General features: G+C 57.4%; 101 protein-coding genes, 3 tRNA genes and 1 CRISPR repeat array (2 of these 105 running past the window's edge). Of the genes, 46 read left to right on the top strand and 58 right to left on the bottom strand.

Translation table 11 applies throughout. The features are described from left to right. The 3 genes from A3L02_RS08145 to A3L02_RS08155 form a co-directional block, all read right to left on the bottom strand. Positions 1-638 carry the beginning of an OPT family oligopeptide transporter gene (locus A3L02_RS08145; protein ID WP_088863444.1) on the bottom strand. 1,249 nt of this gene lie to the left of the window's left edge, so the window shows 638 of its 1,887 coding nt (coding positions 1-638); it begins with the start codon at positions 636-638; its stop codon lies beyond the left edge, outside the window. Positions 639-1,204: 566 nt separating this feature from the next. Beyond that, positions 1,205-1,792 carry a hypothetical protein gene (locus A3L02_RS08150; RefSeq protein WP_088863445.1) on the bottom strand — a complete coding sequence of 196 codons (588 nt, stop codon included), beginning with the start codon at positions 1,790-1,792 and terminating at the stop codon, positions 1,205-1,207. Between the two features lie 4 nt (positions 1,793-1,796). Continuing rightward, positions 1,797-2,510 carry a hypothetical protein gene (locus A3L02_RS08155; protein WP_204247190.1) on the bottom strand — a complete coding sequence of 238 codons (714 nt, stop codon included), beginning with the start codon at positions 2,508-2,510 and terminating at the stop codon, positions 1,797-1,799. Between the two features lie 245 nt (positions 2,511-2,755). On the opposite strand from A3L02_RS08155, the gene A3L02_RS08160 reads away from it, so the two are divergent. Next, positions 2,756-3,571 (top strand): MBL fold metallo-hydrolase, encoded by an 816-nt coding sequence (locus A3L02_RS08160; RefSeq protein WP_088863446.1) that lies wholly within the window; start codon positions 2,756-2,758, stop codon positions 3,569-3,571. Here the strand turns inward: A3L02_RS08160 and glmM are convergent. From glmM to A3L02_RS08200, 8 genes are all read right to left on the bottom strand, one after another. Further along, positions 3,568-4,935: a phosphoglucosamine mutase gene (gene glmM / locus A3L02_RS08165; RefSeq protein WP_088863447.1), complete on the bottom strand. Its 1,368-nt coding sequence runs from the start codon at positions 4,933-4,935 to the stop codon at positions 3,568-3,570. The genes A3L02_RS08160 and glmM overlap by 4 nt on opposite strands. A 29-nt stretch (positions 4,936-4,964) precedes the next feature. Continuing rightward, positions 4,965-5,369, bottom strand: a complete 405-nt coding sequence (locus tag A3L02_RS08170) for a UPF0146 family protein (RefSeq protein WP_088863448.1) — start codon at positions 5,367-5,369, stop codon at positions 4,965-4,967. Between the two features lie 32 nt (positions 5,370-5,401). Next, on the bottom strand, positions 5,402-6,520 hold the full coding sequence (locus tag A3L02_RS08175) for an ABC transporter ATP-binding protein (protein WP_088863449.1): 1,119 nt from the start codon (positions 6,518-6,520) through the stop codon (positions 5,402-5,404). A 30-nt stretch (positions 6,521-6,550) separates the two neighbouring features. Further along, positions 6,551-10,624 (bottom strand): glucodextranase DOMON-like domain-containing protein, encoded by a 4,074-nt coding sequence (locus tag A3L02_RS08180; RefSeq protein WP_088863450.1) that lies wholly within the window; start codon positions 10,622-10,624, stop codon positions 6,551-6,553. A gap of 9 nt (positions 10,625-10,633) precedes the next feature. After that, positions 10,634-11,884: an ABC transporter permease subunit gene (locus A3L02_RS08185; RefSeq protein ID WP_088863451.1), complete on the bottom strand. Its 1,251-nt coding sequence runs from the start codon at positions 11,882-11,884 to the stop codon at positions 10,634-10,636. Next, entirely contained in the window at positions 11,881-12,780 is a 900-nt protein-coding gene (locus A3L02_RS08190) for a carbohydrate ABC transporter permease (RefSeq protein WP_088863452.1), read from the bottom strand. The genes A3L02_RS08185 and A3L02_RS08190 overlap by 4 nt, the downstream gene beginning before the upstream one ends. 46 nt (positions 12,781-12,826) lie before the next feature. Further along, positions 12,827-14,176: an extracellular solute-binding protein gene (locus A3L02_RS08195; protein ID WP_088863453.1), complete on the bottom strand. Its 1,350-nt coding sequence runs from the start codon at positions 14,174-14,176 to the stop codon at positions 12,827-12,829. Positions 14,177-14,318: 142 nt separating this feature from the next. Continuing rightward, positions 14,319-16,262, bottom strand: coding sequence for an alpha amylase N-terminal ig-like domain-containing protein (locus A3L02_RS08200; protein WP_088863454.1), 1,944 nt, complete (start codon positions 16,260-16,262; stop codon positions 14,319-14,321). A gap of 70 nt (positions 16,263-16,332) precedes the next feature. Between A3L02_RS08200 and trmBL1 the strand changes: the two genes are divergently transcribed. Together trmBL1 and A3L02_RS08210 are read left to right on the top strand one after the other, a co-directional pair. After that, positions 16,333-17,355 (top strand): HTH-type sugar sensing transcriptional regulator TrmBL1, encoded by a 1,023-nt coding sequence (gene trmBL1, locus A3L02_RS08205; RefSeq protein ID WP_088863455.1) that lies wholly within the window; start codon positions 16,333-16,335, stop codon positions 17,353-17,355. A 69-nt stretch (positions 17,356-17,424) separates the two neighbouring features. Continuing rightward, positions 17,425-18,777 (top strand): glycogen synthase, encoded by a 1,353-nt coding sequence (locus tag A3L02_RS08210; protein ID WP_088863456.1) that lies wholly within the window; start codon positions 17,425-17,427, stop codon positions 18,775-18,777. Here the strand turns inward: A3L02_RS08210 and A3L02_RS08215 are convergent. Further along, the gene (locus A3L02_RS08215; RefSeq protein WP_088863865.1) at positions 18,774-19,136 is read right to left on the bottom strand and encodes a ribonuclease P protein component 2; all 363 of its coding nucleotides are present in this window, start codon (positions 19,134-19,136) and stop codon (positions 18,774-18,776) included. The two genes, A3L02_RS08210 and A3L02_RS08215, sit on opposite strands and share 4 nt — an antisense overlap. Before the next feature lie 70 nt (positions 19,137-19,206). Between A3L02_RS08215 and A3L02_RS08220 the strand changes: the two genes are divergently transcribed. Continuing rightward, positions 19,207-20,292: a radical SAM protein gene (locus A3L02_RS08220; protein WP_088863457.1), complete on the top strand. Its 1,086-nt coding sequence runs from the start codon at positions 19,207-19,209 to the stop codon at positions 20,290-20,292. Positions 20,293-20,632: 340 nt separating this feature from the next. On the opposite strand, the gene A3L02_RS08225 is transcribed toward A3L02_RS08220, so the two are convergent. Then, positions 20,633-21,685, bottom strand: coding sequence for an AAA family ATPase (locus tag A3L02_RS08225; RefSeq protein ID WP_088863458.1), 1,053 nt, complete (start codon positions 21,683-21,685; stop codon positions 20,633-20,635). Between the two features lie 269 nt (positions 21,686-21,954). Here A3L02_RS08225 and A3L02_RS08230 point away from each other — a divergent pair, with 269 nt between their 5' ends. After that, a complete protein-coding gene (locus A3L02_RS08230) occupies positions 21,955-23,244 on the top strand; it encodes an RNA-guided endonuclease InsQ/TnpB family protein (RefSeq protein ID WP_088862374.1) in 1,290 nt (429 codons plus the stop codon). A 31-nt stretch (positions 23,245-23,275) separates the two neighbouring features. Here the strand turns inward: A3L02_RS08230 and A3L02_RS08235 are convergent, their stop codons facing one another. Continuing rightward, entirely contained in the window at positions 23,276-23,497 is a 222-nt protein-coding gene (locus A3L02_RS08235) for a hypothetical protein (protein ID WP_054834460.1), read from the bottom strand. 57 nt (positions 23,498-23,554) lie between these two features. Between A3L02_RS08235 and A3L02_RS08240 the strand changes: the two genes are divergently transcribed. Beyond that, positions 23,555-24,259: an RAD55 family ATPase gene (locus tag A3L02_RS08240; RefSeq protein WP_088863459.1), complete on the top strand. Its 705-nt coding sequence runs from the start codon at positions 23,555-23,557 to the stop codon at positions 24,257-24,259. Here the strand turns inward: A3L02_RS08240 and A3L02_RS08245 are convergent. After that, the gene (locus tag A3L02_RS08245) at positions 24,251-26,851 is read right to left on the bottom strand and encodes an ATP-dependent helicase (protein WP_088863460.1); all 2,601 of its coding nucleotides are present in this window, start codon (positions 26,849-26,851) and stop codon (positions 24,251-24,253) included. The two genes, A3L02_RS08240 and A3L02_RS08245, sit on opposite strands and share 9 nt — an antisense overlap. A gap of 90 nt (positions 26,852-26,941) precedes the next feature. Between A3L02_RS08245 and A3L02_RS08250 the strand changes: the two genes are divergently transcribed. The 5 genes from A3L02_RS08250 (at position 26,942) to A3L02_RS08270 (ending at position 31,338) form a co-directional block, all read left to right on the top strand. Continuing rightward, positions 26,942-27,262, top strand: a complete 321-nt coding sequence (locus A3L02_RS08250; protein ID WP_088863461.1) for a hypothetical protein — start codon at positions 26,942-26,944, stop codon at positions 27,260-27,262. 97 nt (positions 27,263-27,359) lie between these two features. After that, a complete protein-coding gene (locus A3L02_RS08255) occupies positions 27,360-28,409 on the top strand; it encodes a glycosyltransferase (protein ID WP_088863462.1) in 1,050 nt (349 codons plus the stop codon). Positions 28,410-28,505: 96 nt separating this feature from the next. Beyond that, positions 28,506-29,423 (top strand): inorganic phosphate transporter, encoded by a 918-nt coding sequence (locus tag A3L02_RS08260; protein WP_237268662.1) that lies wholly within the window; start codon positions 28,506-28,508, stop codon positions 29,421-29,423. Positions 29,424-29,482: 59 nt separating this feature from the next. Next, the gene (tgtA, locus tag A3L02_RS08265; RefSeq protein WP_088863463.1) at positions 29,483-31,225 is read left to right on the top strand and encodes a tRNA guanosine(15) transglycosylase TgtA; all 1,743 of its coding nucleotides are present in this window, start codon (positions 29,483-29,485) and stop codon (positions 31,223-31,225) included. Positions 31,226-31,260: 35 nt separating this feature from the next. Continuing rightward, positions 31,261-31,338 (top strand) — tRNA-Val (locus A3L02_RS08270). Between the two features lie 343 nt (positions 31,339-31,681). On the opposite strand, the gene A3L02_RS08275 is transcribed toward A3L02_RS08270, so the two are convergent. Next, a tRNA-Thr gene (locus A3L02_RS08275) sits at positions 31,682-31,758 on the bottom strand. Between the two features lie 39 nt (positions 31,759-31,797). Further along, positions 31,798-32,613 (bottom strand): phosphatase PAP2 family protein, encoded by an 816-nt coding sequence (locus tag A3L02_RS08280; protein ID WP_088863464.1) that lies wholly within the window; start codon positions 32,611-32,613, stop codon positions 31,798-31,800. Between the two features lie 106 nt (positions 32,614-32,719). On the opposite strand from A3L02_RS08280, the gene A3L02_RS08285 reads away from it, so the two are divergent. The 5 genes from A3L02_RS08285 to A3L02_RS08305 all read left to right on the top strand — a co-directional run bounded on the left by A3L02_RS08285 (position 32,720) and on the right by A3L02_RS08305 (position 38,442). After that, positions 32,720-33,166 (top strand): HAD family hydrolase, encoded by a 447-nt coding sequence (locus A3L02_RS08285; RefSeq protein WP_088863465.1) that lies wholly within the window; start codon positions 32,720-32,722, stop codon positions 33,164-33,166. Between the two features lie 7 nt (positions 33,167-33,173). Beyond that, positions 33,174-33,791: a YigZ family protein gene (locus tag A3L02_RS08290; RefSeq protein WP_088863466.1), complete on the top strand. Its 618-nt coding sequence runs from the start codon at positions 33,174-33,176 to the stop codon at positions 33,789-33,791. Between the two features lie 106 nt (positions 33,792-33,897). Further along, positions 33,898-35,673, top strand: coding sequence for a ribosome biogenesis/translation initiation ATPase RLI (locus A3L02_RS08295; protein ID WP_088863467.1), 1,776 nt, complete (start codon positions 33,898-33,900; stop codon positions 35,671-35,673). 308 nt (positions 35,674-35,981) lie between these two features. Continuing rightward, positions 35,982-37,181 carry a cell wall-binding repeat-containing protein gene (locus A3L02_RS08300; protein ID WP_088863468.1) on the top strand — a complete coding sequence of 400 codons (1,200 nt, stop codon included), beginning with the start codon at positions 35,982-35,984 and terminating at the stop codon, positions 37,179-37,181. 268 nt (positions 37,182-37,449) lie between these two features. Continuing rightward, positions 37,450-38,442, top strand: a complete 993-nt coding sequence (locus A3L02_RS08305; protein WP_088863867.1) for an AIR synthase family protein — start codon at positions 37,450-37,452, stop codon at positions 38,440-38,442. Here A3L02_RS08305 and A3L02_RS08310 read toward each other — a convergent pair. Then, the gene (locus A3L02_RS08310) at positions 38,439-39,311 is read right to left on the bottom strand and encodes a type I restriction endonuclease (protein WP_088863469.1); all 873 of its coding nucleotides are present in this window, start codon (positions 39,309-39,311) and stop codon (positions 38,439-38,441) included. The genes A3L02_RS08305 and A3L02_RS08310 overlap by 4 nt on opposite strands. Before the next feature lie 2 nt (positions 39,312-39,313). Next, complete coding sequence (locus A3L02_RS08315) at positions 39,314-40,063, bottom strand: Rossmann-like domain-containing protein (protein ID WP_088863470.1); 750 nt, start codon at positions 40,061-40,063, stop codon at positions 39,314-39,316. 68 nt (positions 40,064-40,131) lie between these two features. Here A3L02_RS08315 and A3L02_RS08320 point away from each other — a divergent pair, with 68 nt between their 5' ends. Genes A3L02_RS08320 through A3L02_RS08330 form a run of 3 tightly spaced genes read left to right on the top strand, consistent with a single transcriptional unit; the run spans position 40,132 to position 42,917 of the window. Then, the gene (locus A3L02_RS08320; RefSeq protein WP_088863471.1) at positions 40,132-40,923 is read left to right on the top strand and encodes a class II glutamine amidotransferase; all 792 of its coding nucleotides are present in this window, start codon (positions 40,132-40,134) and stop codon (positions 40,921-40,923) included. Positions 40,924-40,968: 45 nt separating this feature from the next. Beyond that, a complete protein-coding gene (locus A3L02_RS08325) occupies positions 40,969-41,376 on the top strand; it encodes a CBS domain-containing protein (protein WP_088863472.1) in 408 nt (135 codons plus the stop codon). 5 nt (positions 41,377-41,381) lie between these two features. Beyond that, entirely contained in the window at positions 41,382-42,917 is a 1,536-nt protein-coding gene (locus A3L02_RS08330) for a metallophosphoesterase family protein (protein ID WP_204247233.1), read from the top strand. Here A3L02_RS08330 and A3L02_RS08335 read toward each other — a convergent pair. Both A3L02_RS08335 and A3L02_RS08340 read right to left on the bottom strand, forming a co-directional pair. Continuing rightward, a complete protein-coding gene (locus A3L02_RS08335; protein ID WP_088863473.1) occupies positions 42,883-43,773 on the bottom strand; it encodes a 2-phosphoglycerate kinase in 891 nt (296 codons plus the stop codon). The two genes, A3L02_RS08330 and A3L02_RS08335, sit on opposite strands and share 35 nt — an antisense overlap. Next, complete coding sequence (locus A3L02_RS08340; RefSeq protein WP_088863474.1) at positions 43,770-45,077, bottom strand: 2,3-diphosphoglycerate synthetase; 1,308 nt, start codon at positions 45,075-45,077, stop codon at positions 43,770-43,772. Before A3L02_RS08340 ends, A3L02_RS08335 begins: the two co-directional genes overlap by 4 nt. 147 nt (positions 45,078-45,224) lie before the next feature. Here A3L02_RS08340 and A3L02_RS08345 point away from each other — a divergent pair, with 147 nt between their 5' ends. Both A3L02_RS08345 and A3L02_RS08350 read left to right on the top strand, forming a co-directional pair. Further along, complete coding sequence (locus A3L02_RS08345; RefSeq protein ID WP_088863475.1) at positions 45,225-45,404, top strand: hypothetical protein; 180 nt, start codon at positions 45,225-45,227, stop codon at positions 45,402-45,404. 74 nt (positions 45,405-45,478) lie between these two features. Beyond that, a complete protein-coding gene (locus tag A3L02_RS08350) occupies positions 45,479-46,357 on the top strand; it encodes an MBL fold metallo-hydrolase (RefSeq protein ID WP_088863476.1) in 879 nt (292 codons plus the stop codon). A gap of 8 nt (positions 46,358-46,365) precedes the next feature. On the opposite strand, the gene cas4 is transcribed toward A3L02_RS08350, so the two are convergent. Continuing rightward, positions 46,366-47,001 (bottom strand): CRISPR-associated protein Cas4, encoded by a 636-nt coding sequence (gene cas4 / locus A3L02_RS08355; RefSeq protein WP_088863477.1) that lies wholly within the window; start codon positions 46,999-47,001, stop codon positions 46,366-46,368. Between the two features lie 172 nt (positions 47,002-47,173). Further along, on the bottom strand, positions 47,174-47,509 hold the full coding sequence (locus A3L02_RS08360) for a hypothetical protein (RefSeq protein ID WP_088863478.1): 336 nt from the start codon (positions 47,507-47,509) through the stop codon (positions 47,174-47,176). A gap of 126 nt (positions 47,510-47,635) precedes the next feature. Between A3L02_RS08360 and taw2 the strand changes: the two genes are divergently transcribed. The 3 genes from taw2 to A3L02_RS08375 all read left to right on the top strand — a co-directional run bounded on the left by taw2 (position 47,636) and on the right by A3L02_RS08375 (position 50,781). Continuing rightward, complete coding sequence (gene taw2, locus A3L02_RS08365) at positions 47,636-48,475, top strand: tRNA(Phe) (4-demethylwyosine(37)-C(7)) aminocarboxypropyltransferase Taw2 (RefSeq protein WP_088863479.1); 840 nt, start codon at positions 47,636-47,638, stop codon at positions 48,473-48,475. A 136-nt stretch (positions 48,476-48,611) separates the two neighbouring features. After that, the gene (gene for, locus A3L02_RS08370; RefSeq protein WP_088863869.1) at positions 48,612-50,474 is read left to right on the top strand and encodes a tungsten-containing formaldehyde ferredoxin oxidoreductase; all 1,863 of its coding nucleotides are present in this window, start codon (positions 48,612-48,614) and stop codon (positions 50,472-50,474) included. A gap of 76 nt (positions 50,475-50,550) precedes the next feature. Then, positions 50,551-50,781, top strand: coding sequence for a MoaD/ThiS family protein (locus A3L02_RS08375; RefSeq protein ID WP_088863480.1), 231 nt, complete (start codon positions 50,551-50,553; stop codon positions 50,779-50,781). Between the two features lie 162 nt (positions 50,782-50,943). Here the strand turns inward: A3L02_RS08375 and A3L02_RS08380 are convergent. From A3L02_RS08380 to eif1A, 20 genes are all read right to left on the bottom strand, one after another. Next, positions 50,944-51,030 (bottom strand) — tRNA-Ser (locus A3L02_RS08380). A gap of 15 nt (positions 51,031-51,045) precedes the next feature. After that, entirely contained in the window at positions 51,046-51,354 is a 309-nt protein-coding gene (gene rpsJ / locus A3L02_RS08385) for a 30S ribosomal protein S10 (protein WP_088863481.1), read from the bottom strand. 50 nt (positions 51,355-51,404) lie between these two features. Beyond that, positions 51,405-52,691 carry a translation elongation factor EF-1 subunit alpha gene (tuf, locus tag A3L02_RS08390; RefSeq protein ID WP_088863870.1) on the bottom strand — a complete coding sequence of 429 codons (1,287 nt, stop codon included), beginning with the start codon at positions 52,689-52,691 and terminating at the stop codon, positions 51,405-51,407. A gap of 459 nt (positions 52,692-53,150) precedes the next feature. Next, positions 53,151-55,349, bottom strand: a complete 2,199-nt coding sequence (locus A3L02_RS08395) for an elongation factor EF-2 (protein WP_088863482.1) — start codon at positions 55,347-55,349, stop codon at positions 53,151-53,153. 79 nt (positions 55,350-55,428) lie between these two features. Beyond that, positions 55,429-56,538 carry an HD domain-containing protein gene (locus A3L02_RS08400; protein WP_088863483.1) on the bottom strand — a complete coding sequence of 370 codons (1,110 nt, stop codon included), beginning with the start codon at positions 56,536-56,538 and terminating at the stop codon, positions 55,429-55,431. 50 nt (positions 56,539-56,588) lie between these two features. After that, entirely contained in the window at positions 56,589-57,359 is a 771-nt protein-coding gene (locus A3L02_RS08405; RefSeq protein ID WP_088863871.1) for an ABC transporter ATP-binding protein, read from the bottom strand. Beyond that, complete coding sequence (locus A3L02_RS08410; RefSeq protein ID WP_088863484.1) at positions 57,359-57,820, bottom strand: hypothetical protein; 462 nt, start codon at positions 57,818-57,820, stop codon at positions 57,359-57,361. Before A3L02_RS08410 ends, A3L02_RS08405 begins: the two co-directional genes overlap by 1 nt. Then, on the bottom strand, positions 57,817-58,590 hold the full coding sequence (locus tag A3L02_RS08415; protein ID WP_088863485.1) for a hypothetical protein: 774 nt from the start codon (positions 58,588-58,590) through the stop codon (positions 57,817-57,819). Before A3L02_RS08415 ends, A3L02_RS08410 begins: the two co-directional genes overlap by 4 nt. A 4-nt stretch (positions 58,591-58,594) precedes the next feature. Continuing rightward, on the bottom strand, positions 58,595-59,674 hold the full coding sequence (locus A3L02_RS08420) for a hypothetical protein (RefSeq protein ID WP_088863486.1): 1,080 nt from the start codon (positions 59,672-59,674) through the stop codon (positions 58,595-58,597). Between the two features lie 381 nt (positions 59,675-60,055). After that, positions 60,056-60,859, bottom strand: coding sequence for a GTP cyclohydrolase IV (locus A3L02_RS08425; protein WP_088863487.1), 804 nt, complete (start codon positions 60,857-60,859; stop codon positions 60,056-60,058). An 11-nt stretch (positions 60,860-60,870) separates the two neighbouring features. Then, a complete protein-coding gene (locus tag A3L02_RS08430) occupies positions 60,871-62,328 on the bottom strand; it encodes a 5-methylcytosine restriction system specificity protein McrC (protein WP_088863488.1) in 1,458 nt (485 codons plus the stop codon). Further along, a complete protein-coding gene (locus tag A3L02_RS10480) occupies positions 62,325-64,439 on the bottom strand; it encodes an McrB family protein (RefSeq protein WP_088863489.1) in 2,115 nt (704 codons plus the stop codon). Before A3L02_RS10480 ends, A3L02_RS08430 begins: the two co-directional genes overlap by 4 nt. Before the next feature lie 50 nt (positions 64,440-64,489). Then, entirely contained in the window at positions 64,490-65,260 is a 771-nt protein-coding gene (locus tag A3L02_RS08440; protein ID WP_088863490.1) for a DUF4129 domain-containing protein, read from the bottom strand. Continuing rightward, positions 65,248-65,658 carry a DUF1699 family protein gene (locus A3L02_RS08445; protein ID WP_088863491.1) on the bottom strand — a complete coding sequence of 137 codons (411 nt, stop codon included), beginning with the start codon at positions 65,656-65,658 and terminating at the stop codon, positions 65,248-65,250. Before A3L02_RS08445 ends, A3L02_RS08440 begins: the two co-directional genes overlap by 13 nt. 4 nt (positions 65,659-65,662) lie before the next feature. Further along, positions 65,663-66,910, bottom strand: coding sequence for a DUF530 family protein (locus A3L02_RS08450; protein WP_088863492.1), 1,248 nt, complete (start codon positions 66,908-66,910; stop codon positions 65,663-65,665). Next, entirely contained in the window at positions 66,907-68,067 is a 1,161-nt protein-coding gene (locus tag A3L02_RS08455) for a DNA topoisomerase IV subunit A (RefSeq protein WP_088863493.1), read from the bottom strand. The genes A3L02_RS08450 and A3L02_RS08455 overlap by 4 nt, the downstream gene beginning before the upstream one ends. Further along, positions 68,060-69,751, bottom strand: coding sequence for a DNA topoisomerase VI subunit B (gene top6B / locus A3L02_RS08460; protein WP_088863494.1), 1,692 nt, complete (start codon positions 69,749-69,751; stop codon positions 68,060-68,062). Before top6B ends, A3L02_RS08455 begins: the two co-directional genes overlap by 8 nt. Before the next feature lie 2 nt (positions 69,752-69,753). After that, the gene (locus tag A3L02_RS08465) at positions 69,754-70,452 is read right to left on the bottom strand and encodes a KH domain-containing protein (protein WP_088863495.1); all 699 of its coding nucleotides are present in this window, start codon (positions 70,450-70,452) and stop codon (positions 69,754-69,756) included. A gap of 10 nt (positions 70,453-70,462) precedes the next feature. Beyond that, complete coding sequence (locus tag A3L02_RS08470; RefSeq protein ID WP_088863496.1) at positions 70,463-71,236, bottom strand: serine protein kinase RIO; 774 nt, start codon at positions 71,234-71,236, stop codon at positions 70,463-70,465. 17 nt (positions 71,237-71,253) lie between these two features. Further along, positions 71,254-71,625, bottom strand: coding sequence for a translation initiation factor eIF-1A (eif1A, locus tag A3L02_RS08475; protein ID WP_088863497.1), 372 nt, complete (start codon positions 71,623-71,625; stop codon positions 71,254-71,256). Positions 71,626-71,844: 219 nt separating this feature from the next. On the opposite strand from eif1A, the gene A3L02_RS08480 reads away from it, so the two are divergent. Genes A3L02_RS08480 through rnhB form a run of 3 tightly spaced genes read left to right on the top strand, consistent with a single transcriptional unit; the run spans position 71,845 to position 74,163 of the window. Then, a complete protein-coding gene (locus tag A3L02_RS08480; protein ID WP_088863498.1) occupies positions 71,845-72,639 on the top strand; it encodes a metal ABC transporter ATP-binding protein in 795 nt (264 codons plus the stop codon). Next, positions 72,636-73,457, top strand: a complete 822-nt coding sequence (locus A3L02_RS08485; protein WP_088863499.1) for a metal ABC transporter permease — start codon at positions 72,636-72,638, stop codon at positions 73,455-73,457. The genes A3L02_RS08480 and A3L02_RS08485 overlap by 4 nt, the downstream gene beginning before the upstream one ends. Positions 73,458-73,461: 4 nt before the next feature. Then, entirely contained in the window at positions 73,462-74,163 is a 702-nt protein-coding gene (rnhB, locus tag A3L02_RS08490; RefSeq protein WP_088863500.1) for a ribonuclease HII, read from the top strand. Between the two features lie 18 nt (positions 74,164-74,181). On the opposite strand, the gene A3L02_RS08495 is transcribed toward rnhB, so the two are convergent. Then, positions 74,182-75,573: a dolichyl-phosphate-mannose--protein mannosyltransferase gene (locus A3L02_RS08495; RefSeq protein WP_088863501.1), complete on the bottom strand. Its 1,392-nt coding sequence runs from the start codon at positions 75,571-75,573 to the stop codon at positions 74,182-74,184. A 59-nt stretch (positions 75,574-75,632) separates the two neighbouring features. Between A3L02_RS08495 and A3L02_RS08500 the strand changes: the two genes are divergently transcribed. Next, positions 75,633-76,784, top strand: coding sequence for a class I SAM-dependent methyltransferase (locus A3L02_RS08500; protein WP_088863502.1), 1,152 nt, complete (start codon positions 75,633-75,635; stop codon positions 76,782-76,784). On the opposite strand, the gene A3L02_RS08505 is transcribed toward A3L02_RS08500, so the two are convergent. Further along, positions 76,779-76,976 (bottom strand): PCNA-inhibitor, encoded by a 198-nt coding sequence (locus tag A3L02_RS08505; RefSeq protein ID WP_088863503.1) that lies wholly within the window; start codon positions 76,974-76,976, stop codon positions 76,779-76,781. The two genes, A3L02_RS08500 and A3L02_RS08505, sit on opposite strands and share 6 nt — an antisense overlap. 150 nt (positions 76,977-77,126) lie before the next feature. On the opposite strand from A3L02_RS08505, the gene glmS reads away from it, so the two are divergent. Both glmS and A3L02_RS08515 read left to right on the top strand, forming a co-directional pair. Then, positions 77,127-78,935, top strand: coding sequence for a glutamine--fructose-6-phosphate transaminase (isomerizing) (glmS, locus tag A3L02_RS08510; RefSeq protein WP_088863504.1), 1,809 nt, complete (start codon positions 77,127-77,129; stop codon positions 78,933-78,935). Between the two features lie 10 nt (positions 78,936-78,945). Beyond that, entirely contained in the window at positions 78,946-81,828 is a 2,883-nt protein-coding gene (locus A3L02_RS08515) for a peptide transporter (RefSeq protein ID WP_088863505.1), read from the top strand. On the opposite strand, the gene A3L02_RS08520 is transcribed toward A3L02_RS08515, so the two are convergent. Genes A3L02_RS08520 through A3L02_RS08535 form a run of 4 tightly spaced genes read right to left on the bottom strand, consistent with a single transcriptional unit; the run spans position 81,825 to position 83,907 of the window. Beyond that, positions 81,825-82,229, bottom strand: a complete 405-nt coding sequence (locus A3L02_RS08520) for a ParB/RepB/Spo0J family partition protein (RefSeq protein WP_088863506.1) — start codon at positions 82,227-82,229, stop codon at positions 81,825-81,827. The genes A3L02_RS08515 and A3L02_RS08520 overlap by 4 nt on opposite strands. Then, complete coding sequence (locus A3L02_RS08525) at positions 82,226-82,897, bottom strand: class I SAM-dependent methyltransferase (RefSeq protein ID WP_088863507.1); 672 nt, start codon at positions 82,895-82,897, stop codon at positions 82,226-82,228. Before A3L02_RS08525 ends, A3L02_RS08520 begins: the two co-directional genes overlap by 4 nt. A gap of 1 nt (position 82,898) precedes the next feature. Further along, positions 82,899-83,180: an MTH1187 family thiamine-binding protein gene (locus A3L02_RS08530; RefSeq protein ID WP_088863508.1), complete on the bottom strand. Its 282-nt coding sequence runs from the start codon at positions 83,178-83,180 to the stop codon at positions 82,899-82,901. A 52-nt stretch (positions 83,181-83,232) separates the two neighbouring features. Further along, a complete protein-coding gene (locus A3L02_RS08535) occupies positions 83,233-83,907 on the bottom strand; it encodes an adenylate kinase (RefSeq protein ID WP_088863509.1) in 675 nt (224 codons plus the stop codon). Positions 83,908-83,962: 55 nt separating this feature from the next. On the opposite strand from A3L02_RS08535, the gene A3L02_RS08540 reads away from it, so the two are divergent. Beyond that, positions 83,963-84,409, top strand: a complete 447-nt coding sequence (locus A3L02_RS08540) for a single- stranded DNA-binding family protein (protein ID WP_088863510.1) — start codon at positions 83,963-83,965, stop codon at positions 84,407-84,409. Between the two features lie 340 nt (positions 84,410-84,749). Beyond that, positions 84,750-85,187: direct repeats of the CRISPR family, unit length 30 nt; unit sequence CTTTCAATTCTCCTCGAGTCTTATTGCAAC. Between the two features lie 455 nt (positions 85,188-85,642). On the opposite strand, the gene A3L02_RS08545 is transcribed toward A3L02_RS08540, so the two are convergent. The 3 genes from A3L02_RS08545 to A3L02_RS08555 all read right to left on the bottom strand — a co-directional run bounded on the left by A3L02_RS08545 (position 85,643) and on the right by A3L02_RS08555 (position 88,446). Continuing rightward, positions 85,643-86,203 (bottom strand): Maf-like protein, encoded by a 561-nt coding sequence (locus A3L02_RS08545; protein ID WP_088863511.1) that lies wholly within the window; start codon positions 86,201-86,203, stop codon positions 85,643-85,645. 75 nt (positions 86,204-86,278) lie between these two features. Continuing rightward, positions 86,279-86,521 carry a hypothetical protein gene (locus tag A3L02_RS08550; protein ID WP_394335144.1) on the bottom strand — a complete coding sequence of 81 codons (243 nt, stop codon included), beginning with the start codon at positions 86,519-86,521 and terminating at the stop codon, positions 86,279-86,281. 116 nt (positions 86,522-86,637) lie between these two features. After that, positions 86,638-88,446 (bottom strand): PINc/VapC family ATPase, encoded by a 1,809-nt coding sequence (locus A3L02_RS08555; RefSeq protein WP_088863512.1) that lies wholly within the window; start codon positions 88,444-88,446, stop codon positions 86,638-86,640. A gap of 98 nt (positions 88,447-88,544) precedes the next feature. Here A3L02_RS08555 and minD point away from each other — a divergent pair, with 98 nt between their 5' ends. From minD to A3L02_RS08590, 7 genes are all read left to right on the top strand, one after another. Beyond that, positions 88,545-89,282 (top strand): cell division ATPase MinD, encoded by a 738-nt coding sequence (minD, locus tag A3L02_RS08560; RefSeq protein WP_088863513.1) that lies wholly within the window; start codon positions 88,545-88,547, stop codon positions 89,280-89,282. Further along, on the top strand, positions 89,279-90,022 hold the full coding sequence (locus A3L02_RS08565; protein ID WP_088863514.1) for an ATP/GTP-binding protein: 744 nt from the start codon (positions 89,279-89,281) through the stop codon (positions 90,020-90,022). Before minD ends, A3L02_RS08565 begins: the two co-directional genes overlap by 4 nt. 121 nt (positions 90,023-90,143) lie before the next feature. Next, a complete protein-coding gene (asnB, locus tag A3L02_RS08570; RefSeq protein ID WP_088863515.1) occupies positions 90,144-91,583 on the top strand; it encodes an asparagine synthase (glutamine-hydrolyzing) in 1,440 nt (479 codons plus the stop codon). A 143-nt stretch (positions 91,584-91,726) separates the two neighbouring features. Continuing rightward, complete coding sequence (locus A3L02_RS08575; protein ID WP_088863516.1) at positions 91,727-92,932, top strand: cell wall-binding repeat-containing protein; 1,206 nt, start codon at positions 91,727-91,729, stop codon at positions 92,930-92,932. A gap of 37 nt (positions 92,933-92,969) precedes the next feature. Continuing rightward, positions 92,970-93,998, top strand: a complete 1,029-nt coding sequence (locus A3L02_RS08580) for a glycosyltransferase family 4 protein (RefSeq protein ID WP_088863517.1) — start codon at positions 92,970-92,972, stop codon at positions 93,996-93,998. Between the two features lie 40 nt (positions 93,999-94,038). Continuing rightward, positions 94,039-95,058, top strand: a complete 1,020-nt coding sequence (locus tag A3L02_RS08585) for an L-threonylcarbamoyladenylate synthase (RefSeq protein ID WP_088863518.1) — start codon at positions 94,039-94,041, stop codon at positions 95,056-95,058. Between the two features lie 62 nt (positions 95,059-95,120). Beyond that, positions 95,121-96,311 (top strand): hypothetical protein, encoded by a 1,191-nt coding sequence (locus tag A3L02_RS08590; protein ID WP_394335145.1) that lies wholly within the window; start codon positions 95,121-95,123, stop codon positions 96,309-96,311. A gap of 28 nt (positions 96,312-96,339) precedes the next feature. On the opposite strand, the gene A3L02_RS08595 is transcribed toward A3L02_RS08590, so the two are convergent. Beyond that, positions 96,340-96,762 carry a hypothetical protein gene (locus tag A3L02_RS08595; protein WP_088863519.1) on the bottom strand — a complete coding sequence of 141 codons (423 nt, stop codon included), beginning with the start codon at positions 96,760-96,762 and terminating at the stop codon, positions 96,340-96,342. An 81-nt stretch (positions 96,763-96,843) separates the two neighbouring features. Here A3L02_RS08595 and A3L02_RS08600 point away from each other — a divergent pair, with 81 nt between their 5' ends. After that, entirely contained in the window at positions 96,844-97,548 is a 705-nt protein-coding gene (locus tag A3L02_RS08600; protein WP_088863520.1) for a nucleotidyltransferase domain-containing protein, read from the top strand. On the opposite strand, the gene A3L02_RS08605 is transcribed toward A3L02_RS08600, so the two are convergent. From A3L02_RS08605 to A3L02_RS08615, 3 genes are all read right to left on the bottom strand, one after another. Continuing rightward, positions 97,545-98,801 (bottom strand): ATP-binding protein, encoded by a 1,257-nt coding sequence (locus A3L02_RS08605; protein ID WP_088863521.1) that lies wholly within the window; start codon positions 98,799-98,801, stop codon positions 97,545-97,547. The genes A3L02_RS08600 and A3L02_RS08605 overlap by 4 nt on opposite strands. A 162-nt stretch (positions 98,802-98,963) precedes the next feature. After that, positions 98,964-100,331 carry a serine--tRNA ligase gene (gene serS / locus A3L02_RS08610; protein ID WP_088863522.1) on the bottom strand — a complete coding sequence of 456 codons (1,368 nt, stop codon included), beginning with the start codon at positions 100,329-100,331 and terminating at the stop codon, positions 98,964-98,966. A 73-nt stretch (positions 100,332-100,404) separates the two neighbouring features. Next, positions 100,405-101,607, bottom strand: a complete 1,203-nt coding sequence (locus A3L02_RS08615; protein WP_088863523.1) for a molybdenum cofactor synthesis domain-containing protein — start codon at positions 101,605-101,607, stop codon at positions 100,405-100,407. A gap of 310 nt (positions 101,608-101,917) precedes the next feature. Between A3L02_RS08615 and A3L02_RS08625 the strand changes: the two genes are divergently transcribed. From A3L02_RS08625 to A3L02_RS08635, 3 genes are all read left to right on the top strand, one after another. Further along, positions 101,918-102,673, top strand: a complete 756-nt coding sequence (locus A3L02_RS08625; RefSeq protein ID WP_088863525.1) for a hypothetical protein — start codon at positions 101,918-101,920, stop codon at positions 102,671-102,673. Between the two features lies 1 nt (position 102,674). Continuing rightward, the gene (locus A3L02_RS08630) at positions 102,675-105,185 is read left to right on the top strand and encodes a CDC48 family AAA ATPase (protein ID WP_088863526.1); all 2,511 of its coding nucleotides are present in this window, start codon (positions 102,675-102,677) and stop codon (positions 105,183-105,185) included. Positions 105,186-105,259: 74 nt separating this feature from the next. Continuing rightward, positions 105,260-105,583, top strand: coding sequence for a PRC-barrel domain-containing protein (locus A3L02_RS08635; protein WP_054833909.1), 324 nt, complete (start codon positions 105,260-105,262; stop codon positions 105,581-105,583). Positions 105,584-105,588: 5 nt separating this feature from the next. Here A3L02_RS08635 and A3L02_RS08640 read toward each other — a convergent pair whose 3' ends face one another. Both A3L02_RS08640 and A3L02_RS08645 read right to left on the bottom strand, forming a co-directional pair. Next, complete coding sequence (locus tag A3L02_RS08640; RefSeq protein WP_088863527.1) at positions 105,589-106,296, bottom strand: metallophosphoesterase family protein; 708 nt, start codon at positions 106,294-106,296, stop codon at positions 105,589-105,591. 51 nt (positions 106,297-106,347) lie between these two features. Next, the gene (locus A3L02_RS08645; protein ID WP_204247234.1) at positions 106,348-106,812 is read right to left on the bottom strand and encodes a DUF365 domain-containing protein; all 465 of its coding nucleotides are present in this window, start codon (positions 106,810-106,812) and stop codon (positions 106,348-106,350) included. Between the two features lie 250 nt (positions 106,813-107,062). On the opposite strand from A3L02_RS08645, the gene A3L02_RS08650 reads away from it, so the two are divergent. The 4 genes in view from A3L02_RS08650 to A3L02_RS08665 are tightly spaced (at most 6 nt apart) and all read left to right on the top strand, a layout consistent with a single transcriptional unit that may run on beyond the window. Continuing rightward, on the top strand, positions 107,063-110,116 hold the full coding sequence (locus A3L02_RS08650; RefSeq protein ID WP_088863528.1) for a DUF1156 domain-containing protein: 3,054 nt from the start codon (positions 107,063-107,065) through the stop codon (positions 110,114-110,116). Further along, positions 110,113-113,502 carry an ATP-binding protein gene (locus A3L02_RS08655; protein ID WP_088863529.1) on the top strand — a complete coding sequence of 1,130 codons (3,390 nt, stop codon included), beginning with the start codon at positions 110,113-110,115 and terminating at the stop codon, positions 113,500-113,502. The genes A3L02_RS08650 and A3L02_RS08655 overlap by 4 nt, the downstream gene beginning before the upstream one ends. Before the next feature lie 6 nt (positions 113,503-113,508). Further along, a complete protein-coding gene (locus A3L02_RS08660; RefSeq protein ID WP_088863530.1) occupies positions 113,509-114,039 on the top strand; it encodes a hypothetical protein in 531 nt (176 codons plus the stop codon). Then, positions 114,030-115,343, top strand: partial view of a helicase-related protein gene (locus A3L02_RS08665; RefSeq protein ID WP_237268599.1) — the 5' end (the start) only. 1,698 nt of this gene lie beyond the right edge of the window; only the first 1,314 of its 3,012 coding nucleotides appear in the window; its start codon is at positions 114,030-114,032; its stop codon lies off the right edge, out of view. Before A3L02_RS08660 ends, A3L02_RS08665 begins: the two co-directional genes overlap by 10 nt.

Consider the following 115,343-nt stretch of genomic DNA (forward strand, 5'->3'; position numbering starts at 1 on the left):
ACTATGTAACCAACGCTTACAAGGGCAGCTGAAAGATCGCTTCCAATATAGAATATCCTGGAACCGACCATCTTTGCAGTTTCAACTGTTCCCGCCCAGAGACCGGAGCTTTCAAGGAATTTGTAGAGACCTCCAAAGATACCACCGTAGAATATCGGCTTTGCATGTGAACCTCCCTTATCTCCGGCAATGAGAACCTCAGCACATGCAGTACCCTCCGGGTAGGGAAGCTTCTCTTCGGCTATGAATGCCCTCCTCAGCACTATTGTAAAGAGAACTCCAAGCGAACCGCCCAATGCTGCTATTATGGTGATTAACCAATAGGGGAACTCGGTGTATTCACCAAGCACAATCAGTGCCGGGAAGGTGAATATAACTCCCGCTGCAAGGGCTTCTCCTGCTGAAGCTGCCGTTTGCACCATGTTGTTCTCAAGTATATTCCTGTCCCTGAACGCCGTTAGGATTGCCATGGATATAACCGCTGCAGGAATGCTTGCACTTACAGTCATCCCGGCATACATTCCGAGATAGGCATTTGCGGCACCCATCACTATCGCCAGCACTACACCCAAAATAAAAGCCTTTACAGTATATTCGGGTAGCGACTTTTCAGGTGGGATATAAGGTTTAAACTCCATCTAATTTCACCTCAAGATGTTATAAATCTTTCACAAATATAAAAGATTTTTGGTTGTTCATCAGGGTATCCATTAAGCATAAAAATATAAAAGATTTTTAGTTGTTCATCATAGTATTATACTGAATAATAATGTGACATTAAGCATAAAAATATAACGAAAAATTACAACAATGAACCAAATCGCGTATGCCAACCCAGACAAAAGCATGAATTATAGTTCATAAATTTTATAGAATATAAGTGTACATGGATTGCAACACCGGTTCAATATCAATCTCTTCCATTCCGATTATTGCTTTTCCTTTGTCCTCAAGTATTGTAAAGAGTTGTGGCTAATGGTCTTTTTCTCCCTCCATTGAGAATTGTACCCCGTTGTATGTAATACCATGCGCTTCTAAACCCGTTCCAGTAAACTAATGGAATTGGATTGGCACCATGAGCCTCTCCAGCAAGCACAGGTGTAAATTGCGCGGTAGGAAGAAGAAAGTTAACATAGCTTTAATCACTTCCCAATTTCTCTTTATTACGTATCGGCCTGCTCTAGACCTGCCGGCAAGATGTCCTTTACTCCAGCAAGACAAGCCACAAATCTCCCTTTTCAGCATGCATGAAGATGAAAGTCAACGTATTTCCGTTTGGAAGGTTTAGGGGCTTTGAATCTATAACGACACAGAACGAGTCCAGCTGGAATGGGATATACCAGTATGTAAACGAACCAACAATTACGTTCTCCTTATATATTCTGAAGTCGATTTTCTGCCCTCCACTTGTTGTGGAGTTCTTTGATTGCTCCCAGAGAATTTTATACCCTTTTAACTGTGCCTCTCCGTTAAGGCTAACGTTCCAAATACCCAAAACAGCATATCCATACATCCTGCCGCTCAGTTTAATTGTCGTTTCGTTTAAGACGGTCATGTTTAGATATTCTCGCTTGCTCCAAGGGGCCAAGGGTTTCTTTAGAGTTGTGTTGCATTTTTCGATGTTTCTCCTGGCCTCACTGAGGAACGTCATAATCTCTTGAGTCAAACCCTTGGAAGATTGAATGGAAGTTTTATTTAAAGAAGGTTGGCCTGATTTATTTGGTGCTCCACTCAGGCACAATGCAGAAAAAACCAACAAGGACACTAAAAAAATTGAGAAAACTTGCCTCATTTTATCACCATACCCGATAATTGCTTGGATAGTGCTCTCCGCCGACTTTATATCCAATATACAGGTTCCCAGGGCTCAGCAACTTAATCTGAATGTCTTCGGGGGTAGTTTCATATCCATCACCTTTAGCCTCGTATACATCCCCATGAGGCCAGCGAGTAGATGCCCACGGTTCTATTAACCAGTTTGCGTTTACTATCCTAAATGCATTACTCCCTCCTAACTCGCTGAGCTTAGAAGGATTTACCGTATATGCCTCCAGAATTCCCCCGATTGGAGTTGACACATTACCAGAATCATCCAACACGTGGATGTTATATAACATGTTTGTGCTGAAGTCAACGAAATAAAGATGCACTTTGTTAGTTGAAGCTTGCGGTATAAGTCTGACACCAAGCTCATAAACAGTATTTGGCTTTGGTCTAAAAATTTGTCCATTTAATTTGAAGGGTGGACAAGCCAAATCGCATTCAAGCTGAGGATTCGTAGAGCCTGCTGAAATGTGCCAACCCCAATCGGGATGGAACCCCAGTGAGGTTTGATAGAAGTACCCCCCGCTTGTTGATAGGGAAGTCCAAATCACCACCAGACAGTCTAAATTCTCTGGCAGTATTGGCGGGGTCTTTACTTGTATGAATCCTCCATAAATCTTGTCCGAGGGATTTGGACTTCGTACTCCATATTGCCAAGGACGGCCAGTACAGGACATGGATATCACCATTATTGGATAAAGTATTTTTTACTATAAAAACTTTTCTATATCAGTTCTCCTGACAGTATGCAGAGTTACATATTGTATAGATAGTTAGGTTTAAGTTTTTAACAATACTTCAAATAGATATAAAAATACTTTAAGCATTGATAAAGAGTGAAATCCGGACAGTCTCGGTTCGGGTAGCCAAATACATTATATACCCCCATGGAGATACCCCTACGTCTGCAAAAGAAAGCGGGGGTGAAGGAGTGATCGAGATAACCTTCCTCGGCAGCGGGGGCGGCAGGTTCATCACGATAACGCAGTTCCGCTCCACGGGCGGCTTCCACATCAGGGCCAGCAGGAACATGCACGTCGATCCTGGACCCGGTGCGCTGGTTCGCGCCTGGCGGTACAAGCTCGACCCCCGGAAGCTGGACGCGATATTCGTCTCCCACAGGCACGTCGATCACTGCAACGACCTCGAGGTGATGGTGGAGGCCATGACCGGCGGCGCGCTCAAAAAGCGGGGAACGCTGATAGCGTCGAAGAGCGTCGTCTACGGTGACGAAACCCACACTCCAGCCGTCAGCAAGTACCATATGGACGTCCTCGAGAGCATCCACATCCCGGAACCGGGGAGCAAGATAGCCCTCGGCGATGAGGAGCTTGTAATAACCCCGAGTCTCCACTCGGATCCCTCAACGATAGGCTTCCGCATGAGAACCCGCTACGGCGATGTGTCGTACATTCCCGACACGGCCTATTTCGATGAGCTCCTCGACTGGCACGACGGCTCAAGGCTCCTGATAGCGGCGGTTACGAGGCCGAGGGACATGGGCATTCCGTACCACCTGAGCACCGACGACATCGTCATAATGCTCAAGAAGATGAGGGAGAAGCCCGAGGCCCTCGTCATGAGTCACGTGGGGATGAAGATGCACTTCGCGAACCCCTACAAGGAGGCCAGATACGTGGAGAACGTCACGGGCGTCAAGACCTACGTCGCGAAGGAGGGCTTCAGGCTCATGATGGGAAAAGAGGAGATAGCCGTGAGAACGCTGAGGCCCGCGCGCTTCGTTTAGTTTCCCCTTTTATTTTTCATCGCCTCTTCCACGGCCCTTCTAACGGTACCGTAGGCGAGCTCGAACAGCCCGTCCCGTCTCCGCTCGCTCGGGGCCTCGACGACGACCCTAACCTTCGGCTCCGTGCCGCTCGGCCTGACCAGAACCCAGGAGCGGTCGCTCAGGTTGAAGCGGTAACCGGAGATCGTCAGCGTCTCCCTTATCTCCCCGTCAAGCTTCTCCATGAGCTCTTTCCCGGCCCTCTCCACGACCTCCCTCTTAAGTTCATCGGGGCACTTTACGTTCTTCTTCGTGAGGTAGTAGTTCGGTATCTCCTCAGCGATTATCCGTGAGAGCGGGCCCCTCTCGTCTATCATCCTTATCAGGAGCCCCATGGTGACGAAGCTGTCGATCCAGGGCCCGAACTTCGGATGAACGAGCTTCCAGGGCTCGGCGGCGAATATGGCACCGTGGTTCCTTATCCCGTCGTGAGGCTGACCGAGGGGGATCCTGACGACCCTCCCGCCGGCCTCCTCGACCACCTCGTCTATCCTCGAGCCCGTGTCTATGGAGACGACGACCGTTCCCCCGCCGTGCTCCTCCACGTAGAGCTTCGCGAAGAGGGCTATCAGCGAGTCCTCGAGAACGTAGTTCCCCCTCTCGTCGAAGACGGCTATCCTGTCCGCGTCCCCGTCCTGGGCGATTACGAGGTCCACGCCGAGCTCCCTCGCCAGTTCTCCGAGGTAGGCTATGTTCTCGTATCTCGGTTCGGGTTTCCTGCCAGGGAAGTGGCCGTCCACGTGGGCGTTGACGCTTACCACCTTCGCACCCATCTCGCGGAGCAGGTAGGGAGCCAAAACACTGCCGGCACCGTTCGCGCCGTCGTAGAGAACCTTAAGATCCGTTTCGTGATCCACGAAGTCGAGGACCGCCCCGATGTAATCGTCTATAACGTCGAGGGGCCTCACCGTCTTTATCTCGTCCCAGCTCGCTTTCCTGAAGTCCCCCGAGGAGTAGAGGGCCTCGAGTTCCCGTTCCTGCTCGACGTAGAACTCCGTTCCGTCCCCGTTGAAGACCTTTATCCCGTTGTCTGTCGGCGGGTTGTGGCTGGCGGTTATCATGACCCCCGCGTCGCCGTACTCCCGCGTTGCCCACGCGAGGGCAGGGGTGGGTATTAGGTCGGCGTCGAGAACCTCCATGCCGCTCGCCAGGAGCCCGGATATCATCGCGTTCTTGAGCATCACGCTCGAGGTCCTCCCGTCCCGGGCAACGACGGCCTTTCCGCATTTGTAGGTGGCGATGGCCATCCCGAGGTTGAGCGCCAGTTCGGGCGTTACCTTCTCCCACAGCCTCCCCCTGATCCCGGCCGTTCCGAAGAGCTTCATACCACCACCGTAACTACTTGGGGGGCGACTTAAATAGGTTTGGCCGTGTATATCGCCAGCCCGCGGTGGTTCACGAGCCTCATCGTCCTCGGAACGGTGTCCCCGCTCAGGGGAAGGATGTAGACAGGGACGTTGAGCCTCCTCCCGAGGTTCAGGATGGGCCTCACTATCTCCGGCGTTGGTCTGACCGAGTAGATCGCGTTGGCGTCTTCGTAGAGCCCGAGTCTCGGGTTGAAAACGTCGTCTCGAACCGCGTTTATACCAAGTTCCCTCGCCCTCTCGACGGACTTTGGGTTCCAGTCTATTGCCAGAACGTCGTAGCCGAGCTCCTTCAGCCTCAGAGCCACGCTGAACTGAAAACCTATCCCAATCTCGACGACCTTTCCCCCCGGTACCTTCTCCGCCAAGAACTCGGCGAAGTCCTCGATCGGCATGGTGAAAAATGGAGAGAAGAGTTTAAAAATGTTCAGAAGACCGCTTTCCCGGTTCCTTTTTCGAAGATGTGGATTTTTCTCATGTCAAAGACGACGTCAATCTCCTGGCCTTCCTCAACCTTGGACTCGGACCTAAAGGAACCGAGGAAGGTCACGTCGCCGACGCTCAGGTGCACTATCTTCTCGTTACCCAGGTTCTCGATGATCTCCACCATGGCCGTAACCATGTTCTCCCCTGGCACCTTAACCTGAGCGAACATGGCATCGTAGAGGTCCTCGGGCCTTATTCCAAAGATGACCTCCTTCCCAATCAGGTTCCTCTCCTCCAAAACCTCAACCTGATCCGGAAGGAGTTTTAACCTGAACTCACCAAAGTCCGCATAACCATCCTCGGTTACCGTAGCGTCCATGAAGTTCATGGGCGGTGAGCCGATGAACCCTGCCACGAACGTGTTCGCTGGTTTGTCGTAAACCTCCTCGGGTGTCCCGACCTGCTGGAGGACTCCGGCGTTTATGACTGCAATCCTGTCACCCATGGTCATTGCTTCAACTTGATCGTGGGTGACGTAGATGGTGGTGACGCCCAATTGTTTCTGGAGCCTCTTGAGTTCGGCGCGCATTTTAACCCTGAGTTTCGCGTCCAAATTGCTCAAAGGCTCATCCATGAGGAAGACGTGCGGTTTCCTGACGATTGCTCTTCCCAACGCGACCCTCTGCCTCTGACCACCGCTCAATTCGCGGGGTTTCCTCTTGAGGAGTTCCGTTAGTCCGAGCATTTCGGCTACTTCTTTAACGCGCTCGTCGATTTCTTCCTTCGGGACTTTTCTGAGTTTTAGCGGGAAGGCGATGTTGTCGTAAACCGTCATGTGGGGGTAGAGAGCGTAGCTCTGGAAGACCATGGCGATGTCCCTGTCCTTTGGTGGGACGAAGATCCCTTTTTCCGGGTCTGCCACTAATTTGTCCCCGATGTAGATTTGGCCTTTTGTGGGTTCTTCTAAGCCTGAGATCATTCTTAAAGTGGTTGTTTTTCCGCATCCGCTTGGGCCGAGGAGTATCATGAACTCTCCGTCCTTCACGTGGAGGTTCATGTCCTTCACTGCAGTGAAGTCCCCGAACTGCTTCCACACGTTAACAAGCCTCACCTCAGCCATGTTCCCACCTCTCAAAAGGAAAGATAAAGGTCAGCGCCTCCTCCTGAGGAGGAGCGGTATTGCGGCGAGGGCCACTATGATTCCTGGCCCGCAGATTCCGCCGCCTTTAGAGGTGTTCGTCGTGCTCTGGGTGTTGCTTGATGTGATGCTCGGGCTGCTGGTGGTTGTCTGGGTGGGGCTCGGTGAGCTGGTCGTCGTGGTCGTCTTGCTTGAGGTGGTGCTCTTCGTCGTACTTGAAGTGGTCGAAGTCGTGCTCGTCTCCGTCGGCGTCGGTTGCTCGCCGCCGGCTCCCTTGATGAGGGGTATCATGAGAACCGTCGCGAGCTTCTTCTTGTCAAGGTCGTAGCTCTTCAGCTGTTCCTCCTGCGTGGGCTTGAAGTCCGATGGAACGAGCTCGTCGACCACCCTCGGTGCCAGGTTGTCAATGATGGCGTTTGGATCCCCTCCGCCGAGTTTCCACTGTTCGGCTTCAACGGCCACCGGCCTCCACTTGTCCGGACCGTAACCGTCCTGGGAGCCGACGAGGATGGAGGCGTAGAGCCCGTAGTCCGAGACGCTCAGGTACTTCTTGGGGACTTTGACTATTATCGCGTTCTTGACTGGGTCGGCGGATATCTGCAGTTCACCCTGGATGGCCGTTCCGTTGGGCAGGACTATTAGATTACCGTAGTCCCAGCCCGCTATCCTCAACGCCAGATCCCATGGATGCTCCGGGTCGAGGTTGACGTTTGAGCCCGGTCCGTCGGGGAACATCTTGATGGCGCTGGTGTTTCCTCCTTTCTCAAAGTCGAAGTACGCTTCAATTATCTGGAGGCTGAAGCCGTTGGGCCCGTTCCACGGGTTTCCTCCGAGGTCCTTGAAGTAGAACTCCAGCGTCCAGTCATCGCTTCCCTCGGTCATCTTGAACTTGAGGAGGTCGAAGACCCCTGGCTTGAAGACCTGGTCGGTCGGGTAGGTGTAGGTTCCAGGACCGTGATCGTCGCCCTCGGGGTCCTTCACGACTATACCCTGCTTGAGCATCGGGAGGGCCTTCACCGTGGCGAGCTTTACGTTGTTGGCGTCGTAGCCCTTCAGCTGTTCCTCCTGGGTCGGCTTAAACCCGGATGGAACGAGTTCATCAACGACGCGCGGGGCAACGTTGTTTATGACCGCCTGCGGGTCGGCGCCACCGAGTTTCCACTGTTCGGCCTCAACGGCCACCGGCCTCCACTTGTCCGGACCGTAACCGTCCTGAGAACCGACGAGAACGTCTCCCCAGAGGCCGTAGTCCTCGTTTATCTGGATGTACTTCTTCGGAACCTTAACTATTATCGCGTTCTTGACTGGGTCGGCGGATATCTGCAGTTCACCCTGGATGGCCGTTCCGTTCGGCAGGACTATGAGATTACCGTAATCCCAGCCGGCTATCCTGAAGGCGACGTCCCACGGGTGCTCCGGATCGAGGTTGACGTTTGAACCCGGCCCATCCTCGAACATTTTGATGGCCGAGCTGTTGCCGCCGTCCTTGAAATCGAGGTAAACCTCGATTATCTGGAGGCTGAAGCCGTTGGGCCCGTTCCACGGGTTACCTCCGAGGTCCTTGAAGTAGAACTCCATGACGTAGCTGTCCGTCTGCTCGAGCATCCTGAAGCGGAGCAGGTCGAAGACCCCTGGCTTGAAGACCTGGTCGGTCGGGTAGGTGTAGGTTCCAGGACCGTGATCGTCACCCTCCGGATCTGTCATGTCCACGATGGGAACGCCCTTGACCTCTGTCGGAAGCTTGAGTTCAACCGGACTGCTTATCACCTCGAGCTCCCCGTCCTTAACGGTCGAGACCGCGAAGTAGAAGTCGTCGGGGCTCTCTACGTAGTCGAAGGGCACGGTGACCTCCGTACCCTCATCGGTCTTCTTGACGGTTGCCTCACCAATCTTCTCGCTCTCCTCGTAGCCCTTGGCCGCGTAGATCTCGGCCTTGCCGTCTCTGTAAACGACGTGCTTGGTTATCATAAGTCCGACGCTGTCCTTTGAGAACGGGAACAGGGAGTAGCGCAGTTCGCTCGGCCTGCTCTGGAGGAGGGTGAAGGTGTTTCCAACGCGCTTGTTCGTCTCCCAGAGGCTCACCTCGAACTCGCTCAGGTTGCCGTTGACGACGAAGTGAACCCCCTCACCGTCGAAGTAGACCTTAACGTCCCTGGCCATGGGGGACTGGCTCGAGAAGTTCTTGATTTCGCCCTCCTTGAGTCCAACGAGTCCCCTTGAGGTGTAGGGCTGGCCGTCCGGGAAGTAGTTTCCGAAGAGGTAGCTCGGGGGCTCGACCCCGGCCAGTTTGTACATCTCGTAGAGGTAGGTTTTAAGATACCTGTCAAAGGTGTAGTCCTGGCCGCTGTCCTGGTCGCTTCCGTACCACCAGAACCAGTCGCTCGCCTCCGCCCTCATCAGGTACTCGTAGGCTTTGTCCCAGTTCTCCTTGCTCATCTTCCCTTTGTTCTCCATCAGGGCCTTCCTCGCGAGGTAGAGCCAGTACCAGCCGTAGTTCTCCTGCGGCTCGCCTATCCACGTTGAGAGGGTCCCGTCGATCCAGCTCGACTCGGGCCACTGCATTTCCTCATCCACACCCGCCATGTCGTAGAGCTCGCCGAGGCTCTGGGCCTTTAGAAGGGCGTTAACCTTGTCGTCTGTGAGGTCGAGGCGCTTCATGGTCTTGGGGGTGAGCCTGTTGGCCTTGTCTCCGTAGAGCTTGATGTACTCGCTCGGGGTTACCGTTCTTATAAGCCCCTGCTTCTGAAGTTCCGTGAGCTTCTTGTAGAGCTCGGTGAGGAAGAGCTTGCCGTCGTAGGGGTAGTGCTCCCACGGGTTCTCGCCGTCGAGGGTGACGACGTAGACGAGGGAGCCGTCGTAGTTCTGCTTCTGGAGCTTGAGGAGTTCGTTGGTGAAGTCCTCGACTGCCTGGTACTGGTTCATTCCACCGTAGTTGAAGCCGACGCGATCGCTGAGGGCGTGGTCGCGCGGGAAGAGGTATATCTTCTTTCCGTTGAACTCGGCCACCCAGGGCCTGTAGTAGTTTTCGACCGTCCCCTGGATTCCGAGCTTTTCAAGGACCATCTGATCCGTCATGACCCACTGCCAGCCGTTGTCCGATAAGATCTCAAGGGTCTTGTCGTTGAGGGCGCTCTCCGCCGCCCAGCCTCCCTTCGGCACGGCGGTTCCGTTTCCGAGGTACTCCCTGTAGAGCTCGTCCGCCTTCTTGACGTGGCTGTCGAAGTCGTTCTCCCATCCGAAGTCGTTGAGTATCGGGCCTATGGGGTGGGCGTAGGGAACGACGGTGACCTCGACGTTGCCGTTCCCGAGGAGGTAGTTTATCTTCTCGTGCTCCTCAAAGGTGTGGTTGAGGAGCCACATCTGGGCGTCGAGAACGGTCTTGACGTCGTCCCTCTTGTAGCCACCCTCGTCGACCTTGTCGTAGAGGGCCTTGAGCTCCGGGTGGGTCATTATGTAGTCGTAGTCTATCCAGGCGAGGTTGAAGAGCACCGCAAGGTCTATGTAGTCCTGCTCGGTGAACTCGTTCGTAACCGCGACCTTCTGCTCCTCGAGCGGCAGGCTGGCGTACTTGGCCTTGGCCTGGAGCATCTTATCCTTCAGCTCGGTGTAGCGTTTCCAGAAGTCCCTTATCGGGTTGCCGTTGGGGTCGGTGATCGGCTCCCCGTTCCAGGGGATGGTGCTGTCGAAGAACCCCCCGGGGGCCTGGAGCATGAACCACTTCTCGTCGACCGTAAGCGGTTCGCCGTTGGCTATCTTCTCCGTCACTATCTGGTAGGTGTCCTTCTTCCCGTGCATGTAGTCGGCTATCTGGGCTATGAGAGAGCCCGAGAGGTCAATCGTGGCGTGAACGTCTGGGTATTCGCTGAGGTAGTGGGCCATCTTCCAGTAGTCGTTTGCCGCGTGTAACCTGACCCACGGCCTCGTGTAGACGTCCTGAATCGGGTCGTAGTAGTAGGGCTGGTGCTGGTGCCAGACTATTATCACGTTCAGCGGCTTGGGTTCGGCCGCTCCAACGGTTTTGACATTCGCTCCAATCAAACTTCCAAGGACCAGTGTTGCAAGCAGTAGGGCAACCACCCGTCTCATAATATCACCTCATTCCTTCAGGCCTCCGATGGTGAGGCCGCTTCTTATGTAGTTCTGGGCGAGCATGAACGCCACAAACACCGGCAGGGCGAAGAGCAAAGCCGCCGCTCCGAAGTAGCTCCAGTCAATACCCCTGCCGATGCCGCCCATGAGGGTGTATATCCAGACGGATAAGGGCTGGTTCTTCTCCGTCAGGAGAAGGCTCGCCAGTATGAACTCCGTCCACCCGCCTATGAAGGCGAATATCGCCACCGTGGCTATTCCCGGAAGTGCCATGGGGAGGAGCACGTACCTGATTATCTGGAGGTAACTGGCGCCGTCAACGAGCGCCGCCTCGTCGAAGTCAGGGCTGATGGAGTCGATGTACCCCTTGAGGAGCCATGTGTTGAAGGGGACGCTGCCCGCGGCGTAGATGAAGGACAGCACCGGCAGCTTATCGTAGAGGCCGAGCTTCACGAGCATACCGTAGAGTGCTATCAACCCGGCTATCCCCAGACCACCCGCAACCTGCGTGAACATCAGGTAGAAGTACAGCACGTGCTCCCTGCCGAAGAACTTCATGCGTGAGAAGGCGTACGCCGCTGGAACCACGAAGAACAGCGCGAGGAGCACCGTCAACGTGGCCAGTATGAGGCTGTTCTTGAGGTAGCCGAAGAAAACCGAGTTGACGAATTTTCCCACGCGGGTAAAGGTGACCTCTCCTGAGTTCCTGATGAGGATGTAGTTCCTGCCGGTGGGCCCCTCGGTTAGGTTTCCCCTGGCCGGGTCGCTTAACTCAAGGTTCCTGACGATTCCGAAGCCTATGCTTCCGTCCTCGTTGATCCTCGTGAGCACAAACAGGCCCCTAACTTTTCCGCTGAACTTTTGGTTCACGGTCGTGCCCGAGCCGACCTCGAACACCGCCTTTGACACTGGTACCTCGAACTTCAGCCCCGTGAAGGGCCCGTACTTAACCTTGCCGATAAGTTTACCGTTTGTAACGTAGAGCTTCCCGTTCTGAATTTGAGCTGTGCCCTCAATGGTCCCCGTGAAGTTCTCGCTTATCTCGCTACCCCTGAAGCCGAAGAGGACTTCCCTGTACGAGTCGAGGCTGGCGTTGTGGGGTATCAGCTCGAGCTTCGTCGTCGCGAGCGTGGAGCCGGGCGTCACTGAGACGATGAAGATGTAGTAGACGGGGAAGAGTATTATGAACATTACAAAGATGGCCAGTGCCGTGAGCACGAGGCTCCTCAGAGCCTCCCTCTTCCTTACGCCCATCATCCCTTGGCACCCTCCTGGAGTCTGGTTATCTTAACGTTGACGTACATGTACACGGCCAGAACGAGGGTCGCTATTATCATGACCGCCGCTGCCCTGCCGTAGTGCGGCGTGGCCCCGAAGGCTTTTCTGAATCCGTAGAGCAGTATGAACTTGTCCTCGAAGAGGCCCGCGTTGTAGATGTAGGGCACCATGAAGTACTGGAAGCTGGCCGCGCTTGTCAGTATCGTGGCAAAGGCTATCGGTTTTCCGACTATCGGAAGAACCACGTGCCTTATCCTCTGCCAGTAGTTGGCGCCGTCTATTATCGCCGCCTCGACCAGCGTATCGGGAACCGACTGGAGCGCGGCGGTTATGACGGTTATCATGAAGGGGTAGGCGAGCCAGACCTCGATTATGTTGAGCGCTACGAAGGCCCAGGTGGGGTCGTTAATCCAGTTGGGAAGCGTGTGGACCCCCAGGGATTTGAGCACATGGTTCACGGGTCCAAAAATCGGGTCGAACATGAACCTCCACACCGTGACGGAGAAGAGCAACGGCAGGGCCCAGGGGATTATCAGGAGAGAGCGATAAATCATCTTGCCCTTCACGTATCTGCTGTTGTAGAGCAGGCTGAGGAAGATTCCGGCCAGAACCTTGAGGGTAACGCTCGTCACCACGAACACCCACGTCCAGAGGAACGCGCTTCGGAACTTGGAGTCGCTGAGTATCCATCTGAAGTTCTCCAGCCCCACGAAGGTCAGCTTGGGTGCCTGCGGTGCCTGAACCGGGAAGTTCCCGAGCTGGGCGTTGGTGAAGGCCAGGTAGATTGAGTACACTATCGGCCACAGGTTGAAGAAGAGGAACGCTGCCATGCCCGGGAGGATTAGGAACAGGGCGATTGTTGTGGTCTTCTTCATTCCGATCCCTCCGTGCTGTGCTGGTATCAAAAATAGAGGAAAAAGGTCAGCCGTTGATGTTGCTCAGAATCTCCTGCTGGTGCTGCTTGAGTATGGCCGGGATGTCCGCGTTGGCCGGGTCCTTGAGTATGTCGTTGATGGCCCCGTCAACACCGCCCCAGACGGCGCTCATCTTCGGGCTCTTGGGCATCAGGTACATGTGCTGGACCGCCTGTGCGAAGCCGTAGATGACGGGGTCATTCTGTATGTCCGGGTCGTTGAGAACGGGCGTGAAAACGGGGATATACCCGAGCTTGAGCGAGAGCTCCTTGACGGCGTCCGGGGAGGTGGTGAACCACTTGACGAACTTCCAGGCGGCCTCCTTGTTCTTTATTCCGGCGGCGAAGTAGATGTCCTTGACGCCACCGTAGGGCCTCGGCCAGTACTCCTTCCCGTCCTTGGTTATGGGCGGGAGCGGAGCGATGCCGAAGTTGATGTTTGCCTTCTTGACGTCGGCTATGCTCCAGGGCCCGTTGATCATCATCGGAGCCCTCTTCTCGAGGAAGATGCTCTGCTGGGTGTTGTAGTCAGCTGTTGGAGCCATGTACGGCCAGATGTTCTGGAAGAAGAACTCAAAACCTTCTATGGTCTTCGGGTCGTCGAGCCCTGGCTTTTCCGTCTCGTCGTCGAAATAGTAGCCGCCGAAGGCCTGGGCCCAGGCGGAGATGAAGTAGGCGTTAACCGGATACGCTATCCCGTACTTCTCGTTGTCCGGGTCGTTGTACTTCTCCATTATGGCCTTCATCTCGTCGAAGGTCTTGGGGGGTTCCTTCACCATGTCCTTGTTGTAGATTATCGCGACGGTCTCGGCCGCGAAGGGCATCGCGTAGAAGTGCCCCTTGTACTGTATGGCCTCCTGGGCGGCGGGGGCGAACTGGTCGAGGATGTCCTTGGTGACGTAGTTGTCGATGGGCTCGAGGAGTCCGGCCTCTGCGAACTTCCCTATCCAGTCGTGGGCCCAGATGAAGAGGTCCGGTCCCTGGCCGGCCGGAATGGCCGCCTTGAGGGCGTCCTCGAGGTTGGGCTTCTGCTCAAAGACTATCTCCACGTCCGGGCACATGGCCATGTACTCCTCGGCGAGGCTCTGGAAGACCTCGAGCTCGTTGGGCTGCATGGCGTGCCAGATCACAACCTTTCCACTACCGCACTCCGTCTCCGGAGTGGTCGTTGTCTGGGTGGGGCTCGGTGAGCTGGTGGTCGTCTCACTCGGAGAGCTAACCGTCGAGCTCGACGGGCTCGGAGAGCTGGTCGCCGGACTCGAGGAACTCGTGGTTCCTCCGCCGCCGATACAGCCGCTGGCCACTACGCTTGCAACCAAAACTCCAACCAAAAGCAGGGCAAACAATCCCTTCTTCATTGCTTTATCACCCGCCTGAATTTTGGGTGTTATAGTATCATCGTGAGTGATATATATACCTTGCGCTTCTATGTCCAGCCATATAGGCCATGCACATCCAGTGGGATTGTGAACATCATGGGACGTCGATGAAAAAATGGACTCATCCCTCAAGAACCGCGAAAGACCACGGTTCCAGTTCCAGCGTACCCCCTGAGAGATACCTCCAGGGGATGTTTACGCGTCTCCGCTCCCCCGAATAGTTTATCCCGACGAGAACGCCCTCATCGCCGTAAACCCTCTCGTAGAGGAGGAGACCGTCCTCGAAGGACAGCGGTATGAACTCCCCCCTCTGGAGCGCCCGGCTTTTCCGCCTGAGCCTCACGAGCTCTTCCGTGGCCTTCAGGACGTCTCGATTCCATTTCTCATCATCCCATTCCATCGGCGTCCTCCCGGAGCTCATTCCCCCTCCCGTGCTTCCCCTCAGTCCAATCTCGTCCCCGTAGAAAATCGCGGGAATCCCCCTGTAGGTCATGAGGAACGCCAGCGCGCAGAGGTACTTCTCCTCGTCTCCCACCAGGTCTATGAAGCGCTCGGTGTCGTGGTTGTCGAGGAAGTTGTACATGACGTACTCGGTCGGGCCGTAATGGGTGCTCAGGAGTTCCAGGCCATTCAGGAATTCCCCCGAGTCGATGCTACCCTCAACGAAGAACCTCAGGATGAGGTCGTAGAGCGGGTAGTTCATGGTGCCGTGGAAGACGTCGAACAGCCATGGCCTCGCGTCGTCCATGACCTCTCCAAAGAGGTATGCCTCTCCGGGCAGGGATTCCTTTACCTCCCTCCAGAGCCCCGGTGGAACGCCGTGGGCGACGTCCAGACGCCAGCCGTCCGCCCCCTTCTCGAGCCAGTGCCTCATCACGCCCCCTATGAAGCGTCTCACCTCCGGGTTGTCGTGGTTCAGCCTCGGCATCAGCCAGACGGAGTAAAAGCTCTCGTAGTTCCAGTCCAGCTTCTTTAGTTTGATGTACTTCTCGGTCAGGGGAAGGCCTGAGTTCAGGATCTCCATGAACTCCCGGGAAACTACCGGAAAGCCGGTTATCCTGTAGAATCCCTTGTACTCGCTCTCCTCACCTTTTTTGACCACGTCCTGGAAGTAGGGGTGAAAGAAGCTCGTGTGGTGGAAAACCCCGTCGAGGACGAGCCTGATTCCCCTCTTCCTGAGCTCCCCGATGAGCTTCACGAAGGCGGCCTCTCCACCGAGCCTTTCATCGACCCTGAAGTAATCGGTGATATCGTAGCGGTGGTAGGTCATGGACGCGAATATCGGGGTGAGGTAGAGGGCGTTTATCCCGAGGTTCTCAAGGTGGTCGAGTTTTTCTATGATTCCCCACAGGTCGCCCCCGTGGAAGTTGCCCCCGGGGATCGTGTTCTCCTCCTTTGGACCGTGCCCCCTCCTGAACCTGTCGGGCATTATCTGGTAGAAAACCCTCCCGAAAACCCAGTCGGGGGCCTCGAGCTTATACGGGCGGGCGTTGAAGGGCCCGTATTCGATGGTTCCTCCCTCCGATTCCACGAGGAATGAGTACCTGACGGGCCCATCGCCCGGGAGAAACCCCTCGAAGTACTCGAAGAACTCATCGCGGGCCTTGAGCCTCATCTCAATTTCCCTGTCCTCGGTTCGTAAAACGGCCCCCCGGGCTTTTCCCCTCCTCACCCGGAGGATTACGTGGGTTCTCCCCCAAAGGGAATAGAGGTAGGTGGCGCTCGGCCCGTGGAAGAAGTCCCCGTCCCCGATTATCCTCGCCACGCTGACCTTCCTCTCGAACCTGTAGGATGGCCTCCTGTAAACCCTCTTCTCGGGGTTCTCCGGGTCGGTGAGGAACTCCCCGTCCACCGAGAAGCCGTAGTACCAGAGCCCCTCCGGTAGCTCCAGCCTTACGCTCCACCTTCGCCCTTCCATCATCATCCGAAAGCTTCCCTCGTTGAACGCGTTGAAATTTCCGAGAAGGTACGCGTACCCCTCTTCTGAGCCAGCGGGAATCGAGAACTCCACCTCGGCTACCCTTCCAAACCTTCCATCATCCCTGAATCCGAAAATTTTATACATTCCCCTCACCCAGTATCACCATCGATGAATAAACCCTTGCGAGTGAAGTTAAAAGTTTGGAGGTCCCGGTATGAAAGAAGATGAGATAATCGAGAAGCTCCAGAAGCTTGGATTAACGAAGTACGAGAGCCTGGCTTACATAACCCTCCTTAAGCTCGGCCCCAGCAAGGCCACCGAGGTGACCAAGGAGAGCGGAATCCCTCACACAAGGGTTTACGACGTTCTGAGCTCCCTCCACAGGAAGGGGTTCGTGGATGTCATGCAGGGCTCCCCGAGGCTGTACAAACCGGTCAACCCCGAGGTGGTTCTCGAGAAGATAAAGGAGGACTTCATAGAGGACATCGAGAACCTCAAGGTCGCTTTCCTCGACCTCTACCGCGAGGTCCACGGGGAAGATTTACCTGAGATCTGGACGATTCAGGGCTTCGACAACACCGTTGAGCGCGCGGAGTACGTCATAAGAACGGCCAAGCACGAGGTTCTCATAAACACACCCTTTGAGTTCCTCGGGCTCATCAAGAACGAAATCCGCTCCCGGAAGGACATAATCTTCGTCATAATAAGCAACTTCGAGGAGGTACCGAACTGGTTAAAGGGGGACAACGTGATCCTCGCCAGGACGGGAGGTGCCCCGTGGCTGATGGCCAGCTGGATAATCGGTGACCTCAACTACGCCCTCTTCTTCGGTGCCCTCCCCAAGGATAAGAGGCGCGAGAAGTTCTACTCCTTCTGGGCCAAGAGCCCGAAGATAATCCAGAACTACATGCACTGGTTCTACACCATCTACTTCGACAACAGCGAACTCATCAAGCCGCTGAACTACGGATCCCTGCCGAAGCCCCTCTCGCTCGTGAACATCAGGACGCTGATAACGGTTCTGAAGTTCACCGAACTCCCCCGGAAGGCGGAGATAGCCGGCAGGCTCGTGGACACCAAGGAGCCGGTAACCCTCGACGGGGAGATAGTCTCCTACGAGTACACTCCGCTGACGGCCAACGTAACCGTCCGGGCCGGCGGAAGGGAGTGGAAGGTGGGCGGCATCGGAAGCTATTTCGAGGACGTGGAGGGGGAGAAGTTCATCCTCCTCGGGTGACCCTTTCTTTTCTCAACGATTAACCAATTTGAGGGTTTGTGTTAATGCCAAAGACGTGGAGGGATGGGGATGAAGGTTCTTATAGTTGGCTTTGAGTACCTCCCGGTCAAGGTGGGCGGCCTCGCCGAGGCGATTACGAGCATAGCGGAGGGGCTGAAAAAACTCGGAAACGACGTCGTCGTCTTCACGCCGGACCACGGGCGGGAACTCGGTGAGGTCGTGGACTCCTTCAGGGTTTCGGCCTTCGGTGAGTCAGTTCCCGTAACCGTCAGGAAGCGCGAGGAGAACGGCGTTACCGTTTACTCCCTTGGAGGGGGGCTCCTCAGCGAGCCGGACGTCTACGGTCCGGGCTGGGACGGCCTGCTCAGGAAGACCGTTCTCTTCGGTAAGGCCAGCGTCGGGCTCATGAACGGGCTCATCGGGGAGTTTAAACCAGACGTCGTCCACGCCCACGACTGGCACACCGTCTTCGCCCTCGGACTCCTGAAGAAGTACTTCGGGATGAGGAGCGTTTTCACGGTCCACCGGCTCAACAAGGCGAGGATCCCGGCGGGCTACTTCCAGGAGGCGAACCTCGGCGAGCTGGCCCCCTACCCCGAGATAGACCCGGAGCACACGGCAGGCTACGTGGCCGACGCCGTAACGACCGTGAGCAGGAGCTATCTGTGGGAGGAGTGGGATTTCTTCGGGAACTTCGACGGCAAGGTCACGCACGTCTTCAACGGCATAGACTGCTCCTTCTGGAACGAGGAGCTCATGGAGACGAAGGACCTCCCAAGGGAAGAAAGGAGGAGGCTCGTCCTGAAGCGTTTCGGCCTGAGCGATGGAAAGGCCTTTATGTTCATAGGGCGCTTCGACAGGGCCCAGAAAGGCGTTGACACGCTCCTGCGGGCAATTGAAATCCTCTCCTCCGATCCTGCCTTCAAGGGCATGAGGTTCATCGTAATCGGCAAGGGCGATCCCGAGCTGGAGCGCTGGGCCAGGGCCGTGGAAAACCGCTTCCCCGAGAACGTCAGGGTAATAACCGAACTACTGAGCAGGGAGACCGTAAGGGAGCTCTACGGGTCGGTTGATTTCGTGGTTATCCCCTCCTACTTCGAGCCCTTCGGCCTGGTCCAGCTGGAGGCCATGTGCCTCGGCGCGGTACCCATAGGGAGCTCGGTCGGCGGGATAAAGGACACCATAGTGGACCTGAACTCGAACCCGGAGGGGGCGACGGGCCTGCTCGTTCCGCCGCGGGACGCCTTCGCGCTGGCCGAGGCTATGATCCGCGCGATGGAACTGGACGATGGTACCCTGGAGAGGCTCAGGAGGAACGGGAAGAAACGGGGAAGGGAGGACTTCACCTGGGAGAACGCCTGCAGGAGGTACGTGAGGGTTTACGAGGGGACCGTTGATAAGGCCGTCCCCTTCCTGCGCTAACGCCAGCCGTACTCCGTCAGAAATTTCTTTTTCAGCCTTTTCATCGTTCCGGAAACTCCGAGGGTCCTGAAGATGGCCCTCGAACCGTTTATATCAGTTACGAGGGTTAGGGCGAGGCGGAACTCCTCAACGTGTTTCCTGTCGACCCTGACGATTCCGGTCCCGCTCTTCTCGTCAAACTTTATGAACCAGGGTTTTGCCCTCGCCGAGCCGAGGACGCCGAGGGTGGAGAGGCTCGCCTCCCAGATGGCCCTCTTCACCTCGTCCTTCCTGAAGGGCCTCTCCCCTATGACCTGGAAGGCGATGTAGCGGTGCTTGTCCCTCAAAGTGGGGGGCGGGTACTTGGGCTTCTCCCTCATGGGCATCGCACAACTTTGCCCGCCAACCTTTTTAAGCCCTCCCGTTCGGTTATGGTTGCGAGGTGAGTCGATGGTACGGGAGACGCCCTACTTTTCGTACGCCGTTGGAGAGCTCCCGCGGGGCTGTCAACTCTGCGTTAGGGGCGAGAAGCTCGTCCTCTTCACGACGGGGGCCTGCCCGAGGGACTGCTTTTACTGCCCCCTGAGCGAGAAAAGAAAGGGAGACGTCGTTTACGCCAATGAGAGGCCCGTGAAGACGGTCGATGAAGCCATAGAGGAAGCTAAGATCCAGGAAGCTAAGGGCGCGGGCGTTACCGGCGGCGACCCGCTTGCGAGACTGGATAGAACCGCTGAATACATCCGCGCTCTCAAGGAGGCCTTCGGCGAGGGATTTCACGTTCATCTCTACACAACCGGGGCCCTCGCGACAAAAAAGGCCCTCGAGAGGCTCTACGATGCGGGTCTGGACGAGATAAGGTTCCATCCCGATCTCTTCAACCCGAACTCAAGGCTCTTCGAGGTCGAGATCAGGAACATACGCAACGCCTTCGACTTCGACTGGGACGTCGGTGGAGAGATTCCCTCGATTCCGGGCCAGTTCGAGAGGATGAAATGGTACGCGGAGTTCCTCGATAAGCTTGGCGCTAAGTTCCTGAACGTGAACGAACTCGAGTTCAGCGAGACGAACCTGAGGGCCCTCATCGATCGGGGATACAAACCGATAAGCAACGAGAGCGCGGCGATAACGGGTTCTCTCGAGCTCGGCCTCAAACTCCTCGAGTGGGGCGGGGAGAACACCTCCCTGAGCTACCACCTATGCACCGCGAAGCTGAAGGACGCGGTCCAGCTCAGGAACAGGCTCAGGAGGATGGCTAAGAACGTGGCCAGGCCCTACATGGAGGTGACGGAGGAGGGAACCCTTCGCTTCGGTATAGCCGAGTACGACGACCTCGATGAGCTCTACACGCTCCTCGTTGAGGGGGCTGAGGTTCCGGAGGAGTGGCTCTACGTGAACCGCGAGAGGGGCAGGGTGGAGATGCCTGAGGGGGTTGCGGTGGAGCTCGCCGACGCCATCGAGGGGGACGTGAGGTTCTTCATCGTCGAGGAGTACCCGACCTTCGACCGGCTCGAGGTGGAGAGGGTTCCGCTGCCGTGATTTTTGGAAGGACAGGAAGCTGGCCGCTCTCGTTTTCCGGAGCGTCTTGGTGGGTGGAGTACGCGCCGTACGCGGGGATGGCTCATCTACCTCGTTCTGCTCTTCGCCTTCGGGGACTGCCTCAGCGGCGGCGAGGGGCTTTCCCGGGCGCTCCAGCTGGAGACGGCCCTTCCTGCTGGTTACGAGTTTTATGCTTTACGGCACGAAAAGGGGAGTCCTTTCAGATGAGTCCTACGGGGTTGTTGGATGGGCCTGGCTTGCTGTGATATTCCTGACCGTGATACGTGGGTTCAGTCGAGACGGACGGAGGGTCGATCAGTAAGCCGCGATCATCCTGACGCTAACGCCCGAGGATCATCGATACGATGGGATCGACGAGGCTATATCTACCGTGCTCTTCCTCAACCCAGCCCATCTTCTTGAGGTTCTTCAAAAGCTCGTGGAGCCTCGGTTCCGGGGTTCTGTGTCCCTTGACGGCCAGGTAATCCCTTATGAGGCTCCATCTGTTGTAACCCAGAGCTATGGCCTGGAGGATCATCCCGTACCTCGGACTCCTGCGCTCCAGTTCCTTTAACTCCCCGGATATCATACCCCTGGCCACTTCAAGGGTTTTCGCCACGGCTTTTTCAAGGTTCCGTTCCCTGATGTACTCGATTCCGAATATCACGAGCCATCCGGGTATGCCGTCGAGGGTTTCGACGGCCTTCTCTATCTCATCCTCAGGAACCTCGATTCCAACTTCCTCAAATCCTTTTTTCAGGAATCCAACGGAGGTGTCCCTATCGAAGGGCTTTACGTAGACCTCTCCCGCCATCCTTCCGTACAGCGGGCTCTCGTAGTTGCCGACGTCCAGAAAATCGTGGAGCAGTCCCACCTCCGAGCCCGTTAGAACGATCCTCAGGCTGGGGAGGTCGTCGTAGGCGTGGGCGAAGAGGGCGAGCAACTCCCTTCCACCCCTTGAACCGTAGAACCTCAGGTACTGGGCCTCGTCAAAGGCCAGGATGAATCCTCCAGTTTCACTTCCGGCCTCGTTTAGTTCCCTGAAGACTTCACGCAGTGAAACTTCCCTCGGCTCGAGCTTTAGGAACTTCAGGTCGATGTTTATTTTGAACTTTGAGAGAACCCTGGAAAGATAGAGTCCTTTGGATTGTAGTTCCCGGATCAAATCCTCCCTGGTTATATGGCCCCTCTCACCGTAGAGCTCCCGGCAGTCCACCACGATTCCTGGCTTACCATTGAGGTATGCCCTCAAAATCGAACTCTTTCCCACGCGCCTTATCCCCAGAAGCAGGGTTATCGGATAGGTCTTAACGCTCTCCTCAAGCTCCCTGAACTCCCCCTCCCGATCAAAGATATCCTCCCTTCTGCTCTTCGGCCTCAGATCGAACAGCACTTACGCCACCGTAAGTAACTTACGGGGGCATAAGTTATAAGTGTTTCGGGAGAAACATTCATTACCCGCTGAAGTTAATCTTCATGGTGAAGACGCGGGGGCAGAAAACTTTACAAGTTTCATTGTGTATCGTTGTGTGTAGGTGTGTGCCATGGAGAGAATGCTCACTCCAAGACAAGTCGCTGAAGTTCTTGGTGTTAGTTTCATAACAATCAAGATGGATTTATTCTGGTAAAATAAAGACAGTTATTGAAAGAGGTTGAAGCTGAATGAGGGTTACGAAGACCGTTGTTTTGAAGTCTGAAAGGCTTCCGAAAAAGGTTTCCAAAATATTCGTCGAGCTTGAGGGAATGTATCGAGAAATGCTCCTTCAGACTGTCCTGTTTGCAGTTCAGAATGAAACAACCTCTTTTGTAAAGCTGAAGGCTGAAAAATACAGATTTTTGAGAGAGTTTTATCCACAACTTCCCTCTCACTATGCATACACGGTCTGCCAAGATTCAGCCTTGAGGGCAAAAAGCTTTCTGAAGAGGAAGAGGAAAGGCCTCGCCGAGAAGGTGTATCCAGAAGTCAGGAATGTTTCAATATGGCTTGATGACCACCTGTGGCGTGCTGGACTAACTGTCATAAAGATAACCACGCACAAGGGCTGGATTGAGGTTGGTCTTGAGGCGCACAAGCATTATTGGAAGACAGTGAATTCGGGCTGGAAACTGGCCTCTCAAGCGAGAATAAAGCCTGACAAAAAAGAGAGGAGGCTGATTATTTACCTAACCTTTTTCAAGGATGTTGAGCAGTATAAGGCAAAATCGTGGATTTCTGTTGATGTGAATGAGGACAACGTTACCGCACTCGTTGATTTCACGCCAGTGATTTTTGAGACTGGACAGAAGAAAATCACTCTCGGGTATTATTACAGGAGGAAAAGGGTTCAGAAGAAGTGGGATAAAAAGCTTGGCTCAAGAAATGAAAAGAAGAGGAAGATTTTGAGAAAGCTTCGTGAGAAGGATAAAAAGAGGGACGTTCGCCTCAAGCTTGCGAAAATAATTGTCAAAGAGGCAAAAAAGAGAAATGCTGGAATAATCTTGGAGAAGCTTCCGAAGAACGTTCCAAGGAGGATGTTGGAGAGGGTTGGTGATAAACAGCTTCGGCACAGGATTTATCAGTCAGCATTCTTGGGGGTACAGAAGGCTATTGAGGAGAAGGCAAGAGAGTATGGTGTTCCTGTGATAAGAGTGAATCCGAAGAACACTTCAAGAATTTGTCCTGTTCACAATGCTGTTGTGGAGTACGAGGATGGTCGGTTTGGGGTTTGCTCTGCTGGTGGTGAGGTTTGGCATCGTGATGTTCTTGCTGTCTGGAATTTGTATTTGAGGGCCCTTCAGGGTGATGGGAGCTCTGCTCTAAGCTCTGGGGGGTTTTTCGTGGATGGGAGGCTCGTGCCGTTAGCCTCGACCGCCACCAGTGAAGCCATCTGGATTGAGAAATCCAGATGGTTGAGGTGGAACTCCTTACCGCCGACGCAAAGTGATACACTCTCACACAAAATGAAGCGGTAGGGAGAAACGGGTAAGACTTCAAAATGGAAGATCAGTGCAGGATGATATCCGCCTTGTTGAGTTCTATCTCGATCCCGTACTCTTTGGAGACCTCGTTAACCACGGAGTCGACGATGTCCAGGATCCTGTTGCGCAGGTCGTCATCCGAAACCCTCATGTACATCGGCGCCCTCAGCCTCTCGAAGCTGGCCCTCAGGTTAACCTTTACCGTCGAGCCGTCCAGTTTGTAGCTCAGCCGGGAAGCCTCGTTCAAGAACGCTCGAAAAGTTCTTATATGGGAAGGGTAAAGTGACAGTATAGGGGTTACACCATGAACGGCAAAAGGATCTCAACGGGCATCAGGGGACTCGACCTTATGCTTAGGGGTGGGTTGATACCGGGGAGAACGTACCTCGTGAAGGGTGCCCCCGGAACCGGCAAGACGACCCTCGCGGTGCACTTCGCCATGGCGGGGGTGGCCAACGGCGAGGACGTCCTCTACGTGACCCTCGAGGAACCAGCCGATAACATTAGAGCTGACATGACCAAGATGGGTTTTAACCTCAACGACAGCAGGTTCACCTTGATAGACGCCACCCCAACGTCGGAGCGCTACGTCCTCGTCGAGGACTTCTTCGAATCGTTCGCGGGTAGTATGGAGAAGATGACCCAGGCGATAAAGGAGAAGCTCAGGGAGAGGCGTTACACCCGCATCGTCCTTGATCCGATAACCATGCTCAAGTTCACCTCACCAGAGGAGATAGAGTACCGGAGGGCCTTTCTCAGTTTCGTGAAGAGCATGGGCAAAATGGGGGCAACGGTTCTGATGACCTCGGAGTTCCAGAGAACGGACATCGAGGAGTACCTCGTCAGCGGTGTCATAGAGCTGAAGATGTTCGACATCCAGGGGACGCTCTACCGCGGGCTGAAGATCCTGAAGTTCAGGGGGAGTGGTTTCGACCACAGCATGAGGCCCTACAAGATAACGAGCAGGGGAATGGTGGTTTACCACGACCGCGTCATCTCGCTACCCTGACGCTTCTATCATCGCCATTATCTTCCTGTGAAGCCGTTTTATCATCTCCCGCCTGTCCTCCATCAGAACGACGTCGCTCGAGCCTATCGCCTCGAGGTTGAAGGCGAATGGACTCGGGAGTTCGTTGTGTTCCACGATGACCTTTAGCCTGCCCTCCCTCACCCAGCTCAGGAAGAGCTCCGCGTTCTCAACGTCCATCTTGTCCTCCATTATCTCCCTGTAAACCTCCTTCAGGAGTGGGAAGTCGGGGTAGTTCTCTCTGAGAACCTTCAGCAGGGCAACGGCCATCACCTGCTGTCTGCCGAGCCTCTTCTTCCTTCCTACGTACCTCCTGAGGATGAGCAGTCCGCGGTTGGCGACGTGCCTGAAGCGCCTCTTGAGGAGTTCCGTGTTTTCGAGGGCGTTCTTCAGAACCCCCCTGAGGTCTTCCACCCGGAAAAGCTCGAGGATCTCCTCCTCGCTCAGCCTCACCTCCGGCGGAAGGAGGAGCGCAAAGCCGTTGTCGTTTATCGCTATGCCTACGTTGGTCCCCTTCCTCTTGCTCACAAGGTAGGCGAAGGCCCTGCTCAGGGCGTCGTTGGCCCTCCTCCCAATGAGGGTGTGGAAGAAGTAACGGTTGCGCTTCTCGCCGGGAACCTCCTCAACGAGGACGGTCTCATCATCGGGGACAGTCGAATACCGCGACTGCTCGCGGAAGTAAGCTAAGATGGCCCTCGAGGCCCTCTCGTCTATCCCGTACTTCCTCATCAGGAACCCCTTTGCGCGGCGGTTATCCAAAAGCCCCGCCACCTCCCTCCTGAAGCGCTGGATGTCGAGAGCTAAGTCAAAGCTCAGGGGCAGCATCTCCGAGAACCAGGCCGGAATCGTCGGCCTCGCCCCCTCGCGCGGGATCACGTATATCTTGTTCCCTCTGCTCTTGACGAACTCGTAGGTTCTCCCGGCCAAAACGAAGATATCCCCGGGCATCAGCCTCTCGGCGAACTCCTCCTCGACCGTTCCAATCATCTGCTTGTCCATCGTGTAAACCCTGATCTTCGCTTCGTCTGGAATCGTGCCCGCGTTCATGTAGTAGATGACCCTCGTCATCCTGCCGCGCCTTCCGAATTTACCGTCCTCGAGCCATACCTTGGCGTAAACCTTCCTCTCCTCGAGGCCGGCGTACTCCCCGGCCAGATAGCGGAGGACGCTCATGAAGTCCTCGAATGGAAGGTCGCGGTAAGGATAGGCGCGCCTCACGAGTTTATACGCTTCCTCAACGTCCCAGACCCGGTTGAGCGCCATCCCGAGGAGGTGCTGGACGAGAACGTCGAGGGGGTTCTTCGGGATCCTTATCCTGTCGAGCCTCCGGTTCCTCGCGTTGTGGGCCAGAACGGTGACCTCGACGAGGTCGTCGCGGTCGAGGGCGAGGATTATCCCTTTACTCACGTCGTGGAGCCTGTGGCCGGCCCTCCCTATCCTCTGCAACGCCCTGTTGACGCTCTTCGGGGAACCGATAAGAATAACCAAATCTATTGTACCAATATCAATTCCTAACTCTAAACTCGTTGAACTGACAACCGCCCTGAGCTCCCCTCTCTTCAGCTTCTCCTCGACGTCCAGACGAACTTCCCGCGAGAGGCTCGAGTGGTGGGCCTCTATCAACCCATCAAACTCGGGGTAGCGTTTCTTCAGATTATAGGCGACCCTCTCGGCGCCGCTCCTCGTGTTCGTAAAGATGAGCGTCGTCCTGTGCCCCCTTATGTGCTCCGCCAGGCGTTTGTAGAGGGCGTTGCTCAGGGTCCCTGCGTCCGTGTAGATCAAATCCTCGACGACGCTTTCCACCTTTATCTCCGTCTCCTTGGCGAAGCTGACGTCAACGATTAAGCCCGGCCTCGGCTTCCCATCGTCGTCGAAGCCGAAGACGAACTTCGCCACTTCCTCGAGCGGGTGGATGGTCGCGCTCAGCCCTATCCTCACGAAGTCCTTATCGGCTAAAGCCGCGAGCCTCTCGACGCTCAGGGAAAGGTGAGTTCCCCGCTTGTTCTCGGCCAGCGCGTGAACCTCGTCGATGATGAGGTACCTGACCGTTTTGAGCCTCTCGCGGAACTTCGGGGCGTTCAGGGCTATGGCGAGGCTCTCCGGGGTCGTAATCAGTATGTGCGGTGGCTTCTTCAACATCCTGCTCTTCTGGTAGCTCGACGTGTCGCTCGTCCTTATCCCGACGCGGATCTCCGGGAGCTCGTAGCCGAGTTCCTTGGCCACCTCCTTTATCTCGCTCAACGGCCCCTCGAGGTTCCTCTTTATGTCGTTGTTGAGGGCCCTAAGCGGGGAGACGTAGAGCACGTAGATTTTATCCTCGAGCTTTCCGGCCTTTCCAAGGAGTATAAGCTCGTTTATGGCCGCGAGAAAAGCGGAGAGCGTTTTTCCGGAGCCTGTTGGCGAAGATATGAGGACGTTCTCGCCTTTGTGGATCTCAACCACTGCGTAGCGCTGGGGAGGGGTGAAGGTTCGAAACTTCCGCCTAAACCACTCCCTCACCGGCTCTTCGAGTATCGCGAGTATCTCCTCATCGGTGTACTCCCTGTCGGCGTACCTTATCCTTTCCTCACTCATCGACCGACCCTTTGATCTTGGATTTTTAAACTATTCGGTTACCCTAACAAACTTTTTAAGTCCCCGGGGAGAACTGAAATCGGTGGGAAAATGGGGTCCCTGGGGAGGGTCATCGAGGAGTTCAACAGGCTTCACGGGAGCGAGGCCCGGGCGAGGATACTGAAGGCGGATATGGATGAGGTTATCGTCGAGTTCTCGGGTTCGTTCTGTGCCACCTGCGGCCTCTACGACTACTTCGACGACGTAAAATGGGAGGCCATGGAGTTCGGCCTGAAGATGGAGCCCGTGGAGGTTCTGGAGGCCGAGGAAGACGATTTCGAGCACGGCCGCTACGTGGTGAGGTATAGACTGGGAAAGAGCCCGCAAGGAGGGGAGGCCTCCGAAGATAGAATGAAGTATGGCGAATATTAGATTTTGTGATTTTGTTGAGTGATTTCACGTTCCTGTTTGGTTCTTTTGACGGTGAACTTGCCGACACGATTAAAAATCTTCCCTCCGAGTGGGTTCCATGAACCCGCTCCTCCTTGGACTTTCCGTCGTCCTCCTCTGGGACGGGTACTTCTTCCTTAACTACATAATTAGCCTTTTCAGGAATTACCCAATTAGAGAATGGACACCCGCGGTCTCGGTGATAATCCCCGCGTACAACGAGGGGAAGCGGGTTATTGCGGCCGTAGAATCCGCCCTCGGGCAAGATTACCCCAGCCTCGAGGTCATAGTAGTCGACGACGGAAGCGATGACGACACGTTTGAGATGGCCTCCTCTGTGAAGGACCCCCGTCTGAAGGTTTACAGGAAAGAGCACGGGGGGAAGGCGAGGGCCCTGAACTTCGGCCTCTCGAAGTCCTCCGGCGAGATCGTGGTCACAACGGACGCCGACAGCTACCTCGAGCCCACCGCCATCAAAGAACTCGTGAGGCGCTTTCACTCCGATGAAGTCGCCGGGGTTGGGGGGCAGGTCCGGGTCCCGGGGAGTTCCTTCCTCGAGAGGGCCCAGGACGCCGAGCACCTGAGAATAGCCATGTTCCGCCGCGCCAAAGAGCTCGAGGATTTAAGCCTCGCTCCAGGTCCCATCGCGGCATTCCGCAGGGAAGCCCTCGATGGAATCGGCGGCTTCGTCGATGACCCCGTCGAGGACTACGCCACCACGAAGGCCGTTAAATCCCTCGGAAGGGTCGTCTACGCCCCGCGCGCAAGGGTCTGGACCGAGATGCCGAAGAGCTTAAGCGTTCTCTGGCGCCAGAGGAAGCGCTGGTTCCTCGGCGACCTGAAAAACCTTGGCGGGGGTTTTACGAAGGATCTAACCTTCCTTCTTCTGAGTGACCTGGTGGCGTTCCTCGACGTTGCCGTTCCTCCCCTTCTGCTCTTCGCTGGTAAGTTTGAGCTCTTCACCCTCTGGTGGTTATTCGAGGTCTTCACTATGCTCCTCCCGACCCTGATGGAGGGCGGGAGTCCAATAAACGCGCTCCTCTTTCCGCTCATCCTGTGGTTCTGGGCGGTCTTCTACCTCGCCCTCCACATCTACGGCTATTTCTCGGCCCTCCTTCGTAGGGTGTGAGCGGGAACGAAACCCTTTTAAATGCTCAACCCTGTGCTACATAGACTATATAGACTATTTGTCAACAAATAGAATATAGTGAGGACGGTGATGGCGATGATGGCAGTGATAACGGCGCTCTTCATGGCGTGGGCCATAGGGGCGAACGACAGCGCGAAGGCGGTTGGAACGGCGGTCGGGTCGGGCGTCATCGGCTTCAAACGGGGCGTCCTCCTCATCGGGGTGTTCACGACGCTGGGGGTTCTTCTCGGTGGAGCCGGTGTCTCCGGAACCGTCGCGAGACTGGCCGGGAACATGACGACGGCTCAGGTCGGACTCGTGCTGTTCAGCGCCGCCTCGGCGGTAACCCTCGCGAGCCTCTGGGGACGGCCCATCTCAACGACCCAGTCTGTAATAGGGGGCCTCGTCGGGGCGGCCCTGGCCCTCGGACTGCCGGTTGACTGGTGGACCGTCGGGAAGATAGTGTCCGCGTGGGTTCTCTCGCCCCTCGTCTCCGCCCTCTTCGCCATCGCCGTCTACAGGATCTACAAGCCCGTGCTGAGGAGGATAAAGTGCCTCCGCAACCTCGAGCTGACCCAGAAGTGGCTCGTCTTTACAGCCTCCGCCTTCTCGGCCTTCAATCTCGGCGCCAACGAGCTCTCGAACGTTGCTGGACTTATGGAGGGCGCTGGAATCGACGGCCCCTTCAAGCTCATCCTCGCGCTCACCCTCGCCTTCGGGGCCCTGACCTTCAGCTACGAGGTAATGATGACCGTCGGGAGAGATATTTCGCCCCTCGGCCCAACTTCCGCGTTCTCAAGCCAGTTCGGCGCCTCCCTTGCCGTCAGCGCGGCCAACCTGATAGGTCTCCCCGTAAGCTCGGGCCAGGCCATAGTCGGCTCCATAAGCGGTCTCGGGCTCTACAAGGGCGAGCACGTGAACCTCAGGCTCCTCGCTGGAATCGTGAAGGGCTGGGTAATCGCACCCCTTTTTGCGGGGGCCATATCCTACTTCCTCGTCACGGCCCTGGCGTGAGGTCATCGCGTTACCGCAGGCTTTTAAACCCCCCGCCGAAGGCTTGGTGGTGTTGAGAAATGGTGGATTTCAGGTTCGAGGTCAGGGCGCGGGACGCGGCCGGAAGGATAGGGAAGCTGACCGTCAACGGCAAGACGATAGAGACCCCGGCGATAATGCCCGTCATCAACCCGAAGCAGCTGATAGTAACGCCCAGAGAGCTGAAGGAGATGGGCTTTGGAATCGTCATCACCAACTCCTACATCATATACAGGACGCCCGAACTGAGAGAAAAGGCCCTCGAGCTCGGCATCCACGGGCTCCTCGACTACGACGGCATCGTCGAGGTCGATTCCGGCTCCTTCCAGCTCATGCGCTACGGTGGGGTTGACGTCACCAACAGGGAGATAATCGAGTTCCAGGAGAAGATAGGGGTTGATATCGGAACTTTTCTTGATATCCCGACGCCACCGGACGCGCCGAGGGAGAGGGCCGAGGAGGACCTGAGGATAACCCTCGAGAGGGCACGGGAGGCGGAGGAAGTTAAGAGCATAGCGATGAACGCGGCCGTTCAGGGTTCTGTCTATCCGGACCTGAGGACCAGGGCCGCAAGGGAGCTCAGCAAGATGAACTTCGAGATACACCCAATCGGGGCGGTCGTTCCGCTCATGGAGAGCTACCGCTACCGCGATCTGGTGGACGTTGTGATAGCCTCGAAGCTCGGTCTGAGGCCGGACAGGCCGGTTCACCTCTTCGGCGCGGGGCATCCGATGATATTCGCCCTGGCGGTGGCGATGGGCGTTGACCTCTTCGATTCCGCCAGCTACGCCCTCTACGCCAAGGACGACCGCTATCTGACCCCTGAGGGAACGAAGAGGCTCGAGGAGCTGGAGTACTTCCCGTGCTCCTGCCCTGTCTGCTCGCGCTACACGCCGCGGGAGCTCCGCGAGATGCCGAAGGATGAGCGGACGAGACTCTTGGCGTTGCACAACCTCTGGGTGATAAGGGAGGAGCTCAACCGCGTGAAGCAGGCTATAAGGGAGGGAACCCTCTGGGAGCTCGTCGACGAGCGGGCGAGGAGCCATCCGAAGACCTTCTCAGCCTATAAGAGACTTCTGGAGTACAGGGACTACCTCGAGAGGAACGAGCCCGTGACCAAGGCGAGCGCCTTCCTCAAGGTGAGCGAGGAGGCGATGGAGTGGCCGACCGTTTACCGTGCCAGGAGGAGGGCCCGGAGGGTCGCGGAGAAGTTCCCCGAGAAGGTAACCCACCCCATCTTCGGCGAGATTCCCAAACATCTCTCGCTCAGCTACCCCTTCGCCCAGAGCGAGGGCGAGGAGGACTTCAGGATAGAGAAACCGCGGAAGGACGAGGCGAGGGACTACATCATGGCGATAGCGGAGTACCAGTTCGGTGAGGGGGCCGGCGAGGCGTTTGGAGACGTCTTCGTGGAGCTCTCGAGGAAGACGGGCATGCCGAGGCAGATAAAGGCTAAGGGCAAGCATCTCGCAACTTTCCGTGCCGAGGATGGCCTGTTAACGCTGGGAATTGAGGGGGCGAGGAGGCTTCATAAGATCCTGCCCTTCCCGAGGATGAGGGTGGTGGTTGACGGGGACGCGGAGCCCTTCGCGAGGAGGGGCAAGAACGTCTTCGCGAAGTTCGTGGTGGACGCGGACGAGAACATCAGACCCTACGACGAGGTTCTCATCGTCAACGAGCGGGACGAGCTCCTCGCGACCGGCCAGAGCCTCTTAAACGGCGAGGAGCTGAAGGTCTTCCGGAACGGCCTGGCGGTGAAGGTTCGCAGGGGGGTTGGAGGGTAAGATTTATAACGTGCCCCCCTTTTCTTATTCCGGGCGGGCCCGTGGTCTAGACTGGTCATGACGCCACCCTTACGAGGTGGAGGTCCGGGGTTCGAAGCCCCGCGGGCCCACCATAACGAAAGACAAGGGGGCTCCGCCTCCACACCCCCGGAACAGGTTCCTGCTCCGCAAAGCGCTGGCGGAAATAGGCGTGGCTCCTTTTGGGGTGGTTTTGATGTGTTTGCATTGTAAAGAAGCTTTTGAGTTTGGAATTCGCCGTTAACGTGTTACTGGTGGCGGGTTTGCTTTTGGATAGCGCTCCTTTGGAGCGCGGGAGAATCCTAAACCCCCTTAGACTTGGCCCATATCCTGATAATTCAAGTTTAGGTACCCTTTAACAGTACAAACACGCCTTAAATCGTCCCTTGAAAAAAGAACCACGACCTTTCCGCCAACGCTTTCTTAAGAAAGGGTTGATGGAGCCGGGAGCGGGATTTGAACCCGCGACCTGCGGATTACGAGTCCGCCGCCCTGCCGAGCTAGGCTACCCCGGCACCCGATGTTAGAGTCCATGTGAGGTTTATAAGTTTTTCTCAGGGGGAGGAGAAGAGGGCGCTTATAACCGCCAGCCACCTGCCGGGGTTTATAGCAAGCAGAAGTACCAAAACGGCGAGGATGACGTTTGCAATGGTTACCTTCCGGATATAAGCGATCTCCCAGCTGTAGAGCGTCTCCGGAATTCTGGTGGTTCTGTCCGCTGTCACCTTGGAGAGAATGGTACCGAGGACCATGCCCGCCAGAACGTCGTAGATCCAGTGATGGCCGAGTAGGACGGTGGCGAAGGGTATGATGCTGTTTGTCAGTATCAGGAGCTTCCCACCGAGCTTTTTCCGGTACTTCCACACAGTTAGGATGTTTATGGTGACTATGGTGTTGTGTAGGGAGGGGAGGACGAATTCCTGACGTGTTAGGAGCGTGTTCGATGAACTGTACCCCGGCAGGTTGTAGACCACGTGCGGGGCGTAGATGTGGGCAACGAGGTACACGGCCCCCGCGATTGCGTAGGCCCCCAGATATCGGATGAACAGCTCATCGGACGCCCTCAGGTCCCTTTTGTAGATAAGGAGGTACGCGACCATCAGACATATTGAACCAGAAAAGCCGATGTAGTACACGAGTGTGAGTAGGGAATACAGCGGGGGGATGCTCTTCGTGAACCCCACGAGTCCAGTAACCAGATCCCGCGAAGTCAAAGGAAGTTTCAGGAACTCTTTTGTGACATCGATGCTCCAGCGGCCGATGATTCCGTAAAGGACGCCGAAGGCCATCCATCCAAAGTAGCTCAGGAAAAAGGCGTTGAGCCGTATGAGCACCTCTGGATCATGAAGGCGACGCTGAACCCAGTCCATGCCTTATACCCCCACGTAGTCAGAGGTTTAATAATCTCCTGAATACATCCCCTGCTTGAGCTTCAACCCTTAAAAACCTTACACCCAATTACCGCCGGTGGTAGCCATGGAGATACCGAACTACGGAGAAATTCAATTTGGGGCGGTCCTCTTCGACCTCAACGGGACGCTCGGGGAGAGCGGAAGGGTCACCGAGGAAGTTAAACATCTGCTGGAGCGACTGGCGGGGAAGTACACGGTCGTTGTCCTGAGCTCGGATACCTTCGGGACGCTGGAGGAGGAGTTCAAAGGCTTGCCGGTCAGGATAGAGAGGGTATCCAGCGGTGCCGAGAAGGCCCGGATAGCCGAAGGGTACAAACCCTACGTCGCGGTGGGAAACGGCAACAACGACGTGGCGATGCTCGAGGGAGCGGAGTTGGCTTTCTGCGTGGTTGGACCCGAGGGGGCGGCCGTCGATGCGCTCCTGGCGAGCGATATCGTCGTTAAGGACGTCAAGGACGCACTGACGATGCTCCTCGACGAGAGAAAGCTCGTAGCAACCCTCAGAGGGTGAGGCCCGAGTGAGAACGCTGAGGGGAGTGGGGAGCTACCGGCTCGTTATCAAGAAATCGGTCTTCATAGGCTACGCCTCGCCGGCGGGAACGGAGGAAGAGGCGAAAGTGTTCATCGCAAAGATCAAAACCCACCACGCCGACGCAACGCACAACGTCTCGGCCTACCTCATCAACGACGGCAGGAACTTCGCGGTTCACTACGATGACGACGGCGAGCCGAAGGGTTCCGCCGGAAAGCCCGTGCTCAGGGTCATTCAGAACAAGGGGCTAACCAACGTTGTCGTCGTGGTCACGCGCTACTTCGGCGGTGTAAAGCTCGGCTACGGCGGCCTGGTCAAGGCCTACGGCGACGCCGCCAGCGGGGCCATCGAGGACGCGGGAATCGTTGAGGTTTACGAGACGGAGCGCTTCAAGGTTACCTTTCCCTACAACCTCTTCCATCCCGTCAGGGAGACGGCTCAGAACTCCGGGGCGAAAATAGTGGGGGAGGAGTACGGCGAGCTCGTGACCTTCACCGTGGAGGTGCGGAAAGAAGAAGCGGAGGCTTTTATGGCCCTCCTGAAGGAGAAAACGAAGGGTAAAGTCCGCATACAACCCCTCACAGGCGATCTCGAGTCCGAATAACATCGATTCGGTTCAGAGCGACCAACGTCTTAAGTAGGGCGTTTGAGGGAAAGGACAACCCGCAACCCTTTAAAACCCTCTCCCTCAGCATAGCCCGGTGGTGAGGATGAGGATAGCGGTCATCGATTACGACAGGTGCAATCCCGACAAGTGCGGTAACTTCCTGTGCGAGCGCGTCTGCCCCGTCAACAGGATGGGGGGCGAGGCCATAATCATAGACGAGGAGAACTACCGGCCGGTCATCCAGGAGGCGAGCTGCACCGGCTGTGGAATCTGCGTTCACAAGTGCCCCTTCAACGCGATAACGATAGTCAACCTCCCGGAGGAGCTCGAGGAGGGCTGTGTCCACCGCTACGGGGTTAACTCCTTCGTTCTCTACCGCCTTCCGGTCGTCAAGGACGGGATGGTCGTTGGAATCCTCGGGCCCAACGGAACCGGTAAGACCACCGCGGTCAGGATACTCTCCGGCCAGATACTGCCCAACCTCTGCGGGGACAACGACTCCTGGGAGAACGTGATAAGGGCCTTCCGCGGCAACGAGCTTCAGAACTACTTCGAGAGGTTAAAGGGGGGCGAGATACGGCCGGTCGTCAAGCCCCAGTACGTCGACCTCATCCCAAAGGCCGTCAGGGGTAAGGTGCGGGAGCTGTTGAAGAAGGCGGACGAGAACGATCGCTTCGAGGAGGTCGTTGAGGAGCTCGAGCTCGGAAACGTCCTCGACAGGGACATAAAACAGCTGTCCGGCGGCGAGCTCCAGAGGGTCGCAATAGCGGCCGCGATGCTCAGGGACGCGCACTTCTACTTCTTCGATGAACCGTCAAGCTACCTCGACATAAGACAGCGCCTCAGGATAGCGAGGATAATCCGGAAGCTTGCCGACTCCGGGAAGGCCGTCCTGACGGTCGAGCACGACCTGGCGATCCTCGACTACATGAGCGACGTGATCCACGTCGTCTACGGCAAGCCCGGCGCCTACGGTATCTTCTCCCAACCAAAGAGCACGCGCAACGGCATAAACGAGTTCCTGCGCGGCTACCTCCGCGACGAGAACGTCCGCTTCCGGCCCTACGAGGTGAGCTTCACCAAGAGGAGCGAGAGGAAGAGCGGGGAGGGGACGGTGCTCGTCCAGTACCCGAGGCTCGTCAAGGACTACGGCTCCTTCAGGCTCGAGGCGGAGGGGGGAGAGCTCTACGTCGGCGAGGTGGTTGGGATAGTCGGCCCCAACGGAATCGGTAAGACGACCTTCGTGAAGATGCTCGCAGGAGTTGAGAAGCCAACGGAGGGAGAGGTCGACTGGACGCTAACGGTGAGCTACAAGCCGCAGTACATCAAGGTGGACTACGAGGGGACGGTCTTCGAGTTGTTGAGCAGGATAGACTCATCGAAGCTCCTCAGCAACTTCTACAAGACGGAGCTCCTGAACCCGCTCGGAATCCCGGAGCTCTACGACAGGCGGGTGAACGATCTTAGCGGTGGAGAGCTCCAGAGGGTCGCGATAACCGCCTGTCTGCTCCGCGACGCCGACCTCTACCTCCTCGACGAACCATCGGCCCACCTCGACGTCGAGCAGAGGCTGGCCGTCTCGAAGGCTATAAGGTCGCTGATGGCGAAGAACGAGAAGACCGCCTTGATAGTCGAGCACGACGTCATGATGGTGGATTACCTGAGCGACAGGCTGATAGTCTTCGAGGGCGAGCCCGGGAGGAGCGGAAGGGCCCTGCCGCCGATGGGCATGCGCGAGGGCATGAACCGCTTCCTGGCGTCGGTCGGAATAACCTTCAGGCGCGACCCCGATACCGGAAGGCCGAGGGCCAACAAGGCCGGCTCCGTTAAGGACAGGGAGCAGAAGGAGAGGGGCGAGTACTACTACGTCCAGGCCTGAGTGCCGGCCTTCCTATTGTCCTTTATTCCCTCTCGCCCAATCGTTTCAATTCTCGAGGGATGATCCAGAGATATCCGAGATTAAGCCTTTGCTAAACGCTATCTCATCTTAAATAGCTCAGTTTACCGCGTCCGCTTCTTAAATCAGCCCTTAAACGTATATAAACGATGAACAACGTTGCTTAACGGTGGAGATTGAAAAAAGGCCGGAAAAAAGACCTGATTGAACAAAAATGAATCTAAGAAGACGATTTCGTGAAAAAAGCTTAAATAGGGCTTTTTTCATAGGGAACATCGAGGTGAAGCGGTATGATGTGGAAGAAAATGGTTGCCCTGCTCTTTGGTCTGATGCTCGTGGCGACCGTCCCATCCTTCGGGAGGGTGGCCGCGGACAGTACCAGCACCCAGGGCGCCTCGGTAACCGTGATCCTGGTGAGCGACAACGAGGCCGACGGTGCACTGGCCCGGTACCTGGCCAACGTTACGGGGGCCGTGGTGGTCACCACAAAGTGGGGCGTCTACGACCCGAACGTCACCGCCGAGGTCATGAGCTACGCTCCTGACATGGTGATAATAATCGGCGGCCCCGATGCCGTCGTTGAGCAGTACGTCGATGACCTCAGCGAGCTCAAGATAACCGTTGAACGCTGGGGCGGCAAGAACAGGTACGAGACGAACGTGAAGGTCGTGGGGAACGCGAGGGCCAAGCTCGGGCTCACCTTCAACGGAAGCGCGATAATCGTTCCGGGGAACGACACCCTGGCGCTGGAGCAATCCCTCAAGCTTGCCGTTAAGAGCAGGGGCGTGCTACTCTTCGTAAACCGCACCAGCAACGTCAGCAGGGTCATGCTGAACCTCAACATCAAGGCCAAGAAAATAACACTCGTTGCAACACCGGTCATGAACAAAACAATAATGCACATCAAGAAGGGACTGGGTTCGAAGGACTGCAACTGCACGGAGATCGAGGTCAACGTGACCGCGGAGACGGCACTCAAGGCCATCAACGCGAGTGAGGAGAGGATAGAAACCGCCAAGGAGATGCTTCAGAACGTAACGCTGGTGCCTCAGATGGAAAAGCTGGCCGAGAAAATGCTCAAGCTGGCGGATAGGGAGCTCGCGAGGGCCAAGGAAGCGTACAACGATGGCAAATACGGAATGGCGTACGGGCAGGCGATAGCGGCGAAGGCCCACGCGGAGTTCGTCATAAGGATAGCCTCGGAGCAGTGGAGCACCCGGGTCAGGGCAAATCAGACCGTGATGGCCAGGGTCTTCCTCTGGAGGGTGGAGAGGCAGATTCAGGCTATGGAAAAGGCCGGCATCAACGTTACAGAGCTGAAAGCGCTGGTGGACCAGCTTAAGACCGCGGTGGCGAACGGGGACTACGATGCCATAGACTCAATAATACAGCAGATAAGGGAGAAGATCTTCGAGCTCTACGCCCGCGGCAAGGGCAAGTTCAGGGAGAAGATGGTGTTCCCGGCCCACAGGGGCCATGGGAAGCCATAATTTCCTTTTTCCTATTCTCCACTTTTCCAGGTTCTTCACGCCCCGGATTCCTCCGGCATTTTCTTTCGGCCCCCTTGGGTTGGAGGAGCAGTCAGGCCATTCCAAAGCCCGCGCTCGAAAGCTTTTTATTTTCCCCCTCGACTGATGTAGGAGCGTACTAAACGGTGGAAGGTCGTAGATGAGGGAATCGCTGAAAGCCTCAAACCTGAACTTTCCGCTCGTGCTCCCCGGTCAAAGGGGTCAGAAAAAAAGCCTGGAGGGGTCTAAAATGCTGCCCCCCGGTAAAATCCCGCCTGAAAAGCTTAAGAAATTCGTCTTCAACCACCTCGGGGCCAGAGGAGAGAGGGTTATAATAAGCTCAGGTCCCGGCGTAGACGCCGCCGCGATAGACTTCGGTTCCTCCGTCCTCGTGGCATCGACTGACCCGATAACCGGGGCCGGGGAGGGGATAGGCTTCTACGCGGTTCACGTCAACGCCAACGACGTCGCAACTTTTGGGGCCAGGCCGAAGTGGTTTCTGGTGAGTTTACTCCTCCCAGAGGGCGCCGACGAGGGTCTCCTCGAGGAGATAATGCGCGAGATCCACGGGAGCGCCGAAAGACTCGGGGTCGCGATAGTCGGCGGCCACACGGAGGTAACGCCCGGTCTGAAAAAGCCGATAGTCGTCGGAACCATGCTCGGTGAAGTGGAGAAGGGGAAGCTCGTGACCTCCAACGGGGCTAAAGCCGGCGATTCCATCATCCTGACGAAGTGGGCCGGCCTCGAGGGGACGTCGATAATAGCGAGCGAGCGGGGGGAAGAGCTGGAGAAGGCCTTCGGATGGGCCTTTGTGGAGAGGGCCGCCTCCTTCATCGGGATGATAAGCGTGGTGGAGGACGCGCTTACCGCCAACGAGATAGGCGTCCACGCCATGCACGACCCTACCGAGGGAGGAGTCGCCAACGGGCTCCACGAGATGGCCGATGCCGCGGGATTGGGCTTCCGCGTTTACGGGGAGAGGATCCCCATCAGGGAGGAGACGATAAAGATATGCGAGTTCTACAACCTGAACCCCCTCGCGCTGATAAGCTCGGGGGCGCTCCTGATGGCCACCCCGCAGGAGAAAGCCGGCGAGGTGGTTAAAGCACTGGAGAAAAAGGGCATAAACGCATCGGTCATAGGGGAGTTCGTGAAAGAGCCAGGAGTCAGGGTAATCGTTGAGAACGGAGAGGAGAGACCCCTCGAGAGGCCCGAGAGCGACGAGCTCTGGAAGGTCGTCTAAAGCTCCACGGCTATCCTCAACCCTTCCTCTTCCCCGAGCTTCCGGAGCACCTCGAGGGCCTTCTCTGGAGGTAATGGGACGACCCTCAGGTGCTCGTAGGCCTTTCTTATCTCCTCCCGCCGACGGCCCGAGGACGTTTTCTCCATGTAAAGGAGAACAGCGAGTAGAACCCCTTTGATGCTCTTCTCAGGGAGTGGAAGGAGCTTCCAGCCGTTATCGTACACGTAGGCCGCCCTCGGGGTCTCATCGCCGCGTAGCTTCCCCACGGGAACCGTCGTGGAGCTCCCACCGGAGGTCAGGTAATCGATGAGAACCCTCTCGGGATAGCCCTCCCCCTTCAGCCCCTCGAAGCTCAGCTCCAGCGCCCTGAGAAGGGAGGAGAGCCTTTCAACGTCCCGTATCCTTGACTTCGAGAGCAGGGAGAGCCTGAGAACGCTCCGTTCGATGGGCTCCTCTTCAATGTTGACCGTTATCAGAACCCTGTCCCTCAGGCCGGAGCCCTCCTCGAAGGCTTTAACGGCTATCCAGGCGGTTCCGTTGGTGAGGATGCCGTAGCGAACCCCAGAGTTGAAGCAGTACCGCGCCAGCTGGCGCAGGGGATCGTCCCTCTTCAGGACGTTGACGCCCAGGTTCTTCGCCTCGACGTAGGCGAATACTTTACCGTCGAGCATGAGCGCGTAGTCGGCCCGTCCGTCCTCGGTTCTCGCCTCGGGCCGAACCTCCTCGGGGTTGTTCCAGTCCCAGCCGAGCGCCTGGAACACCTCGCCGATCAGGTGCTGTTTCACGGCCTCCTCGTTCCTGACGTAGAGGTCCCTGTGGGCCCTTACCTTCCTAAGGACGTTGATTATCGCTTCCCGGAGTTCTTCCATGGCTAAACCTCCAGCACGTACTTTTTGCTTCCGGCCTCGAAACCCTTGAACGAGCCGAGCTTGAGCCTCACGAGGGCCGAGTCAACGTCCACGACGCTCATCGACGCGAGGTGGGTAACCCCCGTGCCCCTCAGGAAGTCCGGCATGAGCTGGGCGGTCGGCCCCGTGAGGACGAGGAGCCTCGCCTTCTTTGCCCTGTCCACTATCATATCGAGGGTTCCGTTGATTATAGCTGAGCCGCTGGCCACGACGGCGTCCACCCCTGGGAGGAGGGGGTACTCGAGGGCGTCGCTGAGGGTCTCCCTATCCCAGAGCTTCGGGTTCCGCTCGAAGACCAGAACCTCGAGGTCCATCCCGCGGAGGGCGGAGACGACCGGCGGCATGTTCCCGATGACCGCGACCCTTTCGATATCGCTCCCGATCAGTTCAACGACGTCCGTATCGGGCGCGTCCGATACGTCCATCACGTACTGGGAGAGGGCGTTTATCGCGGCCACCCCGAGGGTTCTCTCGATGACGTTGAGGCTGTCCGCCCGCTCGATGAAGCCCTCAAGGGACGGCTCCCGGATGGACGTCCTGTACCTCCCGACCTCCTCGGGGAGGGTCATGGCGACGCCAAGGGATCTGCCACGTTCGCCCTCGATCAGGACGTAGGTGTAGGGAAGCGCGAAGGAGAAGTCGATCAACCCGAATTCCTCGTCCATCGAATCCATCAGCTCAAGTGCCCTTCGCTTGATGTCGCCCAGTAACATGTGAGTCCCTTAACACCGAAACCTAAAAGCTTTTGGGAACGTCGGGGAAGGTTCTCGAGGTGAGGAAGATGTGCCGGATACTCTTTGCCACGGGCGAGGGCGAGGAAATCGCCCCGCTCTTCGATGCGATAGTTAAATCCTCGGAGAACGACCCCTACAAGGAGAAACGCGGGAGGGGGAGACAACACCGCGACGGCTGGGGTTACACCCTCATCAGGAGCGGGGGCGTCAGACACTACCGCTCGATGAAGCCGATCTTCGAGGACGACCGTGCCCTTGAGCTTCTCAGGGGAGAACTCGACGGCTTCGTGACCCTGATGGTGCACGCGAGGGCCGCGTCCCAGGGGGTTAAAAGTCTCTTCAACGTCCAGCCCTTCGCCTTCTCCTCGAGGCACGGCTTCACCTTCTGGCTCCTCCACAACGGCGACCTCGACAAGTCCCGCGTGATGGAACTGGCGGAGCTCAACGGGGAGGAGCTTGAGAATGTCTCGGACACCTACACCTTCGGGGTCTACCTGTGCAGGAGGCTTCAGGATCCGGGACTTGAAACCCTGCTCCCCCATTACAGGGCCATGAAGGAAACGGCGAGGTCGCTCTTCAACACGGTGACGCTCTTTCACCTTCCGGACGGGGATGTCAGGGCCTTCATCACGGCGAGCATGACGGAGGATTACACCGGAAACCCGCTGAACTACGACTACGGTAAACTCCTCGTTCTGAAGAATGAGAAACTCTTCGCGGTGGCCTCATCGACGGCCGAGCTCTATTACCCCACGGGGTATGAGGTGGCGCCGAACGATACGGCCTTCTACGTGCGCATCGGAACGGGTTCGTTCGAGGTCAAAAGGGTGCACCTGTGAAGGTTTATATACAACATCGACCATATCCTATGGTTGGGTGATTGGATGGACACGAGCGCCCCGATTAAGGTTTACATGACGAGAAAACTCATAGGGGTGGAACCGGACGACACCATAAAGCGGGCCTGCGAGCTGATGGTTCAGTTCGACATAGGCTCCCTCGTCGTCGTTGAAGGGGGTGACGTGGTCGGTTTCTTCACGAAGAGCGACGTAATACGGCGTGTCGTGATCCCCGGGCGGCCTAACACAACCCCCGTCAGGGAGATAATGACGAGGGACCTGATAACCGTTGACGCCAACACCCCCCTCGGCGATGTTCTCGACCTGATGGCCAAGAAGGGCATCAAACACATGCTCGTGAGCGAGGGCAGCAGGATAGTCGGCATATTCAGCCTGAGGGACCTACTCACCGCGAGCAGGAGAAGGCTTGAAACGGCCATAGCGGCGGAGTGATGGCCATGATACGGATAGCGCATATAAGCGACACCCACATAACGAGTGAAAGCGCCTACAAGGGATACGCCTACGACCTCATAGCCAACGAGATAAACAACGGGGACTTCGACTTCGTCATCCATACCGGCGACGTGACCAACCAGGGGCTCCGCGAGGAATACGAGAGGGCCACCTACGAGCTCAAAAAGATCCAGAAGCCTCTTGTCGTCATCCCCGGCAACCACGACGTCAGGAACGTCGGCTATGCACTTTTTGAGGAGTTCATCGGGCCCCTGAACGGCGTCTTTGAGTTCGATGACGGGGTCGTGATATGGGTTGACTCAACCATACCCGATTTAAGCGACGGCAGGGTCGGCAGTCAGAAGTTCAAATGGCTGAGGGAGAGGTTGAAGGAGTACTCCGACAGGAGGTTCAAGATAGTCGCCGCCCACCACCACCTCGTGCCGCTCCCCGACACCGGGCGGGAGAGGAACGTTCTCTTCAACGCCGGCGACGTTCTCGACCTGCTCCTCAGGTACGACGTGAACCTCTACACCTGCGGACACAAGCACGTGCCCAACGTCTACAGGGTGGAGGACCTGGTGGTGGACAACGCCGGCTGCACCTCCTGCAGGAAGACGCGCAAGGGAGACGTCAACAGCTACAACATCGTGACCCTCCACGACGATGGACGGGTCGAGGTGAGGATAAGGCGCGTTACGGGGGAGGAGAGGGCCAAGGAGCACCGCCCCGTAAGGCCAAAGCTCTTCATCCCGAAGGGTAAAAGGCTCCTCAGGATAGTCCAGGTGAGCGAGAGCAACGTCTCGGAGAGGGCCTACTTCAGGAGGAAGGTGCTGGAGAACGCCATCAGGACGATAAACGAGAGGCTGAAGCCGGATGTGGTGGTCCACTGCGGCGACGTCGTCGACATGGGAATAGAGCGCTACTACGAGAGGGCCTACGAGTTCTACGAGAGGATAAAGGCGGAGAAGCTGGTGGTGCCGGGTCACAACGACATAACCTACCTCGGCTACGACCTGTTCTCGGAGTACTTCGGTCAGCCAGGGATAAAGGAGATCAACGGCGTTACCTTCATCCCCGTTCTCAGCGCCCAGTACGAGACGCCCATAGGAGTGGTGGGGAGGATGGGCCAGAAAAAGCTCGGTGAGCTCCTCGAGGAGTACCGCGATAGCTTCACCGTCGTCGTGATGCACCACAACATAGTTCCCATACCAAGGAGCAGGGAGGTCGGTTTCCTCGAGGACGCTGGGGACGTTCTTCGTGTTATCACAATCGGAGAGGCGAACCTCGTACTCACTGGGCACGGCGGTAACGCCTTCGGGATAAAGGTCGAGAAAACACCGATAGTAAACGCAGGTTCGATAAGCTGGGAACTCCACAGGAACCCCTACGGGAACAGCTTCAACCTCATAGACATCTACCCGGACATGATGGTGGCCTTCGAGGTCCAGGCCACTTGGGGCTCGGGTCGGCTCGTGGGGATATGGAAGATAAAAAGCCCCTTTAAGTCCCCATCCCCTCCCCGACCTTCTCCATGAGGCGCCCCATTATATCTTCCATTATCCTGTTGACGGTCTTTTCGAGCTCGACGTTGTTTATTACGGGAACGTTGTGCTCCTTCGCCCTGCTAACGATGAACTCCTGTATCTCCATTATGGCGTCGAGGTGCTTCAGGTAGTAGTCCGCCGACCTCTTGCTGTAGCGTGCCCTCTCGTAGAAGCGGGCCTCGAGGTCCTTTTTGTTCCCCACGGTTATCACGTACATGAAGGTGTTCTCCTTGAGCTCGATGTAACCCGGAACCAGGTGTATGCCCTCGAGTATGGAGTTAAAGCCCTCCTTGTAGACCCTTTCGAGGACAGCGGAGACCCCGACCGAGACGTGTTCCACCTGCTTCCTGAACCCCTGTACGAGGAGCGACTCCTCGGGCCGGCTGTGGGAGATAGTCTTCCACGCCAGAAACGACGACGTGTGGAGATCCGGCAGCAGCTCCGGCGCGATTATCTTCCTCATGACCTCCCTTATCGTGTCCGTGCCGATGACGCTCCTCGTGCCGAGGCGGAAGGCCAGCTCCGTGGCTATCGTCGATTTACCCACGCCCGTAGTCCCTCCGAGCAGTATCGTTATTGGGATCTTGAGCCTCCGGAACCTGCGCCAGAAGAGGTAGCGTTTCGCCGCTTCCCCGAGACCGTGCTCGCGGAGTTTTCCGTACGTCAACTCCCTTATGTCGTCCGTCGTTACAAGCTTGTGCCCCCTTTCGCTGAGCTCCCTCTGAACCTCGCTCGCTATGGTGTAAGCCACCCCCACGTCAACGCCGGCGAGGGTTATGGAACGCGTCAGGATGCCCCTCGAAAAGGGCAGACGGGTCTTTCTCTCAGGGTCCGTGACGATTATCATTTCCGTCCCTCCAGAATGGAACGTCCCAGCTCCAGTACCGCCCTCTTCAGGTCCTTTCCGTCCACGTTAACGGGTTCGTTGTCGAGGTATACCACTTCGATCCCGTTTTTGAGGGCCCACCTCGTGACGACGTCAACCGCCGCCGCCTTGAGCTCGACCGCGACGGCGTCTATCCCCCTGAAGGAACGCAGATCCTCCAAAAGCGGGTCCCTCCTCGAGAGGTTGCCGGACGAGTGGAGCACCTCGGCCCCCAGCTTCTCAAGCCACCCCCTCGCTCTGGGAAGGGCATCGTGGGAGGTCATGACGAGGCCGATCCTCTTTCCCGAGACGTCTCCGAGGGGTCTCGGACGGAAGGCGGTCAGGTGAACGTCAGCGTCGGGGTTTATCGACTCCACAGTCTCCTTCAACGTCTTTAGTCGGCCCCCCTCAACCGTATCCGCCATCGTGACCACGACCGTATCGGCGAGGCTTATCCTGAAGGGGCCGAAGTAGCCCTTTATGAAGTCCAGCCTCTGGTTTGCACCGATTACCAGGATGTAGCCGTCGGCGCGGTAAGCTGGAAACGTGGCCCCGCTCCCCTCAAGGATGACGAGGTCGTTGGGGAGGCTTTCGGCTATTCTCACCCCCTCGTCCATGGCGTCGAAGAAAGAAAAGCCGGCCATACCTCCCCCACACCGGCGACAGCCCACGGTGGTGACCCTCGCCGTTAGCGCGTCCTCGAAGTGGTCCGATGCGGCGTGTCTCCCCTGGTCGGCGAGCCTCAGAAGGAATTCGGGCGTTATCTCTAACTTATCCCCCTCGATGACCTCGGGCCTTTCCGGACCGCCGCGTCCCATCGTAACTATCACGGGGTTGGCGATGCCCTTAAGCGTCCTCGCTATGAAGCCGCTCACCGCGGTCTTTCCAACGCGCTTCCCCGTCCCCATGACGGCGAGGCTGGGTTTCCTCAGGGTTTTGAGTGGTTTTGGCGTGAAGAGGAAGTCGGCCCCCCTGTAGGGGACACCGTGTAGCATGCAGAGGGAGGCGATGGCGAAGCGGTCCTCGTAGTTGAGCACCGGCTCATCGCTCAGATCAACCACCTCGGTCACTTTGTTCTCTCCGAGTGCTTTCCTGAGGGAGGAAATGTAATCGCGCCCGTGGTACACCTTAACACCGAGCTTTTCCTCCACCTCACGGACGTTCCCTATCTTCTCGCTCCCACCGAGGAAAACTGCACAGCAGACGTCACCCAGCTTTTTCACCGCCCACGCCGTGACGTCCGGATAGTGTTCACCGTCTATTAGGACGAGCCGTCCCCTCCCCATACCACCACCGTTGGTCTTTACCCTTCATCAGATTTAACCTTTTGCAGGGTCCACACTAAGGGAGGAGCGTAGGAAGGGTTATAAACCTCTGAGGTGTAGGATAAACCGCAACCGCCGGAGGCGGTGCAGATAAGGAGGTGTGTGGAAATGGTCGAGATGATAGTTAAGTCCAAGGTTAAGGAGGCCGTTAAGGCCATAGACCCCGAGATGAGGGTTAACCCGGAGTTCTACGAGGCCCTCGAGGCCGAGGTCAAGGCCCTCATCGAGAAGGCCGTCAAGAGGGCCAAGGACGAGGGCAAAAAGACCCTCTATCCGAGGCACGTCTGATTCCTCCCTTCTTTTTCCTTGTGTTTACGTCGATGCCCTTTTATCCTCTTCCTCCTAACTGTTCCGGTGATGTTATGGCACTGCGGAAGTTGGGTGACTCGGCTTACCTCTACCCCGGAAGCCCCTCAACCCTCGTGAAGGTTTTTGAAGGGAACGCGGTCATCGTTGATCCAGGCCACGGAAAGGGAAGACACAAGGATCTGAAACGTGAGACGAAGAAGCTCGGTGTTAAGATAGCGGCCCAGCTCGCGACCCACGGACACGCCGACCACGTGGCGGTGGCATCCCGCTTAGATGCACCGCTCTTCATCCACCGCTTTGAGTTCTCCATAGCGGAGAGTCCGCTCAACAGGGAGATCCTCACCTTCGGTTCAAAGGCTCCCGAGGGGTTTTTGGCGTTCCAGTTTCCGGGGGAGGTCAGGGCCCACGCCGTCTTCGAGTGGGGAGACGAGCTCTTCGGCCTTAAGGCCGTCAGCCTGAACGGCCACTCGCCGGGAATGACGGGCTTTCTGGACGGGGAAAACGGCCTGATTTACGCGGGCGATTCCTTCTTCGGGGAGCGGGTTGTGGAGAGCGTTGGGTTGCCCTACCTCGTTGACCCTGAATTGTTCAAAGACTCAATTAAAGAATTACAGAATTATGCTGAAAAGGGTCTCCTGCTCATCCCCTCCCACGGGAGGGCCGTGAGGGGTGAAGAGGCCATCGAACTGCTTGACTTCAACATCAAGCGGGTTGAGGAGGTGGGGGAACTCATACCCGAACTCCTCAAAAGACCGATGGGCATCGACGAGCTAACCTTCCGGATTACGGTGCACTACGGGGTGGAACCCACACCAAGGAGGCTCGCGCTGAACCTCGTTCCAATGAGGGCGTTTATAGCGGAACTCTACAACGAGGGACGGATTGAGGCCCTCGTGGAGAACGGACTGAAGTGGAAGGCCAGGAGGGACTGAAAAGCAACTCACTCCCCGTCCGGATAGCACAGATAACGGTAGGGACAGAACCGACAGGCGTAGTCGTTCCACCCCTTCGGGGGTCTTCCCTTCTCGTAAGCGCGCTTGACGGAGTAGAACTGCTTCAGCGTCTCCCGAAAGAGCTTATCATCGTAGGGGATCTCAAAGGCCCGGAAGTTAGGCCCCTCCAAGATGGGAAAGCGCGAGAAGTCTATCTTCTCTATCACCCTCATGGGCTCGTCGTGGAGCTTGATGTAGTAGAGGTAGCCGTACTCGGCCTCGGCCCAACGGAGGTATACGTTGAGCTGGGCCATGTGGTAGTCGTAGGGGCTCTTCGGGAGGCTCGTCTTGCCCTTTATCTCGATGGGGAAGTTCCTTATGGCATCGACCCTGCCGTGTATCTCAAAGCCGAGTCTCCTGGAGCGGAGGACCATGTGCTTCTCGAGCTCGAACCCGAACCTCTTCCTCAGGATCTCACCGAGGACGTTGTGGGTGTTCACCCCCTGGTTCAGCCTCACCTTAACGAACTCGGGCCACTTCGGGGGATAACCCTTCAGGCGGAAGTATATTCTCCTCGGACATGTTAAAGCCTCGCTGGCGTAGAACTCTATGAGTCCGTCGTTCTCACCCTTATTTCCGGTCATCCTCGATCCCTCCGGGGACGGGGCGGGTCATCGGCCCGCGAACCTCACCGCCCCTGCGTCAGCTAATACCGACGTCATCACCCATCAGACTGGGCAAGGGTCGTCATCCGCCTGAGAGTTAAGGCTAACCCAACATTTAAAGCTTTGGGAAAATTCAGGAAGGGGAGCAAAATCAGAACGCGGTGCCCTTTCTCCTTCTGAGAGAGTAGCTCAGGCCGTAGGCCGGCCAGAGGCTCGGCGGCCCCCCGTAGTGGTGCAGGTTGCGGAGTATCTTCTCCGCGGTCTTTCTGTTGTCCGCCCTGACCCTGAGGACGCCATCCTCAAGTTCCACGGTTCCGTTGGGAAGCCTGAGGATCAGCTTCGAGCCGTTCACCTCGGGGCGGGCCTTCATCAAAAGTCGCCAGTAGCCCTCGTACGCCTCGCGGCTCAGTTTCTGCTCGAGAAGGGCGGGCTTTTCACGTGGTTTAAACAGGCGGGAAAACCAACTACTCGAGGACTCATCGTCCATACTCATCATCGACCTCCGGACGATTTCTCGGTTTAAATTCGCCTTCCATGTTTTTAAGGCTTTCTCATCGTTTTTTGACGAAAAGACGGAGAAGGCTTTTTAAGGTACCCAACCAGAGTAGGGCCGATGACGAGGACACAGCTGATAAAGCCCCGCATAAGGGAGTTACTCTCCCGCGAGCTCCCCCCCGAGCTGGTTCGCATGATCCCCAAGCACTGGGTCAGGATAGGCGACGTGCTGATCCTGCCGCTGAGGCCTGAGCTGGAGCCCTACAGGCATCGCATCGCGGAGGTTTACGCTCGGGTCCTCGGCGTTAAAACCGTTCTGAAAAAGGGCAAGATAGGTGGTGAGTTCCGGGAGACCAACTACGAGGTGCTGTACGGAAAGGACACGGTGACTGTGCACGTCGAGAACGGGGTAAGGTACAAGCTCGACGTCGCAAGGGTGATGTTCTCTCCGGCAAACGTCAAGGAGAGGGTCAGGATGGCGGGGGTGGCCAGGCCCGGGGAGCTGGTCGTTGACATGTTCGCCGGGGTGGGTCACCTCAGCCTCCCGATGGCCGTCCACGGAAAGGCAAGGGTGATAGCAATAGAGAAGAGCCCCTACACCTTCCGCTTCCTCGTTGAGAACATCGAGCTGAACCGCGTCCAGGACAGGATGACGGCCTACAACATCGACAACCGGGACTTCCCGGGGGAGGATGTAGCCGACAGGGTTCTGATGGGGTACGTCGTGAGAACCCACGAGTTCATACCCAAGGCCCTCAGCATAGCGAAGGACGGGGCGATAATCCATTACCACAACACCGTCCCCGAGAGGCTCATGCCTGAGGAGCCCTTCGAGACATTCAGGAGAACCGCGGAGGAGCACGGATACCGGGTTGAAAAGCTCAACGAGCTCGTGATAAAGCGCTACGCCCCCGGCGTCTGGCACGTCGTCGATGACATCCGGGTGTTCAAAAGATAGTGAGGGCTACTTCTCCCTCAAGTCCGATCAAGTTTAACAGATAAGCTTAATCACCCGGTCATGATGAAACACTTCTCCTTGCGAAGACCTTATATCCTTCTGGCCGAAAATCTTTCGAGGTGATTCTGGTATGGGCATGAAAGGCTGGTGGGGAAGGATTCTCAGGGTCGACCTGACCAACAACAAAGTCCGGGTGCAGGAGTACCCGCCCGAGGTAGCCAGGAAGTTCATCGGCGGCAGGGGTCTGGCCGCCTGGATCCTCTGGAACGAGGCGAAGGGCGTCGATCCGCTCGGACCGGACAACAAGCTCGTCTTCGCTTCTGGCCCCTTCAACGGTCTCCCGACCCCGAGCGGCGGGAAGATGGTCATCGCCGCCAAGAGTCCGCTCACGGGCGGTTACGGTGACGGTAACCTCGGCACCATGGCCACCGTTCACCTGAGGAAGGCCGGCTACGACGCGATAGTCGTCGAGGGCAAGGCCAAGAAGCCCGTTTACCTTTACATAGAGGACGACGAAGTTTCAATCTTAAGCGCCGAGGGGCTCTGGGGCAAGGATACCTTCGAGACGGAGAGGGAGCTCAAGAAGATACACGGCAAAAACGTGGGTGTTCTCAGCATAGGCCCGGCCGGTGAGCACCTCGTCCGCTACGCCGTCGTCATCTCCCAGGAGGGAAGAGCAGCGGGAAGGCCCGGTATGGGTGCCGTGATGGGAAGCAAGAAGCTCAAGGCCGTCGTCATAAGGGGCACCAAGGAGATACCCGTTGCCGACAAGGAGAACCTCAAGAAGCTCTCAACCGAAGCCTACAACGAGATACTCAACAGGCCCAGCTATCCCTTCTGGAAAAGACAGGGAACGATGGCCGCCGTCGAGTGGACCAACGAGAACTCGGCACTTCCCACCATGAACTTCAGCGACGGAAGCTTCGAGTTCGCCCGCTCGATAGACGGTTACACCATGGAGGGGATGAAGGTCAAGCAGCGCGGATGCCCCTACTGTAACATGCCCTGCGGAAACGTAGTCCTCGATGCAGAGGGGAGGGAGAGCGAGCTCGACTACGAGAACGTGGCACTCCTTGGGGCCAACCTCGGCATAGGGAAGCTCAACGAGGTCTCCGTCCTCAACAGGATAGCGGACGAGATGGGTATGGACACGATATCCCTCGGTGGCTCACTGGCGTTCATCATGGAGGCCAAGGAGAAGGGCCTCATAAAGGAGGACGCTCCGGAATTCGGTGACTTCAAGAAAGCCAGAGAGCTCGCCCTGGACATCGCCTACCGCAGGGGAGAGCTCGGCAACTTCGGTGCCGAGGGCGTCATGAGGATGTCCCAGAAGCTTGGAGACGACAGTTTCGCCATGCACGTGAAGGGCCTTGAGGTAAGCGGTTACAACTGCTTCATCTACCCTGCAATGGCCCTCGCCTTCGCCACCAGCTCGATAGGCGCCCACCACAAGGAGGCTTGGGTTATCGCCTGGGAGATAGGAACCGCCCCGATAGAGGGGGAGCAGGCCAAGAAGGTCGAGTACAAGATAACCTACGGCCCGGAGAAGGCGGCGAAGGTCATAGAGCTCCAGCGCCTCAGGGGCGGCCTCTTCGAGATGCTCAGCGCGTGCAGGCTCCCGTGGGTTGAAGTTGGCCTTAGCCTCGACTACTACCCGAAGCTCATCGAGGCCATAACCGGCGTGAGGTACAGCTGGGACGACCTCTACACCGCCGCTGACAGGGTCTACGCCCTCATAAGGGCCTACTGGGTCAGGGAGTTCGGCGAGAAGTGGGGCAGGCACATGGACTACCCGCCGAAGAGGTGGTTCATCGAGGGACTCAAGAGCGGACCGTACAAGGGCCAGCACCTCGACATGGACAAGTACGAAGGATTGCTCAGCGAGTACTACAGGCTCAGGGGATGGGACGAGCGCGGAATTCCGAAGAGGGAGACGCTTAAGAAGCTCGGCCTCGAGGACGTCATCCCCGAGCTGGAGAAGGTCACGAAGCTCGAGTGATTCTTTCCCCTCTTCCTTCTTGGCTTTTTCCGGCAACTTTTTTAGCGAGGAAGCGAACTTTTAATCGGTGGTGGGTATGGTCAGGATAAAGCTGATGGGCACGTTTGCCCACCTTGCGAGGGCGAGGGAGCTCCATGTCAAGATCGAGGGCAAAAAGACCGTGGACGAGCTCCTCCGCGAGGTTATCCCGCGTTACGACGAGTTCACCGAGAAGATAATCCTGGTAAACGGGGGACCCGCGAGGGGCGACGCCGAGGTCGAGGACGGCGACGAGATAAAGGTTATGCCCGTCCTGAGCGGGGGATGAAACGAGCATCGTTAACCCTTTAACCCCCCTCTGCTGTTCTGCCCTCTTTGTTAACACGTTAACATAACCCTTCGAAGGTTTCTAATCCAAGGCGAAGACAGTAAGGGCAGGCTTAACCACTTAGGATCACAGAAAAGACCTTTACACATCAGAAAGGTTGTATGGCGCCGGGGCAGGGATTTGAACCCTGGCGGGCTAACGCCCACGGACTCTCCAGGCCCGCGCCTTCCCAGGCTAGGCTACCCCGGCGCAAAAATGTGAGAGTCACGAGATGAGCTCGATCTCGATGGTGACGTCTTCGGGAACGCGAATGCGCATGATCTGGCGCATGGCCCTTTCGTCGGCCTCGATGTCGACGAGCCTCTTGTGGACGCGGAGTTCGAACTTGTCGAAGGTTGCCGTTCCCTCGCCGTCGGGGCTCTTCCTGGTGGTTATCCTTATCCTCTTGGTGGGGAGCGGTATGGGCCCGCTCATCCTGACGCCGGTTCTCTCCGCTATCTGCCTGATCTGGTCGGTGACCTCGTTGAGGGCCTTAATGTCCGTGCTCGCAAGCTTAATCCTTGCCTTCTGCATTTCAGTCCCTCCTAAGAGTCAGGGAAGTAAAGGAAAGGTCAGAGAAGGCCTCACTCGGCCTTCTGGATGGAGATAACCATACCGGCGGCGACGGTCTGGCCCATGTCGCGGATGGCGAACCTGCCCATCTGCGGTATCTCCTTGACCGGCTCGATGACCATCGGCTTGGTGGGCCTGAGGACGACGATGGCGGAGTCACCGGTCTTGATGAACTGCGGGTTCTCCTCGACGATGTTGCCGGTCCTCGGGTCGAGCTTGGCGAGGAGCTGCTCGAACCTGACGGCAACCTGGAGGGTGTGCGCGTGGAGAACCGGGGTGTAGCCGACGGTGATGGCGGTCGGGTGGTTGAGGACGATGATCTGGGCCTTGAAGGTGTCCTTCGGCCTGACGACGGTCGGCGGGTTGTTGGTGTGTCCGGCGACGTCACCGCGCTTTATGTCGTTCTTACCAACGCCACGGACGTTGAAACCGATGTTGTCACCCGGAAGGGCCTCCTGCATGGGCTCGTGGTGCATCTCGATGCTCTTGACCTCACCCTGGATCGGCTTGTGGAAGATGGTGCTGGCCGGCTCGAAGATGACGACGTCACCGACGCGGAGGACACCGGTCTCAACGCGGCCGACCGGGACGGTACCGACACCCTTGATGGAGTAGACGTCCTGGATCGGGATGCGAAGCGGCTTGTCGGTCGGCTTCGGCGGCTCGGGCATCTGGTCGAGGGCCTCGATGAGGGTCGGGCCGTTGTACCATGGCATCTTGTCGCTCTTCTTGACGACGTTGTCACCCTCCCAGGCGCTTATCGGGATGATCGGGAAGTTCTTGTAGCCGAGCATCATGAGGAGCTTCTTGACCTGCTCGGCGACGGCCTTGAACTTCTTCTCGTCGTAGTTGACCATGTCCATCTTGTTGACGGCGACGAGGATGTTGTTTATACCGAGGGTCCTGGCGAGGAAGGCGTGCTCCTTGGTCTGCGGCATGACACCGTCGGTGACGGCGACGACGAGAACCGCCGCGTCGGCCTGGCTGGCACCGGTGATCATGTTCTTAACGAAGTCCCTGTGGCCCGGAGCGTCGATGATGGTGATGTACCTGTGCGGGGTCTCGAACTTGGTGTGGGCGACGTCGATGGTGATACCCCTCTCCCTCTCCTCCTTGAGTCTGTCCATGACCCAGGCGAACTTGAAGGACTTGCCCTTCTCACCCATCTCCTCGAACTTCTTGATGATGTTCTCCGGTATGTTGGCGGTGTCGAAGAGCAGCCTTCCGATGGTGGTGCTCTTTCCGTGGTCGACGTGGCCTATAAAGACGATATTAATGTGTGGCTTCTCCTTAGCCATTTCCATACACCTCCTATTTTGGCCTAATCTCGTTGACCGGGATGGCTTTTTAAATCTTTCGAACCTCGGCCCCCTCGGACGGGAAACCCGCCTTTTCTCGGGGAGGCCTCATGAGTTCCGTCCATAGGTTGAGGACGGGGTTTAAAAAGTTAACTAATCGGTTTTGAGGAAAATCCCCAACTCTCAACGGAGATTCTCAAAAATCCCGCAGGTCCCAGGCGGGCAGGCCCTCTTCCCTCAGCTCGGATTTGCCGTCAACGTGGCGGGCGAGGATCTGTATAAATCCGAGGCCCCCCGATGTTATTCCACAGAAGTTTTCGGTTTACCCTCGATTGATAAACTGCCCGTGAGCATCACACTTTAGAGTAAGTTTCGATGGCACGACAAGAACACCTGGCCAATTTTCAAGTTCAGAAAAGCAGGAAACGTAAAGAAGAGAGGGGATTTGGGAAGACGCCCTCACTGCTGCGGGCAGACGTCCTGCTCCTTCGGCGGGTTCGGGTTGAGACCCTTCCTCTGGCGTATCTCCCTTATAACCTGCTGGGCGAGCTCTCCCGGAACCCTCTTGAAGCCCGCGTGCTCGGTGCTCCAGAGGGCCCTTCCGCTCGTGGCACCGCGGATGGCGCCGGCGAACCCGAACATCTCGGCGACCGGGGCCTCGGCGATGATTATCATGACCTCGCCCTCCTGGCGCATGTCTATGAGCTGGCCGCGCCTCTGGTTTATCTCCCTGCTCACCGCACCCATGTACTCGTAGGGCACGTTGATGATGACCTTCTGGTAGGGCTCGTAGAGCACCGGGTTGGCCTTCATCATGGCGCACTGGATGGCACCCCTGATGGCGGGGTATATCTGGGCCGGACCGCGGTGAACGTTGTCCTCGTGGATCTTGGCGTCGTGCAGGCGGACCATGACCTTCATTACAGGTTCTCTCGCCAGCGGCCCCTCGTCCATGGCCTGGTGGAATCCGTCAACGAGCAGGTCCATGACCTCGTTGAGGTACTGGATACCCTTGGTGTTGTCGAGGAACATGTTTCCGTTGTAGATGTCCACGATACCTTTTGCAACTTCGTAGTCCATGCCGAGCTCCGCGAGCTTCTTGGCGACCTCCTTCGGGTTCTTGGGCCTGCCCTCCGGGATGAACCCCTCGCGGATGGCCTCGTATATCTCGTCCGGAAGGGGCTCGACGGTGATGTAGAACCTGTTGTGCTTGTTCGGGGACTTTCCTTCGACTATCGGGCTCATCTTGCTCACGCTTTCGCGGTAAACGACGATGGGCGGGGAGACATCGACGTCGAGCTTCCAGTCCTCCTTGAGCTTGACGAGCTTGACCTCGAGGTGGAGCTCACCCATACCGCTGAGGAGGTGCTGGCCGGTCTCCTCGTCTATCTTGACGTGGAGCGTCGGGTCCTCCTTGGCGAGCTGGCGCAGGGCCTCGATGAGCTTCGGAAGGTCCTTGACGTTCTTGGCCTCGATGGCCACGGTAACGACGGGCTCGCTGGCGTAGTGGAGGGCCTCGAAGGGCTCGATCTGCTCCTGGGCGACGGTCTCACCGGCCATTGCGTCCCTCAGACCGGTCACGGCGACGATGTTACCGGCCGGGACTGCCTCCATGTTGACCCTCTCCGGCCCCATGTAGATACCGACCTGCTGGATCCTGGCCTTCCTCTTGGCGTTGATGAGGTAAACCTCCTGACCGGTCTTAACCGTACCGCTCCAGACACGGCCGGTTGAGACCTCACCGGCGTGCTTGTCGAGGATGATCTTGGTGACGACCATGACCATCTTGCCCTTCGGGTCGCATCTGAGCATGGCCTGCCCGACGTCGCTCTCGACTTCGCCCCTCCAGAGGTGCGGGATCCTGTACTTCTGAGCCTCAAGCGGGTTCGGCAGGTGCTTGACGACCATATCGAGGACGACGACGTGGAGCGGGGCCTTCTTCCTGAGGGTCTTCAGATCACCGCTGTTGGTGAGCTCGACGATGTCCTTGAAGGAAACTCCCGTCTTCTTCATGAAAGGAACGCTGAGGGCCCAGTTGTAGTAAGCGCTACCGAAGGCGACGCTTCCGTCCTCGACCTTGACCATCCACTGGCTCCTGAACTCGGGCGGGGCGTACTTCTTGATGAGCCTGTTGACGTCGGTGATTATCTTGGCGAACCTCTGGAGGATGTCGTTCGGGCCGAGCTTGAGCTCCTTGATGAGCCTGTCGACCTTGTTGATGAAGAGGACGGGCTTGACGTACTCCCTGAGGGCCTGTCTGAGGACGGTCTCGGTCTGCGGCATGACGCCCTCGACGGCGTCGACGACGATGATGGCACCGTCGATGGCCCTCATGGCCCTCGTAACGTCACCGCCGAAATCGACGTGACCCGGAGTGTCGATGAGGTTGATGAGGTAGTCGTTGCCCTCGTAGTTGTGAACCATCGAAACGTTCGCCGCGTTGATGGTGATTCCCCTCGCCTGCTCCTGCTCGTCGAAGTCGAGGACGAGCTGTTTTCCGGCCAATTCCTCACTTATCATCCCGGCGCCGGCGAGCAGGTTATCGCTCAGCGTCGTCTTACCGTGGTCAATGTGAGCGGCGATACCCATGTTCCTGATCCTCTCGGGCTGGGTCATGAGCTCCTTAATCTTGGCAACCATCTCTTCCCTTCTTCCCATTCACACCACCTTTTAGCTTGATGAGCTTGTTCACCCCTCACTCAAAAAGCCCGGTTATAAATCTTTCCCAGAGGGCCGCTTAACCCACGAGTTTTGCGAACGGCTCACCTGAAGAATGGAGGAATTCCTCGACGAATTTCTCAACCCTTGCCCTCACGTCCTCCCTCGCGTAGACGCCCCAGCGCCAGTAGGTGTCTTTCAGTTCGACGAGGGAACGGACCAGCGGCGAGACGTCACTCAGCCTCTTAAGCTCCCCAGCGGAGAGGACGAAGGCGTTCTTCTCCTCGAACCTGGGCTTCGACGGGTAATCCACAAGGGCGAGGTGCCCGAATTCCATCTCAAGTTCACGCTTCAGCTCCCCGATCCTTTCCTCACCGGGGTCAATGCCGGAGTGGAGAACGCGCTTGTAGAGCCTCCTGTCATCGAGGGCCTTGATGAGCTCCCTAACATCGGGATTCCCGCTCGATCTGAGCCTCGCCATTAGGTCAACCTCGTCCATCGTTCTTATCTCCTCAAGGGGGATTCCCTCGAGCCTTACGGCCTCGGTCAGCATCGCGCCCGCTATCCTCGAAACGTGGTGCTGGTAGACCGTCTGGTGCATCATGCTCCTCGCGAGCAGGAGGTTCTGCGCCGCCATTATCCCCTTCTCCCCCACCACGAGCCTCTCCCCGTCGTAGTGGAGGTACCTGACGAGCCTGTCGAGGTCTGCTATCCCGTAGGCGACCCCCGTGTAGTACGCATCCCTGACGAGGTAGTCCATCCTGTCCGCGTCTATGTCCCCGCTCACGAGCGGATGCTTCAGAAGCCCGAGGAACTCCTCGAGGGAGTAGCGCTCCCTTACGACGTCGCCGATTTCGCCGTGTCGCAGGGCCCACCTCGTGTTCTCCTCGTGCCTCTGGTAGAGCGCTTCGAGCGTGTGGCTGAAGGGGTAGTGGCCGAGGTCGTGGAGCAACGCCGCGTAGCTCACCCCGTCCTCGATCCCCGGGTTATGGCTCGATACCATCCTCGCCAGGTGAAACGTTCCAAGTGAGTGCTCGAAGCGGGTGTGCCGGGCCGAGGGATACGCCAGGAACACCAGTCCGAGCTGGGTGATCCGCCTGAGCCTCTGGAACTCCGGCGTGTCGACGAGCCTGACGGCGAAGTCGTCCAGCTCGATGTGGCCGTGTATGGGGTCGTGGATGAGCTTCATGGTCCCACCGGAGGTATAAAGAGAAAAGTTTATATAAAAGTGGTGCGAATCTATTCCGTGGCGGAGGTTCCCGCTTCAGGTGGTTTATCTCCGCCTGGAGTCTGCCAACCCTCCTGCCCGGGGGATGAGGGGGCTTTCCTGCCCCCTCTCCTTACCCTGGGCTTGAAGAGCTTCTCGACGTCTTCCTGCACCTCCTCTGCCTTCCCGCTCAGGACGACCTTTCCGTTGCCGATGACGACCACCCAGTCCACGATGGGCATCAGCGGCTCCCAGATGTGGCTTATGATGACGAAGTTCGTCTTCCCCATCCCGTCGATCACCTCTATGACCCTCCCCATGCTCTCGAAGTCTATGTTGGCCAGGGGCTCGTCGAGGAATATCAGCTCCGGCTTTCCGATGAACGCCTGGGTCAGCGAGAGCCTCTTCAGCATCCCCGAGGAGTAACCCGTTATCCTCTCGTCAAGGAAGGAACGAACGTCGAAGAGCTCCGCCACCCTTTCAACCTCCTCCCCGCCAAAGCCCTTGCTCTCGGCGAAGAGGGTGAGCCACTCCCTTCCGGTCGTGAACTGCGGGAAAGCAGGGGGGTCGTAAGCAACCCCGAAGCGCTTCTTAACCCTCCAGTTGTTCCAGGGGTTCTCTCCGAACACCCTGATCTCCCCGGCGCTCGGTCTGTACACTCCCGTGGCGAGCTTTAGAAACGTGCTCTTCCCGCCACCGTTGGGACCGAGGACGAGCGTTATCCCCTCCGGGATCTCGACCGATACTCCGTCGAGGGCGTGGATGTTCCCGAAGGTCTTCTTCAGGTTTTTCGCCTCGATTATCACTTGCCCCACCTCCATACGACCAGGGCAAGGAGGAGCGCGCAGGCTGAACCGCTCGCGTAGAGGGAATCCTGAACCGCCTTGGTGGGGTAGTTCTTGATGAAGCGGAAGGCGCAGGTGACCTTTCCCGTTCCGTTGTTGAATACGATGTAATCCCCCTCCCTCGGCAGGACGAACTGGTACTTCAAATGGCCGCTAACGGTGTGCCCGTCGATTTTATCCCCGGTTATGGTTTCGTGAACCTCAACGAGACCGTTTCCGGTGCACGAGGCCTCGACGAGGGAGCTCGTCGGGGTGTGGGCGTCGAGCAGCATCATTCCCGTGGCGTTCCCGTTCCTCTCCACAGGCTGGAGGAAAACAGGCCCCACCGAGCCGGCGTGGTCCTCGTAGTTGGAGTTGATCCAGATGGAGCCGATGGTGAGGAGTAGCATCGCCGAGAGCAACGCCGCCCAGAACCTCATACCACGTCCCTCCTCCTTATGATGATCCACGAAGCCGCGAGGAGAAGTAGCGGGACGAGCAGACCCCAGCCCATGTATTGGGTCGTGAAGGGGGTAAAGCCCGTGGTCCCGCTTTTCCCTATTGCGTTTACGAAGAGGTCCGGTGGAACGTTACGGAGGTCCGTAACGCGGGGCGCGTATATCACCGCGAAGCCCATCATGAAAGCCAGAAATGCGTTGGGGGACGAGAGCGAGACCAGCGTGGCCACTCCTATCAGGTAAAGCACCAGGAACGCCACCAGGACCAGCGCGTTGCCCATGAACTCCGAGGTTATATCGGGTAGGTAACCCGCTATGCTCGCGTAGCTGGTCAGCGCAACGTAGGCGAAGGGCAGGAGGACCATGGTGAACCCGTAGATTACGAGTGAGAGCAGTTTCACCCCGAAGATCTCGGTGTTGGAGTAGGGGAGGGAGTAGATCGAGCGGGCGACGCCGTTGTCCCTGTCGTACCTGAAGGTTAAGGCCCCAAGGAGCAGGATTAGGAAGCCCACCAGCATCCATGCATCGTCGAGGGAGAGCATTAGCTTTATGGAGTTAGAAACGTGCACTGCTTTAGAAGGTCCGTAGAGTGCCGAGTTATCCAGGAGTCCAAAGAACATGCTCACGTTCGAGGTTACGGCCATCAGGGACTGCTTCATGGCCAGCCCCGCCAGGAGTATCCCGAAGAGCAGTAGGACGGCCTTCACGACGTCGTTCATTTCCCAGCGAAAGAGGGTGTAGAGACGTCCCATAACATCACCTCCATTTCTTGGTCGATTTTCCAGTTTTCCATCCGATGACTCCGGCCAACAGCAGGATGCTGGAGTAGAAGGCCCATTTGAGGCCCGTTTGTGGTTTGGGGTAGTTAACGGTTTCTTCCTGTCTCTTGACTCCGGTGGTGAAGTTGGCAAGAACGAGGCCGGTTAAGTAGGACTTATCCCCTTTAGCCACAACCTGATACTCATGGTACTCATCTATAAAACTCGCACTAAGGAACCCCAACGCCCAAAAATCAGGGGCTGTTAGAGGCGGCGAAATGAGGAGACCGTTCGAAGCATCAAACCTGAACATCATGATTCCATACCCACCCACAAGGAAGCGGGCTTTTTTCACGCCCTTCAAACGCTGGGTCCCATTGTAAGAGATCTCGGTTGTAGTTACGAGTTTGGTCGGGGGTTTGATGGTGATGTTCTTACCCTTGAAAACCTGCTCATTATCAATTTGAACATCGTCTATTCTGGACTTAAATGGGTAGACTGAGAAGAGCGAACCGTTCACGAGTGGTTTCTCTGGGTCATCCCAGAGCATCGTGTGACCGTAAACGACACCATCCTTGACAACCATGCTGTCGTTAACCCGAATCCTGTATTTCCCCGTTATCCTAAGCTGCCTAAGGTGAAATACGTACCACTTCCAATCATTGAAGCCAACTAAATGATCCTTGGCCGTTTCATTGGAGGTAACGTCTGACTCGTTCCAGAATACGAGGGGAGAGTAACCCGGCGGCAAAACCGTGGTGATGTTAACGTTCTTCAAGAGAAACTCTACAGTAACGTTAACGAACTCCCCATCACCCGTGAGGTTGAACCTCACCACCACCGGCCCGTAAACCTCACCATAGTAAAGCATTCCAGAGTAATTGTAAGTGAAGTAACCTGTCTTTGTCCATTCTGGTCTGTGGCCCAGCGAAACGCGGTACTCAACGTATGGAGCGTAATAATCAGCCCTGTAAGTGATTGTAGCGTTTTTAGCCCAGTAGGGAATGGCAAAAGCATACTGGGCAACGCTAAGTACCAAAAACGAAAGCACCAACACTGAGAGGATCCCTCTCCTCATGGGCACCACCGTTTTGGATGCTTGGACGACGCGAACCCTGCTACAACCACCAGCAGACCGAACAACAGAGCCACCAGTTTCTTCATTCTGCCAACCCTCCTGCCCGGGGGACGTTGATACGCTCCGCCGGGCAATTTGAATTACGCTCTGATAGTATTTAAACCTTGCTTCGGAGTTTAATTATAAATTCCAAAAAAAAATCTGGAATAGCCACTTAAAACGTTGCAGTATATCCCACATCGCGGAGATTTATGTCAAAGTTATTAACGTGAATAACCGTGTTATACACGGGTGCATCAAAGCACAATTAAAAGGTTACTGGGCCCTCACAAAAATTCAAGGTACAGGGAGGAGGCACAAAGGGGAAATACAGAATCCCGGCTAACTCCACGTCTCGGCTATGACGTCGTGCTTGTGTATGCTCTCGTTGCTGATTACCCTAACGTGGATCCTCCCGTTGAAGCGCTCCTTCGCCTTGGCAAGTATCTCGCGGGCGACGTCCTCCACGAACTTCGGGTTGGCGAACATCCCCTGAACGACGGCGTTCTCGTCGACCGTCTTGAGCAGGGTGTAGGTCGGGTGGCTGAAGGAACCCTCAACGACGTCTATCATATCCTCGAGTGCTATCTCCTCGTCGAAGGCCGTCCTGACCTCGAGCTCGCCGACGGCGCGCTGTATGTGGGTCTTCCCGTCGTTGTTGGCCATCGCGTGGGGGCAGACGGTGTTGCCAGTTACCTTGACGTGGAGCACTTTCTCGAAGGAGCCGTCCCCGTTCTTTATCACGCCGACCTCGACGTCGTAGGGTTCGTAGCTGACCTTTCCGCTCGCCGGGGTCTCCCTCGGGACGATGAGGTGCGTCCTTATCCAGACCTCCGCGTGCCTGTGGGGGTGCTTCCCCTCCAGCCTGCGAATTACGGCCCTCCCAAGCTCCTCGAGGGAGCGGTGGGCCCCCATGACCTCCTCCTCGACGGCCTCGCTCATCGCCTCGGTTATGCTCTCGACGAGCCGGCTCATGTGGATGCCCTTCTTCTCGGCCGGGACGTCTATGGTCACCTCGAACAGCGGGAGGAAGGTGTAAACTCTTCCCTTCCAGTTTATCCTCGCCACGGTTCGCAGGTTGGTTATCCCGACGCGGTGAAGGGGCTCCATTATCTCGGGTTTCTCCTCCTGTGTCTCAACCGACATGACCATCACCTTTAGTCTCTCTGCTGGGACATCTGCTCGAGGCTTTTTAAACCTGCGCCGTGACGTGAATTACCCGCTTCCCTCTTTTCACACAGCGCCAGAAGGGTCTCCCTCAGGTTTCTGGCAATCGAATCCCTCAAAACGACGCCGTTCCGGGTTATGAACACGTCCGTGCCCACCCTGGAGAGCTCGTAGCCAAAGAGAGCGAAGGGCGTTCCGTCGAAGAAGCTAAGAAGCTCCCCGCTGGGTTCGAACATGTCCGGAATCCAGTGATTGTACGCTCCCTTCAGCCGGGGATAGACGATTGCGGCACTCCCTCCGGCGAGGCGAGAATACGAGTATATCTGGTAGAGGTCCTCGCTGCTGCGAACGAGCTTCCTCCACCAGTTTCCCCCCATCTTTACGATTAAACCACGGTACTTAACCTCGATCGCGCACTTCCCGGAGTCCGTCACAACCAGTATATCCGGAAGCGGGGAGCCAAGAGTAAAAACGGCGCCCAGTTTCGCCTCCACCCTCCCGTGATCCTTAACGATGTGCGGGAGGGTGTAGTTCCTGTAGACCACTCCCTTCCCGTTCAGGGCTCGCTTAATCGTGTGATACGCAAGGTCCTCAAACAGGTGGGCCATGTCTATGAAAACGCCCTGTTGTCCCGAGTTCGTTCCGGTCTTTCTGCTGAAGCCGGTTAGGATTATCGTCGCGAGGGTGTAAACCGGTTTGAACCGTTCGTTCAGGGAGTTGAAGGACACCCTTTCAGGATCTTTTTGGTCAAGCGTCCCCACCCCCCTGAAGTACTCAATCAATGAGCCGGCCGCCCTTCCAATACCCCGCCACTCGGAGTTCTCCGCAACAACTTCAAGAGCCGCTTTTAACACCCTGTTCAACGGATTGTCTACCCCAAGAGCGGAGTGTCTGACCGGAACGTCCACTCCCACGGGTGCGGTCCTGATCAAACGTGAGAGAAGCACCCTCCCCCGGATGGTCTTCGAGCTCTCCTCAAGCTCACTGTACTCCTGATACATCCCGTGGAACACCCTCCTCTTCAGCTGGAAGACGTAGAGGTAGAAGAACAGCTCGTGGATGAGCTCGCCCTCGTCCCCGTAGGCGGAGATGGCGAGTTCTATGTCACGCGGGCTCATACCGAGGTTACCGCTCATGTTGAGGAGGCTGAGGAAGAACTTCATGGACCGCCTCTGGTCAGGGTCGTACCTGTAGGGTTTCGGGAGGATCTGTATCATGAAGGGCTCATCCCCCAGATGGTAGGCGAAGCCCACGCTCCCGTGGGTCTTGATGTAGTACTCCCCCCGGCTAACGTCGTATTTTAAACTCAGGACCTCATGTTCACGGCCGTAAACCCTGTTGATGGACTCGAAGAACCTGTGGAGCTCGGAGGGGTGCAATTTCAGGCCCTCAGCCTGAAGGCTCCGGAGGTATCTCCTCTGGAACTCGTGAAGGGTCACAACCTTCATTCCGACCCCACCAGTCTGCGGAGGGCATCCATGAACTCGTCGATGTCCATCTGGATTATCCTGCCCCTCTCGTCTATGAACTCGAATCCGGGATAGAGGGACCTTAGGTGTTCCCAGTTTCCGTAGAAGTACTCCTGGAAGAGGGGTAACACCTTGTGATAGAACACCATGTACAGCGCCCTCCTCGGGTCATCGGCGGAGGCTACATCGAGGAAGTACCCGTGTCCCACGGTGTAGTCCTTACCCTTTTCCTGCTCGATGATGGAGTTCAGCCTCATGAGAAGATGCTCGAGGTCCACCCCGTCCACGCTCACGTCCCTCAACCTCCCCGGGTCGGGGGTCAGTTCCACGAACGCGAACCTCCTCCTGAGTGCTATGTCGAGCATCGCTATGCTTCTGTCCGCCGAGTTCATTGTCGCAACTATGTATAGGTTGGGAGGCAGTGCGAAGAGCTCCCCGGAGTACGGCAGGGTTACTATAACCTCGTTTGGAGCGTCCAGCCTTTTATCCGGGTCGAGAAGGGTTATCAGCTCTCCAAATATTCTGCTCACGTTGCCCCTGTTTATCTCGTCGATCACCAAGTAGAAATCCCTTCTGGGCTTTATGCCTGTTCTCTTCCCGCTCTTTCGTTCCTTCAGGAACCTCTGAACCGTTGCCTTCATATCACTGTACCCAACCTTGCCCCCACCCTTCCTGAGTTCATCAGGCAGGGAATCGTAGATCGCCCTCACCGTTAGTCGCTTGAACACACCGTCAGATACACGGTACACAACGTTCCCTTCCTTTTCAAAGGGTCTGAAGCCCTCCACGAAGTCCTCGTAGCTGTAGGACTGGTGGAACGTGACAAACTCCCCGTTTCTGGCTGTTTTAAGTGCCATGTATGTTTTGCCCGTGCCGGGCGGCCCGTAAATGATAACCTGTTTGAAATTCCTCAGCAGGGGCTCCAGAAACGCTCCTTCCGCTTTTTCACCACCTTCGCCTCCCTCCAGTTCGCCCCCCTGCCCTCCTGTTTTGGCTTCCTCGAACGTGTACAGGTAATCAACGTCCCCGCGAAGGAAGTAGTAAAAACCCCCGCCCGAGCTTTTGCCTCCGCTTCTGCCGAAGTAGAGGACCCTTCCATCCAGGGAGATCCCGGCGAACTTCGGGTCAAGGACCCCCGGAACGTACCTCCCAAGAACCGCACCCCCCTCGAAATCGCCCGGCTTTATCTTTTTAGACGACTTGACAACCTCAAAGGGCACAAAACCAGCCCTCACGTTTTCACGGTAAACGCCCGTTATCAAAAAGAGCCCCCGGGACGTGAAGGACAGGAACACCAGCTCCCCGGGGAGCGATACCGGGTTTTCTCCCGTGGGGGTCATGACGTAAATCTCCTTTCCTCCCTTGACCCCGAGGGCGGCTATGAACGAGTCGCCTTCCAGCCAGATGTCCCCCACGGGTCTCCCGCCACCTGAAACAACGTTGGATTTTGATAGTACTTCAATGCTGTCCCAGAACTCCCTGGCGGAGTAGTAGGGGAACATCGGGAAGGGGATCCTGCCCAGTTTCAGCCTGGGTCTTTGATTTTCCCTGAAGGTGTAGAGCATGTAGATGGAGTCCCCCGTGTCCCTTACCGAGTGGATGTAGGCAAAGCCCCTGGGCGGCGTCGGTATCTTAACGACCTCAACGTCCGCGGGGGCGATGTAATCGACCTTGTAATCACAGAACACCAGGAGTCTGTCCATTGAAGTTAGAGTCACGTAGAGCGGTAGCTTGGTAAAAGCCACCGAGAGGGCCTCGGATTCCGGGTCCTCGGACTGGATCGGGTAGAGTTTGACCTCCCCGGTTCCACACTTTGTAAAAACCGCGAGCTTTTCACTCCCGGGCAGGATCACGACCTCGTCCGCGCAGGACACCGCGATCCCTTCACCCCAGCCTTTGACGACTTCCCCCGCCGTTTCAAAAACGTGTATGAACCTTGAGTCGTCGTCCAGCCGAACCATGACCGCCAGGTACCTGCCGCTGGGAAAGAGCCTAAGCTCTTCGATCACGAAACCAAAGTCCCCGTACTCCGTGTCCAGAAATCTTTTTATCAGATACATCGCGTTCTTCATTGGCATAGGATGGCTCATTACAATCACCAATTGGAATATGGGGCGAGATTTATTAAATCTTTCCCCGCTCATCTCAGGATTTCCATCAGCCTCTCGTAGCTCCTCCTTGCCGCCGACACGTCGGCCTCGTCCAGCCTGCCCGCGTATTTGGCCCTCTCGAAGATCCTCGTGAGAACATCGAGGTCTTCCAAGTCCTGAAAGATTTCCCTCAGCCTTTCCTCATGCTCCCAGTGCGTCCAGCTCTTCTGGTAGGGGTAACCCTTACGGACGAGGCCCGCAACGACGTTCTTGTACATCTTTATCACCCTCTCCGCGGGGGTACCCTCTATGGAGTCGTACGTCATCTCCGGCTCGAACTTGACTTCAAACGTCGTGACTTGACGTTTCCGTCTCTTGGCCGTGAGAATTAACAGAATGAAAACGGCGAAGGGCAGCAGGTAGAACACCCCGGGAAGCTCCTTCAGCGTGACCACAAAGTCGCCGGAGGTGACGTTGTACCAGATTCCGGAAAGTGTTTCCCCCACTTTACCGGTGTTCACCAAGTGTTCCGGCTTTTTTTCAAAAATCAACCTGATGGCAACGAAAATCGCCAGCAGCGTTATCGCGCCGGCCAGAACGTTCCCCCTCTTGGTTCTCCGAATCCCCCTCTCGATGTTGCCCTCAATGAGGGCCCTCAGCACGTAACCCGCGGCCGCGAACAGGAACAGGTTCGCGAAGAAAAAGACCCACTCGAAGTTAAAGACCGTGGTGCCCCCGTGGATGGCCGTGTTTCCGAGAAGGGTGGAGACGAGAAGAAAGGAGGCGAAGAGGATGACGTAAAGGGTTCTCAGCCTCTCCATCGCATAACACCGGCCTGCTCCAGGATGTAATAGACAGTCCTCAGGGGGATACCGGTCCTGGCGCTTATCTCCTTGGCGGAAAAGCCCTTGAGGAGGAGGGCCTGAATCTCCTGAACGGTTCTCTCGTCGTACTTCCTCGGTCTCCCTCTGGGGTATCCCTCGGGGACGAGCTCTATGCCCATCTGGGCGAGTGCGTTGATGACCTTCCTCGAGACCTTCGGGTAGAGGCTCGGCGGACAGGAGATCTTCCTGACGTTGGGCGCGCGCTCGAGGATCGTCACGAGTATCTCCTTCGTGGGGCGGCGGTTCACGTAGACCTCGGTAACCTCCTCGTTCAGCGCGCCCTTGAGCTTCCGCAGAAGTTCCGCGTTGTTCCTGGCCTTGACCTCCACCCGCATAACCTCACCCCTGAAGGAGGGCCAGGAATTGCTTCGCCCTGTCGCTCTTCGGCATGAACTTCTCGAACTTCTTCGTATCCGCGAAGAGGGTTTTGTGCAGGCCGGAGATCACGAACTTCCGTATGGCCTCCTCGAGCTCGTCCTCGGGAACGCCGAGTAGCCGGGCCACCTTCTCCTCGCTGTACTCGCTCATTCCGTAGAGGAGAACTGCACCCAGGAGGTAATTGGGGACGTTGGTTATGTCCTTCCTCCTGCCAATAAGGGCGTTCTCCATCTCGCACTTCCTTATGATGAGCATGCTCCCGTGGCCCGTCCTGAAGTTGGGCTCATCCCTGAAGGGCAGGTCAAATATCGAGTAGTGGCAGTCTATGCAGAGCCTTATGTTGGGGTAGAGGCCGAGGCTTTCCCTCTCGCTCTCCGAGGTCAGGAAGTAGTAGCGGAAGAGGTCGAGGGCGAGCTTCTCCACACCGTTTTTGGGGTCGAGAACGGAATAAGCCAGGGCAAGGTTGTTAACGGTGTAGTGGTTGTTTATGAGAACGCCACGCGTCTTGACGAAGCTGAGGACGCGCCAGCGGAGTCTCCTGCCGTAGCGTTTCCTCAGCTCGACCTCTATGTCCGCGTCCGCCGGAAGATCGATGCGAGCCTTCTTCAGCCTGTTGTTCTCCCAGTATTCAACCTCGATGCGCAGACCCCGTGTCCTAACCGTCCCCTTCTCGCGGAGCTTGCCCTTTATGAACTTGAACGACTCCCTGACGTCCACGCTCTCCCTGGCCAGGAGCCTCAGGACATCGCCCGAGTAGGCCAGATGAGGCAGAATCTCCACCCTGCCCAGCCGGACGTTCCTCGGAACCGCTTCAACATCCCCCACGTTCTCCCTCGTGAGTTCCTTGGGACTTATCGGCCTCCTCCCGATGAAAAAGGTGTAGTTGGCCTCTATCAAAGCGAGGGCCATCTTGTGGGCAGTGATGGCCGCGCGGAGCCTCTCAAGGGCCAGAACCCTGTTGCGTTTCTTCTTGTAGATCCACTGGAGGTGGGGGTCGCGATCGCGCTTGCCCATACCACCTGTGGAAGGTGTGACCTCCCCGACCCGCCTTGAAAGTTCCTCCTCAAGCCCTTGAAGGAGGGATAGGTTTTCTCCAAGGCGATAAGAAATGGAGGAAACGTCGAAGGTCTCAAATAACCCGTCCATGTCTATCCCAATGTCGTCCAGTACCTTGTTGACCTGCGCGACGAGTTCCTCCGTCGTCGTCATGGCAGGAGATCACCGTTGTTTATCTTTTCGGGCAGGTACTCCTTCGCCACGAACTCGAGGCTCTTGTTGGCAAGGGCCTGCTGCTCTATCCTGACCCCCATCTTGAGGGCCATCTTGAACTGTCTCTGCCACTCCTTGTTCTGGAACCACGGGTACTCCATCTCCTCAAGGATGCGCTTGTAGTCGCCGGTCGGTCCACCCTTCTTGTTCGGTGGGATTCCCTTGAGCTTTTCGGTGACGTTCTCGAGGCCGTAGTGTTTTATGTCGTCCATCGTCATCCCCACGAACTTCGACTCCGGAGTCGCCAGCTTGTCGCTGAGGTAGGCGAGGTTTATGGAGCCCTGCTTTATGGTGGAGTAGATGTACCAACCGTACGGATCCCCATCGGTGAAGACGATTATTGGCAACCCTTCCTCGTAGCGGAGCCTGTGTATGAGCCTCCTGACGCCGCGCGATGCCTGTCCCTGGGTGGCTATGATGAGGGCGTTCTCCTTCTTCGGGAACTTCTCCTCTATCAGCCTGTCGGCCATGGCGGCGGTCTCGACGACCAGCGCGTAGTCAACGTTGACCTCAACGAACTGGAGGTGCTCGACCGTTCCCGGAACCGCCCAGCCACCCATACCGAGCCTGCTGGTGTTGAACTCGTCCTCGCCGTCCCGGATCACTATATCCCCGTAGATGTAGCCGCGCCTGTCCGCGGTGAGGTGCATCTCCTCTCGCAGAACCCCGAGCATCCTCTCGAGGTCCTCTATTATCGGATCGCTCTCCCTCTGGTCCTCGAAGGTGTTCTCCTTCGTTCCGGGGATGGTGTGCTTGTTGGCGTAGTAGGCTTCACGGAGGCTCGCGTGCTTGTTCTCGCTCACCAGCCTCTTAACGTAGGCCATCAGAAGGAGGGTCTGCATGAACTTCCTCGTGTGGGCCACGTTGAGGAAGTAGCGCCTCGAGAGCTTGTCGCCCATCCTGATGACGCGATTACGCTCATCGAAGTAGACGTTGTTGAGCCCTCGCATTGGGATGTCAAAGTAGGGGTTCTTGCCGCTCTTTATATCCTCGAGGATCCTCCTCCCGTGTTCCTCGAGTTTGGTGAGTACCCTGGTTGGATCGTACGAGAACTTCTCCCTCGGCTTTTCCCGCTTTACTGCCCTGGATTTAGGCATTCTCGCTCACCCCCACCATCTTAGCTTCCCTCGCCTTGAAATGGCCCTCTATGTATCTCAAGAAGTAACCTTTAACGGTTTCCTCATCCTCGCCGGTTAGGATGCTCAAAGCCTTGGCTATCTCCGGGACGTACTTCTCGAAGGTCTTCCTCCTCTTGGCCTGGTGGAGCTTTCTGTGCTTGCCGCTGAGGTAGCTCTGCAGCCTCCTCGCCGCGTCCATTATGGCCAGCCTTATCTCGTTCTGGATCTCCTCGACGCTGGCTATGCTCTGTTTTCCGGTGCCGGTGTAGGGCACGTGAACGCTGATGACGTTTATCATGAGCACCAGCGGTGCACGGTCGAGGTCGTCCACCTTGTAGCGCTTCCAGTCTATCGACCTCGCGGCCAGCGTGGTCACACAGGAACCCGCATCGAAGAGGAGCGGAACGCGGTTCGCGTACCTCAGGAGCTCGAAACCGCCCGGAATATCGCCGCCGTAGGCGAGGCCGACCTCGACCTGGAAGGGTATCCCGCCCGAGTAGACCTTCGGCGGTCTTGTCACTGCCGTCACGAACTCCGGCTTGAGGATTCCACTCAGGCCCTTCTCGATGTTCTCCTCGCCGATGGGCCTTAGACCGTGGGTTGGCGGGGCCAGGAACTTCATGTATTTAAAGGCCTCCACTATCTCCTCCGCCTCGTGCCAGGTGAGTTTCTCGGGCGGCTTCTCCATGAGTTTCGCAACGGCTTTGACGACCTTCGTGTAGCCCCTGAAGGAGCGGAGAACCTCCTTAACCTCCCCCTTCATGAGCCTCTCGTAGAGCTGCTCCTGGACGTTCTTGTCCTTCTCGGTCTTTATGAGTCTCAGCGCCGCCACGTACTCGATAAGCTCATCAACCTTCCTGTCGCTTATGCGCGAGAACTCGCCAACGAGGAAGCGCCTCACAGTGTTCCTCCGGGTCTTCCTGGCCATCCTGTAAACGTCGTCTGTGAGAACGCCGCGCGGATGCGGTTTCATCTCGACCGGTGGCTTCGGGACCTCCTCGCTCGACCTCGGAAAGACTATGAGCTTCCCGTCCGGCTCTATCAGCTCGATGTGGGCGTGGGGGTTGGCTATTGCCGTAAGCTTCAGGTACCAGTAAACGCCCTGCTTGGAGCGGATGTACCGGACGTTCTTCACCTCGAGCTCGATCCTCGTCCCGCGCCAGCCCCTCGGGTTGGGGTGCTTCTCCTTCCTGACGATTTTACCCTCGTTTTTGTCAACATCGATCTTGACCCAGGCCTCTATGATTTCATCCCCGGTCGAGGTTATGACGCGGGTCGCCTTTCCGCTCGTTATCTGGGCGAACATAACCGCGCCGCTTATACCTATACCCTGCTGACCGCGGCTCTGTATGTTCCTGTGGGCCTTCGTTCCGGCCAGCATCTTCCCGAAGACGTGGGTTATGTACTTCTCCGGGATGCCCGGCCCGTTGTCCTCGACTATAACGCGGTAGTGCTCCCTTCCAAGCCCCTCAAGCTCGACGCGGATGTAGGGCAGTATGCCGGCCTCTTCGCAGGCGTCGAGGGAATTGGTTACCGCCTCGTGGACAACAGTCGTTAGGGAGCGAACCTTGCCGGTGTAGCCGAGCATCGCGGCGTTTCGCCTGAAGAACTCGCTAACGCTCTGAATCTTGAACTCCTTAAACAGCTGACTTGCCTCGGCCATCTTCACTCCTCCCGGTCATTTTCTCCTTCACCGCCAAGGGCCCCGTAGTAGTTCATGCTCTCCAGCTCGAGGTCCTTCTTGCGCCTCTCGAGGTACTTGTAGACAACGCCGTGGGGGGAGCCCCTGGCGAGCTTCTCTATTGCCGTCTTGGCAACCTCGACCTGAATCGGGTTGCCGATTATCGCGACGGTCTTACCGTAAACGCTGACGTCCGCACCGCTCATCTCCTCGATTATCTCGCGCGTCCGTCCCTTCCTGCCTATTATCCTTCCCCTGACACGGGGGAGGGCGTTCTTGTCGTTTCCAACGATTATATCGGTGAGGTTGACCACCTCAAGGGTCTCGCCCTCGTTGAAGAGCCTGAAGGCCCTCTCCGGCGAGAAGCCCCTCCCTATGGCGGTGATGACGTCCCTCGCCTTCCAGACCGCGAGCGGGTCGTCGGTCTCCTCCGTGGCCGTTATGAAGACCTCCCCCGTCTCGCTGTCTATCTCCACCCGGGTCTTCGTTCTCTTCTCTATCTCCTTCTTGGTCTCTCCTTTCTTTCCTATAACAACGGCCACCCTCTCCTTCGGAATCCTCACGAACTCCTCCTGCTCGCCTATGGCCGCGTAATCTATCTCATCCCCGGGGGTTTTCCGGGTGGGTTCCCCGTCCTTATCAACGCGCTCGTACTTCTTGAGGAGTCTCTCAAACTCGTTCATGCTCTCACCCCTAACCAACGAGCTCACGGAACTTCTCATCTGGATTGTCAACACTGACGCCCTTTTTACCGAAGTACGCTATAACGTTCCTCAGGTCGCGCCTCAGGAGCTCCAGACTCATGCGGTTCCTCCTCACCGTTGCCTGAGACCAGTCTATGACCACGGGCCCGTCGTGGAGCAACAGGTTGTACTCGCTCAGGTCGCCGTGCACCATGTCCCCCCTCCGCCAGAGCCTCTCGATGACGCCCATCGTGAAGTCGTAGAGCTCCTCGAAGTCCCCGAGTTCGAGTTCCCTTTCAACATCCTTGAGCCTCGGGGCGGGCGTTTCGTCGCCTATGAACTCCATAACCAGGACGTTGTTGCGAAAGGCCATCGGTTCCGGAACCCTAACGGCGTACTTCATGGCCCGCTGGAGGTTCTTAAATTCGCGCCGCGTCCAGACGAAGACGAGCTTCCTCATGTCCTTCGGGAGGTAACCTATTCGGGGATCGGCGGCCAGGTACTCCCATATCCTGCGGAACTCGGTGGTGTAGGTCCTGTACACCTTCACCGCGATTCTCCTGCCCTCCCCATCGACCCCGGCGAAGACGTTGGCCTCCTTGCCCGTGCTGATTACGCCGCGGAGCTCGCCGATTTTACCTCGTTTGTGGAGGTGGGCGAGGCTCTCCTTCGTTGTCCTGTCGAAGACCTCGTTGGCTATCTTGTAGAGCTCGCTGTCCTTCTCGCGCCTCTCCCTGAGGCCGAGCACTTCCTCGATCTCCCGCTCGATGAGCTCCTCGCGCATCTCCATCACTCTTGTCGTCAGAAGAGGGTCTCGCCGCCGGTAAGGAAGTCGTGGCTTATCTTGCCCCTCCTTAGGAGCCAGTCCACCTGTGTTTTGGTGTAACGGTACACTATGTCGCCCCTCTCGTCGCTTTGAACCGGCCAGGGCTGGACTATGACGACGTCGCCAACGCGCATCCACATCCTCCTCTTGAGTTTGCCGGGGATCCTGCATCTTCTTACCTTTCCGTCCTCGCAGCGGACGTCCATCCACCCCGAACCGAGGGCCTGCTCTATCACCCCGAAGAGCTGTCCTTCCTTCGGCAGGCGAACGCGGATGACCTCGTCACCCTGAACCTGCCTGTTCTTTTTATTCCCGTTTCTCCCGTTTCCATGCCTGTGGTAAGCCATGAGCATCACCTCCCGTGGGTAGGATCGAGCCTTTATAAACCTGAGCCTTGCAAAAATTTTCTAATGGAAGTACAAAGTTGTGCTTTTAAAATTTTTGCACAGAACTCGAGGGAGAGGGTAATGTGGATCCTGATCCTGGAATGCTCGAGGCAACGGATCCCGGCACATAAACCTTTAAAAGTTCCTCATTTTAACCAGAAGCCCGGGGATGTTCACGTTATGCCCGCCGTAAAAGCCGAGAACCTCACGATAACCTACAACGGGAAGCCCGCGGTGGAGGGGGTCACCTTCGAACTCGAGGAAGGGGAAACGTTACTTCTCCTCGGGCCCAACGGGGCGGGGAAGACGACGCTCCTCAAAACGATAGCCTGCTTTCACAGGGAGTACTCCGGGGAGCTAAAGGTATTCGGCAGGCCGCCGTGCAACGCGAGGGAACTCATAGGCTACGTCCCCCAGAGCCACTCCCTCAACGATAGGGTCCCCCTGACGGCCCTGGAGGTGGTCGCGATGGGGGGCCTTTACAGGAGGGGTTTCGTGCACTTTAAAATTCCGCCCGAGCTCATCGAGAAGGCGGCTAAGGCCCTCGACTTCGTTGGTTTGCTGGATTTCGGAGACAGGCTCTTCCGCGAACTGTCGGGGGGACAGAGGCAGAGGGTTCTCCTGGCGAGGGCCCTGGTGAGCAACCCCCGGCTGCTCCTCCTCGATGAGCCCCTTTCGGCACTGGACCCGAGTGCAAGGGTGGAAGTGGCGGGCGTTCTGGAGAGGATAAAGCGGAGGAAGGGCATAACCATGGTGATAACCACCCACGACGTAAACCCCCTCCTCGAAATCGGGGACAGGGTTATGCTCCTCAGCAAGAGGCTCATAGCCTTCGGAAAACCCGAGGAAGTCCTGAAGGACTCGACGATAAAATCCATCTACGGCCCCCTCGCGAGGGTCGTTCCGGTTGAGAATAAACTGTTCTGCATAACCGGTGACGCCCACCTCCACAGGCACGGAGGCGGAGCCCCATGATCCCGGAGTACCTCATCCGGGCCGTGCTCGCGAGCGTTATGGTCAGCGTCCTCCTCGGGATGCTGAGCCCGCTTATAAACACGAAGGGACTGGCTTTCTTAACACACGCACTCTTCCACGCCCTCCTCTTCGGGGCGGTCCTCGGGATGATACTCGGACTCCTCCTCGAAAACTTCTCTCTTGTGATGCTCACCGCGCTCATCGTCACCGTGGCGGTGGTCCTCACCATAGCCCAGCTCGAGAGGATGGGGTTCTCCCCCGACTCGGCCGTGGGAATCGTCGCGAGCTTCGTGGCCGGGTTGACGGTTCTCGGTTTCGGCGTCCTGTACAGGGTCATGGCGGGGAGGCCGTACTTCCCCCTGAGCCAGAGCATCGTATCCTACCTGACCGGTGAGATATTCCTTATAACCCTCAACGACCTCATGGTGCTCGTTCTCGGCGGTGCGCTGCTCTTCTTCGTCATGCTCTCCCTTTACAGGGACTTCCTCTACCTGAGCTTCGACCCCGAGGGAGTTGAGAGCTACGGGGGTAACGCGAGGGCCTACCTGACGGTCCTCTACGTTCTCGTTGGCACTGCCGGCGCCCTGATAGTCCAGACCGTCGGGCTAATCACCCTTCAGGTGGTGGCGGTTCTCCCGGGCGCTATAGCCCTGATGGTAAGCTCGGACGTCAGGAAGGTCCTTGGGGTTAGCCTTCTGCTGACCCTCGCCGTGCAGCTCTCCTCGGTTGTCCTCGCCTACTTCACTGATATACCGCCGAGCGGCCTGGCGACGATAATTCTGGGAGTCATCTACGGCGCCCTCCTCTTCAGGGGGTGAGAGTTTGAAGCTCGCAGGAATAGACGAGGCTGGAAGGGGCCCCGTAATCGGCCCGATGGTCATCGCGGCCGTCGTCCTCGATGAGAAGAACGTTCCGAAGCTCAGAGATCTCGGCGTCAGGGACTCGAAAAAGCTGACCCCAAAGAGGAGGGAGAGATTATTTAACGACATAATTAAACTTTTGGATGATTATGTAATTCTTGAATTATGGCCGGAGGAGATAGACTCCCGCGGCGGGACGCTTAACGAGCTCGAGGTGGAGAGGTTCGTGGAGGCCCTCAACTCGCTTAAGGTGAAGCCCGACGTCGTTTACATAGACGCGGCGGACGTGAAGGAGGGCCGCTTTGGCGAGGAGATAAAGGAAAGGTTGAACTTCGAGGCGAAGATTGTCTCAGAGCACAGGGCGGACGATAAGTTTTTACCGGTGTCCTCTGCCTCGATACTGGCGAAGGTGACCCGTGACAGGGCGATAGAAAAGCTCAAGGAGAAGTACGGCGAGATCGGGAGCGGCTACCCGAGCGACCCAAGGACGAGGGAGTTCCTCGAGAACTACTACAGACAACACGGCGAGTTCCCGCCCGTAGTCCGGCGAAGCTGGAAGACGCTGAGAAAGATAGAGGAAAAGCTGAGGAAAGAGGCCGGGTCAAAAAACCCGGAGAATTCAAAGGAAAAGGGACAGACGAGCCTGGACGTATTTTTGAGGTAGTTCCCTACGCGGGTTCATTTACCTGCTTATCTTTAACCTCCGCAACAGCCAGTCTTTGGCTCCGAGTAAAAACTCCCAGTAGACCCACAGGGATTCTATGAAGGCCTCCCAGCGGAGGAGCTCCTTCAGCGCGACGCCCATGACGATGGCCGCCGGGGGAACGAGAACCGTCGCGTAGAAGCTGAACTGCGTCGTCCCGCCGAGGACGTACTGAAGTGTGAAGAACCCCACGATACTCCAGAAAACCCCGTAGGGAACCAGTAGCTTCCCCCTCCTGCGGTAGAGCCAGGGGAGGGCGAAGATGAAGATTACCATGCTCAGCAGGAGGAACGGGTCGGTCTGGGCGAAGACGTTGGGGTCGTAGTGGAAGGGGAAGGCCTTCCTGTTTATGAACCAGTCCCACACGGGGGAGGCCGCGGGATGTCCACCTTTGCTGGAGAGGTGCCAGCGGAAGCTCCCGAGTATCTCCCTCACCCACCCCTCGAAGCCTAGCACCTTTATTATGGTCAGGTTGGGGAGCAGAAAACCCAGCGCCGGGAGAACGGCTATCGTCATCAGAAAGTTCACGAGCTTTCTTTCCTCCCTGAAAGCTTTGACCAAGAGCACCGGATAGCCAAAAGCACCGCTCAGTTTGGCCGCGGCGGCGAGGCCGATGGCGAACGCCGAGGACCTTCTCCTTTCGTAGATTAGCAGGGCCGTGAAGAGGGCCACGAAGAGCGCCACGTGGATGTCGAGCATGGCCGCAACGGCGGTGGCCTGGAGGGTCGGGTCGGCGACGGTGAAGGCGAGCGCTATGAGGGAAGCGAGGTAACTACCGCTTATCTCGTACGTCGCGAGGACGACGAGGATGCCTATCAGGACGAAGGCGATTATTCCGGGCAGGCGCCAGTTTATAGGTTTGTCCTCGATGAGCATGCCGAGGGTTATGAGGTCCTTTCCGAGGAACGGATGCTCCGTGTTCAGGTAGTTCTGTATGTTCTCCTTGTCGGGATACCTGTAGCCCGGAACCGTGTAATACGCATCCGGGGGTATCTCGGAGGAGAGGGAATCCAGAAAACCCTCCACGTTCTTCAAGGGGATCTCGAAGTAGAGGCCCGGGAACTTGAGGTACTCGAACTCGTAGGTCGCGTTGTAACGCAGGGCTATCTTTTCCACCTCGTACCCGTACATTATCCTGAGGCTCGTATTTGAAAAGATGACGTTTATCCCCTCTGCGTTCGTCGTTTCGTTCACGTAGTGGAGGTTGACGCCGAGCCTGTGGAGGACGTTCCTGCTCGCCGGGACGTACCACACCTCGTCGCCTATGTAGTCCCTGAGGTCCGGGCGGGAGGCGAAGTCGTAGAGGTACCAGAAGGAGCCGATGAGCGTAACCGTTAGAACCGCGATGAAGAGGATCTTCCTCCAGTCCATTTTACCACCGGGAGAATATAGCCGGCAACGTTTTTAAGTCTCTTTCCCTACGCCGGAACATGCTCGAGGGAATCACCGGGGAGAAGGTCAGGGAAGCGGAGGAGATGATAAAGCGGGGCCTTGACGAGAAGAAACTCCGAGCCAGGCTCGGCGCCGACTGGAAACTCATAGCGGAGGTAGCGCGGGCGAGGATAAAGGCCAAGAACAAGTTCTCAAGGAACGATCTCTGGATGGACCTCGAGGGGCTCCGCTACGCCACCCACGAGATCGTCGCGAGGTATAGGGCCGAACGCATGAAGGAGTTTGGGGTTAAGAGCGTCGCCGACGTCTCCTGCGGTGTCGGGATCCAGCTTATATTCTACGCGATGAAGGTGGAGAGGGCCTACGGAATCGATATCGACCCGCTGAAGATAGAGTTCGCTCGGAGGAACGCAAACCTTTACGGCGTCCACAACATCGAGTTCATAAACGCCGATTCGCTCTCTCCGGAGACCGTGGGCAAAATCGACGCGGAGGTGATCTTCTCCGACCCGGCGAGACCACCGGAGATGCCCGAGAGGCGGCTTGAGGACCTGCTCCCGAGTCCCCTCGCCGTTTACAACGCCTACCGCCCCAAAACGGACGCCTTCATCTTCGACCTGCCGCCGCAGATGAGGCGCGAGCGGGTTCCGTGGAGGGGGGAGTTCGAGTACATCGACCTCTTCGGGGCCCTCAACAGGCTGACCTTCTACACAGAGCCCCTTGCCGAGGCCGAGAGGAGCGCCGTCATCCTTCCGGCGGAGGCGAGGCTTGAGAGCGACCCGGACCTTGAGAACGTCGTGGAGTGGACCGAAAAACCGGGCCAGTACCTCTACGAGATCCCCCAGAGCGTCGACTACGCAGACCTGATAAACGAGCTGTTCCACACCTTGAAAGCGGACGCAAAGATGCTCATCCGTCAGAAGAGGCGTGTTCTGGCGACGGGGGACGAAAAACTTCGGAGCCCATACCTCAAGAGGACCTACGCGGTCGTCGGCGTCGTTCCCTTCCACCCGGTCAGGATAAACGACTTCCTCAGGAGGGAGGGCTTCGGCAGGGCGACGCTCAGGATAAGCGTGCCCGATGGGGAGTACTGGAAGATCAGGAGAAGGATAGAGGTGAACCTTAGGGGAGACAGGCGGGCCTTCGTCTTCCAGATAGGGGAGACCGCGGTGATAGCAGAGGGGTTATAGCTCGTCTATCCTCGCGTGCCTTATCCTCTTCGACCCTATTCGTAGCTTTTTGAAGTAATCCACGTGCTCCTCGGGCAAAAACGACTCCAGGCTGGTTGATTTTAGGCGCTTCCTCTTTCTGCGGGGCGCATCGTCCCCGGGCTCTTCCCCCCTCGATGCCGCCGTGGTGAGAAAGTCGTCGAGCCTCTTCATCCGCACACCCTGACTGAGTAAGGGATTGGGTATAAAGGTTTTTCCACCCGCCTGGAGAGAACCGGGGGCAGACCACTCCAAGGCGCCCTTGAGAAACGCTTTTAACTTCCGAGGTTTATCCGGGAAAGAGTAAGAGAGGGGTGAAAGGTAATGTGCGGCATAATCGGTTACATAGGTGACAGGAAAGCCTGCGACGTCATCGTTAAGGGCCTCAAACGGCTCGAATACCGGGGCTACGACTCGGCCGGGATAGTCACCGAAGATAACGGGAAGCTCTACATAAGGAAGGGGGCCGGCAGGATAGACGAGCTGAAGGAGAAGCTGGGCTTCCTCGAGATGCCCGGGAAAAGGGGCATCGGCCACACCCGCTGGGCCACCCACGGCGTTCCCAACGACGTCAACGCCCACCCCCAGAGGGACTGCACGGGGAAGATAGCCCTCGTCCACAACGGCATAATCGAGAACTTCGCCGAACTGAGGGAGGAACTCCTCGAAAAGGGCCACCGCTTCGAGAGCGACACCGACACCGAGGTTATAGCCCACCTGATCGAGGACGAGCTCAAATCCACGGGGGATTTTGAGGGGGCCATGAGGAGGGCCCTTCTCAGGCTCAGGGGGTCCTTCGCCCTCGGGATAATCTACGCCGACGAGCCGGACAGGCTCTACTTCGTGAGAAACGAGAGCCCGCTGGTCCTCGGAATAGGGGACGGGGAGAACTTCGCGGCGAGCGACGTTCCTGCCTTCCTCGAGTACACCAACAGGGTTGTGTTCCTCGACGACAGGGAGTACGCCGTCGTAACGCGCGATTCCTGGGTCGTCAAGAACCTCGACACCGGCGAGGTCGTTGAAAAATCGGTCCACGAGGTGGAGTGGAGCCTCGAGATGGCCGAGAAGGCCGGCTATCCGCACTTCATGCTCAAGGAGATATACGAACAGCCCAAGGCCGTAAGGGACGCCATCCACGGGAACGCGGAGGTAATCCGCTCCGTTGCGGAGGAGATAGCGAAGTACGATAGGATATTCATCGTGGCTATGGGCACCTCCTACCACGCCGCCCTCGTCGCCAAGTACCTCTTCCAGCGCCTGGCGAAGAAGGTCCCGGTCGTTGAAGAGGCGAGCGAGTTCCGTTACGAGTTCGAGGAGCTCGTGGACGAGGAGACCCTCGTCATAGCGATAACCCAGAGCGGCGAGACCGCGGACACGCTGGCGGCAATGAAGCTGGCGAAGGGGAAGGGGGCGAAGGTCCTCGCGATAGTCAACGTCGTCGGGAGCATGGCGACGAGGATAGCCGACCTAACGCTCTACACCCACGCGGGGCCGGAGATAGGGGTGGCGGCCACGAAAACGTACACCACCCAGCTGACCGTCCTCACGATGCTGGCGGTCGAGCTCGCGAGGGTTCTCGGAACGGCTGACGGGGAAGAGCTCAGAAAACTGGAGGATGGACTTAAGGCCGTTCCCGAACTGGTGGAGAAAGTTCTCACCCACGACGAATCGCTCAGGGAGTTAGCGGAGGCCCTCAGGGAGAGGAGGGACTTCTTCTACATCGGTAGGGGCGTAAGCGTCCCCACGGCCCTCGAGGGGGCCCTCAAGCTCAAGGAAATAAGCTACATCCACGCGGAGGGCCTGAGCGCCGGCGAGCTCAAGCACGGGCCGCTCGCTCTGCTCGAGAACGGTGTCCCGGTCGTCGCGATAGCACCGGGCGGAAAGGTTTTTGACAAGATGGTGAGCAACATAGAGGAGTCCAAGGCCAGGGGGGCCTTCATAATAGGCCTCGGCGACAGGGGAGAGCTAAGGAAGGTCTCGGACGTTTTCATCGAGATGCCCGAAATGGACGAACTCCTCACGCCGATAGTTTACGTTGTCCCGTTACAGATCTTAGCCTATCATCTGGCCGTTCTGAGGGGCAACGACCCCGACAAACCGCGGAATTTAGCCAAATCCGTTACCGTTGAATGAGGTGGTTCCAATGGTGAAGACGAAGGTTAAGGAGAAAAGAGCGGAAGATAAGAAACGGAAGAAAAAAGACGGGAATCCCTCCCTTTCCAAATACTACGATAGGTTCAAGGCCTACGGCCTGCCGCTTATAGCCCTGCTCCTCGCCTACTGGGGGTTCAGGATAAGGAACATCACCTCGAACTACAAAACCTTCCTCGATCCCGACACGTTCTTCCACTACGAGATGTATAAGCAGGCGATAACCCACTGGATTCCGAAGTACTTCGCCTACGCCAACCCGCCGACCGGGATAAAGGCGGGCGGTTACCTCGGTCTCTACACGGTTCAGGCGGCGTTCTACAAGATGGTCTCGGTCTTCGGTTACAGCCAGCTTGGGGCCTTCAAGCTCTGGCCGCCCTTCGTGGGAGCGGTAACCATACTAACGGCCTACTTCGTCGGAAAGAAGCTCCACTCGGACTGGGCGGGTCTCTGGACTGCGGCCTTCATGGCCTTCTCCTACGCCAACTTCAGCAAGACCTACTCGGGCAACAACCGTGGTGAGGGGCCGTTCATGATGTTCTTCTTCCTCACGGTCTTCCTGCTCATGGCCTACCTCGACGAGAAGGATTGGAACCCGAAGAAGATAACCAGCGGCTTTTTCTTCCTCGTGACGAGCCTCCTGTACATGGCGGTCTGGACGGGAAGCACCTTCGGCGTCAGCATACTGCTCCTCTTCGCCGGAACCACGGTGCTCGTGTACTTCATCTTCGGCCAGATGGAATCTCTGAAGCGCTTCACCCTGGACTTCTTCCCGCTCTTCGGCCTCTCGCTCCTCCTCGGCTGGGGCCTCTCCTACACAGGCTTCATCGGCATAAAGTGGTTCCTCCTCTTCGCCATCGAGGTCTTCGTGGCTCTGACCGTCTTAGCTGGGATAATGCTCTACGGCGAAAGGTTCGGCCTCAACTACTCCGACAAGAAGCACCGCTTTGCGGTCGTTACCGCGATAGCCATCGCGGGCTTCCTGGGCTTCTACGCCTACCTCGGGAGTGACCTCACGAAGTTCCTTGGAGCCGCCACCCAGTCGAACCCCCTCTACCAGACGGTAGCCGAGCTCGCGAAGACGAACTGGAAGACGATAGCCTCTTACTACAGCGTCAAGAGCAAGGACGCCATGGTCTTCATCCTCTCGCTGCTCGGCTTCGCCATAGTGGGGCTCAGGTTCGTGAGGAAGCTCGCCAGGAACGACCCAACAGGACACAAGGAGATATTCCTGGTTGCCTACTACCTCGGTTCCCTCTACCTCCTCCTCTTGGCCGTCCGTTTTGTGTTCCAGGCCTCCGGGGCGATACTCCTCCTGGCCGGAGTTGGGGTTGGGGAGATATTCATCTTCGTTGAGGAGATGAGGGAGAGCGTCACCACGAAGGCCCTCTACGCGATCCTTCTGATGCTCCTCTTCGTGCCGCTTCCCCTGATAAGCGCCCAGTACATGGGGATCATGGCCCGGAGCACCGCGAAGGCCCAGGGCTCCGTTCCATCCGACTGGGTGGAGACGCTCAACTGGCTCAAGAACAACAGCAACCCTCTCGATAGCGCGACCAGCTGGTGGGACTACGGCTACTGGATAGAGAGCTCGCTCCTGAGCCACAGGAGGAGCGCCACGGACGGCGGCCACGCCTACGACAGGCGTTACATAGTCGCGGACTTCTTCTCGCATTACGGCAACGAGAGCGAGCAGGACTTCGAGGCCTGGGAGTTGAACTACCTGATAACCTGGCAGCAGGACATCTACAAGTTCAACGCCATAAGCTACCTCGGCGGCGCGATAACCTACGGGGAGTACAAGAACAACCCGATGTTCCAGGTTCTCCCGGCGCAGTACATCCAGTACGCAAACGAGAGTGGGAAGACGGTGGTTTATATAAACACGGGAAATCACGCCTACCAGCCGGCCCTCACCATCGACCTCACGCGGGGCAGGATAATACAGGGTCGCGGCGACATCCCCTACGTCCTCTACATCTTTAGTGGGTACGGTCTGCTGGCCTACCAGAAGATAGCCTTCAGCAACTTCGTCAGGCTGGCGTTCAGGATACCCTTCTCCTTCGAGCAGTGGGACGCCCAGAAGCTCTTCGCCAACTTCAAACTCGTCCATGCCTCGGGCGGCGTCTCAATCTATAAGTTCAGGCCCTTCGCGGTTTACAGGATAGACAGGTTTGAGAACGGCACCTGGAAGGCCTTCTACAGCACTCTAAGCGGCGGGAAACTGCCCCTTGGGGAGCAGAGGCTGAGGCTCTGGATCTCGGCATTTGGAAGGGACGTTAAGAACGCCACGCTCATCTTCGAGGCCTACAACGGCAGCGTCATCGTGAAGAGGGAGGTTCTGGCCGAGAACCTCAACATGGACCACCTGAACGAGACGCCCGTCGAGGTCAACCTGACGGTGCCCAACGCCACGAGCTACCGCTTCGTTCTCGTCCAGGACGGCCCGGTTGGGGTTTTGGACGGACCCGTTTACGTCAACGGAAAGGACGTCAGCCCCAGCTACGTCCTCGGCGAGGGGAAGAGCGGCGAGCTCAAGCTCACTGCAGCCTTCAGGGAGGAGCGCGTGGTTGATCTCTACCTGCGGGCGAGCGTCGTCTACTACGTCGCGCCCAACGGCAAGGACATCTATCAAGAGAAGTTCTACCTCGAGCCCCATCAGGACATCATCGCCTACGTTCCGGTAAAGAAGGCCATAAACGTCAAGGCCGGCGACAACGAGATAACGGTCGAGGCCTCGATGCCGGAGGGTGTCTTCGAGAACTACATCAATCAGTTATACGAGAAGTACGGAAAGGACAAGGTCGTGATAGTCAGAAAGCGTGTGGAGCCCGTTTTCATAACGGAGAAGGGCTACGTGGTGTGGGAGGGCTAATCCCTCACTATTTTTACGTCCTCGAGACTTTTCAGTCCCCTTTTTTCTGCCGTTCTGACAACACCGGGGAGGAATTCCTTCGTGGGTTTTACCACTATGGCCTCAACTTCCCGGAATCCAAGCTTCCTGAGGGCAAAGGCCCTGTGGTGGCCGTCTATGATGTAGTACCTGCCCCCGTACGGGATGACGATTATCGGAGCGTCGTAGCCGTGCTTTATCTCCTGGAGAACCACCAGCAGCTTGGTCTCGCTCAGCTCTGCCTGGGTCGGGACGAGGCCGGCGAGGGGAACAACGGCCCTCTCGAGATCAAACCTGATGCCGTGGATAAATTCGTACTCGGTTTTTATCCTCCTCGCCCTCTTCCAAGCTTCCTCGTGCGTCACCAGGCGTATCTTTTTCAAGGCTTCACTCCCCTCACCGCTATGAAGGCCGCAATGCCCTTGCAGCGGTCGTAGAGCTTTTTATCGAGGGCCTCGGCGAGAGCGTGGAAGGGCCAGAAGGAGGGGAAGAAGATGACCCCCGCGCTTTGGACGTCCCTAAAACCGGCGTTCCTTAGCAGGTCCTCGAGCTCCCGGGGGGTGTAGAAGCGGGCGTACCTGTAGGCGGTCTCCACGAAGAGGCTCTTCAATCGCTTGAACAAAAACCAGGCGCTCCTCCCGTTCATCGTGCCTATCAGAACCTCCCCGCCCGGCTTCAGGACGCGGTTTATCTCCGCCACGACCCTCTCCGGCTCGTGGATGAACTCGAACATAGTGACGCTCAGCACGAGGTCGAAGCTCCCGTCCGGGAAGGGAAGGCTGTAGGCGTCGCCTTTGATACAGTTCAAGCCTTTGGAGCGGGCAACCGCGAGCATACCCTCGCTGGCGTCCAGGCCGATGACGTCGAAGCCCCTCCTCCTCAGCTCGAGCGTGTAGTTACCCGTGCCACAGCCGAGGTCGAGGGCCCTTCCTCCCCTGGACTTCAGCATCGAGAATACGAGCCACTTCTCGGTTCTGTCAACGTACCGGCCGGTCTCCGTCCTGTACCACTCGTCGTACCTGCCGGCTATCCTGTCGAAGTACTCCGCCATGTCACACCCTCACCTTGCCCTCTATCGTCAGCGGCTTGTCCGTCCTGTCGTCTATCCTGAGGCTTATGACGACCCTCCTCGCCCCAGCTTTGAGGATGGCCTCGTGGCAGGCCCTGACGAGGCCGAGGATCTCGTCCACCGAGCCCTCAACAACGGTCCCCATCGGGCAGACCCTGTACTTGAGCCCGCTGGCCCTGATGACCTCTATCACCGGTTCAAGGTACTTCCCGACGCTCGGGCTCTCCGTTCCGAGGGGGAAGAGGCATAACTCCGCGACCGCCATCATGCACCACCGACAGGGCATAACCCCTTTATCCATTTTTCCCGTCTTTTCCTCACGTCTCCCCGCTGGAACGGGACTCCCTGTTTTTGATGTAGTCCAGGAGGGGCCTTATCCTTTCCCAGACCTCGCTTATGCTCCCGTGACCGTCCACCCTCACGTAAAGACCCTGCTTTCGGTAGAACTTTATTATGGGCTCCATGTTCTTCGTGTAGAGATCGTACCTGCGCTCGACTATCTCGGGCCTGTCGTCCTCCCTCTGGATTAAATCGGCACCGCAGATATCGCACTTTCCGGGGACCTTCGGGGGGTTGTACTTGATGTGATAAACCGCGCCGCAGTTGGGGCAGATCCTCCTGCCGGAGATCCTCTCGATGCTCTCCTCCTTCGAGATGAATATCTCCATGGCGAGGTCTATCTTCATTCCGTGGTCGTAGAGGTAGTTCTCGAGCGCGAGAACCTGCTCCGCCGTCCTCGGATAGCCGTCTATGATGAAGTTCTTCCTGTCGCGCCTGAGCCTCGATATCACGAGGGTGTTGACGACGGTGTCGGGGATGAGCTCGCCCCTCGCGAGGTACCTCTCCATCTCCCTTCCGAGGGGACTCCCACGCTCGATCTCGGCGCGTATCATGTCGCCGGAGGAGACGTAGGTCAGGCCGTAGCGCTCGGTTATCGTCCTGGAGTGGGTGGACTTTCCGCTCCCGGGAGGTCCGAAGATGAGGACGTTCATTTTCTCACCGTTAGTTATTTATCCTCCAGAGGATAAAACGATTACGGTGATGGTCATGATGCTGAGGACGGGCTTCGTCCGCGCCTCGGGCTACGCCCACAAGGTCAGACGCGTTCTATTCGCCGTTACGAGGAAGAAGGTGGATCCGAAGGAGGTCGTGAGGGCCGCCGGGGAGCTGAACCAGAGGATCTTCGAGAAACTGGGAGAGCTCGGCGTTGACAAGGACGACGTCATCAGGGTTACCGTGCCCTTCACCATCGAGGAGGGAACCATCAGGTGGGACTACGAAAAACTGAAGATCGAGGTCTACAGGAAGAGCGAGGAGAGGAACCTCGCGCTGGCGATGGAGGAGGTCGAGGAGCGCGAGAGGGAGCTGGACGAGCGGATAAAGGAACTTGAGGAACTCGCGCTGCACCTCAAGAAAACGAGCGAGGAGATACTCGAGAAGCTGGAGGAACTCAAGCAGGAGCACACCTCACTTAAGCTCAGGGCGGAGGGGTGAGCGGCCGTTTAGAAGAAGCTCCATCCCACTGTTTTTTGTATAGTCTTTTACTTAGCAAAGCGCCCTTCTCATCCTCGTTCGAACATCCTGGCGGATGGCGGAAAACTGGCGTGCGGTTTTAAAGTTCGGTGTTTTAGCGTGGATTAACACTCAACTTGTCCATTTTGCAGGGTTTCCTGTCCACAAGGCGCCCGAAGGGCGCCAGAATAACCGTGAAACCTGCTTAATATCTTGTTTTAAGGTTAATCCACTATCTTATCCCCAATTTTAAAGTGCACGCTTATCATTCTTTGAATTTTCAAAAGAAAACACCCTTTTCGCCAGCCTTTTCCCAAAAGGCTGATCAATTCTCCTCGAGTCTTATTGCAACATAGCTCCCCGTGAATACGGGCGGTTACTTCAAGCCACTTTCAATTCTCCTCGAGTCTTATTGCAACCCGTCCAGAGGGCCGTTAATTACTGGCTAAACTCACACCTTTCAATTCTCCTCGAGTCTTATTGCAACTCGAGGCTAAAGGACTACCTCGAGGAGCACAAGGACGTCTTTCAATTCTCCTCGAGTCTTATTGCAACGCGGCATCAGGGGGCTACGTGCTGATTGAGCTGAACACTTTCAATTCTCCTCGAGTCTTATTGCAACTCACCTCAGAATAATTTTATCTCAGAATAATTTTATCCCTCTTTCAATTCTCCTCGAGTCTTATTGCAACAGTTCCGATTTCGGCGTTCATGAGGTTAAGACCGCCATCTTTCAATTCTCCTCGAGTCTTATTGCAACAGGCGGGGTTTTCGCCCCGTTTCTCCAGTGGGACTATAATAACGCTCGAATATTTAAGCTTTTTGGGAAAAGACCACAAAAAGAGCCTGAAGAAAGCCCGGATCCACGCCCTTAGAGAGCAGATAATGACCCTCCAAAACCCCACCAACCCCCGAAAACACAATGAACAACAAAGTCCACGCGATTTCCAGCGCGAGAAGAGAGCGTTAAAACCCGAAAAATCGGATTAAAAACCGTTAAACTCAAAAACAAACACCTTCAATAGGATCTGGGCAATTTCCAGACATCTAACGGCCCGACTCCGAACTCCGAAAAAATTTAGTTACAGTCCAAGGTAAAAAATAGAACAATACGTAACAAATAAAAAAGGGTAAAAATCGATTTTCCAAAGCGTCTCGATGCGTCAAAATCTGAATACAGGAATTTAAACTGGATTCTAAAACAAAAGAACGGCCTCAACGTGATAAAACCTCAAAACCGAGCTCCCTGAGCTTCCACACTATCTCCAACGGAAAGCCGACGACGTTGTAGTAGTCCCCCCGGATCCACTCGACGAGGAGGCCGCCCTTCCCCTGTATCCCGTAGGCCCCCGCCTTGTCCATCGGCTCGCCGGTCTCCACGTACGCCCGTATAATATCCCCGTCAAGCTCGCGGAACTTGACTTCGGTGGTCACGGTGCCGGTTATCTCCCCGCCGTTGTGGACGATGCAGTAGCCGGTCGTAACCCTATGAACCCTCCCGCTGAGGAGCCTGAGCATCCCGATGGCCTCTTCCCTGTCCCTCGGCTTTCCGAGGATGCGGCCGTCCACGCTTACCACGGTGTCGGCCCCGATGACGGTTCCGCCGGCGCGGGAGTAAACCTCGCGGGCCTTTCTCTGGGCCAGCTCGAGGGTGTAGTCAGCTGGATTCTTAAGGTTGCACTCCTCGCTCGCATGGCTCGGGATGACCTCAAACCGGTCCACAAAACGGGCGAGTATCTCCCTCCTCCTCGGCGAGGCGGACGCAAGCACCAGCATGGTCTTTCCCCCGGGGCGGAATTAAAAAACCTTGCGAACCCTTCGGCCGGTGAAAGGACCACGACGACCCGGACATCAGCCATCGGTGATGTCCCTTGAGGCTTTGAGAAGTTCCACCTCTTTTTTCAGGGATTCGAGCTCCTTCATGAGCTTCCTCCTCGTCTCCCCCATCTTCCACACTATCAGGCCCATCACGAACAGGAGCGAACCGAAAGCCAGCCCTGCTCCCCCTGCTATGAAGGGTATTGCGAGACCAATCCCTACCAGTACGGCTCCAACGGCCTCAAGGGTATCGTAGTCACCCCTCATCTTCCTCACGCTCCACATAATTCCAGGGCGCTTTTACCCCTCAGGGACCTGGAATTTTCCCGGTCAGAGGACACCCCCAAATCTTACCACAGAAAAAAGAAGAAAGCGGACCATAAAAAGTTTTCTCAGGCGGTCGCCCAGATGGGTATTCCCGCCTCGAGGAGCCTCTTTAGTTCCTTTCCGATGGGCGTGCTCTTGCTCACCTTGACGAGGCCCTTCTTGCTCGGCGTTGCCGTGAAGACGTACTCCTCCCCGCCGTAGAACTTCAGGGGGGTCTTCGCGTAGTCGGACGGGACCCTCAGCACTATCGTCTTCTTCTTCTCCTCGACCTCGACCGGGAGTCTCTCCTTCGGTTTCTCGGCCTCCCGCTCGGCGAAGCTCTTGACGTCGATGCTTATCCCTATTCTCTTCTCGAGGTCGGTTATCCTCTTCCCCTTCTTGCCGATTATCGCCGGGATGTCGAACTCGTCGGCGTAGACTATAGCCTTGTGCGGGCTGGCTATCTCGACCTCCGTGTAAACGTCCGGCAGGAACTTCTTTATCTCCTGTTTGAGCCTCTTCTCGGCGAGCTTAAGCGCCGGAGCCTTCTCCTCCCTCTTCACGGGGACGACGCTTACCTCCTCACCGTAGGTGTAAATCTCGTACTCCAGCTCGCCGGTCTCGAAATCGCGCACCTCTATGACGGGCCTCGCCAGATCTTCCTCCCTCATGCCGCTGGGCACCTTGACGAGGTACTCGAGGGTAAGAACCTTGGCCACCCTTCCGGCCTTGATGAATATGACGGTGTCGACTATCTGGGGTATCATCCCGAGCTCTACCCTGCCGATGAAGCGCTGAACCGCGTCGATGGGCTTCGTGGCGTGGACTACACCGACCATTCCAACGCCCGCAAGGCGGAGGTCGGCGTATATCTTGAAGTCGCTGGTCTTCCTCATCTCGTCGAATATCGTGTAGTCCGGCCTCACAAGGAGGAGTATGTCCCCCGTCTTCTCCATCTTGCCGCCAAGGGCGGTGTACTGGGTTATCTCCTCGCCGACCTGAAGGTCGCGCGGCTTCTCCATCGTCTTGACGATCCTTCCCATGCCGGCGTACCACTCGGCCAACGCCTGGGCGAAGGTCGTCTTCCCCTCACCGGGGGCGCCGGCTATGAGGATGCCCTGGGCCCTGTCCTTGAGCCTCTCCAACAGCTTCTCGCTGAGGTCGTAGTCCTCCATGCTCAGTTTTTTAACGGGTCTGACGGCCGTTATCTCTATCCTGTCCGCAAAGGGCGGTTTGGCTATGACTATGCGGTAGTTTCTGAGCTGGACGACGGTCGCACCCGGCTCGTCGAGTTCTATGAAGCTCTCGGGGTCGCGCTTCGCCCTCTCGACTATGTCGTCCGCTATGTCCTCGAGTTCTTTGTCCGTTAGAGCCTCCTCCCCCACCGGGACGAGCCGCCACTCCCCGGGTTTCCCCTTCTTCGCCAGCGGCCTTAAGCCGGCCTTCAGGTGGACGCTCATAGTCGTCCCGTCGAAGAAGTCCTCGAGGCGGTGCTTGACCTCCTTCTTAGCGGTCAGGTAGATAACGTCGATGCCCTTGGCCACGGCCACGTCCCTCTGCACCCTGTCGCCGGTTACCAGCGTGGCACCGAGTTCCCCGGCTATCTCACGGACCATGTGGTCTATCTCTCCCGCCTTGGCCCGCCTTATCTGCCAGAGCTCCGGTCTTCCACCGTAAAACTCCAGGATTATCCTGCCTTCGTTGGCCATCTCCCGGAGTTTTTTGAGCTCTTCAAGCCCTACGTGGCCTATCGCCTTCCCCTCGTTGGCCTGATGCTCTATCTCCGCCACTACCGCCTCGGGCACGATGACCCTGACCTTCTCCTCGAGGCCCGCGAGGAACTGGGTGAGCCTTCCGTCAACTATCACGCTCGTATCCACAACGAATACCCTCATCTCTCTCACCTCAGAAGATTCAGCTCTCCATCGTTATTCAGGGATGCTACGACTAAAGGTTCATAAAGGTTTAGCCGAAGGATAAGTGGGGGGAGAGAATGGGTAGGCTCATCTCCATAGCAAGCGGCAAGGGTGGCACCGGAAAGACCACGACGACGGCCAACCTCTCGGTCGCCCTCGGAAAGATGGGCTATCGCGTCTGCGCCGTTGACGCCGACCTAACCATGGCCAACCTGAGCCTCGTCATGGGAGTAGACGACGCCGAGACGACCATACACGACGTCCTCGCGGGAAGGGCCGAGATCAGCGATGCGGTGTACGCCACCACCTACGATAACGTTTACCTCGTCCCAGCCGCCATAGACTGGGAACACGTGATAAGGGCGGATCCCAGGGGGCTCCCTGGAACGATAAAGGGGCTCAAGGATAAGTTCGACTTCGTTCTCATAGACTGCCCGGCCGGCCTTCAGATGGACGCCATGAACGCGATGCTGAGCGGGGAGGAGGTTCTCCTCGTTACGACCCCCGAGATCCCGTGCGTCACAGACACCATGAAGGTCGGCGTGGTCCTGAAAAAGGCGGGCCTGGCGATTCTGGGCTTCGTCTTCAATCGCCTTGGTATAAGCGAGGCAGAGATCACCCCCGAGGTGGCAGAGGAGGTCATGGAGGTACCCCTGCTGGCGGTTATCCCGGAGGATCCCGTGGTGAGGGAGGCCACCCTCGAGGGGGTTCCGGTGGTGGAGTACAAACCGAAATCGGAGGGTGCAAAGGCCTTCATGGAGCTCGCGGAGAGGATATCCAAGATATCAGGCCTCAAGGCAAGGGTGATGCAATGATAGTGGCCTTTGTGGGAACCGCCGGGAGCGGTAAGACGACCCTTACGGCGGCTTTTGGGAGGTACCTCAAGGAGAACGGCCACTCGGTTGCCTACGCAAACCTCGATACCGGCGTGAGGAAACTGCCGTACAGGCCGGACGTCGATGTCCGGAGGGACGTAACGGCGTGGGAGCTCATGGAGGAAGGTTACGGCCCCAACGGGGCGATAGTGGAGAGCTACGACCGCCTCCTCCCGAAGGTTTCCGCCTATCTCACCGAGATCCTGAAGTTGGAGGATGAGAGGGACTACGTTCTCCTCGACACGCCCGGCCAGATGGAGACGTTTCTCTTCCACGAGTTCGGTGTGAGGCTGATGGAGAACCTCCCCGAGCCGCTGACGGTCTACCTCTTCAGCCCGGATATCCTGAGGAAACCGGAGGATTTCTGCTTCGTCCGCTTCTTTGGTCTGATGATAGAACTGCGCCTCGGAACCACGACCGTTCCCGCCATGAGCAAGGTCGACACCGTGGAGAGGCTCGAGGACTACAGGAAATACCTCGACGATCTCGATTACCTGAACTCCCGGTTAAGGCTTGAGCCCTCGATGCAGGGCCTCCTCGCCCACAGAATGTGCTCGGTGCTCCCGGAGCTGGCACCGCCCACGAGGATCCTCTACGTCTCCGCCCGGACGGGGGAGGGCTTTGACGACCTCGAGACTCTAAGCTATGAGCACTACTGCAACTGCGGCGATTTGACCTGATTCAATCTCCGCCGCGATTTCTGGACTGGCTTTCAGTTTCTCAAAAACATCCTGAAAACGCTTTCAGGGGATAAGGGGAAGCCTTTTTGGCTTCGTACCTCCAAGTCCCGGTGGTGGGAGCATGTGCCTGATAGCGGGAGGAGTCGGTGAGAACCTCAAAGAAAAGTTCGTGAGGATGATACTGGCCGGAAAACACCGGGGGCCGGACTCCTTTGGCGTGTGGACGAACGAGGGAATTATGAAATCGGACGACTTCTCGAGGGTTGATGAGATCCCCGAGGGGAACATCGGCCTCCTCCAGTGCAGGCTGGCGATGACCGGCTCTCCCGCCTACACCCAGCCCTTCCACAACGAACTAACCCTCGCCCACAACGGTGAGATCTACAATTATTCTCACCTCAGGAACTACCTCGAGGGAAAGGGGGTGTCCTTCGAGACCGACGTCGACAGCGAGGTTATCCTGAGGCTCCTTGAGTACCTCCTCGAGGGCGGGTTAAACATCTGGCGGGCCGTGAGAAAGGCCATGACGATGCTCGAGGGGGACTACGCGGTGGCCCTCAGCGACGGGGGGAGGATATACCTGTTCCGTGACCCCGTGGGCGTTAGGCCCCTCTACTACTCCCCCAGGGGTTTCTTTGCCTCCGAGAGGAAGGTCCTTTGGGCGATAGGGGAGGAAGCGGTTCCTGTTAACCCGGGAGAACTCGTCGTGATCTCGCGCGGGGGCGTTGAAAAGAGAAAGGTCTTCACGATCACGGAGCTGAGGAAAAGCCTGAGGCCGGAGAGGGCGAGGCGCGCCCTTGCGAACGTATTAACGCACGCGGTCAAGGTCAGGACTGGAAGGAGAACAGGCATCCTCTTCTCAGGGGGGCTGGACAGCTCCATCATTGCCCTCCTCGCCTCCCGCTACTCCGACGTTACCCTCTACACCGCGGGGGCCGAGGGCAGTCCCGACCTCGAGTGGGCGCGAAAGGTCAGTGAGCTCCTGGGACTTCCGCTCAAAGAGCGGGTCTTCGATGTGGACGACGTCCGCGACGCGGTTCCAGAGGTGATCTTCGCCATAGAGGAGCCCAATCCGATGAACCTCGCGATAGGGCTTCCCCTCTACTTCGCCACGGGACTTGCGAGGGAGGATGGATGCAGGCTACTCCTGAGCGGCCAGGGGGCCGATGAGCTCTTCGGGGGCTACGCGAAGTACCTTGAAAACCCCGGGTTGATGGAGAGGGACCTCCTCGAGCTCGGGGAGAGGAACCTCGCGAGGGACGACAAGATAGCCATGCTCAACTCGGTCGAGGTCAGGGTTCCGTTCCTCGACCTATCCGTGGTTTCCGTCGCGCTGGGAACGCCCCTTGGCTCGAAGATAGGGGAGGGCGTAAGAAAGGCCATCCTGCGGAAGGTCGCCGTTGACCTCGGACTGCCCAGGGAGATAGCGGAGCGCGGGAAGAAGGCCGCCCAGTACGGCAGTCGTTCCCAGAGGCTCCTCGAGAGGCTGGCCAAAGCCGAGGGCCTCAGCCTGAGTGAGTACACCCAACGGGTCTTCAACGGGGTCTTTAAACGCGGGTAAACGGTTCTGAACGTCCGTTAATCCTCCCCGGGAAACAGGGGCCTTTCCATCTCATCCTCACCCTTCGGGTCAAACCGGGACGAACGATTGCGTGAAAAAGCCTTAAATAAGGCTTTTCCCAATACGAAAGCAGGTGGGAGAGCGTGATACTGAAAAAGGGGCTCGTAATCATCATTGGTTTCATGTTCATGCTCGGGGGAGTTCCCCTCGGGGGCGCGAGCGGCGGGATGAAACTGGTCATCCTCGTGAGCGACAACGAGGCCGATTCAGCGGTCGCCCAAAACGTGGCGGACCTCCTCGGGGCCCAACTAATCGTGAGCCCGTGGGGTACGTACGATCCCGCGGCGAGCGCCGAGATCCTCAGCATCGACCCGGACAGGGTCATAATAATCGGGGGCCCCGTTGCCGTTCCCGAGGAGTACACGGAGGACCTGGAGGAATTTGGGATCCCGTACGAACGCTGGTACGGCGAGACGAGGTACGAAACGAACCTCGCGGTGATAGAGGGGCTCAGGGACGAGTTTCCGGCGGTGTTCGGCGAAATAAAAACGGTCGTCCTCTCCAACGGCCGGGATGTCCTCGCCATGGAGAAATACCTCGAGGCCATGAAGCTGGATCCCCAGGGATTCGAGGGGAAGCCGATCCTCGTCCTCACCGACGAGGGGAAGGAAAACCTGACGATGGCGGCGCTGGAAGGCTTCAGAGGCATAGTGGAGGTCAGGTACCTGGCCACCCATCTGGGCATGGGGGGGACCGCGTTCCCCCTCAACAGGGATAAGCTGGGGGACTGGATGAGGTCACGTTTCTCAGGCTACGAGGAGAGGATCCTCACCTTCTCCCCCGAGGGGGATGAGGTTCACGCCCTCCTCCTCAGCGTCCAGAACAAAACCGAGCGTGCCGGGGAACTCCTCGATGGACTGCAGGTACCCGCCGCGATAAAGAGGCTTGAGAGGGCTAAGGAAGCCCTCCAGATGGCGTGGGACGCCTACAATTCCGGCGAATACTCCGAGGCGTACAGACTCGCGGTGGTCGCGGATTTCAACGCGGACTTCGTCATATCCCGCGCCTACAGCGAGATGAGAACCGTGTACCAGGGATCCGTAAGAATGCGGCTTGAAATCGAGATACACAGGCTGGAGATAATGGTGAATGTCCTCAGGGGAAAGGGCTACGATGTAAGCGAGCTGGAATCCCTCATCGCCCAGGCCGAAAAGGCGCTCAGCAGGGGCCAGTACTCCCTCCTGCTCAACGACATCATACCCCGCATCAGACACGGGATGAAGGCTTTGAGAACGGGTAAAACCTCCTATGGTGGCGGAAACGCGGGAAGAAAAGGGGGAAGACCATAAGCCTTTTTAACGTCCCCCCCAATTTTCTCCGGTTAAGATGAGGATTCTGATGGTAGGACACTACCCGCCGCACGGTGGTGGGGTCGCGAATCACCTGGACAACCTCGTCAGGGAACTGAGGAAGAGGCACGAGGTTCACGTCCTGACCTACGGGCCGGTGAGACCGAGGGACTTTGAGAGGGAGTTCGTGCACACGGTTCGCGTTCCTCCCGTTTACGGCCTGAGGGGGACGGGCTTCGCCTTCCTCGGGTCAAAGAGGATAGCGGAACTTCACAGAAGGTTCAATTTCGACCTTATCCACGCCCACTTCGTCGGCACGACGAGCTTCGCCGGCGTTCTGGCGAAGGGGAAAACGGGCCTGCCCCTCGTCGTAACCGCCCACGGCAGCGACCTCGAGCACACGGCCGAGCTAACCCTTGGTAGGTTCTACGTGAAGAAAAGCCTCCTCGAGGCGGACGCGGTCATAGCCGTCAGCCACTGGCTGGCCCGGAAGGCCCTCTCGCTCGGGGCCCCGTCCGTTAAAGTCATACCCAACGGCGTCAGACCGCTCGAGGAAGAAAAGGGCAAGAGGGAGTACATAACTTACATAGGAGCCCTCCGCGACTACAAGGGGCCCGAGACCTTCGTGGAGCTGGCGCGCGTGTTTCCCGGGGAGAAGTTCCTCGTGGTAGGAGAGGGCCCCCTCAAACGGAAGCTTCAATCCCTCGCCCCGCCCAACGTCCGGTTCACGGGCTACAGGCACGACGTCGGGACGATACTCTCAAGGAGCAAGCTCCTGGTTCTCCCGTCCAGGAGGGAAGGCTTCGGGCTGGTCGTCCTCGAGGCCAACTCCCTCGGCGTCCCGGCCGTCGGGAGGAGGGTCAGCGCGATACCAGAGCTCGTACGCGAGGGCAAGAACGGCCTGACCTTCGGGGACTTTGACGAACTCGTGGGGGCAGTTAAGAGGCTCCTCGAACCGAAGGAAAACGCGAAGGCGGGAAGGATGGGGAGAGAGGTGGCCTCGGCTTACTCGTGGGAAACCGTCGCTAAAGAAGTCGAGGCGGTCTACGAATCCCTTTTGAGATAGCTTTTTAACAGGTTTTTAGCCCCTCGCTTCGGGTGAGAGGATGACGGTTGTAATCAACATGCGGGACGGGGTGGACGAGGAGAAGATAAGGATAGCCGCGAGGTTCATACTTCGGGGAGAGCTCGTTGCGTTTCCAACCGAAACGGTGTACGGCCTCGGCGCGGATGCGCTCAACGAAAAAGCGGTTAGAAAAATCTTCGAGGCCAAGAAAAGACCAGCGGACAACCCGCTGATAATCCACATAGCGAGATTGGACGACCTCGAGAGGATCGCCCGGGAGGTACCGCCGGAGGCGAGGCTATTGGCCGAGAGGTTCTGGCCCGGACCTTTAACCCTCGTTCTGCCGAAGGGGGAAGACGTTCCGGACGTCACCACCGGCGGCCTCGACACGGTCGCGGTTAGAATGCCCGCCCACCCGATAGCTCTCTCCCTGATAAGGGCCAGCACCCCGATAGCGGCACCCTCGGCGAACGTGAGCGGGAAGCCCAGCCCGACGCTGGCGGAGCACGTGGTGGACGACTTCTACGGGCGGATAGCGTGCATAATAGACGGGGGTGAAACCGAGATAGGCGTTGAGTCGACCGTCCTTGATCTGAGCTCGGAGAGGCCGACGCTGCTGAGGCCCGGAGGTCTCCCACTGGAGGAGATAGAGAAGGTCGTAGGAGGGGTGGAGGTGCACCCCGCGGTTGAAGGGAAGCCCGTTGACGTGGCCCGCTCACCGGGCATGAAGTACAGGCATTACTCCCCCAGCGCCCAGGTTGTGGTGGTTGAAGGGGCGAGGGAGAAGGTGAGGCGAAAGATAGGGGAACTCGTTGAGGAGTACCGTTCAAAGGGCCTGCGCGTCGGCGTCATGGCCACGGAGACCCACGATGCCGACGAGTTCTTCCACCTCGGTAAGACGGAGAGGGAAGTGGCCAGAAACCTGTTCAAGGCCCTCAGGGAGCTTGATAAGCGCGGGGTGGACGTGATAATCGCGGAGGGGGTTGAGGAGAGGGGCCTCGGCCTCGCAGTTATGAACCGGCTGAAGAAGGCGGCCGGGTACAGGATAGTTCGGGCATAGACAACGCTTAAATATCCCGGGCCCCTAAAGTTGGTAAGGAATCCTGACTCGAATCATGTGGGGTGGGAAATTTGTCACCGGACATAGGCCTGGAGGGGCCGGAGGAGCTTGAGGAGCTTGCCTTCAGGAAGATTAACGAAGGAAAAGTTAAGGACGGTCTTAAACTGGTTCTTCGCGCCGCAAGGGGTTATGAGAGAGAGGGTAAAATTCGGGACGCCGCGAGACTGTATAAATACCTCGGGTACCTTCTACTTGAAAAGACAAACGACGTTGACAAGGCCCGGCCGCCTCTCCTCAAGGCCGCCTACCTGTACATCGACCTCATAGAAGAGCACGTGTCCCGCCCGGAGGTTGACATCGATGTCCTCGATGAGTACTGCTCGAACGTTCTCGAGGTTTTTGTTACACTCAACGACAAGGGGAACCTGATGAAATACACAAAGGAGTTCGCGGGTATTTACGAGGACCTCGGCGATTCCTACAGGGAAAACGAGGACATCCCAATGGCCATAAGGGCCTATGAGTCCGCGTACCGTTATTACCGGGCCATAAACGATATCGAGTCGTACAGAAGGCTCGCCGAGACGTTGATAAGCCTCTACGGCAGGGTCGCGGAGACCAAGCTGGAGAACAACGACCTCCTGGGGGCCGCGGAGGCCTTTTATCGGCTCGCCAGTTTCATTCACACGATATTCGGTTACGATGTTCACTTCATCGAGATGATGGACACAGCTGCTAAAAACTTCGAGAAGGCCAGCAAGATCTTCTACTCTCAGGGAGACCTTGACGGGACAACCAGTGCCCTCGTGAAGGCCCAGTACGCCTATCTCCTCTCCAAGAACTTCGGCAGGGCCAAGTTAATCGGCCTCAACACCACGAGGATGCTCTACCAGGTGGTGAGCTCCTACAGGGCCAGGGGGGACGATGAGAAAACGGCGGAGAAGCTCATGGAACTCGCGGAGGCCCTCATCGGGATAGGAAAACTGGAGGATGCCATGAAGGCATACAAGAGCGTTCTGGACATCAAGAGCGGCCTGAGGTTCCGCGTCAGGGTGCGCGGCGCGGTTCTCAAATATTACGCCGCCACAAAAGAGTCGGAGAAGGTTCTGGAGGATGTAGAGGCCATCGAGTACTACCTCTCCAGGAAAGCCTACCCACGGGGGCTTGAGCTGGCGGAAAACACCATGCTGAGAGCTGGACTCGAGGAGGCCCTGGAGAAAATTCACGAGGCCGAGGGAATATACCAGCCTTAAAACAATGAAATAAATGACCTGTGGAGGTTCACTGCCTCCTTACCTCGACCCTCGGAAGCGGCACGTGGTAGGGAAGGCGCATCTCCTTGGCCATCATCATGAGAACCGGCGAGATCTCCTTGGTTATGAAGTTGACGACCTCCGCGAAGGTCATGGAGTCCATCTTTTTCTCCTCTTCCCATAGGTTGAGTATCTCGTCGATCTTCTCCTTCTGTGGGGGCAGGTAGAGTATCGCCCCCTCAATCGCACCCTGGGCGATCTTGGGGTTGTAGTCGATCTCGTACCTGAAGAGTATCTCTATTCCGTTTATCTTCCCCGTGGGAGTGCGCATCTCCCCGAGGCGCATCTCCTTCACTTTGGGGGAGAGTTTTACCTCTATCTGGCCCTGAGGCACCGCGAGGGTAACCTTCTCGAGCTCTATCTTCGTCACGTTGAATCCAAGGACGGGCATCTCTTTCACCACCCGAAACTGGTTAAGGCCATATAAAACGCTATCGGTAGGGCTTTAAAAGTTCCGGTTAAACCTATCTCGATGCCAAGGGAAAAGGTCGTTCGGATCTGGGACGAGAGGGAAGTAATCTATTCGCCGAAGAGGTGGCGCTACCTCAGGGAAAAGCGGGAGAAAGCCCTGGGGATAATGGAAAGGCTCGCTCAGTTCGATCCCTGGCTCTACGGTAGCGTCGCCAGGGGGGACGTTCGGCGGGACAGCGACGTGGACATCTTCATTCCCTACCGGGTTCCCGCCTACCTCATCGAGCTCGCCCTCGAGGGGCTCATCACGAGACGGAGGATAGTCATGGCGACGCCGTGGCACCTGATCAAGGGCATCATCGAGGTGGACGAGGAGACGACGGTCACGTTCCCGCTGATAGAGCCCACGGACAGGGAACTCGAGTTCTACCGCTGGGGCGGGGCGGTTGGCATCAGCGAGGTGAGGGCTAAGAGGCGCGTTCCGGGCGTTAACAAAAAGTTAATCCTCATTGTCCCCACCGAGAGAGGACACGTCGAGAGGGAAGTGATTGGGAGGGAGAGCGAGGTGGCGAAAATCCTCGGAGTGAGCGTGGACATCGTCAGGGAACGCGTCCACGTCCTCACGAGGCGGGACAGCATCGGGAGAACCGGGATATACATCAACGAGGAAGTCCCGGATTGGATGGGCTTCGAGGAGGCGCTGAAGGCCATAGCCGACCGCGACCCGAACGTCAGGAGGAAGGTGAGGGAGCGCGGGGGGATTTAGCGGAGGAGCCAGTCGTGGAGCGGGACGACCTCTATTGTCCTGCCCTTCAACGTGATGGTTCCCTCATTGGCGAAGGTCACGAGGGTGAGCTCCTTGGCTTTGATTCTCTTTGTGGCCTCCGCGAGGGCCCTGAGCTCGCGCTCCCTGTTTAGGGGGTGGAGTTCGTAGCTGACCTGAATCAGCTCGTCCCCAGCCAGGAAATCGACCTCCCAGCCGTCGCCGGGGACGTAAAACAGATCCTCCCCCGGTTCAAAGCCCCTCCTGAGGAGCTCGACCATTACGAGGTTCTCGATCAGGCGACCCCTGTCCTTCACCCCCAGAACCCTCAGGAGGCCGTTGTCCACGAGGTAGGGCTTGAAGCCGAGCAGTTCGGCCTTTTTGTAGGATTTCACGCGGGGCGGAAGGCGGTGGAGGATGAAGGCGTCGCCCAGGTACTCGAGGTAATCCCCGATGGTCGTTTTACCGACCGAGATCCCGAGGCTCTTCATCGTTGAGTACGTTCTATTGAGGGTTAGGTGGCTCGAGCGGGCGAGGATCTTAAGGAGGAGCCTCAGGGCGCGGAGGTTCCGGACCTCCCACCGTTCCACGATATCGCGGTAGATGGCGAGTTCGAGGATTCCCCGAAGAACCTCTGCCCTCATGTGCGGGTTGAGCACGACCTCTGGATAGCCCCCCCATTCGAGGTACTCGTCGAGGAGGGCCCTGAGTCCCGCCTTCTCCTCACTCGAGAGGTATCTCTTAACCCGGAATCCCCTCGCCCTCAGGAACTCGGGGAAGGAGAACGGGAAAACGCTGACGGTCACGGAACGTCCCCTGAGCTGGGTCGCTATCTCCTTCGAAAGAAGCTTTGCGGACGAACCGGAGACGAAGACGCGATGTCCCATATCGAGGAGGTAGCGGACGAAGCGCTCCCACCCCTCAACGACCTGAACCTCGTCGAGGAAGAGATGAAGTTTCCCACCGCCCATATCCCTTACGATGTCGAGAAGGGTCATCAGGTCCTTGAGGGAAGCTCCGACGAGCCGCGGATCCTCGAGGTTTACGTAGGCTATATCCTCCTCCCTGACCCCCTCAGATTTGAGTTCCTCCATGAGCTGGCGCATCAGATACGTCTTCCCCGCCCTCCTCGGTCCGATTATCGCCACCGCCATCCGGGTGTTGGGAACCTTAACCTCCACCTCGCGCTTTATTCCCTCGAAGGGCAGGGAGCGGTAATCGAGGAGTACTTCGGCCCACGTTCCCCTTTCGATCATCGCAATCACGGACTACGTATGGTTCATTACCTTATAAATATTTGGACTATACATAGTCCATTTTTTTATAAACCAACGGACTACAAGTAGTTCACTCCTTTATAAACTCACGGACTGCATACGGTACAAGAACTCGGAAGCTCAAAAGAGGAGGGGAAGGAGTCAATCCGCGCAGCAGCGCTCCTTCATGTTCGCCGGCAGTATCTCCTTGAAGCCCGTGTACTTCCACAGAACCTTCGGGAGCTTTACGATACCTTCCTCCGTCTGGAAGTTCTCGAGTATCGCCACAATGGCCCTTGAGGTGGCTATGGCCGTCGAGTTGAGCGTGTGGACGAACTTCGGCTTCTCGTTCGTCCTGTCGCGGTAGCGGATGTTCAGGCGCCTCGCCTGCCACTCCGTGCAGTTGCTCGCGCTCACGACCTCCCTGAACTTGCCCTGACCCGCCATCCAGGCCTCGATGTCGTACTTCTTTGCCGCGACGTAGCCGAGGTCGCCGGTGCAGATGTTGACGACCCTGTATGGGATCTCAAGCTCCCGGAATATCTCCTCTGCGTTGGCTATTATCCTCTCGTGCCACTCCCAGCTCTCCTCGGGGCGGGAGTACACGAACTGCTCGACCTTGTGGAACTGGTGGACGCGGAAGATTCCCTTGGTGTCCTTTCCGGCGGTCCCGGCCTCCTTCCTGAAGCAGGGGCTCACGCCGACGTAGAGGAGCGGCAGGTCCTTTCCATCGAGTATCTCGTTGGCGTGAAGTCCCGCGAGCGGGTGCTCGGCCGTCGGGATGAGGTAGAGGTCCTCCCCCTCGACCTTGTAGATGACGTCCTCGAAGTCGTCGAAGCTCGTGACGCCCTCCTCCACGAACCTGCGCACCATGTAGGGGGGAACGACGGGGGTAAAGCCCTTCTCAATGAGCCTGTCGAGGGCGAAGCGGATCAGGGCCAGGTCGAGGATGACGAGCTCGTTCATGAGGTAGTAGAAGCGCGCCCCGCTGACCTTCGCGGCCCTCTCGAGGTCCGCCCCCTTCAAAAGCTCAAGCATGTCAACGTGGAGCCTCGGTTTCCAGCTCAGGAGCTCGTAATCCATCTTCCCGAGGCTCTGCTCCTTGAAGCTCTCGAGGAAGCCCTCCCAGACCTTAGCTTTCCCCCAGAACCTTACCGGGACGTTCTCGGTGTCGTCCTTGCCCACGGGAACGCTCTCGTGGGTGATGTTCGGTAACCGCCAGAGGTAGTAGTCTATCCTCTTCCTCAGCTCATCTACTTCCCTCTCGAGCGCCTCTATTCCCCTAACTATCTCGTTGCTCCTCGCGAGGAGGTCGTCTATCGGCTCTCCGGCCTTCTTGCGCTTGCCTATCTGAACGGCGAGCTGGTTGCGCTCCTTCCTAAGCTGATTGATTTTCTTCAGGTTCTCGCGCCACTTCGCATCGAGCTCCAGAATCTCGTCCACCCATTTGAGCTTCTCTATTTCGCCTCTCTTTATGAGGTCGCCCTTTACGAGGTCAGGATTTTCGCGGATGAGCTTTATGTCCAGCATCTTCAACACCCGAGGAAAGAAGGTTCAGGAGTTTAAAAAAGGTTTTGATGGGGGTTTTGGAAGGACGACGAGATCAACCGAAGAAGGTGACCTCGACCTCCTCGTCCGCCTCGAGTATCTCCACGTTCTCGGGAACCTCGATGAAGCCGTCCGCGTCGACGAAGCTCGTTACCGCCCCGCTCCCCTTAAGGATGGGAACCGCCTTCTCGCCCTCTATCCTGACGGGCAGGAACTGGCGCCTTCCCTTGACCGAGAAGACCTTGTGGGCGAGCCTTTTCCTGACCTTCCTGACCTCGCTCTCCCTCCCGAGGAGCCTCCGCAGGAGGGGCGCAACGAGCAACGTGAAGTTGGTCAGACAGCTCGTCGGGTAACCCGGCAGGCCGAAGATTGGTTTTCCGTTTATCACCCCTATAACCGTCGGCTTGCCGGGCTGGATCGCTATTCCGTGGACCTTAACCTCGCCGAGCTCATCGATTATTGAGGTGGTGAGGTCCCTTATTCCGCCGCTCGCGCCTCCGCTCAGGAGAACGATGTCGCAGCACTCTATTCCCTTCTCGATGAGCCCCCTGAGGCTTTCCCGATTGTCCCCCGCGATACCCAGGAAGACGGCCTCCCCGCCGAGCTCCCTGATGGCGTCGGTTATCGCCCTCCCGTTTATGTCGTATATCTTTCCAGGCCTCAGCACCTCTCCAGGAAGGACGACCTCGTTCCCAGTGCTTATCACGGCAACCTTCGGCCTCCTGAAGACGGGCACCTCCGCCGTTCCCACCGCCGAGAGGAGCGCCGTGTCCTTGAACGTCAGTCTCGTTCCGCGTTTGAGAATGGTCTTACCCTTTGGAATGTCAGCCCCGGCCTTCATGACGCCGAGGGTCGGGTAGGCCGGCTTGTAGATGATGATCTCGTCTCCTTCCCTCTCCACGTCCTCGAACTGGATCACGGCATCCGCGCCCTCAGGCAGGGGGGCGCCAGTGGAGATGTAAACGCACTCGCCCGGTTTGAGCTCCAGCGAGGGGATATCACCGGCGTTTATCTCCCCCACGACCCTCAACCGCACCGGCTCGCTCTCGCTCGCCATGAACGTGTCTTCCGCCCTCACCGCGTAGCCGTCGACCTTTGCCCTGTCGAAGGGGGGGACGTCGATGGGGGACGTTACGTCCTCGGCCAGAACCCGGCCGAGTGCCTCGCTCAACGGAACCACCTCGATCTCGGGTTTCAGCGGGAAAGAGGCTATCACTTCACGGGCTTTCTCGAGGGGAACGACCTTCAGGAACGCCATTCTATCACCGGAAGAAAATAGAAGACGGTTCTATAAATGGGTTGCGTAAGCGTGGATGTTTACCAAAACCTCACCACCCCTCCTCTTCCTCCCAGTCCCAGTCTTCATCTTCGAGCTCCCACACCTCCTCCTCGAGTTCTTCCTCGAACTCATCCTCTCGTTTCTTTTTCCTGGGGGGCTCCCTCCCAATCCTCCTGCTCCCCCATAATAGCCCATAAACTTTTTTCCAGGGAGTTGGCGGTACCTCCGCCCAGGATCTTTGATTAAACCGGTTGGAAAGGTTTTTAATTGTGAAGACGTATCGGAAAACATGAGGGTGGCGATAGTAACGGGCGACGCCCGGGTTTACTACCTGGCGACGAAGGTTCTGAGGGAATACCGCATACCCTTTCACAGCCTCAGGGTTGGGGAGAGGATACCCCTCGACGTTGAGGTGGTTCTAACGGGCGAGAAGGATTACGAGAGGGTGGATTTCCCCGTTAAGGTCGTCGTTAGGGACGAGAACTTCATAGACGAACTCCTGGCCAGACTCGAAGAGAGGGAGAGGTTTAAAAGGGTTTACATAGCCATTGACCCCGGGGAGAGACCGGGCCTGAGCGTCGTCGCCGATAACCGTGTGCTTGAGGTTCATCGCCTTAACGACCCGAGGGACGTTGGGGTGATCCTGGAACTGCTGGAGAAGTACCCGGGGGCCTGGATCAAGATAGGCCACGGTGCGAGGAGGCAGAGGGCCCTCACCCTGAAGGCCCTCGCGAACCTGCTGGGGTACGATTACCCCGTAATCGTCGTGAACGAGTCGGGAACCACCCCCAAGGTAGGGGGAACCGAGGTCTCCCGGGTTCAGGACATCGTGGCGGCGATAAACATAGGGCTGCGGGAGGGAAAGCGGGTCCGTATCGGTGAGCTCATAGAGGAGAGGGAACCCACGAAACGTGAGATAGAGCATATAAAGAGGCGGAGCAGGGAGATAAGTGGTAACATCACCATATCATCAAAGCTCGCTCGTGAGGTGGCCCTCGGCAATTTAACGCTCGAAGAGGCCATAAAAAAGCAAAGGAGGGGTTAAGATGATTTTTGGTAAGGATAACGAGAAGCTTGAGGAGATAAAGCTCCGCGTTGCGGAGGCCCTGAAGAGGGACGTTGGAAGGGGGATAGTCAGGTTCGATAGGAAGTACCAGAAGCAACTCGGAGTTGAGGCGGGGGACATAGTCAGGCTTACCGGGGAGAGAACCACGGCCGCCATAGTGGCCAACGCGCATCCCGACGACAGGGGACTCGACATCATCCGCATGGACGGTTACATAAGGAGAAACGCAGGCGTTAGCATAGGGGACTACGTAGCGGTCTCCAAGGCGGAGGTGCAGGAGGCTAAGAAGGTAACCCTGGCTCCCGCCCAGAAGGGCGTCTTCATTCAGATACCCGGCGACATGGTCAAGGGAAACCTCCTGGGCAGGCCCGTCGTGAAAGGCGACCTGGTGGTGGCGAGCGGCAGAAACGAGGGTTACTACGGTGGTTCACCCTTCGATGAGCTGCTCAGGGGTCTCTTTGAGACGATGCCCCTCGGCTTCGGAGAGCTCAAGTTCGTCGTCGTCAACACGGTTCCAAAGGGCATAGTCCAGATAACCTATAACACAGAGGTGGAGGTTCTCCCCCAGGCGGTCGAGGTTCGTGAGGAGGCAATTCCGGAGGTCACCTACGAGGACATCGGCGGCCTCAAGGAGGCCATTCAAAAGATCCGCGAGATGGTGGAGTTACCCCTGAAACATCCCGAGCTCTTCGAGCGCCTTGGAATAGAGCCGCCGAAGGGGGTGCTCCTCTACGGTCCGCCTGGAACGGGTAAGACGCTCTTAGCCAAGGCAGTCGCGAACGAGGCTAACGCCCACTTCATAGCCATCAACGGACCCGAGATAATGAGCAAGTTCTACGGGGAAAGCGAAGAGCGCCTCAGGGACATATTCAAAGAGGCGGAGGAGAACGCCCCAAGTATAATCTTCATCGACGAGATCGACGCGATAGCACCAAAGAGGGAAGAGGTCGTTGGAGAGGTTGAAAAGAGGGTCGTCTCCCAGTTACTCACGCTGATGGACGGCCTCAAGAGCCGCGGGAAGGTCATAGTCATCGCCGCGACCAACAGGCCGGACGCCCTTGACCCGGCTTTGAGGAGGCCGGGGAGGTTCGACAGGGAGATCGAGGTCGGTGTCCCAGATAAGAAGGGACGCAAAGAAATCCTCCAGATACACACGAGGGGAATGCCGCTCGAACCCGACTACGACAAGGCAACCGTTCTCAGGATTCTCAGAGAGCTCATGAAGAGGGAGGGTTTCGATAAAGGAAAGCTGGAGAAGCTTCTCAAGAAGGTTGAGGCCGCCAAGAGCGACGAGGAAGTCAAGGAGGCCCTTAAGAGCGAGAGCGAGATCTATCCGGAGGTTCGGGCCAGGCTGATAGAGGGGATGCTCGAGGAGATAGCCGACAAGACCCACGGGTTCGTCGGTGCGGACCTCGCGGCCCTCGCCAGGGAGGCGGCCATGGTGGTTCTCAGGAGGCTCATCAACGAGGGCAAGATAGACCCGGAGCACGAGCGCATTCCCCCCGAGGTTCTCGCTGAGCTTCGCGTCAGAAAGACCGATTTCTACGAGGCGCTCAAGATGGTGGAGCCGAGCGCCCTCAGGGAGGTCCTGCTCGAGGTTCCGAACGTCCACTGGGACGACGTTGGCGGCCTCGAAGAAGTGAAGAGGGAGTTGAGGGAAGCCGTTGAATGGCCCCTCAAATACCCGAAGGCCTTCCAGAGGCTTGGAATCGAACCGCCGAGGGGGGTTCTTCTCTACGGTCCTCCAGGAACGGGTAAAACGCTCCTGGCCAAAGCCGTCGCAACCGAGAGCGAGGCCAACTTCATCGGCATCCGCGGGCCCGAGGTTCTCAGCAAGTGGGTCGGTGAGAGCGAGAAGAGGCTGAGGGAAATATTCAGGAAGGCGAGGCAGGCGGCGCCGACGGTGATATTCATCGACGAGATAGACGCGATAGCGCCGGCCAGGGGGAGCGATATGAACCGCGTCACGGACAGACTCATCAATCAACTGCTGACGGAGATGGACGGCATAGAGCGCAACAGCGGTGTGGTGGTTATAGCCGCGACCAACAGACCGGACATCCTCGACCCCGCACTGTTGAGGCCTGGAAGATTCGACAGGCTGATACTGGTTCCGGCTCCGGACGAGAAGGCGAGGCTGGAGATACTCAAGGTGCACACGAGACGCGTCCCCCTGGCGGACGACGTTGACCTCCGCGAGCTGGCCAAGAGGACGGAAGGCTACAGCGGTGCGGACATCGAGGCCCTCGTGAGGGAAGCGGCCCTGACGGCCATGCGCAGGATAATGGAGGAGCTCCCCGCGGAGCTGGTGGAGGAGGAGAGCGAGGAGTTTCTGGATATGCTTAGGGTTTCGAGGAGGGACTTCGAGGAGGCGATGAAGAAGGTGCGGCCCAGCATAACCCCGTACATGGTTGAATACTACAGGAACTTCGAGGAGAGCAGGAAGTCAAAAGTCGAGAAGAAGGGAGGGCCGGACTACTACACCTTCTGATTCCCTTTCCTTTGGAAAAAGTTTTATACGTTGGTGCCCAAGGCACTACACGATTAAACAGAGAGGTGGCGAAAATGGTCAAGGTAATGGCCTCCAAGCTTAGGGATGTGGAACTGATAACCGACACGGGCATAAGGCTCGGATGGGTCTACGACCTCAGCTTCGACGAGGAAACCGGCGATATTCTTGTGATAGTTGCCGAACCTGATGAGGATCTCGACACGAGCGAATTCGTCACCGACCACGAGGGCCTCCTTCTCGTTCCGGTCAGCGCGGTTAAGAGCGTTGGCGAGGTCATCATAATAGACTCCAACAAGCTCGCCGTTAAGTCCAAGCTCAGGAGAACAGGGGCGGTGAAAAGCCGGATTTTGGGGGAATCCAGGAGTCCCGGAGAGTGACCCTTTTAATATCCTTCGTATAGCCTCCTCGCCAGAAACTCCGGAAGCCCCGCTTTCATTATCCTCTCCGCGGCGGAATCGACGTCGTACTCAACCCGGTGGAACTCGACGTTCTCGGGCGGCTCTTTTTCCGTATCGATGATGGCGTAGGCCGCCCTCGGGTCTCCGTCCCTCGGCTGGCCGACGCCGCCGGGGTTGATTATCCTTCTCCCGTCGATCAGCTTGAGCATGGGGACGTGGGTGTGGCCGACGAGGAGGTCATCCTGCCTGATGTAGCTCAGAACGGCCCTGAACTCGCCCTCGGGAAGCCAGGGGAAGAGGTACTCGTCGAGGGGCGCCCGCGGTGAGCCATGGATGAGGAGGTAGCTCCTCCCGGCATCGTCCGTGAAGAGTCCCCTCACCGGAAGCCTCCGGAGAAACTCGAGGTTCTCGATGGTCATAACGCGCTGGTGCCACCTCACGGCTTCCCGCGCGTAGGGGTTGAAGCCCCAGTCGAGGCCGAAGGCCACCGCGTTGTCGTGGTTTCCCCTGACGCAGAGGAAGACCCGTTTCTCCATCTCCCGTTTAATGAACTCCACGACCTCGTTTGGGGAGGCGCCGTAGCCCACCAGGTCCCCCATGCAAAGTATCGCGTCGGCGCCCTTTACCTCCCTCCAGACGGCCTTCAGGGCCTCGAGATTGGAGTGGACGTCGGATATCAGGGCTATGAGCATGGACCCACCTTCTTTTTGGGTTCACCGAGGCAATGCATCGGCATCTTGGGTTTACGGTACGCTCCACACTCCCGCCTTTCTCAGGATCTCCCCGTACTCGTCCTCTCCCACGTATCTACCGGAAACGGCGATGAACCTCTTCGGTCTGACGACCCGCGGATACTTCCGTAGGTTCTTCAGTCTGACGGTCATCCAGGGCCTCGGCCTCCTGCCGCGCGAGTGCCACTTCTCCCTGTCCCTCTCGTATTGCCTGAGCTCCTCAGGGGTGAGGAAAAGCTCCGGCCCGTACTTCTCGATTATCTCCCCGACGTTCGTGAAGAACTCTACGTCCTCAACCTCGGCCTCGCCGTGCCAGCCCTGCTCTTCCCGCGAGGCGTAGAAGATCACCTTCATCCCGGGCTTCAGTCGGAGCGTCGAGGGTTTGACGAAGACGCTCCTCCCCCCGTCGAGTATCCTGCTTAGGAAAGCCCTCGGAACCGGGAAGGTTACCCCGATGATGTTCCCGTCACCGCCCATGCTTCCCACCGGTTACGGTTCGTCCCGAACCTTTAAGGGTTTTCCGTAAGAACTGTAAAGGCACGGGGAAGCTCCTCATGCCAGTTTCGGGGTCGTGACGGGGAAGGGCAAGGGCCCGCACATGGTTCCGACGTGATTCCCCTGTGGGGATTTCCACGGCGGTAAAATATTCCCGGGCGGTACCCCCGTATCGTCCGCCATCAAAAGGTATTTATTGCGTCACGTGTTAAACTATCAGGGTGTGAATAACATGGAGAGAAGATTTACTGAAAGCCCTGATTTTCCCATACGAGAGCTCAACGAGGCGAGCGCCAAGGAGAAGGGGCCCGCAAGGCCGCCGTACTGGGAGATGGTCTTCTACTGGACGAGAAAACCCCTCATCGGGGTGAGAGGAGTCATCGCCGGTGCGCTCCTGCCCGAGAACATCGATCCTAATAGGTTCAAAACGCTCATCGGCCTGAACGAGAAAACCCCGCACAAGGTTAACCCAAAGATCCCGCCCGAGTGGGAGAAGTACTTCCGCGGTAAGAAGCTCCTCGACCCCTTCGCGGGCTTTGGCTCAATCCCCCTCGAGGCCCTGCGCCTCGGACTGGACGTTACCGCCGTCGAGCTCCTGCCGACAACCTCCGTCTTCCTCAAGGCCGTCCTCGAGTACCCGAAGAAGTTCGGGAAGCCCCTCGTGAAGGACGTCGAGAGGTGGGGAAGCTGGATAACCGAGCGGCTGAAGAACGACCCTGAAATCAAAGAGCTCTACGACGATGATGTCGCGGTGTACATCGGCACGTGGGAGGTGAAGTGCCCGCACTGCGGGAGATGGACTCCAGTTATAGGGAACCACTGGCTGGCGAGAGTGAAGGACGGTAAGGGCTACAAGCGATTAGCTTACATGGTGCCCGAGCGGGACGGCGATGAAAAGATCAAAATACGGATTATCGACCTCAACGACGTCTTCGGTAACGTCTCGAGGGCAAAGGTGGACGGCAAGAAGGGGGAGATAACCTTCGAGGGTGATTTTTACGTGAGGAAGGCCCGCGAGGCCGTGGCGGCGGGCAAGCTCAGGGAGAATGACTTCAGGGTCGAGGGTGATAGGATCGTCTTCCGGGTTCCAAGCGCGAACATAGAAGCGAGGAAGAGCCAGCTCACCTGCCTATCCTGCGGGAACGTTATAAAATACGTGGATGAGAACGGGCGGCACTACCTCGACAAGAAGGGCGCGAAGGGGAACCTCGAGTTCTACGCGAAGTTTGCCCTTCGGAAGTACCACGAGGGCGACGAGAGGTTCGCGCGGCAGAGGCTGCTCGTGAGGATGAAGAAGGTCGGCAGTGACCTCGTCTTCGAGCCCGCGACGGAGGAGGACAACGGGAGGCTCCTGAAGGCGAAGGAGAAAGTGCGGGAGCTGATTGAGAATGGGGATCCGGATGTTCCTGTTGAGCCGGTTGCCCCCTATGATCCTAGAAATATTTGGGTTATAAATTACGGATTCTTTAAATGGTATAATTTATTCAATCCCCGCCAGGTCCTCACGCTAATGAAGATTACAAAGCTCATCCGCGAGGTTGGAAAGAAGATTGAGGCGGAGAAGATAGAGGAAGGCTGGGAGGCAGAGAAAGCCTTCGAGTACGCGGAGGCCGTGGCGACGTACCTGAGCATGGCGATGGTGAAGTACCTCGACTTCAACTCAGTTTGCACCCGTTGGAACCCCGGTTGGATAAAGTACGAGGAAACATTATCCACCCGTGGAATTGCTATGATGTGGAGCTGGGTGGATGTTTCCCCATTCGCTCGAAAAACTGGCGCATTCCGTAGAACTCTTGAAAACCAAAAGGAAGCTCTCGCCTACCTCACCTCTGCCCTCGCCCCCTCGGGTCAGAAAACCCTCACGGGACTATCAAACAACACCGTCAGCGTCCTCAGGGGCGACGCCACCTCTCTCAACCTCGGCGAGAAGTTCGACGTCATCGTCACCGACCCGCCCTACGCGGACGACGTGCCGTACACGGAGCTTTCGGACTTCTACTACGTCTGGCTGAAGCGGGCGTTGAGCGACTCCGACGGGCGAAAACTTCTCCCAAGGTTCCACAGGGACGCTTTCTTCAAGAAAATCGGCCCGAGGTTGGTTGAAATAAGGACGCAGTGGGAGGAGTTCGCGAGGAAGGAGGTCTCCACGAACCCCGGCCGCTTCATGGACGATAAGAACAAGAAGGAGCGGGCCGTTCAGCACTTCGAGAACCTCTTCTCCCAGGCCTTCGTGGCCATGAGGGAGCACCTGAAGGACGATGGGTTACTCGTTACCTACTATGCACACACCTCTCTCGACGCGTGGGCGAACCTGATAGAGGCGGGCTGGAGGAGGGCGAAGCTCCAGATAACCCGCGCCATCCCGCTGAACACGGAATCGAAGACGAGCATAGTCAGCCGGGGTAAGATGAGCCTCGACACTTCCATCGTGGCCGTGTGGAGGAAGCCGTCGGGCGAGAGGAAACCCGTTATGGTCTCCTCCCTGAGGGAGGAGCTAAGGAGGAAGGCCCGGGAATCGGCGGGGGAGTTCATGCGCTACGGCTATCAAAGTCTCGACCTTCTCTACGGCGTCATGGCGGCGGTTCTCGAGGAGGTAACGAAGCACTCCGAGGTGCTCTCCCCGAAGGGCCCGCTCTCCACGGCTGAGGTCCTCAAAGAGGTTTACGGTGCGACGGTCAGGGGCATCATAGAGGCCATCGCCGAGGTGGCCGAGGGCAGGGCCGTGAGCTCAAACGAGGCCCTCTTCTACACCGCCTACAAGGTGCTCTTTGGGAACGCGACGCTGAGGCCGAACGACGTGATACTCCTGAACCTCGCCACCTTCACCGACCCGAACGGTCTCGTGAAGGCTGGCATCCTGAAGGCCACGGGTTCCGCCAAGGAGTTCACCCTCAACACCCCAGACCTGCTCGGGAGGAAGGCCCTCGACCAGAGGGAGCTCCAGAAGTTCCTCTACGGCAGGGGCATAAACCCCCTCGAGCCCGAGCCTGGGAACTCCATCGATGTCCTTCACCTGCTCGAGTACCACGCCCTCTCCGGCCGCTCCAAGCTCGGGGAGGAGGTCGAAAGGCTCAGGCGGAGGTGGAGCACCGAGGTCGATGAGGCCCTCACCATGGCGAAGCTCATCGCGGACTACTACGCCGCCGTTTCCAGAAAGCTGACGCCCCTCGGGGGCATCGCAAAGGCCGACGAGCGCGAGGTTGAGAGGGAGCTTGAGAATAACGGCCACTTCGAGGTCATCCTCATGAGGAGGCTTCTCCGCGGCGCTGGAGGTGGTATGCTATGAGGCTCGGCCCCTTTGAGGTCTGGGATGATGTGATGGACGAGACCCTCGACACCCAGGTCGCCCCGGAGCTCGGGGACGTCGTGAGCGGAAACGCTCCGGAGATATACACCGACCCGTTGGAGTTCTTCAGGAGGACGTACTTCACGGAGTCGATGCTCGACATCATAGAAAAGCTCGTTGAGACCCTCGAGGGCGGCGAGAGGCACAACATCTTCCTGATATACTCCCTCTTCGGCGGAGGTAAGACGCACACCCTTATCACCCTCTACCACGCCTTCAAGAATCCCGACGCCATGCTCGACCCGGAGGTCCTCGCCGGCCACGACCCCGAGAGGAGGGAGAGGATAAGGGAGCTCGCGGAGAGGATCAGGTCCCTCGGTAGGGTTCGCGTTGTTCCCGTCTACGGCAAGGGAAGGATAGGCCAGCCGAGCAAGCCCCTCGAGGTGGGCCCCTACAGGGTGAGGACCGTCTGGGGCTACATCGCCCACGTCCTCGGCAGGTACCACATCGTGGAGAGGGACGACGAGAACCAAACTGTGCCCGAGCCCGACACGCTCAGGGAGCTCTTCAAGGGGGAGAGTGTTGTCCTCCTCGTCGATGAGATTGCGGACTACTTCGACAACCTCTACAACTCGGGAAGCGAGGACGACAGGCGCTACGCGAAGAACGTGGACAACTTCTTTGACAGGCTCTCCACGGCCCTGCTCCGTTCCACGAGCGCCATGGTGATGACCCTTCCCATGGAGAAGAGGGGGGATACCTTCGAGGTCGAGAGGGAGTACAACAGGGAGGTCGTCATGGCCATCAGGGACGGCGTTCAGAGGGTCGGGGGTTCGGAGCTCTACTCGCCCATCCGGACGGGAGGGGTGAGCAATGAGCTCGTCGAAGTCCTCAAGAAGAGGATTTTCAAGGGGTTCAACGATGAGGAGAGGGTCAGGATCCTCAGCAGGATGAACTCCGAGCTGGGCAACACCGACGTTTTCGGCCAGGCTCTCCACTTCAGCGAGGAGCTCAGGAGGAGCTACCCCTTCCACCCCGAGTACGTCGAGGTTCTGAGGACGATAATCGAGAGGACGGGCCTGCAGAGGACGAGGGACATGCTCAGGATCACGAGGATCGTCATCAGGGACCTGGTCGGGGAATACCTTGAGACGGGCTTCGCACCAGCTCTTATAATGCCCCACCACGTAGACCTCAACAACGAGAAGCTGAGGGGCATGCTCTTCGGCAAGAACGAGACCTTCATGGACTACTCCATCATCGTTGACACCGACATCATGAAGTCGAAGTTCAAAGACTTCCGCCTGCCCGAACTTGCGGAGGCAGTTATGAAGTACGTTTTCCTCAGGACGTATCCCTTCGACTCCCCGGTTCCGCTCCCGGGTTTCCCCACGGCGGAATCCATCGCGAGGGGGGTTTACGAGCCGAGGACCTTTGAGCTCAAGAACTGGCTCCCCACCGACATAAGGGACACCGTTGAGGATATAACCGCGAGCGTCCGCTTCGTCTACCTCAACAAGAAGGAAGGCACGCTCTGGTTCTGGCGCGTCGCCAACGTGGCCCAGATGGTCGATAGCAAGGCGAGGGAGCTCATCGAAACCCGCTACGGGGAGGTCTGGAACGAGCTCGTGAAGTACGCCGAGAGGATGATCCGCGAGAGGAAGAGGCTCTCCGTAACGAAGGGCAAGGGCGCCAGGATCGAGGACCACGTTACCTTCTTCAAGCCCAACCACATAATCGTCACGAGGGATCCACAGGAGTTCCAGGATACCCCCGAATACAAACTCCAGGTTCTCGTGAGGGAGGACGTCGACGAGGGAACCCTCAGAAGGATTATATACGCCTACGGCACAGGGACGAGAACCTACAGGAACACCATAGTGGTATGCTACCCAGCACCTGAAAGCTTCAAACACCTCATAGAGACCACCGCGAGGGCAATGGCCTGCGGCGAGGTGATAAGCGACATTGAGATCAAATACGGCAGGTTCGGTGAGGACGTTGTTAAGATTCAGATGAGTATGGTCAAGGAAATTCTCAGCCACGCCCTTGAGGACCTCGAGTCCCAGATCGTTAACTCCTTCAGGAAGGTCGCTTATCCCGACCACAACGAGGTCCGCGTTACCACCGCCCAGGCGAGCTCTAAGTCGGTCGTGGAGAACGTCTACTCGGCCCTCAAGGGCAACGGTAAGATAGTGGACGAGCTGGACTTCGAGTGGCTCGTCGATACCCTCAAAGGGGCGGGTATCGAGATCCTCAGACCCGAGGGATATTCCTTCTCGGAGCTGACCTCGATAATACGCACCAACACGCACCTGCCCATGATCGAAAGCAGGGCTATCACGGAGGCAATAAAGAACGCGATAATCAACCTCAAGATAGGGGTTGAGCGGAAAGACAGGGTGTTCTTCAAGAAGGTGTATCGGGAATTACCCGAAGGGGAGGAAGTCGGCGAACCACCGAGTTCCTTAGAGCCTCACGACCTCATACTCCCGAGGGAAATCGCGCTCAGGAAGCAGGTATGCAACCTCATAAAGGGTGAAAAGGACCTCATTGTTCCAAAGGACGACAAGAACTACCGCGTAAGGACGTGGTACGAGGTCTACTCACCCTCATCCGGCGTTGGGATTCCCCTGAGAACCCTCGTGATTTCCGATGAGAACGGCGAGTGCAGGGTGAAGGAGGGTTACCTCGATACGATCCTCTGGGGCCACATCGTCGAGAAGAGAGAGGAAATCGAGATCACGGAGGGGGAGTTCGAAATCGATGTGGACTCGCCGGAGGTGAAAGCAAAACCCGGTGAGGCGGTGGGGATTAACGTCAGGCTCATTCCTCTCGGCAGGGATTCCTTCAGCGTGGAACTCTCGGCGAACAGGGGCGAGCTTGATTCCAGCGAGGTTCACCTGGAGAACGGCCAACCCTTCAACGTCACCTGGACGGTTGTAATGCCCGAGAAGCGAACAACCGCAACGCTCGAGGCGAGAAGCCATAAGAGAACACGCTACCTGGATATCGACCTCGTCCCCATCATTGACCCGGACATCGTGGACACGGACAGACTCGAAGAAAAGCACAAGGGCATGTTGCTGGTGGCGATACTCTCAATCGGCGACCTCGAGAGCCTCACGATGGTTCCCGATGATGTCAAGGGCCTCGTGAGCGGGAGCCTGAGGATTGAAAGCCCCCGCTGGGAGAGCAACGTCGAGGAAGTTGACAAGGAGGTGTTCAGTTACCTTGCCAAAGAGCTCGAGGACTTCCTCGGGGCAAAGGCCGAACTCAAAGTCGACCTCAGGCTGGAGAAGGAGGTCAGGATCAACGACCTCATGTTTGAGAAGCTGAGGCCCCTCAACGGCAGGGTAACCTTCAGGCTCAGGAAGGGGGAGTGACGCGACATGGAAAACTCAGTGGAGTACCAGGTCGTGCTGAAGTACATTAAAAGGGCCTCCCTCCCCGTTGAGAGGACCCAGAAACTGGCGGAGTTCATGCCCGTCTTCAACGTCAAGGGCTCCGGGGAAGAGAAGAGGGTTACAGGTAAGGTGGAGGCCCGTGCAAGGGTCTTCCTCCCAGAGTTTCTCAATTTCGCCAGGAAGCTCGGATTCAGCGTTGATGCCAGCGAGAGCCTTTTGAAGTGGCTCAACCTGCCACCGTCCAGGAAGGCCAAACTTGAGTACAGCGGGAGCAAGAGGGTGGTCCTGAAGACCGGTGACGATTACGCGTACCTCCGCCTCATGATCTACAGTGTTGTCATGTCCATCCTGAAGAACCCCAACGACTGGGGCCAGCTTGAGGATTACGTGAGTTCTATGGAGCCGATGGCCCTCCGCTTCTGGGCCTCCAAGATCCGGAACACCTACTGGAAGTACGGAAACAGGAGGAGGCTCGACTACCTGGCAAGACGCTTTCTGGAGGTGGAGTGGATTTGACGGACGTTGAGAAGGCAATCCTCAGGGACGTTCTCCTCCACAGCCCCGCCCTCTTTTATACTTCCCTCACCGCCCCCACTGGAAGGCCGATTGACCCGTTCAAACACCAGTTCCAGTCCCTTTACCACGCCATGGTCTCTCACCCGGTTAGGATGTTGATAGCCGATGAGATAGGACTCGGAAAAACGGTTCAGGCCCTCGCGATCGCAAGGTACCTCGAGCTCCAGCGGGGGGCAAGGAAGATCCTCGTTCTCGTGCCGAAGATCCTCCGCGAACAGTGGAAAATGGAGATAAAACGCGTTGGGGGAGTCCCCTGGGTCATACACTCCGGAGGCGAGGTTAGGAACGTTCTCAACGCCGTCAGGAATGCCGGGAGGGGGTACGTTGTTGTCTCGATCGACTTGGCCAAGAGACCGCCCCACAGGGAGGAATTCCTCGGAGTCAACTGGGACCTGGTCATCATCGACGAGGCCCACAACGTTACCCTCGGTACCCAGAGGTTTGACTTCGTCAGGGAACTCATCGGAAAGGGATGGAATCGCCTCAACGTCCTCCTACTCTCGGCCACGCCACACAGGGGCAACCCAAAGGATTACCTCGCAAGGATCTCCCTTCTTGACCCCACTTTAACCCCACTTTACCCCAGGCTCGACGATCCCCACTTCTACGGCAAAACACACGGCACTCTGGTTCTCCGGAGGACGAAGAAAACCGTGAACGAGCTTGAGGGAAGGGAAGTATTCAAAAAATGTGACTTCAACGCCGTTGTTGTCGAAATCACAGAGGCGGAGAGGCTCTTCTTCAGGGAACTTCAGAACGTGCTGTTTGAGATGATAAAGAACTCCAGGGAGAACTCGCCGGAGGCCTTACTCGCAGTCCTCCTTCGCAAGAGGGCTGCTTCCAGTTATGGGGCCGCCCTCAAGACCATCAGCAAGATAGCGGAGAGTGCCAACACTGAGCGGAAGGGGAGGGCGGAGAAGGTTAGCAAATACATACAGAGCCTCTTCGGTCTCGGCTACGATGAGATGGAGCTCGAGGAATTCAATGAAATTGATGACGCCGTCGAGAAGATAATCGAGGAGTACTCACCCTTCCTCGACGAGGGGCAGAAAGCGGCCCTCAGAAAGATACTTCGCCTGGGGGAGAGGATAGGGGAACGCGATAGCAAACTCGAGATGGTGGCGGGGGTCGTGGCCTACCACCTGAAGAAAGGGGAGAAGGTCATCGTGTTCACCGAGTTCAAGGACACGCTGGATTACCTGACCAAAAGACTTCCAAAGGTCCTGGCAGAGAAACATAGAATT

This window comes from Thermococcus celer Vu 13 = JCM 8558, from assembly GCF_002214365.1.
GTDB classification, from domain to species: domain Archaea; phylum Methanobacteriota_B; class Thermococci; order Thermococcales; family Thermococcaceae; genus Thermococcus; species Thermococcus celer.

Coding starts and splice junctions, on each gene's coding strand:
- taw2 (WP_088863479.1), top strand. CDS start 47,636: ATGACGAGGACACAGCTGATAAAGCCCCGCATAAGGGAGTTACTCTCC.
- A3L02_RS08430 (WP_088863488.1), bottom strand. CDS start 62,328: ATGAAGGTTGTGACCCTTCACGAGTTCCAGAGGAGATACCTCCGGAGC.
- A3L02_RS08415 (WP_088863485.1), bottom strand. CDS start 58,590: ATGGGACGTCTCTACACCCTCTTTCGCTGGGAAATGAACGACGTCGTG.
- A3L02_RS08605 (WP_088863521.1), bottom strand. CDS start 98,801: ATGATCGAAAGGGGAACGTGGGCCGAAGTACTCCTCGATTACCGCTCC.
- A3L02_RS08250 (WP_088863461.1), top strand. CDS start 26,942: ATGGGGTCCCTGGGGAGGGTCATCGAGGAGTTCAACAGGCTTCACGGG.
- A3L02_RS08350 (WP_088863476.1), top strand. CDS start 45,479: ATGGCACTGCGGAAGTTGGGTGACTCGGCTTACCTCTACCCCGGAAGC.
- glmS (WP_088863504.1), top strand. CDS start 77,127: ATGTGCGGCATAATCGGTTACATAGGTGACAGGAAAGCCTGCGACGTC.
- A3L02_RS08505 (WP_088863503.1), bottom strand. CDS start 76,976: ATGAAGAGGCTCGACGACTTTCTCACCACGGCGGCATCGAGGGGGGAA.
- A3L02_RS08210 (WP_088863456.1), top strand. CDS start 17,425: ATGAAGGTTCTTATAGTTGGCTTTGAGTACCTCCCGGTCAAGGTGGGC.
- A3L02_RS08400 (WP_088863483.1), bottom strand. CDS start 56,538: ATGAAGCTCATCCACGACCCCATACACGGCCACATCGAGCTGGACGAC.
- A3L02_RS08420 (WP_088863486.1), bottom strand. CDS start 59,674: ATGAGGAGAGGGATCCTCTCAGTGTTGGTGCTTTCGTTTTTGGTACTT.
- A3L02_RS08240 (WP_088863459.1), top strand. CDS start 23,555: ATGAACGGCAAAAGGATCTCAACGGGCATCAGGGGACTCGACCTTATG.
- tgtA (WP_088863463.1), top strand. CDS start 29,483: ATGGTGGATTTCAGGTTCGAGGTCAGGGCGCGGGACGCGGCCGGAAGG.
- A3L02_RS08600 (WP_088863520.1), top strand. CDS start 96,844: ATGCCAAGGGAAAAGGTCGTTCGGATCTGGGACGAGAGGGAAGTAATC.
- A3L02_RS08495 (WP_088863501.1), bottom strand. CDS start 75,573: ATGGACTGGAGGAAGATCCTCTTCATCGCGGTTCTAACGGTTACGCTC.
- A3L02_RS08330 (WP_204247233.1), top strand. CDS start 41,382: ATGATACGGATAGCGCATATAAGCGACACCCACATAACGAGTGAAAGC.
- A3L02_RS08580 (WP_088863517.1), top strand. CDS start 92,970: ATGAGGATTCTGATGGTAGGACACTACCCGCCGCACGGTGGTGGGGTC.
- A3L02_RS08455 (WP_088863493.1), bottom strand. CDS start 68,067: ATGCCTAAATCCAGGGCAGTAAAGCGGGAAAAGCCGAGGGAGAAGTTC.
- A3L02_RS08335 (WP_088863473.1), bottom strand. CDS start 43,773: ATGATAATCGTCACGGACCCTGAGAGAAAGACCCGTCTGCCCTTTTCG.
- top6B (WP_088863494.1), bottom strand. CDS start 69,751: ATGGCCGAGGCAAGTCAGCTGTTTAAGGAGTTCAAGATTCAGAGCGTT.
- A3L02_RS08190 (WP_088863452.1), bottom strand. CDS start 12,780: ATGAAGAAGACCACAACAATCGCCCTGTTCCTAATCCTCCCGGGCATG.
- minD (WP_088863513.1), top strand. CDS start 88,545: ATGGGTAGGCTCATCTCCATAGCAAGCGGCAAGGGTGGCACCGGAAAG.
- tuf (WP_088863870.1), bottom strand. CDS start 52,691: ATGGCTAAGGAGAAGCCACACATTAATATCGTCTTTATAGGCCACGTC.
- A3L02_RS08615 (WP_088863523.1), bottom strand. CDS start 101,607: ATGGCGTTCCTGAAGGTCGTTCCCCTCGAGAAAGCCCGTGAAGTGATA.
- A3L02_RS08310 (WP_088863469.1), bottom strand. CDS start 39,311: ATGGAAGAACTCCGGGAAGCGATAATCAACGTCCTTAGGAAGGTAAGG.
- A3L02_RS08480 (WP_088863498.1), top strand. CDS start 71,845: ATGCCCGCCGTAAAAGCCGAGAACCTCACGATAACCTACAACGGGAAG.
- A3L02_RS08185 (WP_088863451.1), bottom strand. CDS start 11,884: ATGATGGGCGTAAGGAAGAGGGAGGCTCTGAGGAGCCTCGTGCTCACG.
- A3L02_RS08315 (WP_088863470.1), bottom strand. CDS start 40,063: ATGTTACTGGGCGACATCAAGCGAAGGGCACTTGAGCTGATGGATTCG.
- A3L02_RS08425 (WP_088863487.1), bottom strand. CDS start 60,859: ATGTCGGTTGAGACACAGGAGGAGAAACCCGAGATAATGGAGCCCCTT.
- A3L02_RS08650 (WP_088863528.1), top strand. CDS start 107,063: ATGGAGAGAAGATTTACTGAAAGCCCTGATTTTCCCATACGAGAGCTC.
- A3L02_RS08440 (WP_088863490.1), bottom strand. CDS start 65,260: ATGGAGAGGCTGAGAACCCTTTACGTCATCCTCTTCGCCTCCTTTCTT.
- trmBL1 (WP_088863455.1), top strand. CDS start 16,333: ATGAAAGAAGATGAGATAATCGAGAAGCTCCAGAAGCTTGGATTAACG.
- A3L02_RS08180 (WP_088863450.1), bottom strand. CDS start 10,624: ATGAGACGGGTGGTTGCCCTACTGCTTGCAACACTGGTCCTTGGAAGT.
- A3L02_RS08535 (WP_088863509.1), bottom strand. CDS start 83,907: ATGAACGTCCTCATCTTCGGACCTCCCGGGAGCGGAAAGTCCACCCAC.
- A3L02_RS08530 (WP_088863508.1), bottom strand. CDS start 83,180: ATGGCGGTCGCGGAGTTATGCCTCTTCCCCCTCGGAACGGAGAGCCCG.
- A3L02_RS08595 (WP_088863519.1), bottom strand. CDS start 96,762: ATGCCCGTCCTTGGATTCAACGTGACGAAGATAGAGCTCGAGAAGGTT.
- A3L02_RS08175 (WP_088863449.1), bottom strand. CDS start 6,520: ATGGCTGAGGTGAGGCTTGTTAACGTGTGGAAGCAGTTCGGGGACTTC.
- A3L02_RS08305 (WP_088863867.1), top strand. CDS start 37,450: ATGCTGCCCCCCGGTAAAATCCCGCCTGAAAAGCTTAAGAAATTCGTC.
- asnB (WP_088863515.1), top strand. CDS start 90,144: ATGTGCCTGATAGCGGGAGGAGTCGGTGAGAACCTCAAAGAAAAGTTC.
- A3L02_RS08340 (WP_088863474.1), bottom strand. CDS start 45,077: ATGGGGAGGGGACGGCTCGTCCTAATAGACGGTGAACACTATCCGGAC.
- A3L02_RS08260 (WP_237268662.1), top strand. CDS start 28,506: ATGATGGCAGTGATAACGGCGCTCTTCATGGCGTGGGCCATAGGGGCG.
- A3L02_RS08445 (WP_088863491.1), bottom strand. CDS start 65,658: ATGCGGGTGGAGGTCAAGGCCAGGAACAACGCGGAACTTCTGCGGAAG.
- A3L02_RS08410 (WP_088863484.1), bottom strand. CDS start 57,820: ATGAGGTTCTGGGCGGCGTTGCTCTCGGCGATGCTACTCCTCACCATC.
- A3L02_RS08360 (WP_088863478.1), bottom strand. CDS start 47,509: ATGGACGATGAGTCCTCGAGTAGTTGGTTTTCCCGCCTGTTTAAACCA.
- A3L02_RS08565 (WP_088863514.1), top strand. CDS start 89,279: ATGATAGTGGCCTTTGTGGGAACCGCCGGGAGCGGTAAGACGACCCTT.
- A3L02_RS08320 (WP_088863471.1), top strand. CDS start 40,132: ATGTGCCGGATACTCTTTGCCACGGGCGAGGGCGAGGAAATCGCCCCG.
- A3L02_RS08395 (WP_088863482.1), bottom strand. CDS start 55,349: ATGGGAAGAAGGGAAGAGATGGTTGCCAAGATTAAGGAGCTCATGACC.
- A3L02_RS08300 (WP_088863468.1), top strand. CDS start 35,982: ATGATGTGGAAGAAAATGGTTGCCCTGCTCTTTGGTCTGATGCTCGTG.
- for (WP_088863869.1), top strand. CDS start 48,612: ATGAAAGGCTGGTGGGGAAGGATTCTCAGGGTCGACCTGACCAACAAC.
- A3L02_RS08555 (WP_088863512.1), bottom strand. CDS start 88,446: ATGAGGGTATTCGTTGTGGATACGAGCGTGATAGTTGACGGAAGGCTC.
- A3L02_RS08375 (WP_088863480.1), top strand. CDS start 50,551: ATGGTCAGGATAAAGCTGATGGGCACGTTTGCCCACCTTGCGAGGGCG.
- A3L02_RS08220 (WP_088863457.1), top strand. CDS start 19,207: ATGGTACGGGAGACGCCCTACTTTTCGTACGCCGTTGGAGAGCTCCCG.
- A3L02_RS08540 (WP_088863510.1), top strand. CDS start 83,963: ATGATGCTGAGGACGGGCTTCGTCCGCGCCTCGGGCTACGCCCACAAG.
- A3L02_RS08325 (WP_088863472.1), top strand. CDS start 40,969: ATGGACACGAGCGCCCCGATTAAGGTTTACATGACGAGAAAACTCATA.
- A3L02_RS08640 (WP_088863527.1), bottom strand. CDS start 106,296: ATGCTCATAGCCCTGATATCCGACGTCCACTCCAATCTCGAGGCCCTG.
- A3L02_RS08230 (WP_088862374.1), top strand. CDS start 21,955: ATGAGGGTTACGAAGACCGTTGTTTTGAAGTCTGAAAGGCTTCCGAAA.
- A3L02_RS08255 (WP_088863462.1), top strand. CDS start 27,360: ATGAACCCGCTCCTCCTTGGACTTTCCGTCGTCCTCCTCTGGGACGGG.
- A3L02_RS08645 (WP_204247234.1), bottom strand. CDS start 106,812: ATGGGCGGTGACGGGAACATCATCGGGGTAACCTTCCCGGTTCCGAGG.
- A3L02_RS08630 (WP_088863526.1), top strand. CDS start 102,675: ATGATTTTTGGTAAGGATAACGAGAAGCTTGAGGAGATAAAGCTCCGC.
- cas4 (WP_088863477.1), bottom strand. CDS start 47,001: ATGACCGGAAATAAGGGTGAGAACGACGGACTCATAGAGTTCTACGCC.
- A3L02_RS08465 (WP_088863495.1), bottom strand. CDS start 70,452: ATGAACGAGTTTGAGAGACTCCTCAAGAAGTACGAGCGCGTTGATAAG.
- A3L02_RS08215 (WP_088863865.1), bottom strand. CDS start 19,136: ATGAGGGAGAAGCCCAAGTACCCGCCCCCCACTTTGAGGGACAAGCAC.
- A3L02_RS08655 (WP_088863529.1), top strand. CDS start 110,113: ATGAGGCTCGGCCCCTTTGAGGTCTGGGATGATGTGATGGACGAGACC.
- A3L02_RS08280 (WP_088863464.1), bottom strand. CDS start 32,613: ATGGACTGGGTTCAGCGTCGCCTTCATGATCCAGAGGTGCTCATACGG.
- A3L02_RS10480 (WP_088863489.1), bottom strand. CDS start 64,439: ATGAGCCATCCTATGCCAATGAAGAACGCGATGTATCTGATAAAAAGA.
- eif1A (WP_088863497.1), bottom strand. CDS start 71,625: ATGGCTTACCACAGGCATGGAAACGGGAGAAACGGGAATAAAAAGAAC.
- A3L02_RS08450 (WP_088863492.1), bottom strand. CDS start 66,910: ATGACGACGACGGAGGAACTCGTCGCGCAGGTCAACAAGGTACTGGAC.
- A3L02_RS08295 (WP_088863467.1), top strand. CDS start 33,898: ATGAGGATAGCGGTCATCGATTACGACAGGTGCAATCCCGACAAGTGC.
- A3L02_RS08485 (WP_088863499.1), top strand. CDS start 72,636: ATGATCCCGGAGTACCTCATCCGGGCCGTGCTCGCGAGCGTTATGGTC.
- A3L02_RS08245 (WP_088863460.1), bottom strand. CDS start 26,851: ATGAGTGAGGAAAGGATAAGGTACGCCGACAGGGAGTACACCGATGAG.
- A3L02_RS08200 (WP_088863454.1), bottom strand. CDS start 16,262: ATGTATAAAATTTTCGGATTCAGGGATGATGGAAGGTTTGGAAGGGTA.
- A3L02_RS08585 (WP_088863518.1), top strand. CDS start 94,039: ATGACGGTTGTAATCAACATGCGGGACGGGGTGGACGAGGAGAAGATA.
- A3L02_RS08625 (WP_088863525.1), top strand. CDS start 101,918: ATGAGGGTGGCGATAGTAACGGGCGACGCCCGGGTTTACTACCTGGCG.
- serS (WP_088863522.1), bottom strand. CDS start 100,331: ATGCTGGACATAAAGCTCATCCGCGAAAATCCTGACCTCGTAAAGGGC.
- A3L02_RS08285 (WP_088863465.1), top strand. CDS start 32,720: ATGGAGATACCGAACTACGGAGAAATTCAATTTGGGGCGGTCCTCTTC.
- A3L02_RS08500 (WP_088863502.1), top strand. CDS start 75,633: ATGCTCGAGGGAATCACCGGGGAGAAGGTCAGGGAAGCGGAGGAGATG.
- A3L02_RS08150 (WP_088863445.1), bottom strand. CDS start 1,792: ATGAGGCAAGTTTTCTCAATTTTTTTAGTGTCCTTGTTGGTTTTTTCT.
- A3L02_RS08545 (WP_088863511.1), bottom strand. CDS start 86,203: ATGCTGGTGCTTGCGTCCGCCTCGCCGAGGAGGAGGGAGATACTCGCC.
- A3L02_RS08515 (WP_088863505.1), top strand. CDS start 78,946: ATGGTGAAGACGAAGGTTAAGGAGAAAAGAGCGGAAGATAAGAAACGG.
- glmM (WP_088863447.1), bottom strand. CDS start 4,935: ATGAAGCTCTTCGGAACGGCCGGGATCAGGGGGAGGCTGTGGGAGAAG.
- A3L02_RS08195 (WP_088863453.1), bottom strand. CDS start 14,176: ATGAAGAAGGGATTGTTTGCCCTGCTTTTGGTTGGAGTTTTGGTTGCA.
- rpsJ (WP_088863481.1), bottom strand. CDS start 51,354: ATGCAGAAGGCAAGGATTAAGCTTGCGAGCACGGACATTAAGGCCCTC.
- A3L02_RS08525 (WP_088863507.1), bottom strand. CDS start 82,897: ATGGCGGAGTACTTCGACAGGATAGCCGGCAGGTACGACGAGTGGTAC.
- A3L02_RS08345 (WP_088863475.1), top strand. CDS start 45,225: ATGGTCGAGATGATAGTTAAGTCCAAGGTTAAGGAGGCCGTTAAGGCC.
- A3L02_RS08470 (WP_088863496.1), bottom strand. CDS start 71,236: ATGCGCGAGGAGCTCATCGAGCGGGAGATCGAGGAAGTGCTCGGCCTC.
- A3L02_RS08170 (WP_088863448.1), bottom strand. CDS start 5,369: ATGCCGATCGAGGACTTCGCCGAGTTCTTGGCGGAGAAGGTACCGGGG.
- A3L02_RS08635 (WP_054833909.1), top strand. CDS start 105,260: ATGGTCAAGGTAATGGCCTCCAAGCTTAGGGATGTGGAACTGATAACC.
- A3L02_RS08660 (WP_088863530.1), top strand. CDS start 113,509: ATGGAAAACTCAGTGGAGTACCAGGTCGTGCTGAAGTACATTAAAAGG.